This window comes from Luteibacter sp. 1214 (genome assembly GCF_031455395.1).
GTDB classification, from domain to species: domain Bacteria; phylum Pseudomonadota; class Gammaproteobacteria; order Xanthomonadales; family Rhodanobacteraceae; genus Luteibacter; species Luteibacter mycovicinus.
Genome location: NZ_JAVDSQ010000003.1, coordinates 57,672 through 168,072, shown reverse-complemented (window position 1 = coordinate 168,072; position 110,401 = coordinate 57,672). Strand labels below are relative to the sequence as shown.

General features: G+C 64.5%; 116 protein-coding genes and 5 tRNA genes (2 of these 121 only partly in view). 82 read left to right on the top strand and 39 right to left on the bottom strand.

The genetic code is table 11. The annotated features are described in order from the left end of the window. The 12 genes from ptsP to J2X57_RS09115 all read right to left on the bottom strand — a co-directional run. Positions 1–574: the beginning of a phosphoenolpyruvate--protein phosphotransferase gene (gene ptsP, locus J2X57_RS09170; RefSeq protein WP_036115666.1), read on the bottom strand. It extends 1,181 nt beyond the left edge of the window; the window shows 574 of its 1,755 coding nt (coding positions 1–574); its start codon is at positions 572–574; its stop codon lies off the left edge, out of view. Between the two features lie 32 nt (positions 575–606). After that, positions 607–876 (bottom strand): HPr family phosphocarrier protein, encoded by a 270-nt coding sequence (locus J2X57_RS09165; protein WP_036115664.1) that lies wholly within the window; start codon positions 874–876, stop codon positions 607–609. Further along, complete coding sequence (locus tag J2X57_RS09160; protein WP_043692529.1) at positions 869–1,261, bottom strand: PTS fructose IIA component family protein; 393 nt, start codon at positions 1,259–1,261, stop codon at positions 869–871. Before J2X57_RS09160 ends, J2X57_RS09165 begins: the two co-directional genes overlap by 8 nt. 38 nt (positions 1,262–1,299) lie before the next feature. After that, positions 1,300–2,196, bottom strand: a complete 897-nt coding sequence (rapZ, locus tag J2X57_RS09155) for an RNase adapter RapZ (protein WP_036118312.1) — start codon at positions 2,194–2,196, stop codon at positions 1,300–1,302. 5 nt (positions 2,197–2,201) lie between these two features. Continuing rightward, positions 2,202–3,152: an HPr(Ser) kinase/phosphatase gene (gene hprK / locus J2X57_RS09150; protein WP_036115660.1), complete on the bottom strand. Its 951-nt coding sequence runs from the start codon at positions 3,150–3,152 to the stop codon at positions 2,202–2,204. Positions 3,153–3,267: 115 nt separating this feature from the next. Then, the gene (gene raiA, locus J2X57_RS09145) at positions 3,268–3,621 is read right to left on the bottom strand and encodes a ribosome-associated translation inhibitor RaiA (protein WP_036115658.1); all 354 of its coding nucleotides are present in this window, start codon (positions 3,619–3,621) and stop codon (positions 3,268–3,270) included. A gap of 122 nt (positions 3,622–3,743) precedes the next feature. Further along, positions 3,744–5,231 carry an RNA polymerase factor sigma-54 gene (locus J2X57_RS09140; RefSeq protein ID WP_036118310.1) on the bottom strand — a complete coding sequence of 496 codons (1,488 nt, stop codon included), beginning with the start codon at positions 5,229–5,231 and terminating at the stop codon, positions 3,744–3,746. A 122-nt stretch (positions 5,232–5,353) separates the two neighbouring features. Beyond that, a complete protein-coding gene (gene lptB / locus J2X57_RS09135) occupies positions 5,354–6,073 on the bottom strand; it encodes an LPS export ABC transporter ATP-binding protein (RefSeq protein ID WP_036115655.1) in 720 nt (239 codons plus the stop codon). A gap of 4 nt (positions 6,074–6,077) precedes the next feature. Next, positions 6,078–6,677, bottom strand: a complete 600-nt coding sequence (gene lptA / locus J2X57_RS09130; protein WP_052191132.1) for a lipopolysaccharide transport periplasmic protein LptA — start codon at positions 6,675–6,677, stop codon at positions 6,078–6,080. Continuing rightward, positions 6,640–7,239, bottom strand: coding sequence for an LPS export ABC transporter periplasmic protein LptC (gene lptC, locus J2X57_RS09125; RefSeq protein WP_239708968.1), 600 nt, complete (start codon positions 7,237–7,239; stop codon positions 6,640–6,642). Before lptC ends, lptA begins: the two co-directional genes overlap by 38 nt. After that, positions 7,236–7,784 carry an HAD-IIIA family hydrolase gene (locus J2X57_RS09120; protein ID WP_036115653.1) on the bottom strand — a complete coding sequence of 183 codons (549 nt, stop codon included), beginning with the start codon at positions 7,782–7,784 and terminating at the stop codon, positions 7,236–7,238. The genes lptC and J2X57_RS09120 overlap by 4 nt, the downstream gene beginning before the upstream one ends. A gap of 55 nt (positions 7,785–7,839) precedes the next feature. Beyond that, complete coding sequence (locus J2X57_RS09115; RefSeq protein WP_309866091.1) at positions 7,840–8,853, bottom strand: KpsF/GutQ family sugar-phosphate isomerase; 1,014 nt, start codon at positions 8,851–8,853, stop codon at positions 7,840–7,842. A gap of 170 nt (positions 8,854–9,023) precedes the next feature. Between J2X57_RS09115 and J2X57_RS09110 the strand changes: the two genes are divergently transcribed. Continuing rightward, positions 9,024–9,263, top strand: a complete 240-nt coding sequence (locus J2X57_RS09110) for a BolA/IbaG family iron-sulfur metabolism protein (protein ID WP_036115647.1) — start codon at positions 9,024–9,026, stop codon at positions 9,261–9,263. A gap of 57 nt (positions 9,264–9,320) precedes the next feature. Next, complete coding sequence (murA, locus tag J2X57_RS09105; RefSeq protein ID WP_036115645.1) at positions 9,321–10,580, top strand: UDP-N-acetylglucosamine 1-carboxyvinyltransferase; 1,260 nt, start codon at positions 9,321–9,323, stop codon at positions 10,578–10,580. 113 nt (positions 10,581–10,693) lie between these two features. Here murA and J2X57_RS09100 read toward each other — a convergent pair whose 3' ends face one another. The 3 genes from J2X57_RS09100 to purM all read right to left on the bottom strand — a co-directional run bounded on the left by J2X57_RS09100 (position 10,694) and on the right by purM (position 13,170). Continuing rightward, entirely contained in the window at positions 10,694–11,392 is a 699-nt protein-coding gene (locus J2X57_RS09100) for a DUF3108 domain-containing protein (protein ID WP_309866084.1), read from the bottom strand. Positions 11,393–11,488: 96 nt separating this feature from the next. Next, positions 11,489–12,124: a phosphoribosylglycinamide formyltransferase gene (gene purN, locus J2X57_RS09095; RefSeq protein WP_309866082.1), complete on the bottom strand. Its 636-nt coding sequence runs from the start codon at positions 12,122–12,124 to the stop codon at positions 11,489–11,491. A gap of 8 nt (positions 12,125–12,132) precedes the next feature. Then, positions 12,133–13,170 carry a phosphoribosylformylglycinamidine cyclo-ligase gene (gene purM, locus J2X57_RS09090; RefSeq protein ID WP_309866079.1) on the bottom strand — a complete coding sequence of 346 codons (1,038 nt, stop codon included), beginning with the start codon at positions 13,168–13,170 and terminating at the stop codon, positions 12,133–12,135. A 136-nt stretch (positions 13,171–13,306) separates the two neighbouring features. Here purM and J2X57_RS09085 point away from each other — a divergent pair, with 136 nt between their 5' ends. From J2X57_RS09085 to hda, 3 genes are read left to right on the top strand one after another with little or no spacing between them, the layout of a single operon-like run. Then, the gene (locus J2X57_RS09085) at positions 13,307–14,293 is read left to right on the top strand and encodes a DUF2066 domain-containing protein (protein ID WP_036115635.1); all 987 of its coding nucleotides are present in this window, start codon (positions 13,307–13,309) and stop codon (positions 14,291–14,293) included. Positions 14,294–14,297: 4 nt separating this feature from the next. Further along, a complete protein-coding gene (locus J2X57_RS09080; RefSeq protein WP_309866074.1) occupies positions 14,298–15,464 on the top strand; it encodes an AI-2E family transporter in 1,167 nt (388 codons plus the stop codon). Next, positions 15,461–16,156 (top strand): DnaA regulatory inactivator Hda, encoded by a 696-nt coding sequence (hda, locus tag J2X57_RS09075; protein ID WP_043692538.1) that lies wholly within the window; start codon positions 15,461–15,463, stop codon positions 16,154–16,156. Before J2X57_RS09080 ends, hda begins: the two co-directional genes overlap by 4 nt. Here the strand turns inward: hda and J2X57_RS09070 are convergent. The 3 genes from J2X57_RS09070 to J2X57_RS09060 form a co-directional block, all read right to left on the bottom strand. Continuing rightward, a complete protein-coding gene (locus J2X57_RS09070; RefSeq protein WP_309866070.1) occupies positions 16,153–17,178 on the bottom strand; it encodes a metallophosphoesterase in 1,026 nt (341 codons plus the stop codon). The two genes, hda and J2X57_RS09070, sit on opposite strands and share 4 nt — an antisense overlap. Positions 17,179–17,202: 24 nt before the next feature. After that, positions 17,203–18,243 carry a metallophosphoesterase gene (locus tag J2X57_RS09065; protein ID WP_309866066.1) on the bottom strand — a complete coding sequence of 347 codons (1,041 nt, stop codon included), beginning with the start codon at positions 18,241–18,243 and terminating at the stop codon, positions 17,203–17,205. Positions 18,244–18,391: 148 nt separating this feature from the next. Beyond that, on the bottom strand, positions 18,392–19,195 hold the full coding sequence (locus J2X57_RS09060; RefSeq protein WP_043692544.1) for an inositol monophosphatase family protein: 804 nt from the start codon (positions 19,193–19,195) through the stop codon (positions 18,392–18,394). 135 nt (positions 19,196–19,330) lie between these two features. Between J2X57_RS09060 and J2X57_RS09055 the strand changes: the two genes are divergently transcribed. After that, positions 19,331–20,101, top strand: coding sequence for an RNA methyltransferase (locus J2X57_RS09055; protein WP_090354024.1), 771 nt, complete (start codon positions 19,331–19,333; stop codon positions 20,099–20,101). On the opposite strand, the gene J2X57_RS09050 is transcribed toward J2X57_RS09055, so the two are convergent. Together J2X57_RS09050 and J2X57_RS09045 are read right to left on the bottom strand one after the other, a co-directional pair. Continuing rightward, the gene (locus J2X57_RS09050) at positions 20,098–20,706 is read right to left on the bottom strand and encodes an exopolysaccharide biosynthesis protein (RefSeq protein ID WP_309866059.1); all 609 of its coding nucleotides are present in this window, start codon (positions 20,704–20,706) and stop codon (positions 20,098–20,100) included. The genes J2X57_RS09055 and J2X57_RS09050 overlap by 4 nt on opposite strands. Further along, the gene (locus tag J2X57_RS09045; protein ID WP_309866056.1) at positions 20,703–22,028 is read right to left on the bottom strand and encodes a hemolysin family protein; all 1,326 of its coding nucleotides are present in this window, start codon (positions 22,026–22,028) and stop codon (positions 20,703–20,705) included. Before J2X57_RS09045 ends, J2X57_RS09050 begins: the two co-directional genes overlap by 4 nt. Positions 22,029–22,166: 138 nt before the next feature. On the opposite strand from J2X57_RS09045, the gene J2X57_RS09040 reads away from it, so the two are divergent. Together J2X57_RS09040 and J2X57_RS09035 are read left to right on the top strand one after the other, a co-directional pair. Next, the gene (locus J2X57_RS09040; RefSeq protein ID WP_036115617.1) at positions 22,167–22,796 is read left to right on the top strand and encodes a hypothetical protein; all 630 of its coding nucleotides are present in this window, start codon (positions 22,167–22,169) and stop codon (positions 22,794–22,796) included. A gap of 13 nt (positions 22,797–22,809) precedes the next feature. Beyond that, on the top strand, positions 22,810–23,934 hold the full coding sequence (locus J2X57_RS09035) for an anion permease (protein WP_309866050.1): 1,125 nt from the start codon (positions 22,810–22,812) through the stop codon (positions 23,932–23,934). 36 nt (positions 23,935–23,970) lie between these two features. Here the strand turns inward: J2X57_RS09035 and J2X57_RS09030 are convergent, their stop codons facing one another. Next, entirely contained in the window at positions 23,971–24,375 is a 405-nt protein-coding gene (locus tag J2X57_RS09030; RefSeq protein WP_036118298.1) for a hypothetical protein, read from the bottom strand. A 74-nt stretch (positions 24,376–24,449) separates the two neighbouring features. Between J2X57_RS09030 and J2X57_RS09025 the strand changes: the two genes are divergently transcribed. Further along, a complete protein-coding gene (locus J2X57_RS09025) occupies positions 24,450–24,812 on the top strand; it encodes an MGMT family protein (RefSeq protein WP_156108794.1) in 363 nt (120 codons plus the stop codon). 6 nt (positions 24,813–24,818) lie between these two features. On the opposite strand, the gene J2X57_RS09020 is transcribed toward J2X57_RS09025, so the two are convergent. Beyond that, positions 24,819–25,109 (bottom strand): hypothetical protein, encoded by a 291-nt coding sequence (locus J2X57_RS09020; protein ID WP_309866044.1) that lies wholly within the window; start codon positions 25,107–25,109, stop codon positions 24,819–24,821. 148 nt (positions 25,110–25,257) lie between these two features. Between J2X57_RS09020 and recQ the strand changes: the two genes are divergently transcribed. The 4 genes from recQ (at position 25,258) to zwf (ending at position 32,736) form a co-directional block, all read left to right on the top strand. Beyond that, positions 25,258–27,072, top strand: coding sequence for a DNA helicase RecQ (recQ, locus tag J2X57_RS09015; RefSeq protein ID WP_036115609.1), 1,815 nt, complete (start codon positions 25,258–25,260; stop codon positions 27,070–27,072). Positions 27,073–27,324: 252 nt separating this feature from the next. Beyond that, positions 27,325–28,983, top strand: a complete 1,659-nt coding sequence (ybaL, locus tag J2X57_RS09010) for a YbaL family putative K(+) efflux transporter (RefSeq protein WP_309866041.1) — start codon at positions 27,325–27,327, stop codon at positions 28,981–28,983. 76 nt (positions 28,984–29,059) lie between these two features. Further along, positions 29,060–30,886 (top strand): glycoside hydrolase family 15 protein, encoded by a 1,827-nt coding sequence (locus J2X57_RS09005; RefSeq protein ID WP_309866038.1) that lies wholly within the window; start codon positions 29,060–29,062, stop codon positions 30,884–30,886. Next, positions 30,883–32,736 carry a glucose-6-phosphate dehydrogenase gene (zwf, locus tag J2X57_RS09000; RefSeq protein WP_309866035.1) on the top strand — a complete coding sequence of 618 codons (1,854 nt, stop codon included), beginning with the start codon at positions 30,883–30,885 and terminating at the stop codon, positions 32,734–32,736. The genes J2X57_RS09005 and zwf overlap by 4 nt, the downstream gene beginning before the upstream one ends. A 44-nt stretch (positions 32,737–32,780) precedes the next feature. Here zwf and J2X57_RS08995 read toward each other — a convergent pair whose 3' ends face one another. Next, entirely contained in the window at positions 32,781–34,436 is a 1,656-nt protein-coding gene (locus J2X57_RS08995) for a DUF3300 domain-containing protein (RefSeq protein WP_309866030.1), read from the bottom strand. A 723-nt stretch (positions 34,437–35,159) separates the two neighbouring features. On the opposite strand from J2X57_RS08995, the gene J2X57_RS08990 reads away from it, so the two are divergent. The 6 genes from J2X57_RS08990 (at position 35,160) to J2X57_RS08965 (ending at position 45,731) form a co-directional block, all read left to right on the top strand. Next, positions 35,160–37,778: a TonB-dependent receptor gene (locus tag J2X57_RS08990; RefSeq protein WP_308846112.1), complete on the top strand. Its 2,619-nt coding sequence runs from the start codon at positions 35,160–35,162 to the stop codon at positions 37,776–37,778. Then, a complete protein-coding gene (locus J2X57_RS08985; RefSeq protein ID WP_309866027.1) occupies positions 37,775–40,462 on the top strand; it encodes a glycoside hydrolase family 2 protein in 2,688 nt (895 codons plus the stop codon). The genes J2X57_RS08990 and J2X57_RS08985 overlap by 4 nt, the downstream gene beginning before the upstream one ends. A 53-nt stretch (positions 40,463–40,515) precedes the next feature. Next, positions 40,516–41,895, top strand: a complete 1,380-nt coding sequence (locus J2X57_RS08980) for a glycoside hydrolase family 125 protein (RefSeq protein WP_309866888.1) — start codon at positions 40,516–40,518, stop codon at positions 41,893–41,895. Positions 41,896–41,920: 25 nt separating this feature from the next. Further along, on the top strand, positions 41,921–44,356 hold the full coding sequence (locus tag J2X57_RS08975; protein ID WP_309866024.1) for a GH92 family glycosyl hydrolase: 2,436 nt from the start codon (positions 41,921–41,923) through the stop codon (positions 44,354–44,356). Between the two features lie 182 nt (positions 44,357–44,538). Beyond that, positions 44,539–45,219 (top strand): basic secretory protein-like protein, encoded by a 681-nt coding sequence (locus J2X57_RS08970; protein WP_036115599.1) that lies wholly within the window; start codon positions 44,539–44,541, stop codon positions 45,217–45,219. 77 nt (positions 45,220–45,296) lie between these two features. Further along, positions 45,297–45,731 carry a hypothetical protein gene (locus tag J2X57_RS08965; RefSeq protein WP_036115597.1) on the top strand — a complete coding sequence of 145 codons (435 nt, stop codon included), beginning with the start codon at positions 45,297–45,299 and terminating at the stop codon, positions 45,729–45,731. Here J2X57_RS08965 and J2X57_RS08960 read toward each other — a convergent pair. Continuing rightward, complete coding sequence (locus J2X57_RS08960) at positions 45,706–45,915, bottom strand: hypothetical protein (RefSeq protein WP_036115595.1); 210 nt, start codon at positions 45,913–45,915, stop codon at positions 45,706–45,708. The genes J2X57_RS08965 and J2X57_RS08960 overlap by 26 nt on opposite strands. Before the next feature lie 161 nt (positions 45,916–46,076). On the opposite strand from J2X57_RS08960, the gene J2X57_RS08955 reads away from it, so the two are divergent. Further along, entirely contained in the window at positions 46,077–46,358 is a 282-nt protein-coding gene (locus J2X57_RS08955; protein WP_197056550.1) for a hypothetical protein, read from the top strand. A 113-nt stretch (positions 46,359–46,471) separates the two neighbouring features. Then, on the top strand, positions 46,472–47,716 hold the full coding sequence (locus J2X57_RS08950) for a hypothetical protein (RefSeq protein ID WP_156108792.1): 1,245 nt from the start codon (positions 46,472–46,474) through the stop codon (positions 47,714–47,716). Here the strand turns inward: J2X57_RS08950 and J2X57_RS08945 are convergent. From J2X57_RS08945 to crcB, 3 genes are read right to left on the bottom strand one after another with little or no spacing between them, the layout of a single operon-like run. Next, a complete protein-coding gene (locus J2X57_RS08945; RefSeq protein ID WP_043692583.1) occupies positions 47,648–49,084 on the bottom strand; it encodes an MFS transporter in 1,437 nt (478 codons plus the stop codon). The two genes, J2X57_RS08950 and J2X57_RS08945, sit on opposite strands and share 69 nt — an antisense overlap. A gap of 35 nt (positions 49,085–49,119) precedes the next feature. Further along, positions 49,120–50,244: a cyclopropane fatty acyl phospholipid synthase gene (gene cfa / locus J2X57_RS08940; RefSeq protein ID WP_309866013.1), complete on the bottom strand. Its 1,125-nt coding sequence runs from the start codon at positions 50,242–50,244 to the stop codon at positions 49,120–49,122. A 24-nt stretch (positions 50,245–50,268) separates the two neighbouring features. Then, on the bottom strand, positions 50,269–50,658 hold the full coding sequence (gene crcB / locus J2X57_RS08935) for a fluoride efflux transporter CrcB (protein ID WP_079522472.1): 390 nt from the start codon (positions 50,656–50,658) through the stop codon (positions 50,269–50,271). A 114-nt stretch (positions 50,659–50,772) separates the two neighbouring features. Here crcB and J2X57_RS08930 point away from each other — a divergent pair, with 114 nt between their 5' ends. Continuing rightward, positions 50,773–52,041 carry a multidrug effflux MFS transporter gene (locus J2X57_RS08930; protein WP_309866009.1) on the top strand — a complete coding sequence of 423 codons (1,269 nt, stop codon included), beginning with the start codon at positions 50,773–50,775 and terminating at the stop codon, positions 52,039–52,041. 35 nt (positions 52,042–52,076) lie between these two features. Here J2X57_RS08930 and J2X57_RS08925 read toward each other — a convergent pair whose 3' ends face one another. From J2X57_RS08925 to J2X57_RS08900, 6 genes are all read right to left on the bottom strand, one after another. Next, positions 52,077–52,808, bottom strand: coding sequence for a hypothetical protein (locus J2X57_RS08925; protein ID WP_309866007.1), 732 nt, complete (start codon positions 52,806–52,808; stop codon positions 52,077–52,079). Positions 52,809–52,958: 150 nt separating this feature from the next. Next, positions 52,959–53,438, bottom strand: coding sequence for a hypothetical protein (locus tag J2X57_RS08920; protein ID WP_036115581.1), 480 nt, complete (start codon positions 53,436–53,438; stop codon positions 52,959–52,961). Then, entirely contained in the window at positions 53,435–53,698 is a 264-nt protein-coding gene (gene minE / locus J2X57_RS08915; protein ID WP_036115579.1) for a cell division topological specificity factor MinE, read from the bottom strand. The genes J2X57_RS08920 and minE overlap by 4 nt, the downstream gene beginning before the upstream one ends. A 2-nt stretch (positions 53,699–53,700) precedes the next feature. After that, the gene (minD, locus tag J2X57_RS08910; protein WP_036115578.1) at positions 53,701–54,513 is read right to left on the bottom strand and encodes a septum site-determining protein MinD; all 813 of its coding nucleotides are present in this window, start codon (positions 54,511–54,513) and stop codon (positions 53,701–53,703) included. Positions 54,514–54,547: 34 nt separating this feature from the next. Next, entirely contained in the window at positions 54,548–55,321 is a 774-nt protein-coding gene (minC, locus tag J2X57_RS08905; RefSeq protein WP_036115577.1) for a septum site-determining protein MinC, read from the bottom strand. Next, the gene (locus J2X57_RS08900) at positions 55,318–55,914 is read right to left on the bottom strand and encodes a GNAT family N-acetyltransferase (protein WP_308845988.1); all 597 of its coding nucleotides are present in this window, start codon (positions 55,912–55,914) and stop codon (positions 55,318–55,320) included. The genes minC and J2X57_RS08900 overlap by 4 nt, the downstream gene beginning before the upstream one ends. A 189-nt stretch (positions 55,915–56,103) precedes the next feature. On the opposite strand from J2X57_RS08900, the gene J2X57_RS08895 reads away from it, so the two are divergent. The 7 genes from J2X57_RS08895 (at position 56,104) to J2X57_RS08865 (ending at position 64,051) form a co-directional block, all read left to right on the top strand. Further along, positions 56,104–57,363, top strand: coding sequence for a sensor histidine kinase (locus J2X57_RS08895; protein WP_309865999.1), 1,260 nt, complete (start codon positions 56,104–56,106; stop codon positions 57,361–57,363). Further along, on the top strand, positions 57,360–58,001 hold the full coding sequence (locus tag J2X57_RS08890) for a response regulator transcription factor (RefSeq protein ID WP_036115573.1): 642 nt from the start codon (positions 57,360–57,362) through the stop codon (positions 57,999–58,001). The genes J2X57_RS08895 and J2X57_RS08890 overlap by 4 nt, the downstream gene beginning before the upstream one ends. A gap of 228 nt (positions 58,002–58,229) precedes the next feature. After that, positions 58,230–59,606 carry a polyketide cyclase gene (locus tag J2X57_RS08885; RefSeq protein WP_036115570.1) on the top strand — a complete coding sequence of 459 codons (1,377 nt, stop codon included), beginning with the start codon at positions 58,230–58,232 and terminating at the stop codon, positions 59,604–59,606. A gap of 69 nt (positions 59,607–59,675) precedes the next feature. Continuing rightward, positions 59,676–60,611: an ABC transporter ATP-binding protein gene (locus J2X57_RS08880; protein ID WP_309865994.1), complete on the top strand. Its 936-nt coding sequence runs from the start codon at positions 59,676–59,678 to the stop codon at positions 60,609–60,611. Next, a complete protein-coding gene (locus J2X57_RS08875; protein ID WP_036115567.1) occupies positions 60,608–61,342 on the top strand; it encodes an ABC transporter permease subunit in 735 nt (244 codons plus the stop codon). The genes J2X57_RS08880 and J2X57_RS08875 overlap by 4 nt, the downstream gene beginning before the upstream one ends. A gap of 1 nt (position 61,343) precedes the next feature. Continuing rightward, a complete protein-coding gene (locus tag J2X57_RS08870; protein WP_036115562.1) occupies positions 61,344–63,197 on the top strand; it encodes a Gldg family protein in 1,854 nt (617 codons plus the stop codon). A gap of 2 nt (positions 63,198–63,199) precedes the next feature. After that, entirely contained in the window at positions 63,200–64,051 is an 852-nt protein-coding gene (locus tag J2X57_RS08865) for a cytochrome c oxidase assembly protein (RefSeq protein WP_036115559.1), read from the top strand. Here the strand turns inward: J2X57_RS08865 and ppk2 are convergent. The 3 genes from ppk2 to hemA are packed head-to-tail and all read right to left on the bottom strand — an operon-like array spanning position 64,045 to position 67,251. Further along, positions 64,045–64,821: a polyphosphate kinase 2 gene (gene ppk2 / locus J2X57_RS08860; RefSeq protein ID WP_036115555.1), complete on the bottom strand. Its 777-nt coding sequence runs from the start codon at positions 64,819–64,821 to the stop codon at positions 64,045–64,047. The genes J2X57_RS08865 and ppk2 overlap by 7 nt on opposite strands. Positions 64,822–64,868: 47 nt before the next feature. Next, complete coding sequence (prfA, locus tag J2X57_RS08855; RefSeq protein ID WP_036115553.1) at positions 64,869–65,948, bottom strand: peptide chain release factor 1; 1,080 nt, start codon at positions 65,946–65,948, stop codon at positions 64,869–64,871. 31 nt (positions 65,949–65,979) lie between these two features. After that, complete coding sequence (hemA, locus tag J2X57_RS08850) at positions 65,980–67,251, bottom strand: glutamyl-tRNA reductase (protein ID WP_036115550.1); 1,272 nt, start codon at positions 67,249–67,251, stop codon at positions 65,980–65,982. Positions 67,252–67,388: 137 nt separating this feature from the next. Between hemA and J2X57_RS08845 the strand changes: the two genes are divergently transcribed. The 9 genes from J2X57_RS08845 (at position 67,389) to J2X57_RS08805 (ending at position 75,415) form a co-directional block, all read left to right on the top strand. After that, positions 67,389–69,095, top strand: a complete 1,707-nt coding sequence (locus tag J2X57_RS08845) for a tetratricopeptide repeat protein (RefSeq protein WP_309865984.1) — start codon at positions 67,389–67,391, stop codon at positions 69,093–69,095. A gap of 55 nt (positions 69,096–69,150) precedes the next feature. Further along, positions 69,151–69,768: a lipoprotein insertase outer membrane protein LolB gene (gene lolB / locus J2X57_RS08840; RefSeq protein WP_036115548.1), complete on the top strand. Its 618-nt coding sequence runs from the start codon at positions 69,151–69,153 to the stop codon at positions 69,766–69,768. Between the two features lie 43 nt (positions 69,769–69,811). Continuing rightward, positions 69,812–71,203, top strand: a complete 1,392-nt coding sequence (gene ispE / locus J2X57_RS08835; protein WP_043692600.1) for a 4-(cytidine 5'-diphospho)-2-C-methyl-D-erythritol kinase — start codon at positions 69,812–69,814, stop codon at positions 71,201–71,203. Positions 71,204–71,269: 66 nt separating this feature from the next. Then, positions 71,270–71,346, top strand: a tRNA-Gln gene (locus tag J2X57_RS08830). 71 nt (positions 71,347–71,417) lie between these two features. Then, the gene (locus J2X57_RS08825; RefSeq protein ID WP_036118253.1) at positions 71,418–72,356 is read left to right on the top strand and encodes a ribose-phosphate diphosphokinase; all 939 of its coding nucleotides are present in this window, start codon (positions 71,418–71,420) and stop codon (positions 72,354–72,356) included. 79 nt (positions 72,357–72,435) lie between these two features. After that, positions 72,436–73,077: a 50S ribosomal protein L25/general stress protein Ctc gene (locus J2X57_RS08820; RefSeq protein WP_036115544.1), complete on the top strand. Its 642-nt coding sequence runs from the start codon at positions 72,436–72,438 to the stop codon at positions 73,075–73,077. A 51-nt stretch (positions 73,078–73,128) separates the two neighbouring features. Beyond that, the gene (gene pth / locus J2X57_RS08815) at positions 73,129–73,707 is read left to right on the top strand and encodes an aminoacyl-tRNA hydrolase (RefSeq protein WP_036115540.1); all 579 of its coding nucleotides are present in this window, start codon (positions 73,129–73,131) and stop codon (positions 73,705–73,707) included. Positions 73,708–73,741: 34 nt separating this feature from the next. Then, positions 73,742–74,833, top strand: coding sequence for a redox-regulated ATPase YchF (ychF, locus tag J2X57_RS08810; RefSeq protein WP_036115538.1), 1,092 nt, complete (start codon positions 73,742–73,744; stop codon positions 74,831–74,833). Positions 74,834–74,944: 111 nt separating this feature from the next. Continuing rightward, positions 74,945–75,415, top strand: a complete 471-nt coding sequence (locus J2X57_RS08805; RefSeq protein WP_036115536.1) for a MarR family transcriptional regulator — start codon at positions 74,945–74,947, stop codon at positions 75,413–75,415. 6 nt (positions 75,416–75,421) lie between these two features. Here the strand turns inward: J2X57_RS08805 and J2X57_RS08800 are convergent, their stop codons facing one another. The 3 genes from J2X57_RS08800 to J2X57_RS08790 are packed head-to-tail and all read right to left on the bottom strand — an operon-like array spanning position 75,422 to position 78,115. Further along, positions 75,422–75,796 (bottom strand): STAS domain-containing protein, encoded by a 375-nt coding sequence (locus tag J2X57_RS08800; RefSeq protein ID WP_036115534.1) that lies wholly within the window; start codon positions 75,794–75,796, stop codon positions 75,422–75,424. Next, positions 75,793–76,218, bottom strand: coding sequence for an ATP-binding protein (locus J2X57_RS08795; RefSeq protein ID WP_052191137.1), 426 nt, complete (start codon positions 76,216–76,218; stop codon positions 75,793–75,795). Before J2X57_RS08795 ends, J2X57_RS08800 begins: the two co-directional genes overlap by 4 nt. Continuing rightward, on the bottom strand, positions 76,199–78,115 hold the full coding sequence (locus tag J2X57_RS08790; protein WP_309865974.1) for a SpoIIE family protein phosphatase: 1,917 nt from the start codon (positions 78,113–78,115) through the stop codon (positions 76,199–76,201). Before J2X57_RS08790 ends, J2X57_RS08795 begins: the two co-directional genes overlap by 20 nt. A 101-nt stretch (positions 78,116–78,216) precedes the next feature. Between J2X57_RS08790 and J2X57_RS08785 the strand changes: the two genes are divergently transcribed. From J2X57_RS08785 to rpoA, 44 genes are all read left to right on the top strand, one after another. Continuing rightward, a complete protein-coding gene (locus J2X57_RS08785; protein ID WP_036115531.1) occupies positions 78,217–78,702 on the top strand; it encodes an acyl-CoA thioesterase in 486 nt (161 codons plus the stop codon). A 169-nt stretch (positions 78,703–78,871) separates the two neighbouring features. Continuing rightward, positions 78,872–78,957: transfer RNA gene (locus J2X57_RS08780), tRNA-Tyr, on the top strand. A gap of 17 nt (positions 78,958–78,974) precedes the next feature. After that, a tRNA-Gly gene (locus J2X57_RS08775) sits at positions 78,975–79,048 on the top strand. 26 nt (positions 79,049–79,074) lie between these two features. After that, a tRNA-Thr gene (locus J2X57_RS08770) sits at positions 79,075–79,150 on the top strand. Positions 79,151–79,213: 63 nt separating this feature from the next. Next, positions 79,214–80,404 carry an elongation factor Tu gene (tuf, locus tag J2X57_RS08765; RefSeq protein ID WP_036115500.1) on the top strand — a complete coding sequence of 397 codons (1,191 nt, stop codon included), beginning with the start codon at positions 79,214–79,216 and terminating at the stop codon, positions 80,402–80,404. 92 nt (positions 80,405–80,496) lie between these two features. After that, positions 80,497–80,572, top strand: a tRNA-Trp gene (locus J2X57_RS08760). Between the two features lie 85 nt (positions 80,573–80,657). Beyond that, positions 80,658–81,053, top strand: coding sequence for a preprotein translocase subunit SecE (gene secE / locus J2X57_RS08755; protein WP_051943919.1), 396 nt, complete (start codon positions 80,658–80,660; stop codon positions 81,051–81,053). An 8-nt stretch (positions 81,054–81,061) separates the two neighbouring features. Further along, positions 81,062–81,622, top strand: a complete 561-nt coding sequence (nusG, locus tag J2X57_RS08750; protein ID WP_036115527.1) for a transcription termination/antitermination protein NusG — start codon at positions 81,062–81,064, stop codon at positions 81,620–81,622. Between the two features lie 202 nt (positions 81,623–81,824). After that, positions 81,825–82,253, top strand: a complete 429-nt coding sequence (gene rplK / locus J2X57_RS08745) for a 50S ribosomal protein L11 (protein WP_036115523.1) — start codon at positions 81,825–81,827, stop codon at positions 82,251–82,253. Between the two features lie 3 nt (positions 82,254–82,256). Further along, positions 82,257–82,964, top strand: coding sequence for a 50S ribosomal protein L1 (rplA, locus tag J2X57_RS08740; protein WP_036115519.1), 708 nt, complete (start codon positions 82,257–82,259; stop codon positions 82,962–82,964). A 341-nt stretch (positions 82,965–83,305) separates the two neighbouring features. Continuing rightward, on the top strand, positions 83,306–83,839 hold the full coding sequence (rplJ, locus tag J2X57_RS08735) for a 50S ribosomal protein L10 (protein WP_036115517.1): 534 nt from the start codon (positions 83,306–83,308) through the stop codon (positions 83,837–83,839). A 44-nt stretch (positions 83,840–83,883) separates the two neighbouring features. Beyond that, the gene (gene rplL, locus J2X57_RS08730) at positions 83,884–84,255 is read left to right on the top strand and encodes a 50S ribosomal protein L7/L12 (RefSeq protein ID WP_036115514.1); all 372 of its coding nucleotides are present in this window, start codon (positions 83,884–83,886) and stop codon (positions 84,253–84,255) included. Between the two features lie 242 nt (positions 84,256–84,497). Next, on the top strand, positions 84,498–88,667 hold the full coding sequence (rpoB, locus tag J2X57_RS08725; RefSeq protein WP_036115511.1) for a DNA-directed RNA polymerase subunit beta: 4,170 nt from the start codon (positions 84,498–84,500) through the stop codon (positions 88,665–88,667). A gap of 25 nt (positions 88,668–88,692) precedes the next feature. Continuing rightward, positions 88,693–92,907 (top strand): DNA-directed RNA polymerase subunit beta', encoded by a 4,215-nt coding sequence (gene rpoC / locus J2X57_RS08720; RefSeq protein WP_043692604.1) that lies wholly within the window; start codon positions 88,693–88,695, stop codon positions 92,905–92,907. Between the two features lie 174 nt (positions 92,908–93,081). Beyond that, entirely contained in the window at positions 93,082–93,456 is a 375-nt protein-coding gene (rpsL, locus tag J2X57_RS08715; RefSeq protein ID WP_036115505.1) for a 30S ribosomal protein S12, read from the top strand. Between the two features lie 16 nt (positions 93,457–93,472). Continuing rightward, a complete protein-coding gene (rpsG, locus tag J2X57_RS08710; RefSeq protein WP_036115503.1) occupies positions 93,473–93,940 on the top strand; it encodes a 30S ribosomal protein S7 in 468 nt (155 codons plus the stop codon). 26 nt (positions 93,941–93,966) lie between these two features. Next, a complete protein-coding gene (gene fusA, locus J2X57_RS08705; RefSeq protein WP_036115501.1) occupies positions 93,967–96,090 on the top strand; it encodes an elongation factor G in 2,124 nt (707 codons plus the stop codon). A 50-nt stretch (positions 96,091–96,140) separates the two neighbouring features. After that, positions 96,141–97,331, top strand: coding sequence for an elongation factor Tu (gene tuf, locus J2X57_RS08700; protein ID WP_036115500.1), 1,191 nt, complete (start codon positions 96,141–96,143; stop codon positions 97,329–97,331). Positions 97,332–97,791: 460 nt separating this feature from the next. After that, positions 97,792–98,103, top strand: a complete 312-nt coding sequence (rpsJ, locus tag J2X57_RS08695) for a 30S ribosomal protein S10 (protein ID WP_014402136.1) — start codon at positions 97,792–97,794, stop codon at positions 98,101–98,103. Between the two features lie 20 nt (positions 98,104–98,123). Further along, positions 98,124–98,765, top strand: a complete 642-nt coding sequence (rplC, locus tag J2X57_RS08690) for a 50S ribosomal protein L3 (RefSeq protein ID WP_036115493.1) — start codon at positions 98,124–98,126, stop codon at positions 98,763–98,765. A gap of 11 nt (positions 98,766–98,776) precedes the next feature. Then, positions 98,777–99,379, top strand: a complete 603-nt coding sequence (gene rplD, locus J2X57_RS08685; protein ID WP_036115490.1) for a 50S ribosomal protein L4 — start codon at positions 98,777–98,779, stop codon at positions 99,377–99,379. Then, a complete protein-coding gene (rplW, locus tag J2X57_RS08680) occupies positions 99,376–99,669 on the top strand; it encodes a 50S ribosomal protein L23 (protein ID WP_036115487.1) in 294 nt (97 codons plus the stop codon). The genes rplD and rplW overlap by 4 nt, the downstream gene beginning before the upstream one ends. Before the next feature lie 18 nt (positions 99,670–99,687). Next, entirely contained in the window at positions 99,688–100,509 is an 822-nt protein-coding gene (gene rplB, locus J2X57_RS08675) for a 50S ribosomal protein L2 (protein ID WP_036115484.1), read from the top strand. A 13-nt stretch (positions 100,510–100,522) separates the two neighbouring features. Continuing rightward, positions 100,523–100,795, top strand: coding sequence for a 30S ribosomal protein S19 (rpsS, locus tag J2X57_RS08670; RefSeq protein ID WP_029213892.1), 273 nt, complete (start codon positions 100,523–100,525; stop codon positions 100,793–100,795). Beyond that, a complete protein-coding gene (rplV, locus tag J2X57_RS08665; RefSeq protein ID WP_036115481.1) occupies positions 100,795–101,130 on the top strand; it encodes a 50S ribosomal protein L22 in 336 nt (111 codons plus the stop codon). The genes rpsS and rplV overlap by 1 nt, the downstream gene beginning before the upstream one ends. A gap of 15 nt (positions 101,131–101,145) precedes the next feature. Continuing rightward, on the top strand, positions 101,146–101,868 hold the full coding sequence (gene rpsC / locus J2X57_RS08660; protein WP_036115478.1) for a 30S ribosomal protein S3: 723 nt from the start codon (positions 101,146–101,148) through the stop codon (positions 101,866–101,868). A gap of 11 nt (positions 101,869–101,879) precedes the next feature. Further along, positions 101,880–102,293 carry a 50S ribosomal protein L16 gene (rplP, locus tag J2X57_RS08655; protein ID WP_036115475.1) on the top strand — a complete coding sequence of 138 codons (414 nt, stop codon included), beginning with the start codon at positions 101,880–101,882 and terminating at the stop codon, positions 102,291–102,293. After that, on the top strand, positions 102,293–102,478 hold the full coding sequence (rpmC, locus tag J2X57_RS08650) for a 50S ribosomal protein L29 (RefSeq protein WP_036115473.1): 186 nt from the start codon (positions 102,293–102,295) through the stop codon (positions 102,476–102,478). Before rplP ends, rpmC begins: the two co-directional genes overlap by 1 nt. Before the next feature lie 11 nt (positions 102,479–102,489). Continuing rightward, positions 102,490–102,750, top strand: coding sequence for a 30S ribosomal protein S17 (gene rpsQ / locus J2X57_RS08645; protein WP_036115469.1), 261 nt, complete (start codon positions 102,490–102,492; stop codon positions 102,748–102,750). A 14-nt stretch (positions 102,751–102,764) separates the two neighbouring features. Beyond that, a complete protein-coding gene (rplN, locus tag J2X57_RS08640; protein WP_036115467.1) occupies positions 102,765–103,133 on the top strand; it encodes a 50S ribosomal protein L14 in 369 nt (122 codons plus the stop codon). Positions 103,134–103,146: 13 nt separating this feature from the next. Then, complete coding sequence (rplX, locus tag J2X57_RS08635) at positions 103,147–103,458, top strand: 50S ribosomal protein L24 (protein ID WP_036115464.1); 312 nt, start codon at positions 103,147–103,149, stop codon at positions 103,456–103,458. A 12-nt stretch (positions 103,459–103,470) separates the two neighbouring features. Then, complete coding sequence (gene rplE / locus J2X57_RS08630) at positions 103,471–104,010, top strand: 50S ribosomal protein L5 (protein WP_036115460.1); 540 nt, start codon at positions 103,471–103,473, stop codon at positions 104,008–104,010. Between the two features lie 14 nt (positions 104,011–104,024). Beyond that, entirely contained in the window at positions 104,025–104,330 is a 306-nt protein-coding gene (gene rpsN, locus J2X57_RS08625; RefSeq protein ID WP_036115457.1) for a 30S ribosomal protein S14, read from the top strand. Positions 104,331–104,497: 167 nt separating this feature from the next. Continuing rightward, complete coding sequence (gene rpsH / locus J2X57_RS08620; protein WP_036115455.1) at positions 104,498–104,893, top strand: 30S ribosomal protein S8; 396 nt, start codon at positions 104,498–104,500, stop codon at positions 104,891–104,893. An 11-nt stretch (positions 104,894–104,904) separates the two neighbouring features. Then, complete coding sequence (gene rplF / locus J2X57_RS08615; RefSeq protein ID WP_036115453.1) at positions 104,905–105,432, top strand: 50S ribosomal protein L6; 528 nt, start codon at positions 104,905–104,907, stop codon at positions 105,430–105,432. Between the two features lie 30 nt (positions 105,433–105,462). Then, positions 105,463–105,813 (top strand): 50S ribosomal protein L18, encoded by a 351-nt coding sequence (gene rplR / locus J2X57_RS08610; RefSeq protein WP_036115451.1) that lies wholly within the window; start codon positions 105,463–105,465, stop codon positions 105,811–105,813. Positions 105,814–105,940: 127 nt separating this feature from the next. After that, positions 105,941–106,450: a 30S ribosomal protein S5 gene (rpsE, locus tag J2X57_RS08605; protein WP_029213879.1), complete on the top strand. Its 510-nt coding sequence runs from the start codon at positions 105,941–105,943 to the stop codon at positions 106,448–106,450. Next, on the top strand, positions 106,443–106,646 hold the full coding sequence (rpmD, locus tag J2X57_RS08600; RefSeq protein WP_036115449.1) for a 50S ribosomal protein L30: 204 nt from the start codon (positions 106,443–106,445) through the stop codon (positions 106,644–106,646). The genes rpsE and rpmD overlap by 8 nt, the downstream gene beginning before the upstream one ends. A gap of 3 nt (positions 106,647–106,649) precedes the next feature. Then, positions 106,650–107,081 (top strand): 50S ribosomal protein L15, encoded by a 432-nt coding sequence (rplO, locus tag J2X57_RS08595; RefSeq protein WP_309865914.1) that lies wholly within the window; start codon positions 106,650–106,652, stop codon positions 107,079–107,081. A 4-nt stretch (positions 107,082–107,085) separates the two neighbouring features. Beyond that, a complete protein-coding gene (gene secY / locus J2X57_RS08590) occupies positions 107,086–108,405 on the top strand; it encodes a preprotein translocase subunit SecY (protein ID WP_036115442.1) in 1,320 nt (439 codons plus the stop codon). Between the two features lie 126 nt (positions 108,406–108,531). Continuing rightward, the gene (gene rpsM / locus J2X57_RS08585; RefSeq protein WP_036115440.1) at positions 108,532–108,888 is read left to right on the top strand and encodes a 30S ribosomal protein S13; all 357 of its coding nucleotides are present in this window, start codon (positions 108,532–108,534) and stop codon (positions 108,886–108,888) included. 12 nt (positions 108,889–108,900) lie between these two features. Next, complete coding sequence (gene rpsK / locus J2X57_RS08580; protein ID WP_007513384.1) at positions 108,901–109,287, top strand: 30S ribosomal protein S11; 387 nt, start codon at positions 108,901–108,903, stop codon at positions 109,285–109,287. An 11-nt stretch (positions 109,288–109,298) separates the two neighbouring features. After that, on the top strand, positions 109,299–109,925 hold the full coding sequence (gene rpsD / locus J2X57_RS08575; protein WP_036115436.1) for a 30S ribosomal protein S4: 627 nt from the start codon (positions 109,299–109,301) through the stop codon (positions 109,923–109,925). An 18-nt stretch (positions 109,926–109,943) separates the two neighbouring features. Beyond that, on the top strand, positions 109,944–110,401 hold the 5' end (the start) of the coding sequence (rpoA, locus tag J2X57_RS08570) for a DNA-directed RNA polymerase subunit alpha (RefSeq protein ID WP_036115434.1). It continues 541 nt past the right edge of the window; the window shows 458 of its 999 coding nt (coding positions 1–458); it begins with the start codon at positions 109,944–109,946; its stop codon lies off the right edge, out of view.

Genomic DNA, 110,401 nt, shown 5'->3' with positions numbered 1-110,401 from the left:
AGATGCTGCCGGCGCTGGCAATGACGCCGAGCATGCCCTGTCCCGCCATGCTGGCCATGTCCGCTGGCGCGACGGTATCGCTGACGATGATCTCGCCCACGCGGGCGGCCAGCTTGCGTTCTTCACGGCTGGACTGCTGGAGCAGAGCGGACATCACCCGGCCGATGACCTGGTCGATGTCTTCGCCGCGGCTTTTCAGGTAGGGGTCGTTCATGGCGTCGAACACCGCCGCGAGACGATCGCGCTGCATCTTGAGCGCGGCACTCGCGGTGTAGTGGCCGACGGCGACGAGCTCGTCCAGACCGCGCAGTAGCTCCTCGTCATCGAGCAGCAGACTATGCGCATCGATGAAATCGCCGACTTCGCGGGCCAGCGCCCCGTGCAGCTTGCCGCGCAGCTCACGCAACTCCGTGCGGGCGGTATCGATCGCCTTGTGCAGGCGCTCGATCTCGGGAGCGATTTCGTTGTCCTCGAGCATCCGCGTGTCGACGGCGTAGATGCTCGGCTGGACCAGACGCGCGCGACCGAGGGCCATGCCCCGGGCGGCTTGCGTGCCGGTCAGCACGTATCTCATGGGGGGCTCGTCCTGTGCGGCGGCATCATGGGTCAGGCACCCTCGTCGAATTTGCGGTCGAACAGATCGACCACGGCGTTGAGCGCGGCTTCTTCGTCTTCACCCTCGGCGCGCACGACGAGCGAGGTGCCCATGCCAGCGGCCAGCATCATGACGCCCATGATGCTTTGCGCGTTGACTTCACGGCCCTTGCTGATCAGCCATACCGTCGACCTGAACCCCGCCACCAGCTGTACGAGCTTGGCCGAAGCGCGAGCGTGCAGGCCCAGCCGGTTGGATACCACGATGTCCCGTTCAAGCATGGTCGATGAAGATCCCTCCGCGACCGCCAGCGGCCGCGATGTCGGCCAGTTCGGTCAGCGATTTTTCCGAATAGTTGAGGACACGAAGCAGCATCGGCAGGTTGAGGCCGGATACGCACCGCAGGTGAACGCCGAGCTCGGCCAGCGAGAGGCCGATATTGCACGGGGTGGCGCCGTAAAGGTCGGCGAGCACCAGGACGCCGTCACCATGGTCGAGGTCGCGCGCATGCTTCGCGGTCAGCGTGCGCATGACGTCGGGATCCGAACTGGGTGGAACCTCGACGGCATCGACTTCGAGTGGCAGCTTGGGCATGACGTGGCGGGCCGCCGAAATCAGCGCCTTGCCGACGGCTTCGTGGGTCATGAGGAGGACGCCGACGCTCATCGCCCGGTTTCTCGCACTGGCATGGGCTGGGTCATGGCTCACTCTAGCTCGCGATGAAAGGTAAGTACGTTGCCGCGTTCCGAGCGGAAATGCTGGGCCAGCTTCTCGACCAGATAGACCGAGCGGTGACGCCCGCCCGTGCAGCCGATCGAGACGGTGACATAGCTACGATCCTCGCCCTCGAAGCGCGGCAACCAGGTATCGAGCCAGCGGGCGACGTCCGCATAGTACTCGCCCACGAGTGGATTCGCGTCGAGGAACTCGCGTACGGGGAGGTCGCGGCCCGAGAACGGGCGCAGCCGGGGGTCCCAGTGGGGGTTGGGCAGGCAGCGGGCGTCGAAGACGAAATCGGCGTCGGAGGGCAGGCCGCGGCGGTAGGCGAACGACTCGAAGAGCAGTGTCGTGCCATCCGAGGCGGCGGCGTACCCCGTGGCGAACAGCCGGCGCAGCTGATGGACGTTGAGGTCGCTGGAGTCGATGACCTTTTCCGCGATCGAGACTAGGGGCCGCAGCAGGCGACGTTCTTCGGCGATGGAATCGGCCAGCGACAGTTTTTCCGCCGCCAGCGGGTGACGGCGGCGGGTCTCGGAGTAGCGCTTGATCAGGACGTCGTCGCGACTGTCCAGGAAGATCAGATGGACGTGGACACCCGCTGTGGAAAGCTCGGACAACACGTGGGGCATGCGCGAGAGATCGATGCGCCGGTTGCGCACGTCGACGCCCACGGCGATGCGACGGCGCGGTCCATGCTCGCCCTGGCTGACGGCGGCGACGAGCTGGGGAATCAGCTCGGCGGGCATGTTGTCGACGCAGTAAAACTCGAGGTCTTCCAGCGCGCGCAGGGCGACCGTCTTGCCGCCGCCGGACATGCCGGTGAGGACGACCAGATGGATGGCGCCGGGTTCGACGATGGGGCTCATGGTTTCCTCGGTCACGTCGGTCACCATGGCGGCAGGCGACGCATCTGGTGCGCCTGACGGTCGATGAAGGTCTGTGCGGGATCGATGCCCTTGCTTTTGAGCACGTGATTGCGCACGGCCGCCTCGACCAGCACCGCGAGGTTGCGGCCGGGCGCGACGGGAATGGTGATCTTGGGGACGTCCACATCCAGCACGTTACGCCGGCTGACGTCGCCGGTAAGGCGGGTCATCGCGTCGATGTCTTCACCCGAGGTCAACGGCTTGAGGTGCACGACCAGACGCAGGTATTTCGATGGCTTGACCGCCGTGTGGCCGAACATCTCGCGGATGTTGAGCACGCCCAGGCCGCGCACCTCGAGGAGGTCCTGCAGCAGCTCGGGGCAGGCACCGTCGATGACGTCTGGCGCAATGAGGGTGAATTCGGTCGCGTCGTCGGCGACCAGGCGGTGGCCGCGACTGATGAGTTCCAGCGCCAGCTCGCTTTTGCCGGAGCCCGGGTCGCCGGTGATCAGCACGCCGATGGAGAACACCTCGAGGAATACGCCATGAAGCGTGACCCGGGGTGCGAGCGTGCGCGCCAGGTGGTACTGCAGATACGTGAGCAGCTCGTGCCCGCGCTTGGTGCTCTGCCACAACGGCGTGTCGGTTTCTTCCGCGACTTCGCGCAGATCGGACGGGATCGACTGGTCTTTCGTGACGATCAGCGCGGCCGGCTGGTAGGCGGCGATCTTGTGGATGACCTCCCAGCGCTGGCGCGATTCGAGGCCGTCGAGGTAGTTGAGCTCCTCCGTGCCGATGATCTGCACCTTGTTCGGGTAGATCACGTTGAGGTAGCCGACCAGCGAAGGACGGCGGCTCTGCTTGGCATTGGGCTCGAGCACGCGGGCCTCGCCGCGCATGCCGGCGGCCCAGCGAAGCGCCATACGTTCGTAGACGCCGTCGAAGAGTTGTCTGGCGGTGAGCCGATCCACGCGGGTGATCCCTTTAGATAGCGAAGCCGGCGCGAGGGCGCCGGCTGGGCTATTGTGCCATCAACACGCGGGAGGAGGCCCGGCGGCGCGCGCGAGCGGCCGCCGGGCGCTCTCGTCAGTCGGTGCTGGCGACGCGCGCGTCGCGGCCTTCAGCGTTGTGATGATCCTTGAGCTTCTCTTTGTGCTTGCGAAGCTGGTCGGCGAGTTTGCCGATCATGGCGTCGATGGCGGAATAAAGCGTGTCGCCCTTGTTGTCGTCTTCCAGGCGGGCCACGCCTTCGCCATGGAGCCGGGTGCCGGCACAGTGCAGGGTGCCTCCGGCCTTGTGCTCGTTCTTATCGACGGAAAGGACCACGTCGAGGGCTTTGATATTGTCGAAAAGGCGTTCGAAGCGGCCGATTTGCTGTTCCACGCGCTCGCGCAGAGCGGGGGTGATATGGACGTGCTGGCCGCTGATCTGGATTTGCATGACGCCTCCTTCTTGCTGAGGGTGTCGCCTTATGGCGACGAGATCGGAACGGCGGGGTTGCCGCTCCTCAAGCCTGAATTGATGAGACCGTGGACCTCCGCCGGGGTTCCCCCCGATGTTTCTCAACCTGCGCGAACGCGTTCGCTGGAGCTGGGAATTCGCATCGCTTCACGGTACTTGGCCACCGTACGGCGTGCGACCTGAATTCCGCGTCGATGGAGCTCCTCGGCAAGCGCCTGGTCGGACAAGGGGCGGCGTGCGTCCTCGCCCGTGATCAGCTTACGCAACATGGCCTGGATGGCGGTGGCGGATGCGCTGCCGCCGTCTTCGGTCGCCACGCCACTGGAAAAGAAATGCTTGAGTTCGAAGGTGCCGCGCGGCGTGTGCATGTATTTCCGGGTGGTGACCCGTGAAATCGTCGATTCGTGCATGCCGACTTCTTCGGCGACCTCACGCAACACCAGCGGATGCATGGCCTCGGGGCCGTAATCGAGGAAGGCGCTCTGGCGGCGGACAATGACTTCCGCGACCTTGGTCAGGGTTTCGGCGCGCGACTGCAGGCTTTTCAGCAACCAGCGGGCTTCCTGCAGCTGGCCTTTCATCCAGGTGGCGTCGTCGCCGCGTGCGCGGGCGATGAGGTTGCAGTAATGCTGGTTCAGGCCGAGCCGGGGCTGCGCGTCGGGGTTGAGGCTGACCGTCCAGCGCCCCGCTTCCCGCCGCGCGTACACGTCGGGCGCGACATATTCGACGGGCGTGGCATCCAGCGCGGCGCCCGGGCGCGGATCGAGGCTGCGGATCAGCGCCGCGGCGCTGGCCACCTCGTTCTCGGCGGCCTTGAGCCGACGGGCGATCTTGACGCTGTCGTTTCGCGCGAGGAGCTCCAGCTCTTCAAGGACGATACGGATCGCCAGGTCGCGGAACGGTGTTTCGGTCGAAAACTGCGAGAGCTGGCAGAGCAGACAGTCGCGCAGATCGAGGCTGGCGATGCCGGTGGGATCGAACCGCTGCACGCGCTGGCGTACCGCTTCGATCTCCTCGGCACTGGCCCGCAGTTCGGCGGGCAGCGCGACTTCCACCGCCTCGACTCCGTCGCGCAGGTAACCGTCCTCGTCCAGCGCGTGGATGATCGCGGTGGCGATCGCGTGGTCGCGTGGGGAGAACTGGGAAAGATTGAGCTGCCACTCCAGGTGCTGTTGGAGGCTTTCCGGCGCGGCGTTCTGCGGCTCGAAACCGTCTTCGTCACCACCGTTGGCACGCGATGGGGCGCCGGCGTAGTCACCCGCCTCGCCGTGGAAGCGATCGTCGTCCCACTCGGGGGCGAGTTCTTCGGACGGGGTGGCGGTGGACTCGTCCTCCTTCGAGGACTTGGCCGGGAGCTCCTGGCGGGAGGGGAACTCGGCGTCGAAACCGTTCTCGTCGGCGGCGTCGCCTTCGGCATCCGCGTCGGACTCCGCATCTTCGGCAAACTCAAGCAGCGGGTTGCTCTCCGCGATCTGGCGGAGTTCCGCTTCGAGCTCCAGCTGCGACAGCTGGAGCAGCCGAATGGCCTGCTGTAGCTGCGGCGTCAGCGTGAGCTGCTGATGCAGACGAAACTGAAGTCCGGGTTTCATGCCTTCGATGCGTGAGGTGTCGAATCCATCGTAACCCCTTGCGGCCTCCACAAACCAGCGGTCGGGTCGGCTGGCTCTTCCGGCCGGATTCGCGCGTCGGTCCGGACGGCCGGTGACGCGCTCTAAATGCGGAATTCACGACCCAGATACACCTCGCGCACCTTCTCATCGGCGAGGATGTGCTGAGGAGTGCCGCGAGAAAGCACTTCGCCGTCGTTGAGGATGTATGCGCGGTCGCAGATACCGAGCGTTTCCCGGACGTTGTGATCGGTGATCAGCACCCCGATGCCGCGTTCCTTGAGGTGTCGAACGATGCGCTGGATCTCGCCCACGGAGATGGGGTCGACGCCGGCGAACGGCTCATCGAGCAGCATGTAGCGCGGGCGTGCCGCCAGCGCCCGGGCGATCTCGACGCGGCGACGCTCGCCGCCGGACAGGCTGATGCCCTTCTGATCGGCGATGTGCGCGATCTTCAGTTCGTCGAGCAGGCTGTCGAGTTCGTCGTCGCGCTGCTTCTGCGTCATGCCGTCGCGCAGTTCGAGCACCGCCATGATGTTGTCCGACACGCTGAGGCGGCGGAAGACCGAGGCTTCCTGCGGCAGATATCCGATGCCGAGCTTGGCGCGCGCGTGCATGGGCAGGCCGGTGATGTCCTGCTGATCGAGCTTGATTACGCCCGCGTCGGCCTGGATCAGCCCGACCACCATGTAGAAGCAGGTCGTCTTGCCGGCGCCGTTGGGGCCGAGAAGGCCGACGACCTCACCTTCGCGAATGGAGAAGGCGAAGTCACGGACTACCTTGCGTGCGCGGAAGCGCTTCTGCAGGCCTTGGGCTGAAAGCATCGGGTCAGGGCTTCCTGGCAGGTGCGGCCGCAGCCGCCGGAGTGGGGCAGGCGCCGGCCGCCTTGGCGGGTGCGCCCGGCGTGGTGCTCTTCGGCTGGAAGGTCATGTGTACGGGTGCGGGACCGTTGCTTTCGCCCGTCATCGTGCTGTTCTGGGTGTTATAGGTGAGCTTGTCGCCATCGGCACTGCCCTTCGCCGGCTGGTTGACATGGGCACCGCCGGTCAGCACGGCAAAGTCCTTGTCGATCTTGTAGTCGATGTTGGAAGCCTTGCCGTCCATGGGCTGATCGCAGTCGTCCAGCTGATGGATGGTGGCGGGGCTGCCGTCGACGACCACCCGGTTGAGCTGGCTGTCGGCGTCGAAATAGCCCGTCGCCTTGCTGCCGGTGATCTTCAGGGTGCCCTGGGTCAGGACGACGCTTCCCGTCCAGATCACCTTGCCGTTGGGCTGCTGGGAGCCATCGAACGACTTGGAGACGACGTCGGCCGGCTGGTTGCGATCGGACTGCTTGGCGGCGGCCGGCAGGCTGGCCACGAGCGCCAGGCCAAGCAGCGCAAGCAGCGCGTTAGCGCTTGGGCGGCAGATACGTGGTGTGGACTGCATCGAGAAGCTCCAGGTGCTTGGTATCGAGATTGGCGCGCATGCCAACGCCGTTCATTGTAGAGGTTCCCTGGACGATACGGGCCGCTTCGGCGGTCTCCAGGTAGTTCCGCTTGGGCCACGCGGTGACCTCGGAGGTGTCGATGCTGGCCGGCGGCGTCTGCGCGAAGGCAACGCGGTCCATATGCACCTTGCCCTGCAGCTTCAGCATGCTGCCGTCCTTGTTGACCCACCCGTACTGCGAATGCCCCTTCCACGGCGGCACATCGACTTCCTTGGTCGATGGCAGCACGAAATCGGGCGCATTGATGTACAGCGAATCGTCACCTTCGCGGCGCTCCAGATGTGGCGCGATGAGCGTGAAGGCCAGCTTGCCCTGTTCGTTGTAGGAGTCGAGGTCGAAGTTGGTCAGAACGTAGCCCGAGCGCGGCGGACCGACGAAGTCCTGCAGCTTCTTCTCCGGGGCGACCCAGTAGTAGAGCAGTACGCTGGCGCCCAGCGCGACCAGGAGCATGCCGGCGATACCGCCGGTACTGCGGTCCTTGAGCAGATTGAAGGCGCTCACAGCCAGCGGTCCCGTTCGGCTTCGGCCTTGCCCTGGGCGGCGAGAATCATGTCGGCGACCTCGCGGGCGGCGCCGTAGCCGCCGGACAGCCGGGTGCGCCAATGGGCGCGCTCGGCCACCCAGGGGTGGGCATTGGCCACGGCGACGGCCAGACCGGCGATACCCATGGCCGGCAGGTCCGGCAGATCGTCGCCGACAAAAGCGGCCTGGTCCGGCGTAAGGCGGAGGGCGTCGAGCAGGGCGGTCAGGCAGGCCCGTTTGTCCTTCTGGCCCTGATAGACGTGAGGAATACCCAGTTCTTCGGCGCGCAGCGACACCGGATGACTGATCCGCGCCGTGATGATCGCGACCTTGATGCCGTTTTCCTGAAGGCGTTTCAGGCCCAGACCGTCATGCACATGGAACACCTTGGTCTCGCGGCCGTCCTCGGCGTACCAGAGGCGGCCGTCCGTCAGGGTGCCATCCACGTCGAAGACGACGACGCGCACGCGGGCGGCGCGTTCGGCGATATCGGCGGGGATGTCGGTGTAGTGGGTGTAGGCCATGGGCTTCGATATGGGGACGAAAAGGACGCGCTCGAGGCGCGCCGGGACCGGGTCGTCAGACGACGCGGGCGCGGAGCAGGTCGTGGATGTTGAGCGCGCCGACCACCTGGCCGGAGGGGTCGGTGACCAGCAGCGCGTTGATCTGGTGTTTTTCCATCAGCTGGGCGGCTTCGACGGCCAGCTTGTCCGAGCCGATGGTCTTGGGGCCGCGGGTCATCAGCTGGCCGACGGTGGCGTTGCGCAGATCGACATCGTCGTCGTCGAGGGCGCGACGAAGATCGCCGTCGGTGAAGACACCCAGCAGACGTCCTTCGCCGTCCACCACGGCGGTCATGCCCAGGTGCTTGCGGGTCATCTCGACGAGGGCTTCGCTGACGGACGCTTCCAGCCCGATGCGCGGCACGTCGTCACCCGTGTGCATGACATCGGCGATATGCAGCAGCAGGCGGCGCCCGAGGCTGCCGGCCGGATGCGAGCGGGCGAAGTCGTCCGAGGTGAAACCACGGGCCTCGAGGAGGGCGACGGCGAGCGCGTCCCCCATGACCAGCGCCGCGGTCGTGCTGGAGGTCGGCGCCAGTCCGTGCGGACAGGCCTCCGACGGCACGTTGGCGTCGATGTTGACCTCCGCCTGACGTGCCAGCGAGGACTTCGGGTTGCCGGTGATCGCGATCAGCGGGATGCCCTGGCGTTTCACCGCCGGCAGAATGAAGAGGAGTTCGTCCGTCTCGCCGGAGTAGGAGATGCCCAGCAGGATGTCGTCCGGCTGGATCATGCCGAGGTCGCCGTGGCTGGCCTCGCCCGGATGCACGAAGAAGGACGGCGTACCCGTGGAGGCCAGTGTCGCGGCGATCTTGCGGGCGACATGGCCCGACTTGCCCATGCCGGAGACGACCACGCGCCCCTTGCAGGTCAGAATCATCTGACAGGCCCGGACGAAGGTGGCGTCGATCTTCGACTCCAGGGCACGGATAGCCGCGGCCTCGGTGACGATCACGGTGCGCGCGCTACGGACGATGGTATCGGCATTCACGACGGGATGATCGGCAGGCGGGGCGGTGCGGGCGTTCATGCGGCCTCGGAGGTCCGGGTGGTGGCTTCTGACCCGGGATGTCCATTTCTGCGACACCGGATTTCCATTACCATTACATATTCTCATTTTATCGTCGCTGCCATCGACCGGTGGTTCAGGGTCCGTTTCGGAACCCTCACGGCCGCGGCGACCCCCTCATCGGAGACTCCATGGACGCTGCGCGCATCCAGGCATTGATCGAAGCCGGCCTGCCCGGCGCCCTGGTGGACGTTCGCGGCGACGACGGCGTTCATTTCGAAGCCGACGTCATCTCGGAACAGTTCGCCGGCAAGTTGCCGCTCGCCCGTCATCGTCTCGTCTACGCGACGCTGGGCGACCTCATGGGCGGTGCGATTCACGCTCTGGGCCTCAAGACCCTTACCCCCGAAGAAGCCGCCGGCCGCCGCTGATCCAGCGCGCCGCCCGGCATTCCCGGTTCGTTCCCTTTCTCAAGGCACTCCCTTTCCATGGCCAAGATCCTGATCAGCGGCGGCCAGCCGCTCAACGGTGAGGTGAGCATCTCCGGCGCGAAAAACGCCGTGCTCCCCATCCTCGCCTCCTGCCTGCTTGCCGACGAACCGGTCAGCATCGGCAATGTGCCGCACCTGCATGACGTCACCACGTTCATCGAATTGCTCGGCCGCATGGGCGTGCGCGTCGTCCTCGACGACCGCATGAAGATGCACATCGACCCGCGTCCCGAAAATTCCTGCGTGGCCCCGTACGATCTGGTCCGCACCATGCGTGCGTCGATCCTCGTGCTCGGTCCGCTGGTGGCGCGCCATGGCAAGGCCGAGGTTTCGCTGCCCGGCGGCTGCGCCATCGGTTCGCGTCCGGTCGACCAGCACATCCGTGGCCTGCAGGCGCTGGGCGCCGAGATCACGGTCGAAAACGGCTTCATCAAGGCAAAGGCCGGTCGCCTCAAGGGCGCGCGCATCGTCATGGATATGGTCACCGTCACCGGTACCGAGAACATCCTGATGGCCGCCACCCTGGCGTCGGGCACGACGGTCATCGAGAACGCCGCGCAGGAGCCCGAAGTGGTCGACCTGGCCCACTGCCTGATGGCGATGGGCGCGAAGATCGACGGCGTCGGTACATCGACGCTGATCGTCGAAGGCGTCGAGCGCCTGCACGGCGCGCACTACGAAGTTCTGCCCGACCGTATCGAGACCGGCACCTTCCTGGTCGGCGCGGCGATGACGGGTGGCAAGGTCCGCGCCCGTGGCGCGCGCGCCGACACCATGGATGCCGTGCTGCAGAAGCTCGAGGAATCCGGCGCGCACATCAGCACCGGTCCGGACTGGATCGAGCTGGACATGCAGGGACGTCGTCCGAAGGCCGTCAATCTGGTGACCGCGCCGTATCCGGCGTTCCCGACCGACATGCAGGCGCAGTTCACCGCCCTCAACTGCGTCGCCGAGGGCGTAGGTGTCATCACCGAAACGGTTTTCGAAAACCGCTTCATGCATGCGCTGGAACTGCAGCGTCTGGGTGCCGACATCCGTCTCGAAGGCAACACGGCGATCATCACCGGCGTGCCGAAGATGACCGGCGCACCGATCATGGCCACCGACCTGCGTGCCTCGGCGTGCCTGGTGCTGGCCGGCCTGGTCGCCGAAGGCGATACGACGGTCGACCGCGTGTACCACATCGATCGTGGTTACGAGAATATCGAAGAGAAGCTCGGCGTCCTCGGCGCGCACATCCGCCGTCTGCCAGGCTGATCCACCTGTCCTACGCCTGCCAGGCTGGTACACCTGGTTGTAGGAGCGCGCCCTGCGCGCGACACGTTCTCGCGAAGAGCGTCGCGCGCCGGGCGCGCTCCTACAGTTGAGGTTTATTTACCCTCGAACTTCACCAGCTCGAGGGTCAGATCCCCGCCATCTTTCTGCGCCAGCTTTACCGGCACCGGATACTTCGCCGGCGCGTACCACGCGTTGAAGCCGCGGTCCGTATCGGTGCGATCCACCCGCACGGTATCGAACGAGCCGGCCGGGACCGTGATTTTTTCTTTGCCCGACACCTTGAACTGCTGGTTCTCGACGGCCTGCTTCACCGCCACGGGAAAGGCCGCTTCCTGCTTGCCGTCGCGCAGCGCGACGCCGAGCGCGAGAGGCAGGGTGTTGCGGTCGATCATGCCCGGCACGGCGGCGTAGCTGAAGCTCTTGCTGTTGTCCTGGACCTGCACGGTCGCTCCCTGAACCTTGATGTCGCGCGTCTTCTGCTTGAACGACGCGTCCATCTGGTAGTGGTAGCTGACCGCCTGCGGCACTTGGCCCGCCCAGGCAAAGCGCGAGGTCTCGGTGGCGTTGGCGCCGAGTGCCGCGGCGAGGCCGGCGGTGCCCTTGCTGGCGTTGGTGTACTCGAACTGGCCGTTGCCGGCCGACTTCAGCACGATGGTGGCTTCACCCAGCGGGCTGCCGCCCTGAAGGACATTGTAGGTAGCCGTGAACGACTGCGGCACGGCCGCGGCGAACGCGGCGGCGGGCAGGGCGAGGGCCAGCGCGAAGCCGGCGCGGAGGATTGAGGTCTTCATGACACCCGATTCTAGCCGCGGTGGCTGAATGCGGGGCGACGGGGTGGCGAGCCGGGGATAGCCCGCGTGTCTGGAGAGCTCGCGCGGGGCGCGCTTCTATAGGTCGGTGAGGCGTAGGGGGCTCGTGAGCGGCAGACCATCGAAAATCGCGCCGCCCTCCCAGCGCAGTCGCCCGGACGCGATCGCCGCGACCACGGCCGGCAGCAGCTTGTGTTCTTCGACGAGCAGGCGCTCCGCCAGCGATATCTCCGTATCGCCCGGCAACACAGGGATGCGCGCCTGCGCCACGACGGGTCCGCCATCCAGCTCCGCGGTGACGAAATGCACGCTTGCCCCATGCTCCGCGTCGCCCGCCTCGAGGCACTGCCGGTGCGTATGCAGTCCACGGTATTTCGGGAGCAGGGAAGGGTGGACGTTGATCGCCCGACCTTCCCAGGCGGCGACCACGTCGGCGTCGACGATGCGCATATAGCCGGCCAGCACCAGCAGATCGGCGCCGCTGGCGGCGACATGGCCGAACAGTGCGCGGTCGAAGTCGGCACGCGTCGCGAAATCGCGGGGACGAAGCGAGACGGTGGGAATGCCCGCCTGGGCGGCGACAGTGAGCGCTCCGGCCCTGGCCTTGTCGCTGCCGACCAGCACGAATTCGACAGGCAACCGCGCCGCGATCAGCGCGGCGAGATTACTGCCGCGCCCGGAGGCGAGCGCGGCGACGCGCAGGGGCCGATCCACGAATGATCTCAGGCGATGTGAACGCGCTCGTCGCCGCTGGCGGCGACGACCGAGCCGATGGTCCACGTGTCCAGGCCGTGGCCGGCCAGCACGGCTTTCGCCGCGTCGACCTGATCCTGAGCCAGCAGCACCGTGAAGCCGATGCCGCAGTTGAACGTGCGCCACATTTCGTCGCGGGTGACATTGCCCTCGCGCTGCAGCCACTGGAACACGGGCGGCATTTCCCACGACGAAGCGTCGATCGACAAGCCGAGGCCGTCGGGTACGACGCGGATGATGTTTTCCTTCAGGCCGCCACCGGTGATGTGTGCCATGCCATGCACGGCCACCTTGGCGATCAGCTCGAGGATCGGCTTGACGTAGATGGTGGTGGGCGCCATCAGCGCGTCGACCAGTCTGACGCCACCGATGTCGCTGTCCAGCGGCGAACCGGCGCGCTCGAGGATGCGGCGGATCAGCGAGTAACCATTGGAATGCGGGCCGGACGAGGCGACACCGAGAATGACGTCGCCGGCGACGATGGACGAGCCGTCGTTCATCGCGGCCTTTTCGACCGCGCCGACCGTGAAGCCGGCCAGGTCGTACTCGCCCGGCGGGTACATGTCCGGCATTTCGGCGGTTTCACCGCCGATCAGCGCGCAGCCGGCGAGTTCGCAGCCGCGGGCGATGCCGCCGACGACGGACGCCGCGGTGTCGACGTCGAGCTTGCCGGTGGCGAAATAATCCAGAAAGAACAACGGTTCCGCGCCCTGCACCAGCACGTCGTTGACGCACATGCCGACCAGATCGATGCCAATCGTATCGTGGCGATCCAGCTGGTGAGCGAGCTTGAGCTTGGTGCCCACGCCATCGGTACCCGAGACCAGGACCGGCTCCTTGTAACGCCCGGAAAGGTCGAACAGGCCGCCGAAGCCGCCCAGTCCGCCCATGACTTCGGGGCGGAAAGTCCGCTTGACCATCGGCTTGATGCGCTCGACGAGCGCGTTGCCGGCATCGATGTCGACGCCTGCGTCGCGGTAGGTGAGGGAGCCCTGGTCGGAGGACATAAGCGGTTCCGGCGCGAATTGGAAACCCGGAATGATAGCAGCAAGCGGGCACCCGGCCTTGCCCTGCACGCGCTTTGGATGGACGGCATGCCAAGGTTTGGGCAGACTTCCCGTCTTCACAAAGCGACGCCATACCATGCGCCCAGCCCGTCTCATCGTCTTCCTGACGCTCCTCGTGGCGACCTGCCTCGGCTCCGCCGTGGCGCAGACCTCCATTTATACGGTCACCGTACCGGTCGCCGACACCAGTGCCGCCGTGCGCGATCAGGCCTTCGCCAACGGCCTGACCCAGGTGCTGTCGCGGGCTTCCAACGGAGCGGACCCCCGGGGCAAGCCTGGCTACGCGGACGCGATGAAGCAGCCGGGCGGCATGGTTCAGCAGTACAAGTACGCTCGCACCGGCGGCGCCAATGGTGCGCCGCTGAGTCTGGACATCGTCTTCGACCCGGGCGCCATCCGCCGCATCCTCGCGGTCGGCGACTCGGCGGTGGCGGCGCCCAAGGCGCCGGTCCTGGTCGTTGCCCGCGACGCCAGCGGCAAGCTGCTCGGTCAGCAGGACCTGGTCCCGCTGGCGCAGATGGCCGACACGCGTGGCTATCAGATCGTTGTCCCCCGCGCCGACGCCATGCCCGACGCCAAGGCGCTGGCCAGTGGCGACCCCGCCGCGGTCGCGACGACGGCGCGCCAGTACAACACCGGCGTCGTGCTCGTCGGCAGCATCGGCGACGACCAGACCGACTGGACCTTGGTCTCGGCCGGCAAGACGACCAGCTGGAAGGACAGCGGTGAGGCACGCGCCGCACTGTTGAGCAACGGCGCCAACGCGATGGCCGACAAGCTGGACCGCCAGTTCGCATCGACGCAGGGCGGCAGCTCGTCCGGCAAGGTCTGGGTATCGGGTCTGCATTCGGCTTCCGATTACGCGGGCCTGTTGGCGACCTTCCAGAACGATCCGTCGATCAAGAGCGTGGCGCCGATTTCCGCGACGGCCGACGGCGTGCTGTTCAACATCAGCGCCGGTGCGCCACTGGCCCGCCTCGTCGCGGGCTACGCGTCCGCCGGCCATGTGCTGGTCGCCGACGCACACGCCGGTGCCGACCTCGCCGTGCGCTGGGTCCCCTGACCCGATGACCCACGACACTTCCCGCCGCTGGCAGATGCTGGCGATCTCGGCGGTCATCATCTTCGTGATCTGGCTGCTGGCGCCGGTGCTCATGCCGTTCGCCATCGCCGCGATGCTGGCTTATCTGGGCGATCCGCTCGCCGATCGCCTCCAGCGCCTCGGCATGGGGCGTTCGTGGGCGGTCAGCATCGTCTTCACCGTCATCTCGCTGGTGTTCGTCGGCGTCCTGCTCCTGCTGGTGCCGCTGATCGAGCACCAGTTCGAGAATCTGTCCGAGAACCTGCCGCGCTACGTGGACTGGGTGCGCACCACCGCGCTGCCGTGGATCCAGGTGCGCCTGCACCTGGACGCCAACGTCTTCGACACCGATCGCCTCCTGGCGACGGTACGCGAGCACATCGGGTCGGTCGGCAGCATCGCCGCCAAGGCGATGACCAAGATCACGCAGTCGGGCATGGGCATCGTCACCTGGCTGACCAATGTCGTGCTGATTCCGGTCGTGGCGTTCTACCTGCTGCGCGACTGGGACACGATGATCGCGCACATTCAGCGCCTGCTGCCGCGCTCCATCGAGCCGACGGTCGTTCGCCTGGCGCGCGAGTCGGATCAGGTGCTCGGCGCGTTCGTCCGCGGCCAGTTGCTGGTCATGCTGGCGCTTGGCGTTTTCTACGGCCTGGGCCTGACCGTGGTCGGCATCTCGATCGGTCCCCTGATCGGCATGGTCGCCGGCCTGCTCAGCTTCGTGCCGTACCTGGGTTTCATGATCGGTTTCGTCGCGGCCCTGATCGCGGCTCTGGTCCAGTACGGGGACTGGACGCACGTGATCCTGGTCGGCGTCGTCTTCACCATCGGACAGTTGCTCGAGGGCTACGTCCTGGTGCCGCGTCTGGTCGGTGGCAAGATCGGCCTGCATCCGGTCGCGGTGATCTTCGCCGTGCTGGCGGGCGGTCACCTGTTCGGCTTCCTCGGTGTGCTGCTCGCGCTGCCGGCCGCGTCCGTCGTCGTCGTGTTGCTCCGCTATGTCTTCGCCCGTTACCGCGAGAGCGACCTCTACAAGGAGCCGGCCGCGCAGACCCCGATGGCACAGAAGCTCGATGTCGATGTGGCGGTCGACGTGAAGGTCAAGCCGCGCCCGGATAACCCGATTCTGCCTCGCGATCCCGGTCCATGAGTACTCAGCTTCCCCTCGCGCTGCGCTGGCCCAGGCGCCAGCGTTTCGAGCACTTCCATGCCGGCGAGAACGCCGCGGCGGTCGACGCCGTGCGCGCCGCGGCCGTGGATGCGGCGGCGCCGTGGGTGTTCATGGCCGGTCCGCTGGGCAGTGGCCGCACGCATCTGCTGATCGCCGCCTGTCAGGCGGCGATCGATGTCGGGCGTACGGCGCAGTACCTGCCGCTGGCGGGCCTGCGCGGATCGCGTGCGGATGCCATTCGCGGCATGGCCGGCAGCGACGTGCTGGCCATCGACGACATCGATTCGGTCGCTGGCGAGGCGGACGCGGAGCACGCGCTGTTCGATACGTTCAACCGTTACCGCGCGGAGGGCGCGACGCTGTTGTTTTCGGCATCGGGTGCGCCCGTGTCGCTCGACATCGCGCTGCCGGATCTTCGTTCGCGACTGGGCTCGCTGACCCAGGCTCTGCTGAAGCCACTGGGCGACATGGAGCGCCGGGTTGTGCTGCGCGAGCAGGCGGGGGCTCGCGGCATCGAGCTGGACGACGTCGTCCTGGACTGGTTGTTCGCGCATCACGCGCGCGACCTGGGTACCTTGCTCGATCTGCTCGATACCCTGGATCGCGCGTCACTCGCCGCACAGCGACGCGTGACCGTGCCGTTCCTGCGTAACCTGCTGAAGAACGACTAGACGTCGATCTCGCGGATCAACTCGCGTCTCGCCGGATCGTTTTCGCGAACGCCGTACACCTTCAGCTTCTTCGACTCCGGCCAGTGCTCTACGATGAGATAGGTACGCTGCGATGCCGATCCGCTGAGAAACACGGGCGGCGCGCCAAAGCCACCGCTGTAATAGCCCATGCGCCCGTGGTAATGGCCCGCAAACACCGCTGCGACACGATGGGTCGCCAGCATCGCCTGTAAGGGCGTGGGCGCGCGAAACCCGGTCGAGAACTCGTCGGGCTTGTGCACGTGCACCAGCAGAAAGTCGTAAGCACCCGGCGTGCTCCATCTGGGGAGGTGTCGAGTAAGCCATGGCGTGCTCGGTGTCACCTCGTAGCGATAGCCTGCCGGGCCAGCACCCCAGTTGATCGTTGCGGCATAGCCCGGCGAATTGTTGAGTTGCAGGTTGAGCACCTGCTCCCAGCCGTCCGGCGTGAACGCGTACGACCAGCTCCCTTCCTTGCGTAGGCCAGTGAACAGGCCGCCCGCGAACGCCGCGTGATCGAAGTCGGTCACGCGTCCGTTCTGCCGGTGGCGACGAACGTGCTGCGCGAGATTGTCGAGGGCGTCGATCGCACAGTGTGTCAGGGCCGAGCACACGAAGTTGGTGAGGTTGTTCTGGTAATCGTGGTTGCCGAGCCCATAGTAGACTTCGTCGCCCAGCAGACCGAGCAGGTCATGGATCTTCTCCTGCTCACTTGGGGCGGCCTGGGACGTCAGGTCACCGTTGACGATCACCGGAATGTGCTGCCCTGGATAGTTGCGCCGGAAAGCCGCGATGCTTTCGTACTGTTCGCGTATGAGCGCCTCGGCGAGTGTCTTGTCGGCGAGGTCGGAGTGTTCGCCGTCATCGGTGGCCGGTGTCCAGGGGTACTGTGGATCCGAGGTGATCACCATGATCCGTGGTGTTTCCGCGTAAGCGCCACTGCTGGCGAAGGCCAGGCATAGCGCGGCTGCCTGTAATGGCACACGCGTGAGAAGGTTGCGCATGAGTGTTTCTTCCTTAAAGTGAGGTCAGCGACCGGCGGTACCGGCCGGTACGGTGTCGACAAGTGTTTTCCGTGAGGGGTCGTTGTCTCGTACGGCGTAGACGCGCAGATGCCGCGACTCGGTGTCGTGCTCCACGATCAGATAGCTTCGCTGGCTGGCTGAGCCGCTCAGGAATACCGGTACACCGGCCATCGTCCTGAAGCGTCCCAGCGTGCCGTGGTAATGGCCGGCGAACACGGCGGCAACATGCCCCGAGGCGATCGTCTGCTCGAACTCGTCGTCGTAGTCGCTGGCATCGTGCATATGCACCAGAGCGAAATCGTAGGCACGGTCGGCAGGTGTGCCGTAGGTGGGGATGGCTAGATGGCGGTCGAGCAAGGTGCGCAACCACGGCACGGACGGATCGATGTCGAAGCGGGCGGGCAGGATGCCCTCGGTCGTGTCGAATGACACCGCATAGCGAGGGTAATTATTGAGCTGGACCTGCAGTACGCGGTCCATGCCTGGCGTTTGTGCGGCGTAGGCGAGGCTGCCCTTGTAGCGGTTACCAAGGCCTCTGGCGTCGATCGAAAAGTCGAACGAGACTTTGCCGGGCTTCGCGGCCACATGGCTGACCAGTCCCCAGATGCTGTCACGCGCGCAGCCGTTGTTGGCGCAGCCGCTGCCGTTCGGCTGGCGGATGTTGTTCTGGTAATCGTGGTTGCCCAGGCCGAGATGAACGTTGTCGCCGAGGATGCGGTAGAGCTCCTCCATGACGTCGCGCTGCCAGCCATGCCCGTAGGCGGTGAGATCGCCATTGATGAAGACGGGGATGTCCTCCCCCGGACGAGCGGCGCGATAAGCGGCGATGCTGCGGTATTGCTCTTCGATCAATGCGCGGGATCGTGCATTGCGCACATCGTCGGGCTGGGGTCTGCCGGCGTCGGTCGCGTCCGTCCAGGGATACTGCGGGTCGGAAGTGACGATCATCGTATGTACGGCGGCGGTCGCGCTGGAGGCGAAAATCGCCGAGACCGTGGCTATGGCGAGCGCAGCCGCGATGCGGCCAGGGAGTATGGTTTGCACGGTACGTTTCCTTGTGCGTCGTGGGCGGCTGCGAACGTCCCGTTCGCGACGACAAGGTAAGACGGTGGAGCCTGAGCGTCTGTCAGGCTTGGTGAAGCAGCGGCGAGGGAAAGGCCTCGCCGCTTGTAGGATTCCGCTGCGCGGGGCTTTAAACCCCGAGCAGGCGCGCCGTGGCGTTGGCCTTAATTACGTCGGTCATGGCGGCAGCCACCTTGTGGTTGCCAGCGATGATGTTGCCGCTCTCCGGCAGGCCTTCCTTGCCGCCGAAGTCGCCATAGACGCCACCGGCCTCGCGCACCAGCAGAGCACCCGCGGCGATGTCCCACACGTTGAGCGACGGCTCGAAGAAACCGTCCAGGCGGCCCGCGGCGACGTAGGCCAGATCCAGTGCGGCCGAACCCATCCGGCGGATGTCTTCGGCTTCCTTGAGGAGCTCGCCGGTCATGGCCAGCTGGGCGTCGAGGTGGTTGCGCGCGCGGTAGGGATAACCCGTGGCGAGCAGCGAGCCGGCGAGGCCTTCACGCTTGCCGACGCGGATGCGGCGGTCGTTGAGGTAGGCGCCGTCGCCCTTGCTCGCGGTGAACAGCTCGTCGCGCAGCGGATCGAAGACCACGCCATAGACCGGCTCGCCCTTTTCCACCAGCGCGATGGACACGCAGAAGTGGGGGATGCCACGCAGGTAATTGTGGGTGCCGTCGAGCGGATCGATGACCCAGACAAGCGGTCCCTTGCCGATCTGCCCCGACTCCTCGCCGAGAATGGCGTGGGTGGGGTAGGCGCGGCGAAGTTCCTTCACGATCTCGGCTTCGGCGAGGCGGTCGACCTCGGACGCGAAGTCCATCCGTTGCTTTTCGACGACCGCGAGGCCCTCGATGCGATTCATGTAGCGCAGGATGATGTTTCCTGCGGAGCGCGCGGCGCGCGCCGCGACGTTGACGGCGGGTCTTGGCATGGGGATCGACTTGTCAAAAGAACGGGAGATCGCGGTCGGGCCGCGTCGGTCGGTGAGTTTAACACCGGCTCGCCCTATGCCCAAGTCGTTGCCGTTGTAGACTTTCCGGTCCTCCATCCAGCACGCCCGTCGCCCATGGCCCTCTCCGAGCTCCACGACCGCCTCCGTTTCGTCCTTGTCCGCACCTCGCACTCGGGCAATATCGGCTCGGCCGCGCGCGCCATGCGCACCATGGGTTTCGACCGCCTGACCCTGGTCGCCCCCCACCGGTTCCCCGATCCGGAAGCCACGGCCCTGGCCGCGGGTGCCGACGACGTGCTCGGCCAGGCCGCGATCCATGACGATCTGGTGGCCGGCCTGGCCGGCGCCACCTTTTCGCTGGGCCTGTCGGCTCGGCGCCGCGGGGTCAATCTTCCGGAACTGGATCCTCGCGAAGGCGCCGCCCAGGCGATCGCCGCCGCCCGCCGCGGCGAGCAGGTGGCCCTGGTTTTCGGCAACGAGCGCACGGGACTGGAGAATGACGAGCTCGCCCGCTGCCACGCGATGGTCCGCATTCCCAGTGTCGACGACTTCAGTTCGCTGAATCTGTCGCAGGCGGTGCAGGTGGTCGCTTATGAACTGCGTACGGCCCTGCTGGCCGACGAACAGCCGGTCGTGGCGCAGGCCGAACCTGATCCGGACGAGATCCCCGCCGACGCCGAGCAGCTCGAGCGGTTCTTCACGCACCTGGGCGAGATGCTCGACGATATCGAGTTCCACAAGGGGCGTTCCCCGACCACGATCATGCTGAAACTGCGCAAGCTGTTCCTGCGCGCCCGTCCTGAATTGCGGGAACTGCGCATTCTTCACGGGATTCTGGCCGATGCGCAGCGCATGGCCGGTATCGCGCACAAGCGCGACGGCTAAAACAGGTCGCGGAAGAAACCGAGCAGCGCCCGGCTGAACGTGGCCGAAGCGATGACGATGATCGCTGTGGTTGCCCAGACGGCGACCAGCAGGACGCCGTCCCTTTCGACAAGCGCGAACGCGAAGGCGATCAGCATGGCGCCGAACACGTAGTTGGTGAACGGGATCGGCAGCGCGAGCAACAGGCCGATCAGCAGCATGATCGCGCCCGAGACGAACGTGAAGGGGCGTCGTGTGAGGCGCTGCGCCCGTGGCTTGCAGAGCTTTTCCAGGCGGCGTGTCACCGGCTCGATACGGTCGAGGAACCGGAGGAGTCCATCCCGTGACATTGTCCGGCGACGCAGAAAACCCGGGACCCACGGCTGCTCCAGGCCGATGAGCATTTCCAGGCCGAGCGCCAGCACCAGTACGCCCATCACACCCCCGATCCCCAGCGGTACCGGGATGAAGTTGGGAATGGCGAGCAACAGGAGCAGAAAACCGAACGCGCGCCGTTTCAGTGGCTCCAGCACCTGGTCTACCGTGACCCGTTCCCCCGGCGTCGACAGCAGCGCCGTGCGAAGCAGGGCGGCGGTCTTTTCCTCGCGGGGCTCGTCAGCGGTCATGGCGCGTCGACGACGGACTCTTCGCTGCTTGCCGTGCTGACCAGCACCTTGTCGATCCTCGCCCCGTCCATGTCGACGACTTCGAAGCGGTTGCCCTGCCAGGTGAATGACTCGCCGGCGTGCGGGATGCGCCCGAACTGGGTGGTGATCATGCCCGCCACGGTGCGGAAATCGTGCTCTTCCTCGTTGGGCAGCCGGTCGATCTGCAGCAGGTCGCGCAGGTCGTCGGCGGGCAGACCGCCGTCGATCAGCCAGCTGCCGTCGTCACGGCGAACGATCGGGCCCTCGTGCTCGGTGTCGTCCGCGGCGGGCGCGGTGGCACCAACCACGGCCGTCAGCAGATCGTTGAGGGTCACCATGCCTTCGATGTCGCCGTACTCGTCCACGGCCAGCGCCAGCTCCGTGTCCGCATCGCGGAAGGCTTCGAGCAGGTCCAGTGCGCGGGCGGTGCCCGGGACGAAGAGCGGCCGGGCGATATGGGCGAACAGGTCGAAGTCGCCGCGCTCGAACGAGCCGATCAGCGTCTTCACTTCGACCGTGCCGACGACTTCGGTTTCGTCGTTCCGGTAGACCGGGTAGCGCGAGAACTGCGACTCGCGCAGGACCTCGAGGTTCTCCTCCCGGGGCGCCGCGATGTCGAGCCAGGCGATCTTCATGCGCGGGGTCATGACCGAGCCCACCGTGCGGTCGCCCAGGCGCAGAACGCGGTTGACCATGTTGCGTTCGTCGCTGTCGAGGATCCCTTGCTCGGCGCTTTCGGCGACCAGCAGGCGGATTTCCTCTTCTGTCGCCGCCGAATGGCCGCCGGCCCGGTTCAGTCGCAGCACGTGCAGGATGCCGCTCGACAGGTGGTTGAGCAGCCAGACCATCGGCAATGTGATCCGCGAGATCACCAGCATGGGGACCGCGATCTGGCAGGCAATGCGCTCGGGGGCTGTCAGCGCCGCGCGCTTGGGCACCAGTTCGCCGATGACGATCTGGACCAGCGACATATAGATGAAGCCGAGCAGCCAGCCGGCCGCGCGAGCGTAAGGCTCCAGCCAGCCCGGGCCACCGCCGTGCAGGAGGGCGGTGAAGTGCTCGCCCAGCTGATCGCCCGCGATCGCGCCTGTGACGAGGATGATCAGGGTCATGCCGACCTGCACCGTCGACAGGAAGCGCTCCGGCGATTCAGCCAGTTGCAGCGCCACCCGGGCGCGGCGGCTTTCCCGGGCCATGGCCTTGAGCCGGCTTTTACGCGAAGCGACAACCGACATCTCCGACAAGGCGAAGAACGCATTGGCCAGGGAGAGGACGAGGACGAGCAGAAGTTCGGTGGGCATCGAGGCTTATATAGCAGACCAGCCTGTGCAGGGCACCGGTAGAAGCCATCTGAGCGGTGTAGCCGGGGAGGAGGAGCACACGATCCCGCCCTCCGGTAACATTAGCGTCACAAACCCCCAGTTCCCCCAGGCGACGCCATGTTTTCTCTCCAGACGATCTTCGGTAAGGGCGACAAGTTCTACGGTCTGCTCGAAGCCAGTGCAGAGGCGGCGCGCGAAAGCGCCCGCGCCATGCACGAACTGGTCACCAAGACCGACCGCACGCCGGTCATGGCCGCTTTCAGCACTGCGCGCGCCCGCGAGAAGGCCCTCCACGGGCAGATCGGCGAGGAACTGGTCAACACCTTCGTCACCGCGCTGGACCGGGAAGACATCGAGGCGCTCAATTCAGCGCTGTACAAGATTCCCAAGACCATCGAGAAGTTCGCCGAACGCTATGTCATCGTCGCCGAACGCCTTCATGGCATCGACTTCGCTCAGCGCGCCGCCCTGCTCGAGCGCTCGGCCGAGGTGGTCGTCCAGATGATCGGACAACTGCGTCATGGCCTGAAGATCGACCCGGTGAAGAAGCTTCGCGACCAGCTCCAGGCGCTGGAATCCGAGGCCGACCGCCTGCTGCTGGATCCCTACCGCACGCTGTACGCCGAAGGCTCTGATCCGCTCAAGGCGATTCTCGCCAAGGACCTGTTCGAGCTGGTGGAGAAAGCGGTGGACAAGTGCCGCGACGTCGGCAACGTCGTCTACTCCATCGTGCTCAAGAACTCCTGACGGCGGCCGCCCCATGAGCATGGTTATCGCGGTCGTCCTGATCGCCCTCGCGTTCACCTATATCAACGGCTTCCACGACACGGCGAACTCCATCGCCACCGTGGTGGCGACCAAGGTGCTGACGCCCGGCCAGGCCGTGCTGCTGGCGGCCGTCACCAACCTCGCAGGCGCCCTGTGGGGCACCGCCGTGGCGGCGACGATCGCCTCGGGCCTGGTGGACACCGGCGTGGTCGACGTCGGTTCGCACCTGCTGATCAGCGCGCTGCTCGGAGCGACCATCTGGAACCTCATCACCTGGTGGCTCGGCCTGCCGTCCAGTTCGAGTCACGCGCTGGTCGGCGGACTGTGCGGCGCCGCGCTGGCCGCGTCCGACGGCAACCTTCATTCGATCATCTGGTGGCAGGGTGGCGAGCACTGGTGGCTGGGCAAGGGCGTGGTGCCGAAGGTCATCGTGCCGATGATCGTGTCGCCTTTCCTGGGCTTCATCATTGGTTTCCTGCTGATGGGCGCCCTCTACGCGTTGCTAGGATTCTTTTCACGACAGAAGGGACCGCTGCATCGTTTTGGTCGCACCCCGTTCGTGAACAGCTTCTTCGGTAAGGCGCAGATTCTCTCGGCCAGCGCCATGGGTCTGTCTCATGGCATGAACGACGCCCAGAAGAGCATGGGCATCATTGCCCTGGCCCTGGCCGGTGCCACGGCGGCGGGGCAGTTCGATCATCTGCCGGCGCTGTTGCACTTCCTGCGTATTCCGCACGATCCGGCGGCGCCCGGCGGCTTTCCGATCCCGGTCTGGGTGAAGGTGGTCTGCGCGCTGACGATGGCCGGCGGCACCGCCGGCGGTGGCTGGCGCATCATCAAGACGCTGGGCCACAAGATGGTCAAGCTGCACCCGATCAATGGTTTCGCCGCCGAAGGCAGTTCGGCGGCGGTCATTCTCACGGCGTCGATGCTGGGCGTGCCGGTCTCCACGACGCACAACGTGTCCGCCTCGATCATGGGCGTGGGCGCGGCCAAGCGGTTCAATGCGATCCGCTGGTCGGTGGTCGAGCGGATGGTATGGGCCTGGATCCTGACGTTGCCGATCACGGCGGCGCTGGGGTACGCCCTGGTGAAGCTCGGCCGCTTGTTTTTCTGATGCGCGTGCCGGACTGATCGCCCGCAGGGCGCCCTCTTACAGGGCGTCCGCCTCGCCGTTCACCACCTGCTCGAGCTGGTCGCCGGTGGCGCCCAGTTCCTCGACGATCCGTGCCAGCTCGCGCTCGTCCAGGTAGTCGTAGGGACGGTTCTCGCAGAGATGCAGGTAGGGCGATCCGTCGAGATCCGCCTCCGCCAGGTAGCCCGTGCGCTGCTCCCAGTTGAAGCGAAGGCAGCGTCGCGCATCGACGCCCGAGAGCGGTCCGATCGGCGTGGAAAGCCGCAGAAAGCGCTGGCCCTCGGCGTCTTCCAGTTCGGCCAGATAGATGCCCTGATGCCTGCCATCGGGCAGCTCCAGGTCGAAGCTGATCAGGTATGGCTCATTGTGGCGGAGCTTGTGGATGCCGCCGACATGGGAGCGAATCGCTTCGAAGTGCCGCATGGTCGCCTTGTGAATCTGTCCGGGGACCACCGATGGTACGCTCAACGCCTCTTCCGAACATGCACGAAACGACCATGGCCGATGAACTCGACGACGACGAGGCCCGCGCCCTCCGGGCGACGCGGATCATCGAAACGGTCGCCGCCATTCCGCGTGGGAGGGTCGCCAGTTATGGCGCGATCGCGGCTCGCGCCGGGTATCCCGGACGCGCCAGACTGATCGGCCGGGTGCTCGGCGATGCGCCCGACCGGATGAAGCTACCCTGGCACCGCGTGCTTCGCGCGGACGGCCGCATCGGGATACCCGTGGGAACGCGGGGTTATCGCGAGCAGTGTCGGCTGCTCAAGGCCGAGGGCGTCACCGTGAAGGACGGCCGCGTCCCCATGAGCGCGTTCGGTCTGGACCACGACCTCGACCGTGCGATCTGGGGCGGCTGAGCGCGATCAGCGGTAGCTGACCTCGACCAGTTCCCAGGTTTCCCCGGGTCGGCGTTGCATCGCGTAGTCCAGAAGGTCGGCGTGCACGGACGTCAGTGCGGACATCTCACGCAAAACACGGACGGTTGCGGTGGCGGCGCGGTCCGGTGGACAGTCGGGGCGTTCCGCGCGCATCCCGCATGTCCGTTCGACAACGCGGCCTTCGAAGCGGATACCGCCTTGCTGCGCCCAGGCCGGGAGGGCGCTGGCGAACAGGCTGACCGCGACGGCGGCGGAAAGGGCTATGGCAGTGTTCATGTGGTGCTCCCCCTCAGGCGATGTGGCTTCATTAGGTGCCCGTCCGCTACCCGGGGACATCACCTTCTTCCTTTAACGGCGTGGGCCTACCGAGGCTTGAGGCGCAGGTAAAGGCCGATCCGGCACGTCCGTTTGTTAGCATGTGCGGATGCAGTCCCAGGCCTTAGATCTCCTTCACTCCGTTTTCGGTTACCCCGAGTTCCGCGGCCAGCAGCAGGCCATCGTCGAGGAGGTCGCCGGCGGCGCCGACGCCCTCGTCCTGATGCCCACCGGCGGCGGCAAGTCGCTGTGCTTCCAGATTCCGGCGCTGATGCGGTATGGCACAGGCATCGTGGTTTCACCACTGATCGCGCTGATGCAGGACCAGGTCGATGCGCTGACCGAAGCCGGCGTCAAGGCGCGCTACCTGAATTCCAGTCTCGACGCCGCCACTCAGCGCGAGATCGAGGAGCTCCTGCTCGCCGGCGAACTCGACATGCTGTACGTCGCGCCCGAGCGGCTGCTCACGGGCCGCTTCCTCGGCCTGCTGGATCGCATTCCCATTGCCTTGTTCGCTATCGACGAGGCCCATTGCGTCTCGCAGTGGGGACACGATTTTCGTCCCGAATACCGCGAACTCGCGATCCTGCACGAGCGCTTTCCGGAAGTACCGCGCATCGCGCTCACCGCGACGGCCGACGAGCGCACCCGCGAAGAAATCGTCGAGCGCCTCGGCCTGCACCAGGCGCGCCGTTTCGTTTCCAGTTTCGACCGGCCGAACATCCGCTATCGCGTGGCACCACGGCAGAACGCACGGCGCCAGTTGCTCGATTTTCTCGACGCCCATCGGGGCGAAGCCGGTGTCATCTATTGCCTCAGCCGCCGCAAGGTCGATGAGACCGCCGCCTGGCTGGCCGAAGCGGGCGTGGACGCGCTTCCGTATCACGCCGGTCTGGATGGCGAAGTACGCCAGCGCCACCAGCAGCGCTTCCTGCGCGAAGACGGCATCGTCATGGTCGCCACCGTCGCGTTCGGCATGGGCATCGACAAGCCGGACGTCCGCTTCGTCGCCCACCTCGATCTGCCGCGCAGCATGGAAGGCTACTACCAGGAGACCGGCCGTGCCGGTCGTGACGGCCTGCCGGCGGAAGCCTGGATGATTTACGGCCTGGGCGATGTCGTGACCATGAGTCAGATGATTTCCCAGTCGGACTCGGGCGACGACCGCAAGCGTGTGGAGCGCCTCAAGCTCGACTCGCTGCTCGGTTATGCCGAGGCCACACGCTGCCGTCGCCAGCTTCTGCTGGAGGCGTTCGCCGAGGTGTATCCCGAGCCCTGTGGCAACTGCGACAACTGCCTGGTGCCGCCCAGGACCTGGGATGCCACGACCGCGGCGCAGAAGGCGATGTCATGCATCTATCGCAGCGGTCAGCGTTATGGCGCCGGCCATCTGATCGAGATCCTGCGCGGCGAGGCGGGTGAGCGGGTACGCGATCTCGGTCACGACAAGCTGAGCGTGTTCGGTATCGGCGCGGACATGGATGCAACGCAGTGGCGCTCGGTGTTCCGCCAGCTGCTGGCTGCGGGCCTGGTCGAAGCGGATCCCGAAGGCTTCGGTACGCTGCGTTTGTCGAAGGAAAGCGGACCGGTCCTGAAAAGCGAGCGCAAGGTGTGGCTGCGCGAGGACGCGCGGCCGTCGAAAGGCAAGCGCAACTCGCGTCCGTCGCCTGCCGTCGCCGGCGGCTCCCTGGGCATCGAAGAGATCGAGATGCCGTTGTGGAACGAACTGCGTCGCGTCCGCGCGGAACTGGCAAAGGCGCATGGGGTGCCGGCATACGTCATTTTCCATGATGCGACTTTGCTGGCGATGTTGCGGGCGCTGCCGGAGAACGAGGACGAACTGGGGTCGATCAGTGGTGTCGGCGAGAACAAGCTGAAGCGTTACGGGAAGGATTTTCTGGCGGTGTTGAATGGCCCCGGCTGACCCGTAGGAGCGTGCCCCGCGCGCGAAAAGCCAACAACGCGATGACGCGGCACCACCCATCGCGCGCAAGGCGCGCTCCTACCTGCGCGGGTGCGATTGAGATTATCCTCAAGTCCTCGCCGCGATTGAAAAAAATGGCTGGAAACGCTTGCGTGCACGCCGCGCGATCCCCAACTCTATGCGGATTGCCCGACATCGATACGTTCGTCTGATCGACGTGACGAGACGAGGGTGCATGCCCAGGAGATGCCCATGCACGACGCCACGCCACTCATCGCCACCATCGTCGGTGGTCTCGTACTCGCCTTTATCTTTGGCGCCATCGCTCACCGATTGCGACTTCCGGTGCTGGCCGGTTACCTCGTCGCCGGTGTGGTCGCCGGACCGTTCACCCCGGGCTATGTAGCCGACGCGGGCATCGCTCAGGAGCTCGCCGACCTCGGCGTGATCCTGCTGATGTTCGGCGTGGGTCTGCACTTCTCGCTCAAGGACCTGCTCGCGGTGAAGGCGATTTCCATCCCCGGCGCCGCGGTGCAGATGGGCGTGGCGACCGGCCTTGGCATGCTGCTTGGCTGGGGTCTTGGCTGGCCGGTGGCGCAGGGCTTCGTCTTCGGTCTCGCGCTTTCCGTCGCCAGTACGGTGGTGCTGCTCCGTGCGATGGAAGAACGTCGCCTGCTCGACAGCGACCGCGGACGTATCGCCGTCGGCTGGCTGATCGTCGAAGACCTGGCCATGGTGCTGGCGCTGGTCCTGCTGCCCGCCATCGGCGGCTTTCTCGGGGCGGAGCAGGGCGATCACCCGCCGAGCATGATGGCGCTGGCCGAGACCGTGGCCTGGACCATCGGCAAGGTCATCGTTTTCGTGGCGCTGATGCTGATCGTCGGTAAACGCGTGATCCCATGGACGTTGCAGGCGGTCTCCGGCACCGGCTCGCGTGAACTCTTCCGTCTGGCCGTTCTCGCCATCGCCCTCGGTATCGCCTTCGGCGCGGCGCACCTGTTCGACGTCTCCTTCGAACTCGGCGCGTTCTTCGCCGGCATGATGATGGGCGAGTCCAAGCTCTCGCAGCAGGCCGCGGAAGAAACACTGCCGCTGCGCGACGCTTTCGCGGTGCTGTTCTTCGTTTCCATCGGCATGCTGTTCAACCCGCATATCCTCGTCGAGCAGCCGTGGATCGTCCTCGCCGCCTGCCTGATCATCATCATCGGCAAGTCGGTCGCCGCGTTCGCCATCGTTCGTGCATTCGGTCGCCCGAAGAAGACCGCGCTGACCATCGCGACCAGTCTCGCCCAGATCGGCGAGTTCTCTTTCATCCTGGCGGGGCTGGGCGTATCCCTGCATCTGCTCAGCGAGGAGGCGCGAGACATTCTGCTCGCCGCGGCCATCGTCTCGATCCTGGTCAATCCGCTGCTGTTCGGTGCGCTCGACAGGTGGATCGCGCGGCATGACCGCGATGCGCCGGACGAGCACACCGATCCATCGCTGGCGGGTCACACCGTGCTGGTCGGGTTCGGCCGGGTAGGTCGCCGCGTGTTCGCCGAGTTGCAGGCCACGGGTACGCGTACGCTCGTGATCGAGACCGACGAAGACGCCGTGCGCGAACTGCGCGAGCAGCACGGTGCCGAGATCGTCATCGGCAATGCGGCCGCCGCGCTCGTGCTGGCCGAGGCCAACCTTGCCGGCGCGCGATCCCTGATCGTGGCGGTATCGGATCCCTTCGAAGGGGGGCAGGTGGTACGTGCGGCGCGTGCGTTGCGCCCCGACCTGCCGATCGTCGCGCGTGCCCATTCGCAAGAATGTGTGGCTCACATGGATGGCATGGGTGCCACGCAGGTCATCTACGGCGAGCAGGAAGTGGCCCACAGCATGTTCAACGCGTCGCTCCCGCAGCGGGCGGCATCGGGGCACTGAAGCCGGCCTCGGATACGTCGTTCTAACGCGTCGCTGGCTACCGTAAAAGGGACTACCGGCTGGCGACGAGGACACGATGGCATCCCGGATCGAAGACTACGCGATGCTCGGCAACTGCCGCAGCGCGGCGCTGGTGGCGAAGGACGGATCGATCGACTGGCTGTGTTTGCCACGTTTCGACTCCGCCGCCTGCTTCGCCGCCTTGCTGGGTAACGAGAACAACGGGCGCTGGCGCATCGCCCCCGCCGACCCGGATGCCACGGTCCGGCGCGGCTACGTCGACGGCTCCCTGATCCTCGAAACGGAATGGCGCACGGCCACCGGTGTCGCCCGCGTGATCGACTTCATGCCGTTCGCCGGTGACCAGGTCGGGGTGACACGCATCGTCGAGGGCGTCGAAGGCCGGGTCGATTTCGAGGCCGTGCTGACCATCCGCTTCGACTACGGCAACGCCATGCCCTGGGTGACGCGGGTCGACGAGCGGACGGTGACGGCGGTCGCCGGGCCGGACATGCTGGTCGTCCGCAGTCCCGTCTCGGTCGAAGGGGAAGGGATGCACAGCGTGGCCCGCTTCGCCGTGTCCAGGGGTGATTCCATTCCCTTCGTGATGGCCTGGGGCCCGTCGCATCTGTCCCCTCCCGAAGCAATCGATCCTTACGACGCGCTGGAGAAGTCGCTGGCCTTCTGGGAAGACTGGTCGGGGCGCTGCAATGGCGCCGGCGAGTGGAGTGAGATCGTCCGCCGCTCGCTGGTCGTCCTCAAAGGCCTCAGCTATCTCCCCACGGGCGGCATCGTGGCCGCGCCCACGACATCGCTGCCGGAACAATTCGGCGGCGAGCGTAACTGGGATTACCGGTTCTGCTGGGCCCGCGACGCCACCTTCGTTCTCTCCGCGCTGGTGAACGCGGGCTACCACGAGGAAGCCAGTGCCTGGCGCGACTGGGTGCGACGCGCGGTGGCCGGGTCGCCGGACCAGCTCCAGGTGCTCTACGGGATCGCCGGTGAGCGCCGCCTCGAGGAATACGAACTCGACTGGCTGGACGGTTACGAGAGCGCAAAGCCGGTACGCGTGGGCAACGCGGCTTCGAACCAGTTTCAGCTCGATATCTTCGGTGAGCTGGTGGGTGCGTTCTCCCACGCGGTGAAGCACGGTGTCGCGATGCAGCCCGAGGCCGACGAGGTGCAGAACGTCTTCCTCGAGCATCTCGCCAGCATCTGGCGCCATCCCGACGAAGGCATCTGGGAAATCCGCGGCGAGCCGCACCACTTCGTCCATTCGAAGGTCATGGCGTGGCTGGCCTTCCAGCGGGCTTCCGAACAAAACCGCGAAGGCCGTGACCCGGCATTTTCGCAGCGATGGCGCACCATCGCCGATGAGGTCAAGGCCGACATCCTCGCCAAAGGCGTGGATCCCGAGCGCGGTTGCTTCGTGCAGTCGTATGGCTCCAGAGAACTCGATGCCAGCCTGCTGATCGTCACCCTCACCGATTTCCTGCCGCGTGACGATCCCCGGATCGTCGCGACGGTGCGGGCCATCGAAGAGGATCTGCTGGTCGATGGGTTCGTACGCCGCTACGACACACGCAGCGGCGTCGACGGGCTGCCGCCGGGCGAGGGCGAGTTCCTGCCGTGCAGTTTCTGGCTGGTGGAAAACTATGTCCTGCTGGGGCGCCTGGACGAGGCGCGCGAGCTTTTCGTGCGTCTGATCGGCCTCACGAACGACCTCGGACTGCTCGCGGAGGAGTACGATCCACGGTCGAAACGGCTGTTGGGCAATTTCCCACAAGCCTTTTCGCACGTCGCGTTGATTAATGCCGCCTTTAGCCTGGCGCATGGTTACAGCGCGACCGCCGACATCCACGCCACCCCCGAAGCCCAACATCCCCAAGGAGTCCGTGCATGAGCCCCGCCCCCACGAAGCGCGTTACCTCGCGCGCTCACCCGGCCGACCCGTGTACCGTCGTGATTTTCGGCGCCGCCGGTGATCTCACCAGCCGCCTCGTCGTTCCCGCGCTCTACAACATGCGCCGCACCGGACTGCTGTCCGATAACTTCTCGATCATCGGCTTCAACCACGGCAAGATGACCGACAACGCCTGGCGCAAGAGCCTGCACACGTCGCTCGAGAAGTACGTCAGCAATGGCGGCGGCAAGCTCGACGAAGACGCCTGGGGCTGGCTGAGCTCTCAGATGACCTACCACGCGGGCGACTTCGACGATCTGTCGGCGTTCCAGAGCCTGGCGGTCAAGCTGCGCGATGCCGAGAAGCGTCGCGGCACCCGGGGCAACGTGCTGTTCTACCTCGCCACGCCCGAGCGCTTCTTCGGCGACGTGATCGAACAGCTGCGAAACGCCGGCCTCGTGGACGACGGCGGTGCCGACGGCGAGTTCTGGCGCCGCGTCATCATCGAAAAGCCATTCGGCCACGATCTCGCCTCGGCGCACGCGCTGAACGAGCGCATCCTCAAGGTGCTGCGCGAAGACCAGATCTATCGCATCGACCACTTCCTCGGCAAGGAGACGGTGCAGAACATCATGGCGTTCCGTTTCGCCAACGGCCTGTTCGAGCCGATCTGGAACCGCGACCGCATCGACCACGTGCAGATCACCGTGGCCGAGACCGTCGGTGTCGAGCGTCGTGGCTCGTTCTACGAGCAGACCGGCGCGCTGCGCGACATGGTGCCCAATCATCTGTTCCAGCTGCTGGCGATGGTCGCGATGGAGCCGCCGACCTCCTTTGACGCGGAAGCCGTACGTACGCGCAAGGCGGAAACCATCGAAGCCATCCGTCCGATCCAGCCGGAAGACGCCGTCCGCGGCCAGTACGGTCCGGGCGCGGTGAACAACGAACTGGCCACGTCGTACCGCGACGAGCCCAACGTCGCGCCGGACTCGGTCACCGAGACCTTCGTCGCCATGAAGCTGTCGATCGACACCTGGCGCTGGTCGGGCGTGCCGTTCTATCTGCGCACCGGCAAGCACATGGGTCGTCGCACGACGGAAATCGCCATCCGCTTCAAGTCCGCGCCCTTCGCCCCGTTCCGTGGCACGGGCATGGATGCGTTCGGTCCCGACTGGCTCGTACTGCAGATCCAGCCGGATGAAGGCATCTCGCTGCAGTTCGACGTCAAGCGTCCCGGCCCGCGCGTGGAACTCGCGCCGGTGCGGATGGACTTCAAGTACGCGGACTGGTTCCGCGCCGAGCCGAACGTGGGCTACGAAACGCTGCTGTATGACTGCATGACCGGTGACGCCACGCTGTTCCAGCGCGCCGACATGGTCGAAGCCTGCTGGCGCGCGGTGCAGCCGATTCTCGACGACTGGGCGCAGCGCACGCCGGCGGACTTCCCGAACTATGCGTCGGGCAGCGCGGGTCCGGCCTCGTCGGACACGCTCCTGGCCATGGGCGGTCGCTCGTGGCGTCCGCTGAACTCGGCGGCTGAGCTCAACGCGCGTCGTACGGCCAAGCCGAAATCGGACGTGTTGCCTTCGTCGACGAAGTCGGCGGAAGGTCGCGCCACGAAGAAGCGCGCGGCGGCGAAGAAGTCGTTGCGTGCGACGTCGGTGAAGAAGACGGCGCCTGCGCGCAAGTCGGCGGCGGTGGCAAAGGCGCCGGCGAAGAAGACCGTCTCCGCGCGGAAGGTCGCGGTCAAAAAGGCGACGGCGAAAAAAGCGCCCGCAAAGCGGGCGGTCGCCGCGCGTAAGGCGTCGCCCACCAGGGCGGCGGCTGCGAAGCGACCACGTAAGCAGTAAACCGACGTCATCACGAGCCCCGGTCAATCCGGGGCTTTTTTTGCTCAGTCGTGTTTGTCGTGATCGTGGTGCGCAGGCGGCGCGTGATCTTCGTGCCGGGGTTGCGGATGCTGCGCGGCTTGCTGCTGGTGCTGCTGAGGCGCGGGACGCTCACGTGGTGGTTCGCTGCGTTGCTGCGGCAGAGGCTCACGCTGCGGCTGCGCCTCACGCGGCGGCTGCGCCTCCCGCTGCGGCCGCGGCTCCCGCTCCACCTGCGGTTCCCGCTGAGCCTGCGGGCGGGCTTCCTGCTGGAACGCCGGTTCCGGACGCCTCGGCTGCTCGACGCGAGGTGTCGGGGCCGGTCGCGACGCTTCCGCGGAGTGTTGGAACGCAGCGGGTCGTGGCGCTTCGGCGGCTTGCGCATGACGGTCGTCGAAGGGTTGCGGACGGGCGCCGACGGCATGCACGTTGGCGACGCGCGGGTCTTCGTGCTGCATGGCGTGAATGGGCGGCTGTTGCTCAGGCCGGGCGAAAGCCTGCGGCGCTGACGGGCCCGGCCGCGCCTGAGGCGGAAGCGCCGGTCGTTCGTTCGCTGCGGTCGGATGCGCCATGGCGGCCGTGAAGTTCGGGCGCTGCATGTGGTCGAAGTCGGGACGCTGCGGCGCTCGCTGCTGAGCCTGGGGTGGCGCGTTGTGAATCGCGACGTTGTCGTTGTCGTGGCGGTTGTCGATGTTCACCGGACGATTGACGTAGGTGTTGTTGACGGTGCGGTTGATCGTGGTGCGATTCACGACATAGGGGTGGTTGTCGTAGACCACGGCGGGACGACCGCGATAGTCGCCCCGCGGCCCACGTCCCCACGCGGTGTTCCACTCGTTCCAGCCGCCGTGCGGACGGTCGTAATGATCGTGCGAGGCGAACAGCTGTCCCACCAGGATGCCCGCGCCGAAGGACACCAGTCCGGCGGTGACGACGTCGCCACGCGTGGCGGGCGCTTCGTACCAGTGCGTGCGGTACACGCGGGAGTACACCGGTTCGCCGTAAACCACGTCGGGGTCGTACTGCGGCACGTAGACCACATCGGATTGCGCCTGCTCGATGACGATCGTGCGGGCGGGCGCGGGAACGATCGAGGCCACGCTCGCAGCTTCGTCCACGGGTGGCGCCTCGTCGACCTGGACAATCTGCTGCGACGAACTCTTCAGAGAACCATGCGACTGTGCGCGGTCGCGCATCACCTGGATCGCATTCAGTACGTCGGTCGGCTCGTTGGCGTAAGCGTCGCCGAGCGCGGCGGTCCAGTCGCGGTTGTTCGCCAGTTGATCGAGCACGGCGGGGAAGGCCACGAGGGACTTCACGCTTGGATCCCACGGTTGAGCGTCGGCGGCGTCGATGAGCGCTCCGCCGTTGAGGTTGCGATTGCTGTCCAGGAAACCGCGTGCGGCATCGACCTGATCGGGATGCGTCGAGCCGGCGAGTGTGAGTGCGACCAACTTGTCAGGGAACAGGGCGATGGGCGACACCAGCGCGTAAAGCTGGTCGGCCGTAGGACGCGCATAGCCGGGATCGGCCGTAGCCTGTGCGGCGCTGGCTGGCGCTGCCGGCGCGCTGGCAGCGGCGGGCGCCTCGTCGGGCGGCGTGCGGTTGCAGGCGCCGAGCGCGGCGACCAGCGAGGCGGAAAGCAGGGTGGTGCGGACGAGGTGCAGACTCACGCGCTTCATGGGAGGTCCTTGCAGAAAATCGGGGGGCCGACGTGTCGCCAGCAGATTCGTTCCGGAAGGGTGACTGGTCGCTGTCTGTCGCCGGTTCGATGCGCGGTTGCGAGGAACCCGTTCATGCGCCCGTCGGTCTTCGCGAGAAACTGCGGGTTTAACCGGTGTTTTCCGCAAAGTCGCGCGCTTGAATCGTCCAAATTCGCGGTCCAGCGATCCTGCCGACGTGTGGAATCCGTCGCATTTCTGGTTGCAGTGCAGCAAAGCGACGCCATCGCGTCGACCGCGCGCGGCGCCGAACGTTCCGTTCGATAAAAACCGCGTCACAGCGCCGTTTCTCGTGAGCGCGACCCGGGCTGAAAAGTGCATGGATCGATCCAAATGACTCTTGAGATATACCGCAGTGCAGTATTTTCGTCATTCGGTTAAATGCTTTCAAGACAACGACTTGTGCTGATTTGTATGACTTTAGATCGAGTTAAAAAAGCGGTTGACAACGTTGTCAGCGGCCCCTAAAAATCCGTTCGGTAATACCGTTGCAATCGCGATATGAGCGCGATCAGCGCAGGGCCGGAAGGCGGCGCATCGGCGACAGGGCGCAGGGCAGAAAGAAATCCGGCGATACGCATGACGATCAACGCGGGCAATAGCCCGCGCGGTGTCGTGCGTCTCGCGAAAACACCAGGCATTCCTCAGGAGAACGATGTGAACCCCCGCATCAGCGTACTTTCCATGGCTATCCTCGCCGGCCTCTTGGCCACCGGCAACGCGATCGCACAGGACGCGGCTTCCCCCGCCCCGGCCGCCAGCACGACGAAGAAGACCGATGCCGCCAAGCCGGCTGACCCGAACGCCAACCCGCAGGACGCCGCCAACCTGGGCGCCGTGACGGTCACTGGCATTCGCGCCAGCCTGCAGAAGTCGCTCGACCTGAAACGCAACGCCGACTCCATCGTCGACGCCATCTCGGCCGAAGACGTGGGCAAGTTCCCGGACACCAACGTGGCCGAATCGCTCTCGCATCTGCCCGGTATCAGCGTCGACCGCAACTTCGGCGAAGGCGACAAGGTCAGCATCCTGGGTACCGATCCGGCGCTCAACCGCCTGCTGCTCAACGGCCAGACCGTCGCCTCGACCAACTGGACGTCCGATCCGAACAATCCCGACAGCCGCTCGTTCAACTACAGCCTGCTGACCTCGGAAATCATCGGTAATGCGCAGGTCTACAAGACGCCGCAGGCGAACATCGACGAGGGCTCGATTGGCGGTACCGTCATCGTCAACACGCGTCGTCCGCTGGATCTCAAGGCCAACACGCTGACCGGTACCGTGAGCTACGGTTACAACGATCGCGCGGACAAGGGCAAGCCGAACGCGTCGGTGCTTTACAGCTGGAAGAACCAGGACAACACCTTCGGCGTGCTTGGCTCCATCATGCACTCCGACAAGATCATCGACCGCCAGGGCACCGAAGTCTTCGGCTACCAGCGCGTCAACGATCCGACCGATACCAACCCGGACCACCAGTTCAATCCGGCCGTGGTGTCGCCGAACCAGCAGGGCGTCTACCCGACCGCCGTCAATACCGCGTGGTTCCAGCAGCGCCGCAAGCGCGACGGCGTGTCGACCGGTCTGCAGTGGAAGCCGAACGATGCATTCGAGCTGAACTTCACCGGCCTCTACGTCACCGAGAAGTTCAACAACTTCAACCAGAGCCATTACGGCGAATGGTCCGGTTCGGCGGCTAATGCGACGGCACTCGGTTTCCAGAACGGTGTCGCGACCACGGGTAGCTACGACGCGAACACGTCGACCTATCTGGACGGTTACGAGCGCGATTCGACGGTGAACACCGGTGTGGCCAACCTTCGCGCCGACTGGTTCGGTGACGGCTGGACGGCGTCGAGCCAGGTCGGTTACACCGGCTCCACCGGCGGTTCGGATGGCATCTGGAACATGCAGTTCCAGAACTTCGGCGGCTTCAATTACGCGCTCGACGGCGAGCATCCGCAGATCAACTACAACAGCCCGGACAACCCGTCCGCCGCGCTCGCTCACGGTGCCGGTTACAGCTACGCACCGAGCTACGACCGCGAACGTTACTTCCAGTTCGACTTCTCGCACGACGTCGCCTGGGGTCCGCTGAACCAGATCTCGGTCGGCATCAAGGCGACCAATCATCTGGATGGTCAGGACGCATACACGGCCAACATTCCGGCCACGGCTTACGCAGGCACCAGCCTCGCCGACCTTGCCAACGGCGGCACGCCGGGCGGCTACCTCGACGGGCTGGACTCGGCCGGCAACATGGGCAACTGGACCACGATCGATCCGGGCCTGATGAAGGCCTATGTGTCGAGTCTGGTCACGAACACGTCGCTCGACCCGAAAGCCACGTACAGCATCGCCGAGCAGAACCGCGCGTTCTACGTGCAGGGCGACTTCGCTGGCGACGGTTATCGCGGCAACATCGGTGCGCGCTACTTCCGCACGCGTGACACGGTGGACGGTTACAACAGCATCGGCAACGGCAATTACGCCGCGGTGAACAAGCGCAGCGCGTATCACGACTGGCTGCCGTCGTTCAACATCGCGTTCGACGCCGCCGAAGACGTGACGCTGCGTTTCGCCGCGGCCAAGGCCATCGCGCGTCCGCGTTATCAGCAAATGACCCCGTACGTGGCACTGGACGACCGTACCCTGACCGGCTCCGCGGGCAACATCGACCTCAAGCCGTACAAGTCGACCAACTACGACGCTTCGGCCGAGTGGTACTTCTCGGAAAACAGCGTGCTGTCCGCTGAGCTGTTCTACCGTCGCATCTCGGGCTACATCCTCAATACCAACGTCGCCCAGACGCAGTACAACCTGACCGAGCAGCACGACGACGTGTACCAGATGCAGGTGCCGACTAACGCCGGCGTGGCCAAGGTCAAGGGTGCCTCGCTGACCTACCAGCAGAACTTCGCGTATGGCTTCGGCATGCTGGCGAACTACACCTACTCCGACGCGGACACCAGCAACGATTTCCCGCTGCCGTACAACTCGAAGAACTCGTTCAACCTGTCGCCGTTCTTCGAGCAGGGTCCGTGGAGCGCGCGCCTGACCTATAGCTGGCGTTCGTCGTACTTCACGTCGATCGCCCAGCTCCAGTCGCAGCAGATCACGGGCATCTTCCGTGAACTGGACGCGACGGTGGGTTATCAGCTAAATGACCATATCCGCCTTTCGCTCGACGCCACCAACCTGCTGGACGAGACGTATATGGTCTACAACAACACGCCGGCCCAGCCGCTCAACGCATACAAGAACGGCCGCACCTACATGGTGACGATGGGCTTCAAGCTGTGACGCCCCGCGCGTCGCTGGCACTGGCGGCCTGGCTAGTCGTCGGCGCCGCCGGCGCGGCCACGCCGACGGAGAGAGACCTCTCCGTCGGCTGGCAATTCCGTCTGTCCCATACCGCCACGCCGGCGGGAGCCAACCCTGCTGGCGAACCCTCAGCCCAGCTGAAACGACTTAGGCAATGCACGTCATCGTGCGAGCGGCTGGATGAGTGGCAACCCGCCACCGTCCCCGGCGCGATCCAGACCGACCTGCTCGCCCGGAAGAACATCCCCGACCCGTTCTGGCGCGACAACGAGGCCAGCCTCCAATGGATCGGCCTCTCCGACTGGGACTACCAGCTCAGCTTCGACGTCGACGCGGCCACGCTCAGGCGCGGTCACGTCGACCTCGTTTCCGACGGCCTCGACACCTTCGCCGAGGTCAGCCTCAACGGTAAGAAGCTGCTCTCGGCGGACAACATGTTCCGCCGCTGGCGCCTGCCGGTAAAGAACACCCTGCACGCGGGAAGCAATACGCTCACCGTGCACCTGCAGTCCCCCATCGCACGCGTGCAGCCGTGGCTGCTGAAGCAGCCGTATGCGTTGCCGGGCGAATTCGATTCGTCCTTCGGCGATGAGCCGAAGGGTAAGCAGACCTCCAACTACGTCCGCAAAGCTAACTACCAGTACGGCTGGGACTGGGGTCCGCGTTACGTCACGCTCGGTATCTGGCGCCCCGTGCGCCTGGAAAGCTGGGATGACCTCCGCGTCGCCGACTTCCATATCGCTCAGACCGAGGTCGAAGCGGACGTGGCCAGGTTGGACGCGCAACTCGACGTGCGTGCCGACAAGGCGGGCGCGGTCACCCTCAAGGTCGAGTGGACCGGGCCGGACGGCAAGACCGGTAGCGAACAGCGTGAGGTCGCCCTGAAGGCCGGCGAGAACCACGTCGGGGTGCCGCTGAGCATCGACCATCCGCAACGCTGGTGGCCGGTCGGCTACGGCGAACCGAATCTCTACCGGTTCCACGCCAGCGTCGACTCCGGCGGATCGACGGTTGCCGGGGCCGATCGCGAAACCGGCCTGCGCAAGGTCGAGCTGCGTCGCGACAAGGACCAGTGGGGCAGGGGCTTCGCCTTTGTCGTCAACGGCGTGCCGGTCTTCGCCAAGGGCGCCAACCTGATTCCATACGATGCGTTCCCTTCGCGCGTCTCCAGCGAGCGGCTGGAAGCCATCCTTCGATCCGCGAAGGACGCCAACATGAACATGTTGCGCATGTGGGGCGGCGGCACCTACCAGGACGACGCGTTCTACGCGGCGGCTGACCGTCTGGGTGTGATGATCTGGCAGGACTTCATGTTCGGCGGCGCGGTGACGCCGTACGACGATGCGTTCCGCGAGAGCACCCGCATCGAAGCCGAGGAGCAGGTCACGCGCCTGCGCGATCACCCCTCGATCGTACTCTGGGCCGGTAACAACGAAGTGCAGACGGGCTGGGAGGAATGGCCCGATCGCATCGACTTCCAGAAATTCGTCAACGCCGATGAAGTGAAGAAGGTCGAAGACGGCATGCGTACGATCTTCGACAAGACGCTGCGCAAGGTCGTGTCGGATCTGTCGCCGCAGGTGCCGTACTGGGCCAGCTCGCCGAGCACGGACTTCGACGGTCCGGCCAATGTCGAGACCGACGGCGACGTGCATTACTGGAAAGTGTGGTCGGGTTCTGAGCCTATCTCGCACTACCTCGACATCACGCCGCGCTTCCAGTCCGAATATGGTCTGCAGTCCTTCCCGGTGATGGCCACGATCAAGGCCTTCGCCCAGCCGGAGGACATGCAGCCGGAGTCGAAGGTGATGCGCGCGCACCAGAAGTTCGCCAACGGCGACGGCAACCAGCGTCTGTTGCTGTACATCCGCCAGGAGTACGGCGAACCGAAGGATTTCCCGTCGTTCGTCTACCTCAGTCAGGTCATGCAGGCCGAAGGGATCGAACTGGCCGCCGAGCACCTGCGCAGCGCCCGCCCGCGCAACATGGGTACGTTGTACTGGCAGTTGAACGATGTGTGGCCGGGCGCGTCCTGGGCCAGCGTCGACTACTTCAACCGCTGGAAGGCGCTGCAGTTCCACGCGAAGCGTTTCTATGCGCCGGTGGATGTCGTGCCGCTGCGTCGTGATGGTAAGACGGATGTCTTCGCCGTGTCCGACCGCGCGAGCGACTTCGACGCCGTCCTGCGCACTCGTGTCTACGACATGGGCGGCAAGCTGCTGCGGGAGACCCGTATTCCTGTGCACGCGACGGCGCTGTCCAGCACCCGGGCGGCGACCGTGGACGATGCGACGCTGCTCAAGGGCGCCGATCCGCGCAAGACGGTCGCCGCCTTCGATCTGCTGGAGGATGGCAAGCCCGCGGCGCATCACCTCCTGTATTTCGGCGCCGCCCGGACGCTGGCATTGCCCACGCCGGAGCTGACCACGTCACTGCATGATGGCGCACACGGCCTGGTGCTGACGGTGAGCGCGAAACGTCTTGCCCGCGCGGTCTGGGTCGATACGGGCGATATCGACGTCCGTCTTTCGCAGAACGCGTTCGACCTGTTGCCCGGTGAAAGCATCGACATCGAGGTCGATGGCAGCACCGATACCGAAGCCCTTCGCCGGGCGATTACCGTTCGCTCGCTCGTCGATGCCCTGAAGGAGACCACGCCGTGAATCCCTCCCGTCGCAATGTGATGAAATGGCTTTCGCTCGCACCGGGCGTCGCGATGATGGGGGGCATGAGCATGGGCGCCGCCGCTGCGTCGCGCTTCACCAGTCAGCGTCCACCGGTGGGCAAGCGCAAGTTCACCAGTGATGCGGTGGAACACCTCATCGCCGCGACGAAGAAGAAAATCGCCGATCCCGAGCTCGCCTGGATCTTCGAGAACTGCTTCCCGAACACGCTGGACACCACGGTCGAGCTCGGCCGCCTGGACGGCTACGAAGATACCTTCGTGGTGACCGGCGATATCGACGCCATGTGGCTGCGTGACTCGTCCGCGCAGGTCTGGCCTTATCTTCCGCTGACCCCGAAAGACGAGGGGCTGCGCAAGCTGTTTCGTGGCCTGATCCGCCGCCAGGCACGCTGCATACTCATCGACCCCTATGCCAACGCGTTCCTGCCCGATACCAAGGGCAAGAGCAAGATGGACTGGGCGCAGGCCGACATCACCGACATGCGTCCCGGCGTGGCCGAGCGCAAATGGGAGATCGATTCGCTCTGCTACCCCGTACGCCTCGCACATGGCTACTGGCAGACCACGGGCGACCGCGAGCCGTTCGACGAATCGTGGCGCGCCGCCACACGCAGTATCGTGACGACCTTCCGCGAACAGCAGCGCAAGGACGGTCACGGCCAGTACCAGTTTCAGCGCCCGTCGCCGAAGCCGACCGAGAGCCAGTTCCTCGATGGCTACGGTCAGCCGACGCGTCCGGTCGGCATGATCCACGCCATGTTCCGCCCTTCGGACGATGCGACGGTCTATCCGTTCAATATCCCCGGCAACCTGTTCGCGGTGGTGACGCTGCGTCGCCTTGCACAGATGCACGGCACGTTGTTCGGTGACCAGGCGTTCGCCAGCGAGGCCAATGCGCTGGCCGACGAGGTCGAGGAGGCAGTCGAAAAGTACGGCGTGATGCACGACGGCCAGGACGATTTCTGGGCCTACGAAGTCGACGGCTATGGCAACCAGTTGTTCATGGACGACGCCAACGTGCCCAGCCTGCTCGCGCTGCCGTACCTGGAGAGCGCGAAGCATGATGCTCGCTATGCACGCACGCGTCAGCGCGTCTGGAGCACGGCCAATCCGTATTTCTTCAAGGGCACGGCCGGTGAAGGCATCGGCGGTCCGCATGAAGGTCTGCGTATGATCTGGCCGATGTCGATCATGATGAAGGCTTTCACGACGGATGACGCGGCTGAAATCCGGCAGTGCCTGCACTGGCTCAAGACCACGCACAACGGTAGTGGCTTCATGCACGAAGCCTTCGATCAGGATGATCCGAAGAAGTTCACGCGAGCCTGGTTCGCGTGGGCCAACACCCTTTTCGGTGAGCTGATCGTTCATCTCGCCGACAAGCACCCCGACACCCTGCGTCGCGTCTGACGCGACATCCGAGCTGGAGCGATTCATGGTCAACCGTCGACGTTTTCTGCAAGGGATGGCTGCCTTCACCGCCATCGGTCAGCTAGGCTCCCTCACCGCGCTGGCCGGTGGCGTACAAGAAAGCCTGAAAACGCCACCATCCGGCGGCGGCACCGTCGGTGACAGCGTCTTGCGTTACGTCGACGTCTTCGTCGGCACGGGCGGTCACGGTCACACCTATCCCGGTGCCACCCGACCGTTCGGCATGGTCCAGCTGAGCCCGGACACGTACAACGCGCAGTGGGATGGTTCGTCCGGTTACCACCAGGGCGACGGCTCGATCATGGGCTTCTCGCACACCCACCTGAGCGGTACCGGTGCGGCCGACATGCTCGATTTCCTGGTCATGCCCTCGATGGGCCCCGTGCTGCTGCAGCCTGGCGACCGCGATTTCGACGGCGTCAATTACGTATCGCGCTTCGATGCGAAGAAGCAGGGCGACGGTAAGCCCGAGAAGGGCTATCGCAGTGGCGTAAAGGGTTACCGCTCGCACTACACCGGCGAGCAGGCCCACCCGGGTTACTACCGCGCCAAGCTCACCCGCTTCGACATCCTCGCCGAACTGACCGCGACGCTGCGCGCCGGCATCCATCGTTATACGTTCGGCAAGGAAGGCGACGCGCACATTCTGTTCGATCTGGCGCATGGCTACGGCGATGCGATGGACAAGCCCGCCAACGTGACCGATGCCGAGCTGACCCTGGTCGGTAACGACACGCTGGTCGGCGGTCGTCGCGTATGGCAATGGGCCTCCGGCCGGGTGATCTACTTCGCGATGAAGCTGTCGCGTCCCGCCGCCAGCGTCACGTTGTACGACGAGGACAAGGCGCTGCCCAAGGGGTCGACGACGGCGAAGGGCAATCACCTCAAGGCCGCGTTGCACTTCGACAAGGCCTCATCCGAGCCCCTGCTGGTCAAGGTCGGTATCTCCGGCGTGGACATCGACGGCGCGATGCGCAACCTGGACAACGAGATTCCCGGCTGGGACTTCGACGGTGTTCGCGCGTCGGCCGAGGCCGAGTGGATCCAGGAACTGTCGAAGATCCGCATCGAATCGTCGTCGGACAAGATCAAGCGGACGTTCTACAGCTCGCTGTATCACACGATGCTGGCGCCCACGGTTTTCAGCGACTTCGACGGGCGCTATCGTGGCATGGACAAGGCCGTGCACACGTTGCCTGAGGGGCGGCACAACTACAGCACGTACTCACTGTGGGATACCTATCGGGCCGAGCACCCGTTGTTCACGCTCTACCAGTCCGATCGCGTACCCGACCTGGTCGACGGTCTGGTCCGTCTCGCGGTGGAAAGCCCCAGTGGCGCACCGGTCTGGCCGCTGCAGGGGATCGAGACGGTCTGCATGATCGGTTATCACTCCGCCGTGGTCGTAGCGGAGGCGCAGGCCAAGGGCTTCAAGGGTATCGATTACGCCAAGGCCTGGCCGGTGTTCCAGCGTCGTGCCATGCAGGACGATTACTTCGGCCTGACGTACTACCGCAAGCTCGGCTTCATTCCCAGCGACAAGGAAGGCGAGGCCGCCAGCAAGACGCTCGAGTACGCGTACGACGACTGGGCGGTAGCGCACATGGCCGACGCTCTGGGTCACGCCGACGAGGCGAAGCTGCTGCGCAAGCGCTCGCAGAATTACGTCAACGTGTTCGACAAGGACATGCAGTTCGTTCGTCCGCGTGCGGAAGACGGCTCATGGCTGCAGCCGTTCGATCCCATCGCCATCGGGCATTCGAAGCGCTGGCGCGATTTCACCGAGTCCAATGCCTGGCAGGCTACGTTCCTCAATCAGCACGATCTGTACAACTACATGCGGCTGTTCGGTGGTGAGCAGGCGTTCGAGGCCAAGCTCGACGGTTTGTTCAATGCCGATCCCACGCTGCCGGAAAACGCGCCGCCGGATATCGCCGGCATGGTGGGCCAGTACGCCTTTGGCAACGAACCGGGGCACCACATGCCCTACCTGTACGCTTACACCGGTGCGCACCACAAGACCCAGGCGCGCGTGCGCATGCTGCTCGAGACCATGTACCTGCCGGAGCCCGATGGCCTTCCGGGCAACGAAGACTGTGGCCAGATGAGCGCGTGGTACATCATGAGCTCGATGGGTCTGTATGCCGTGGATCCCGTCAGCACCCACTACGTTTTCGGCAGCCCGCTGCTCGATCGTGCGGAAGTGCAGGTGGGTGCGGGCCGCACGCTGGTGATCGAGGCGAAAGACAACGGACCCGGGCGCCCGTATATCCAGTCGGTGTCGTGGAACGGCAAGCCGTGGACGAAGAGCTGGATCGCCCACAAGGACCTCGAGGCGGGCGGCACGCTGAGCTTCGCGATGGGGGATAAGCCCAACGTCGAATTCGGCAAGGCGCTTGCGGACCGCCCACCATCCTTTGGTAGCGCCCCCAGCGCGTAAGGCTTTGCCGCTAACGGCGGGAGCGACCGTGATGGCGATGGGGTGCTTGTGGAAGCGCCCCATGTCATTCGTAATCTTCACGTATGTATAGACGTCCAAACCGCAAAGTGTGACACCTGCACCGAAACATCCCGCGCCATGGGTCCACCATCGAACGACCCTACAACGCAGGAGTCACGCTCATGCAGCCATCGAAGCGCTTCGGCGCTCGCGCGCTCATCATCGCCTCGCTCGTCGCCGCGGGGCCCACATTTGCCGACACGGTGAACTCGTATCAGCAGAACGGTTACACGCTTACCGTGACCGACAAGAATTCGGGCATCGCGCAGTCCACCGTCGATACCATGATAAGCACCTTCTTCACGATCTATCCCAAAGAAGCGGCCGACTTCAATCCGAATACGTCGAAGACGGTGAACATCGTCCTCGATCCGTCCTACGACGGCGTGGCCGCGACGGCTAATGCGACCGAGACGTACGGCGCGGCGTACATGATCGCGAATCCGAACGACACCGATACGGTCACACATGAGTCGATGCATATCGTGCAGGACTATGGGCAGCAGAATATTCCCGGATGGCTGGTCGAGGGTATCGCGGATTACGCGCGTAACCGCTATGGGGTGAACAACGCGGCCGCGGGCTGGTCGCTACCCGATTACGCCCCCGGGCAGAACTACACCGACAGCTACCGCATCACCGCCCGGTTCCTCGTGTGGGTCGAGGAGCATCACGCGGGAACCGTGCAGGGTCTTGACGCGGCGTTGCGCGGGCGGTCGTACACCGACCAGACCTGGGCACAGCTGACGGGCGCGGATGTCGATACGTTATGGGCGCAGTACACCGCGTCGCCTGGCATCTGACCCCATTCACGGCGGCTAGACCCCCGTAACGACACTCTCCTCGCGCCGGAAGGGCCGGCGGGGGAGGGTTTTCAGACATGTCTTACGCCGGGCGTATGTATCTTCGACTGTTCATGCCGAGCCTTCTCGCCTTCGGTACGGGATCGTTGGCCGCTGGCGTGACCCGGGCCGCCCAGCAGACGCCGGGCGATTTTGGACTGGTGTCTCTTTATTCCAATCTGCCCGCCTGGCTCTTCGCCGGCGGTCTTTTCGTGGCCGTCGGCTCGGCTGCCATCCAGTTGCTGAGGCTGCGCCTCTGGGACCGCGGCGTCATCGCGGGTTGCTACGTCTGCGGCTGCCTGCTGGCGTCTCCGCGGGCGGCACGCCGCGGGCTTGGGACGACGCGCGAATGCATGGGTTGCGGCAAGGTGCATGGCACCAACCACCGGCTGCTGCCGACCGTGGTGCCGCTGGCGGTGGCCGTTAAGGACGGTGCCAGCGCGCCGGTCAGGAGCGTACGTTCGTTACCGTGATGCGGTGACCCACCCGCTCCAGCAGCGCGCGAAGCGCTTCGGCGTCCTCCACACGGGTGTCATCCTCCAGGGACAGCCATAGCGTGTCGCCGGAAAGGCCATGCACTTTCTCATTGAATTCGACCTCGATGGCGAGCTTGCCACCGGGCTGGACGACCGATACCCGGAAATTACGTGACTGCACGCGCTGGTTACCCCTGGTGAACTGGCTGTCTGTGTGTCCGGTGCATTTTAGCGGGCCCGGCGAGGAAAATGCTGTTCGCGTACGGTGACGCGTGACCCACGACACGTTCACCCGCCCACGACGGCGCCTCCTTGTAAATCCATGGCACGAGGAGAAGCCCTATGCTGCAACTGAATCCGCCGCTGCCCATGAATACGCCGAAAGGCGAGGGATTTGCCCATTTCCTGCTCGACTATGGCCCGGAGTCCGATCTGTACTGGACGGTGTTCATCACGGCCACGGGTGAGATCTGGACATTCGCCAATCGCGAAGTCCGCGCTTCCAAGAACATCACACTGGGGCGCACCTCGCCATCCGTACCGCGTCAGGCCCCGCCGCGTCGCCAGGCGGAAGGCCGGGAACCGGGCGTGCTCCCCTTCGCCGTGGCTGACGCTCCGGTCTGACGCCCTCGTCCGCACGGCATAGATCGTGTGGCGATCTGTGCCCCGGTCGATACCGATGTCACATTGGACCTGCAGGGTGCGCCACTCCGGCGCGGTGCCCGACAGGGGGCGTGATGCAAACGGATCAACGGTTGCCTGCCATCGTGATGGGGCGTGGCCCCACCGCACTGGGCATTCTGCGCAGCCTTCATCTGGCCGGCATCCCTGCCTATGTCGCGTGTCCGCCGGACGACATCGTCACGCGATCGCGCTATTTCAGGGCGTTACCCGGCTGTCGGGGCTGGGACGGTAGTCCGGGGCCGCAAGCCATCGAGGCACTGGCGGCACTGCCGCTGGCCCGGGCCGTGATCATCCCGGGTGCCGACGATGCCGCGCTGTGGCTCGCCGATCTTCCGCACAGCGTGCTCGGCTGGCGTTTCCTTGCAAGCACCGCGCGACGTGATGCGCAGGCCCTGCTTCAGGACAAGTCACTGTTTGCCGGCTATCTGGCGGCGATCCATGTGCCACATCCGCGCACCTTCCGTCTGGCCGACGCAGCGGACGTGGAGGCGATTCCGTTCGAAACCCTGGACAGGGTCTTCCTCAAGCCGGTCAATTCGCAGAAATTCAGTGATGTCACGGGCGTCAAAGGCGTCTGGGTGCAAGGACGGAGCGCATTGCGTGATGCCTGGGCCCGGTTCCACGCGCAGGGGTTTCGCGTCATGGCGCAGGAGTACGTTCCCGGCCCACCCAGCGAACATTTCTTCATCGACGGGTTTCGTGACGGGCAGGGCGCGTATACCGGGCTCTTCGCCCGTCGTCGCCGCCGGATGTCGCCTCCGGACTTCGGCAACAGTTCGTGCTCTCAGGCCGTGCCGCTCGCGATCGTGCCGGACGCGGTGCGCAGCACCTGTCGCGTCCTCGATGGACTGGACTACCGGGGCATCTTCAGCGCGGAGTTCAAGCGCGATGCGCGCGACGGCGCGTTCCGCCTGATCGAGGTGAATACGCGCGCCTGGACCTATGTGGAGTTTGCGGCGCGCAGCGGCGTCAACGTCTGCGAAATGGCCTGGCAAGACGCGCAGGGCCTGCCGGTCAAACGCGCGACGCGTGCCTATCGCGACGGCGTCGCCTGCGTGGACCTGTATCACGATATCGCCAGCATTCGTTCTACCCCGGCGGCCAGGCATCCGGGCTGGATCCGCCTGCTGATGGAGTGGGTCGGTGCTGATCTGCACGTGTTCCGCCGCGACGATCCATGGCCTGCATGGCATTTCATCCGCGGCCTGCTGCGTAAACGTTTCGGTTTGTCAGTCGGCCCTGCCGAGCGGGGCGGCGACATCTTCGAGGGACCGTCGCTCGGCGGCGATGCCAAGTAACCACGCGGCTGCGGCCCCGATCAGCATCAGCGAAGCACCCAGCGCGTAGCCCCAGCCGATGGACATGCGCTCGCCACTGCCGATGAGGCGGCCGAACAGCCACGGGCCGGCGACGCCGCCGAGTGCCGTGCCGAAGGCGTAGAACAGGGCGATGGCCAGGGCGCGCAACTCCAGTGGGAAGCTCTCGCTGACGGTGAGGTAGGCCGAGCTGGCGGCCGCGGAGGCGAAGAAAAACACGATGCTCCAGGCGATCGTCTGCGTTCGCGCGTCGAGGTGGCCGTGGACGAAGAGCCAGGCGGTGACGAACAGCAGCAGTCCGGACAGTGCATAGGTCGCCACGATCATCGTCCGCCGGCCCAGCGTGTCGAACAGCCGTCCGAGCAGGAGCGGGCCGAGGAAATTACCGGCGGCGAATGGCAGCAGATAGAGACCGACATCCGCATCGGCCACGCCGTAAAAGCGGCCGAGCACCAGCGCATAGGTGAAGAAGATCGCGTTGTAGAAGAACGCCTGCGTGGCCATCAGTACCAGGCCCAGCACGGTCCGCTTCGGATAGACACGGAACAATGTACGGGCAACGTCCGCAAGGGTCAGTCCGCGCGGACGCAGACGCAACCGTGGCAGCGGTTCGGAAGGGGGAGCGACGTCGAGGCGTTTCTCGATGTCGGCGACCACGGCCTCGGCCTCCTCGATGCGACCATGAAGCATCAGCCAGCGCGGGCTCTCCGGAATCCAGTGCCGCAGGAAAAGAATGCCCAGGCCCAGCACGGCACCCAACCCGAAGGTCAGTCGCCAGCCGATCTCGGCCGATACCCAGCCCATGTCGAGCAGGCCTACGGCGGCGAGCGCGCCCAGTGCGGCGCCGATCCAGAAACTGCCATTGATGACCAGATCCGTGTGGCCACGATAGCGTGCCGGAATCAGTTCCTGGATCGCCGAGTTGATGGCGGCGTACTCGCCGCCGATGCCCGCGCCGGTCAGCGCGCGGAAGATCACGAAGGTGAGGAAGTCCGGTGAGAAGGCCGTAGCGGCCGTGGCCGTCAGATACAGGCCCAGCGTTACCGTGAACAGCTTCTTCCGCCCGAGTCGGTCGGTAAGCCACCCGAAGAAAAGCGCGCCCAGCACGGCACCGACGAGATAAAGGCTGCCCGCCAGTCCCACCTGACCGTCGGTGAGGTGGAGGACCGGGCTGGATTTGAGCGCGCCGGCGATCGAGCCGGTAATGGTCACCTCGAGCCCGTCGAGCACCCAGGTGATCCCGAGGCCAACGGCCACCAGGGTATGAAAGCGCCCCCAGCGCAGCCGGTCGAGCCGCGCGGGAACATCGGTCTCGACGATACCATCGGGGAGCGTGGCCTTGGGATCCATGCTCCGACCGTACGAGGCAGGAAGTGGTCATTCCGTCAGCGCGGCACGCGGTACCCGCCCGGCCTGCCGTGCGGCGACAGGGTCAGCTGCCACAACTGGTCGCGGCGGCTGCGGAAGACACCGGCGGAGCAGCCCAGGTAGAAATTCCACATCCGGCGGAATCGCTCGTCGTAACGTGAGGCCAGTTTTGGCCAGGCCGCCTCCACGTTGGCACGCCATGCCATCAGCGTGCGGTCATAGTCCGCGCCGAAATTGTGCCAGTCCTCCACGATGAAAAGCCCCTCGAGCGCGCCAGCCACCTGGCTCATCGAGGGAATCACCGAATTGGGAAAGATGTACTTGTCGATCCATGGGTCCGGCCGTCCCGGTGCGCCGTTGCTGCCGATGGTGTGCAGCAGAACGAGGCCATCCTTGCGCAGGCAGCGTCGGGCCACTTCGAACCACGTGCGGTAGTTCTTGCCGCCGACGTGCTCGAACATGCCGACCGAAAGGATCGCGTCGAAAGGCTCGTCGAGGTCGCGGTAGTCCTGCAGGCGGATCTCGACCGGCAGGCCGTGGCATAGCTCACGGGCGTAGGCGGCCTGCTCCTTCGAAACGGTCACGCCCACCCCGCTGACGCCGTAGCGCTCGGCGGCGAACTTCAGTGCCTCGCCCCAGCCGCAGCCGATGTCGAGGATGCGCTGGCCGGGCCGCAGGGCCAGCTTTCGGCAGATCAGGTCGAGCTTCGCTTCCTGCGCGTCATCCAGATTGTCGGCGTGCGCCCAATAGGCACAGGAATACACCATGCGTTTGCCAAGCATCGCCTCGAAGAGATCGTTGCCCAGGTCGTAATGACGTCGTCCGACGTCCCAGGCGTGCGCGCCCCGCTGGCGGTTGATCAGCCGCGCCCTGAGATGCGTCATCAGGGTGTCCAGCGTGAGCACCGACTCGTCGAGGTGCGACGACAGCACGCGAGCGAAAAAAGCGGGCAGGTCGCCGACATCCCACCAGCCATCCATATAGGCCTCGCCAAAACCGAGCGTACCGTGGGCGAAGACACGCGCGTAGGTGCGCTCGTCGTGGACCACCAGGTCGGTCGGGCGTTGTCCGCCGAGCGTGATGCCGGCTTTTTGCAGGAGGATCTGTGCACGTGCCTTGAGGGAAGAAACATCGTGAGCCATCGATGGAACTCCTTTGGATCCTCGTCAAACGTGGCGAAGCACTCCGCGGGCAATCGTCAGCCCGGCAACCGTCATTCCGATCGAACCTATCAGGTGCAGTGCGACATGCGCGGCGAACCAGGCGTATTGCTGCCGCAGCAGCAACCCGGTGGATTCCGCCGAGAACGTCGAGAACGTGGTGAGCCCGCCGAGAAAGCCGGTGGCGATGAGCAGACGCAGTTCAACCGGCAACGTCTGGAAGTGGTCGAACACGCCGAGCGTGACGCCCATCAGCAGGCCGCCGGCCAGATTGGCGCAAAGCGTCCCGAGCGGGATGTTGGGAACGAGGGCATTGAGCGCCACGGCCAGCCACCAGCGCAGCAGGCTGCCCACGGCGCCGCCGATCCCCACAGCAAGAAATCCGCTATAGCCCATGTGACCCTCGATGCGATGTGGCGGTTCGATTATGGGGCTTTGCGGTGAGCCGGGCGAGGGGATCGAAGGCTTGCCGCTATACTGATCGTTCCCCTGAACGCCATGGCCGCTCCCATGACCTCCGCGACGCGCGACCCGAGGCGCTACCTGCCGTTTCTGCTGGCCGCTCTGTCGATGATCGGGCCGTTCTCGATCGATGCGATCTTTCCGGGCTTCCCGGACATCGGCCGCGACTTCGGGGTGGGCGCCGTCGCTCTCCAGCAGTTGCTGAGCGTCTACCTGCTGGCATATGCGGTCATGAGTCTGTTCCACGGCGCGTTGTCCGACGCCTATGGCCGTAAGCCCGTGATCGTCATCGCGATGGCTGTCTACACCGTGGCGTCCGTCGGTGCGGCCCTGGCGCCGAGCTTCAGCTTCCTGCTGGGTTGCCGCATCCTGCAGGGTCTTTGCGGCGGCGCCGGCATCGTCGTGGGTCGGGCCGTCGTGCGTGACACCATGCACGGCGAAGAAGCCCAGCGCATGATGTCCAAGGTGATGATGATCTTCGGCGTGGCGCCGGCCATCGCGCCTATCGTCGGCGCGTGGCTGCTGGGCATCGATGGCTGGCGCGGCATCTTCTGGGCGCTGACCGGCTTCACGACGTTGCTGACCCTGGGCGTCTCGTATTTCCTGGTCGAGTCGCATCCGCCTGCGCATCGCACGGTATTTCGTCCGCGACCGCTGTTGCGCGGCTATAGGGCGATCCTCAGCGACCTGCCGTTCTGGCCACTGGCGATCGCGGCGTCGGTCAATTTCTCCGGTTTGTTTCTCTATATCGCGTCGGCGCCGCATCTGATTCGCGACCTGCTGGGTCTGGGCGCGAGCGGGTTTCCGTGGCTGTTCGTGCCGGTGGTCAGCGGTATGGTTGCCGGTGCCTTCATTTCAGGGCGCGTCGCGGGAAGGGCCAGCGCGGCCCGCACCGTGTCATGGGGCTATGCGTCGATGCTGTCGTCGTGCGCGTTGAACCTGATCCTGGCGGTGACGCTGGATCACCCACGGGTGCCGTGGTCGACGCTGCCGCTGGCTCTGTATGGGTGCGGGGTGCAGTTGGCCTTCCCGACGCTGACGTTGTTGTTGCTGGACCGTTTTCCTGAGCAGCGCGGCGGCGTGTCATCGGTCCAGGCGTTCGGAAGTCTGATCCTCACGGCTCTCGTGGCCGGCGTGCTTTCGCCGGCGCTGTCCGACAACATGCTGACTCTTGCCATCGGCGCCACAACGATCTGCCTGATCGGTCTCGCGGCATGGATGTGGTACGTCTCGCTGGAGCGCCGCCGCCTGGCGCGTGCGAAGGCCGGGGCGGCGTCGAGCGTGGTTTCGCAGATCGAGCGCAACGAACCGGGCTGAGTATCGGCCCGGCGGCAGAATGGGGGGGAGCACGTTCAGCCTCGTGCCGCGTCCAGTACATTCGCCACTTCCGCATGGCCTGTGGACCTCAACAATACGGCGACGACGGCGAAAGCCGAGCCCAGGATCATCGCGAGGCCGGCGAGAGCCATCAGCGCCAGCTGAAGCTTTGTCGGGACCGTTGACAGTTTCTGGTGGATAGATGAAAAGTTGGCATCCATTTTCTGGTAGACAGCAGCGAAGCCCGCATCCATTTTCTGGTAGACGGCAGCGAACTGCTGATCGACAGCAGCGAAGCCCGCATCCATTTTCTGGTAGACGGCAGCGAATTGCTGATCGACAGCAGCGAAGCCCGCATCCATTTTCTGGTAGACGGCAACGAACTGCTGATCGACAGCAGCGAACCCCGCATCCATTTTCTCGTAGACAGCAACGAATTTCTGGTCGACGGCAGCAAATCCAGCGTCCATTCTCTGTTGGGTGGAAGCGAATTCCGCGTCCATTTTCTGGCCGATGGATCCGAATCCCGCGTCGCTCGATTGTTCTATGACGGTGAGTCTCTTATCTATCGAATGGAGCTGGTCCTTGATGGCGCGCGTGTCGCCCCGCATCTCATCCAGGTCGCGGCGAATGAACTGGCTGTCGGTTTCCAGGCGGTCGATTCTTTTTCCGATATCGCCACCGTGAGACGACGTAGCAGCTGCGACGCCGCCCGTGTTGCCGCGAGCGGGGGGAGTCTCCCGTGGACCGGGGATGACGTACTTCATCGTTGTTTCTCCATTGCCGACAGGCTCACGCACCTCGAAACCCCGCGGATGTCTCCGCGGTAACGTCGGGCGATGCCTGATCCAAGGCTAAGGGAGCCGATCCGCCTTTAGAATCGGATAAATCTGAAAAAAGCGCCTGGTTTGTGCCAGTTAGTCGACAGGCAGTCCGCGGTCACGGAGAAACGCGCGCGCTTCAGGCGCGTCCTGCTCGAACCATGCGAGCGTGGAGCCCAGACGATAGGTGTAACCCCAGCGATCCATGTCTTCCATGATGCGTGCACTGCCTACCGAGGGAAGGTGTCCGCCGAGCACGATCTGCAGGTAGCAGGTGGCGTCCTCTTCCTCGATGGAATCCGTCGCATCGGTGTGGACGAGCGCACGCTTGTCCTCCGGCAGCACGATGAGGTGGCAGGCTTCGTGGAGGAGGGAGTGGACAGGGGTGTCGGTGCGCGCGTAGACCGTCGTGCCGATGATGCCAGCTTCGGTGTCGCCCCAGTAACTGCCCGGTATGGCTTCGCCGAGGGAGACCTCGACGAGGCTGAGGCCGAACCCTTTCAGCAGCTGGCGCGGTTCGTCGAAACCGATGTCGCCGACGCGGAGGACCGCGTCGGCGGGATCGGCCGGACTCATATCGCGGACTTGCCGTCCGGCAAGGCGACGGAGAGTTCGAGTACTTCGTGGCCGCTGTCACGTTCGAGCGTCACGTTGACTGCCTCGACGTCGACGTTGACGTACTTGCGGATCACTTCGAGCAGCTCGTTGCGCAGCAGCGGCAGGTAGTCGGGACCGCCGCGCGTCGAGCGCTCCTGGGCGACGATGATGCGCAGACGCTCTTTGGCGACGCCGGCGCTCGGTTCGGGTTTACGCTTCAGGAAATCGAGGATACCCATGCTCAGCCTCCGAATACGCGCTTGAGGAAGCCCTTCTTGACCGGCTCGAGGAAGCGAAGCGGACGCTCTTCGCCCAGAATGCGCGCGACGGTGTCCTTATAGGCCGCACCCGCGTTCGAGTTGTCATCCAGGATGACCGGCACGCCCGCGTTGGACGCGGCGAGCACGTTCTCCGATTCCGGGATGACGCCGACGACGTTGATACCGAGGATTTCCTCGACGTCCTTCACGCTGAGCATCTCACCGGCTTCGACCCGGTTCGGGTTGTAGCGCGTGAGCAGGAGGTGCTGTTTGATCGGTGCCTCGCCCTTTTCCGCACGACGGGTCTTGCTCGAAAGCAGGCCGAGGATGCGGTCGGAGTCTCGGACCGAGGAGACTTCCGGATTGACGACCACGACGGCATGGTCGGCGAAGTACATCGCCAGGTGCGCGCCCTTTTCGATGCCGGCGGGGGAGTCGCAGACGACGAAGTCGAAGTTTTCCTTCGTGAGTTCGTCGAGGACCTTTTCCACGCCTTCCTGAGTCAGGGCGTCCTTGTCGCGCGTCTGCGAGGCGGCGAGCACGAAGAGGTTTTCGTGGCGCTTGTCCTTGATCAGCGACTGCTTGAGAGTGGCTTCGCCGTGAACGACATTGACGAAGTCGTAAACCACGCGCCGCTCGCAGCCCATGATCAGGTCGAGATTGCGCAGGCCGACGTCGAAGTCGATGACGGCGACTTTCTTGCCCTGCATGGCGAGGCCGGTGGCGAGGGAGGCGCTGGTGGTGGTCTTGCCGACTCCGCCCTTGCCGGAGGTGACGACGATAATTTCTGTCAAGAGATGTCTCCGAGTGTTGCTGCGACGGACGGCATCAGAGCCGTGCGACCATGAGTTTTCCACTGTCGAGCCAGCACTGGACGGCCTGGCCCTCGAATTCTTTGGGCATGTCTTCAAACACGCGATAGTGACCGGCGATAGCCACCAGCTCGGCACGGAAATCCGAGCAGAAGATGCGCGCCGACTCGTCGCCCTGTGCCCCGGCCATGGCACGGCCGCGCAGGCTGCCGTAGACATGGATGGAGCCATCGGCGATGACTTCCGCGCCATTGGCGACGGCAGCCATGACCACGAGATCGCGGTCGCGGGCGTATATCTGCTGGCCGGAGCGCACGGCGCTGCCGATGTGGTGCTGGGCTGTCGTGGCGCCGCCGGTGTCTTCGTCGTTATCCAGCGGAGCGCGGGCCGGTTCGGCGCGGCCCGGTGCGGGCGGCGCGACCTGCACGGCGGCATCGCCCGACGCGGGTTCGTACTGGGCACGGAACTTGGCGATAAGCGGGAGATTCATGCGCTCGGCGAGCGCTTCGGTCTCCGCGGTTCCGTAAGCAATGCCGACGGGCAGCATGCCCGCGCTGCGGATGGCTTCGAGCAGCGCGTCGACCATGCCGTCGTCCGGCAGCTTCGGCAGGTGTGAGAGGTCGAGGACCACCGCGGCGCGGTTGAACATCTGCGGCGCGGAGCGCACGCGGCGTTCGAGTTCTTCGACCAGCGCGGCGGCATCGACCCGGCGCAGGCGCACGCAGGCGATACCGACCTGGCCGAAGCGGAGGTCGCAGGCGGCTTCGAGGGATTCGGCGCGGGCGTTCATGCGCGTACTCCTGCGGCATCCGCCGGGCGTTGCCGCTCACCCAGCCATGCGACGGCGGGCAGGCCGTCCTGCTCGAGGTAACGCTCGCGCACGAACGGGAAACTGGGCAGTTCACGGGCGAGCAGACTCACCTTCGGGCCGGTCTCCCCCATTTTCTGCTGACCGACTTCCTGGAAGCCCATGGTGCCGTGGAACAGCACGGTCTGGTCGTCGCGGGGTTCAAGGAAGACTTCGCAGGTCAAAAGCGGCACACGTACCTCGGCATAACTTTGTACATCGCAGTAGAAAATGCGGCCCAGACCATGCCCGCGCGATTCGGATGCGATCACGATGCGATCGATATACACGAAGCTTTCGTAATGGGCCTGGAACCAGCGGAAATTTGGGCTGGTGTAGTCGGCGTCCTGGCGCATGGCGATCAGGAAGCCGAGGATGCGACCGTCCTGTTCGGCCACGCGGAAGTAATGCGCGATGTCGTACAGGTAGCGCAGGCGGGACATGTCCGTGGCGAGAATGCCGGTGCCTGCCTCGTTATTGAGTGCGAGCACGGCATCCAGGTCGTGCTCGCGCACGTCGCGGATGGCAAGGGCCATTCGTTGCTCCGCTTGAGTGTTCTTGGAAAGCGACCCCCAGGCCGCCGAATGCGCGGCATTATGGCATGCCCGCGACTCGCCGGGGAGCGCGACGCGGATGTAAAACCGTTGTAAAGCCAACGCTTGCCGCCTGCCGGAGCGTGACTTCTATCAGGTGGTGGGCGGCGCGCGAGGCCCTATGATGAGGCCATGTCCAAGCTTCAGTTCAATCACGTCCGGCTGCTGCGGTACGCCACCTATCTGGCCTACCTCTGCGCGGGCCTGCCGTTGTCGATCCAGCGCGCCGGTAACCAGCCGGGCCAGATCGGCGACATGGCCTTGCTGGCCTGGATCGCGTGCTACCTCGTCTTTGGCGTCGTCTACTGGCTCCTGACCCGCCAGCTGGGTTCGCGCGTGGACGGTTTCACGCGCGTCGCCGTCCTGCTGATCCTGACCGGCACCGCGCTCGCCGTGGGCGGGCTGAGCAAGAGCGGCGTCAGTGCGCTCCTGCTGGTGATCGTCGCCGCCGTGGTTCCCTGGATCATCAGCCTGCCCCTGGCGATGGCCTGGATGGTGCTGGCGCACGTCGCCCTGATACCCCTGTTCTATGCCGCGGTCGGCTGGTCGCTGGTCGCCTCGGTCATGCAGGCGGTCCTCTATTTCGGGTTCTCGGCCCTGATGTTCATCGCCTCGCTGATCGCCAGCCAGCAGGCGGACGAGCGCGAGGAATTGCGCCATCTGAACGCGGAGCTACGCGCGACCCGCGCGCTCCTGGCCGAGTCGACCCGCATCGCGGAGCGCATGCGCATCGCGCGCGACCTGCACGATCTGGTCGGTCACCACCTCACGGCGCTCAGCCTCAACCTCGAGGTCGCGAGCCACCTGACCAACGACACGGCCCGCGAGCATGTGCTGAAGGCGCAGAAAACCGCCAAGCAGCTGTTGGCGGACGTGCGGGAGGTGGTCAGCGAGTTGCGTCAGGACGACGCCATCGACCTCACCCAGGCCCTGCGCAGTCTCACGGAAGGCGTGCCGGGGCTGGCCGTACACCTGAGCGTCCCGCCGCGTTTCGGCGTGGAGGATCCGCGTCGGGCGCAGATGCTGTTGCGTTGCGCCCAGGAGATCCTCACCAATACGGTCCGTCACGCCAACGCTCGCAATCTCTGGCTGACCTTCCGTCACACCGGACCGGACGAACTCTGTCTGGACGCGCGCGACGATGGTCGCGGCAGTACCCAGTTCCAGCCGGGCAACGGCCTTAACGGCATGCGCGAACGTCTCGCCGAATTCGGCGGGACGGTCACCTTCGGGGGTGAGACGCAGGGCGGATTCGCCCTGACCGCCCGCCTGCCGCTGGGTGAGGAGCCCACGCTGGCCCACGCCCCGGCTCGTCACACGCTGGAGGTCACGGATGACGCCGAGGCCCTCCCGCGTGCCACACTTTCCGTTCCTTCCGAGGACCACCCATGATTTCCGTCTGCCTCGTTGACGATCAGAACCTGGTGCGCCAGGGCATCCGCTCCTTGCTGGACCTCGCCGGCGATATCCGCGTCGTGGCGGAATGCGCCGACGGCGCCCAGGCGGTGCAGACGATCCCCCAGGTACGGCCGGACGTGGTCCTGCTCGATCTGCGCATGCCCAACATGAGCGGCCTGGAGGTCCTGCAGACCCTGGGTGGCCGCAATGAGCTCCCGCCGACGATCATCCTGACCACCTTCGACGACGACCAGCTGGTGTTGTCCGGCCTGAAGGCCGGCGCCCGTGGCTATCTGTTGAAAGACGTGTCGCTCGATCAGCTCGTCGAGGCCGTGCGCACCGTCTCCGCCGGCGGTTCGCTGGTGGCGCCCATGGTTACCCAGCGCCTGCTGGCCGGCGTGGGTCGCATCCAGAACCAGTTTTCCAGCCTCGAGCAGCCGGATCCGCTGACCGAACGCGAGACCGAGATCCTGCGGCTGCTGTCGGGCGGCTACAGCAACAAGGAAATCGCCAATTCCCTGCGGGTCGCCGAGGGGACGGTGAAAAACCATGTGTCCAACATCCTTTCCAAACTGGGCGTCCGGGACCGCACGCGCGCCGTATTGAAGGCGCTGGAGCTCGGGATCGTCTGAGCCCGACTCGACCGGGCGGCATCGTCCGGGAGCTTCCGGCCGAAAATCCGCTTGTGCAGGCTTGCGAAAAAGGGCAGGGGACCCAATGGCGTTCCCTGTCGTGAGCAGCTACCATCGGCTCTTTCGGCGCTGGCGAACCCCAAGCCACGGCCGATTCTTCAGGGGTGACCATGCGGCGTCCATGGCCGTGTGCGGAGCCTGTTCGTAAGACGTTCGGAGAACCGTGGAATGACGCGTCTGTTAGAATTTATCGTTGCCCTCGTCATCGTCGCCGTATTGGGCGTCGTTGTCGGGCTGGCTATGCCCTCGGCCGGACACGTCGAGCGCGAAATGCTGATCAGCAAGGACTTGCGCCAGGTTTACGACGTTTTCAGCAACTTCCGTCGTTTCCCTGACTACACCGTCCTTCGCTCCTTCGATCCCAAGGTCCAGTTCGAGCTTTCGGGCAAGGCTTACGGTCCGGGTGCCAAGATCGCCTGGAAGGCCGACGACAAGAAGGTCGGTGACGGCTCGCTCGAGATCGCCTCGATCGATCCGGATTTCTCCAAGGTGTCCGATGCCGGCAAGGGCACCATCGTCTGGAACGTCGACAACGCCTGGCGCGGTAACGACAAGAAGTTCACCATCAACCTCGAGCGCACTGGCCGCAGCCAGAAGCTCGTCAAGGTCAAGTGGGCTTACGACGTCGACTACGGCTTCAACCTGGTCAACCGCTTCTCCAACCTCTATATCCACGGCGATCCGGACGCGCTGATTCAGTTCAGCCTGTCCAACCTTCAGAACCTGATGGCTGCGATCCCGAACATCGACTACAGCAAGATGGTTCCGGCCATCGCCGACCAGCCGGCCAAGCCGATCCTCTTCGTGTCGACCACGGCCCCGCGCACCCTCGACGACGTCGACACCGCGTCGGACAAGGCCTGGGGCGAACTGCAGGCCGCGGCGAAGAAGCTGGGCGTGAACATCGTCAGCCCGCGCATCACCTTCACCACGAACTGGGGCGACCAGAACTATACGTTCGACGTCGCCGCCGAGATCGACGCCACCACGCTGAAGATCAACGGTCAGGACGTCGAACTGACGGCCGCCCAGCGTCCTTCGCTCGACGCCGCCGCTCCGGCTGCCGCCTCGACGGCCGCCGCTCCGGCCGCTGCCGATTCGGCCGCGCCGGGTAGCAAGGACAAGCTCGGCCGCGTCATCGTCGACGGCAACGTCAAGGCTGTTCTCGCCTTCGGTGGCAAGGCGCTCAAGGCGGAGTGGAACGGCACCGGTGCCGGCCTGCCGCAGACGCGTCAGATGCTCGAAGCCTACTCGCAGACCCATGGTTACAAGTTCGACGACGTCACCTTCCGTCCCTACGACATCCAGGTGAAGGCGCCGACCAACAACCACGGTACGATCGAGGGTTACGACGAGCAGAAGTTCGAGATCTACCTGCCGCTGCAGGGCGACAACATTCCGGAGCAGACTCCGGAACAGGAAGCCGGCCTGAAGCAGCCGGGCCTGGAAGAATCGGCTCCGGCCGGCTCGTCCTCCGCCCCCGCTCCGGCGGGTACCGCTGCGGCTCCGGCCGAAGCGGGCACCGCGCCGACGATGGCCCAGTAAGCCTCGTAAGCCATGCGACACGAAGAGCCCCGGTAACCCCGGGGCTTTTTTATGCGTTAATTGTCGTCAATGATCGAGACCGACCGACTGACCCGTTGCTATGGCCCGCTGATCGCGGTGGATGCCCTTTCCCTGCGTGCCGAACCGGGCCAGGTGCTGGGGCTGCTCGGCCCCAATGGCGCCGGGAAGTCCACGGCCATGCGCATGATCGCGGGGTTCCTCACTCCGACGTCCGGCACCGCCCGCGTCTGTGGCCACGACGTCCGCAAGGAGCCCCTGTCGGCCAAGCGCGCCCTGGGCTACCTGCCGGAGGGTGCGCCCAGCTATGGCGAAATGACGGTCCGTGAGTTCCTTACGTTCATCGTCAGGGTTCGTGGCCTGGACCGCGACATCGCGTATCGGCGCTTCGATGAGGTCGTCGCCCGTCTCGAACTGGAAGACGTGCTGGAGCAGACCATCGGTACCCTGTCCAAGGGCCTGCGTCGCCGGGTCGGCCTCGCGCAGGCGATCCTGCACGATCCTCCGGTACTGATGCTTGACGAACCGACGGACGGCCTGGATCCCAACCAGAAGCATTCCGTGCGCATGCTCATCGATGCCATGGCGCGGGAGCGCACCATCCTGATTTCCACGCATCTGCTCGAAGAGGTGCACGCTTTGTGCAATCGCGTCGCGATCATCGCCAACGGCAAGCTCCTCGCCGACGCGACACCGGCCGAGCTGGAGGCGCGCTCGCGGTATCACGGTGCCGTTTCCTTCAGCGCGCAGGGCAGTGCGGTGTCCCGCGAGATGCTTGCGCGCATTTCGGGCGTGTCGATGGTGGAAGTGGATCCGCTGGATGGGCGGGTCACCGTGTTCCCGAAACCGGGGCAGCCGATCCTCGACGAGGTGCAGGCGCTTCTTCGCACGCAGAACCTGCGGGTTTCAGAGATTCAGCTGGAGCAGGGCAGGCTGGACGAAGTCTTCCGGCAGATCACGACGCAGCCGCGCGGAGGCCACGCATGAGCGCCGTCACCGCCATCGCGCGCCGCGAGTTGTGGGGCTACTTCGTGACGCCTGTGGCCTACGTCTTCATGGTCATCTTCCTGGTGCTGGCCGGAACGCTGACGTTTTACAGCGGCGATTTCTACGATCGCGGCCTGGCCGACCTGCAGCCTTTCTTCGACATGCATCCCTGGCTGTACCTCGTGCTGGTGCCCGCCGTGACCATGTCGATGTGGGCCGAGGAGCGGGCGTCCGGCACGCTCGAACTGCTGTTCTCGCTGCCGGTGTCGATTTCGCAGGCCGTGCTGGGCAAGTTCCTGGCCGCCTGGGCCTTCATCGGTGTTTGTCTGGTCCTGACCTTTCCGATCTGGATCACGGTGAATTACCTCGGGGATCCCGACAACGGGGTGATCCTCGCCGGCTACGTCGGTAGCTGGCTGATGGCCGGTGCGTTCATCGCCATCGGGGCGTGCATGTCCACCGCTACCCGGAGCCAGATCGTCGCGTTCATTTTGACCGCATCGGTGTGCTTCCTCCTGCTCCTGGTCGGACAGCCCCAGGTGCTCGATTTTTTCCAGGACTCGGTGCCGCCGAAGCTGATCGGCGCCATGGGGCAGCTGAGCATGGCGCGACACGCCAACGCTATCGCCCGCGGGGTACTCGATCTGCGCGACCTGGTGTACTTCTTCGCCACCATCGTCGCCTGGCTCGGCGCGAGTGTCGTGGTACTCGACCTGAAGAGGACGCGCTGAGATGGCCCGTCGCTTCAGGATCACCCGTTCGTTGCGCCTGCGCGCGGCACTGGTGGCGATCGCCGTGCTTTTCCTTGCGGCGGTGGCGATCAGTTCGATGTCGTTGCGCACGGCACGCGTCGACCTCACGGCCGACCGTATCTACACCCTGACGCCGGGCACGCTGCAGATCGTCGACGCCCTGCGCAAGCCGCTGACTGTCACGCTGTATTTCTCCGACCACGCCACGCGCGACCTTCCGCAGTTGCGCAGCTACGAGCAGCGTGTGCAGGAGATGCTGCGAGAGATCGCGGTTCGCGCCCACGGCCGGGTACGGTTCCGCGTCATCGACCCGGTGCCTTATTCCGACGATGAAGACGCTGCCGAAGGCTACGGGCTGACGCCTGCCACCGGTGGCAGCAATGGCGAGCGCGTGTTCTTCGGTCTCGTCGGCATGGACGGGACCGGTGAAGTGCCGCCCCAGGCGATCCCGTTCTTCGACCCCGCGCGCGAGTCGTTTGTCGAATACGACATCGCCAAACTGCTCTATGAGCTTGGCATGCCGCAGAAGCCGAAACTCGGGGTGGTGAGCTCGCTGCCGGTGGAAGGCAATCCGGTGATCGGAGAAGCGCCGTGGACACTGTTCCATCAGCTGGACCAGATCGCGGATGTCACGACGATCGATCCCGAGGGACTCACCCACATCGATCCGTCGATCAAGGTGTTGCTGCTGGTCCATCCCAAGCGTCTGTCGGACGACGCGCAGTATGCGATCGACCAGTACGTGCTGCGCGGCGGACACCTTGTCGTCTTCGTCGATCCCGACTCGGAAATGGATAGCGCGCCGCTGATCGATCCGCGGGGGACGGTGGACGATCACGATTCCGATCTGCATCGTCTGTTCGAGGCCTGGGGCGTGGTCTTCGACCCGACTCAGGTCGTGCTGGACCGTTCGCATGCGCTGACGATCGACCTCAACGGCAACAATATCGGCCATCCGGCGATGCTCGGGCTGGGGACGCAGGACCTCAATCACGACGATGTGGTGACGGCGAGCCTGCAGCGCGTGAATTTCTCGACAGCGGGCCACTTCGAGCTTGCGCAGGACACGAAGGCGCGATTGGTACCTCTGGTGCAGACGTCCGACGAGGCGGCTGTTGTCGCCGCGCAGCGCGTGCGCGATGCCGCGAACGATCCGACCACCCTCATGGAGAACTACGAGCCCAGTCACGAGCGCTACGTCCTGGCTGCGCGGCTGCGCGACACCTTCCACACGGCGTTCCCCGAACGTGCGGGAAAGGGGCATCTCGACCAGGCGGCCGGCCCCGGCGAGATCGTGCTCGTCGCCGACACCGACCTGCTTTCGGATCGCTTGTGGATCGACGTGCAGCCGTTGCTTGGGCAGCAGCAGCTGACGCCGTTTGCCAATAACGGCGACTTCGTCTCGAACATCGTCGACAACCTTGGCGGGTCCACCGCCTTGCTGTCCATTCGTGGACGGGTCAACGCGCAGCGGCCGTTCACCCGGGTGCGCGCGCTGCAGGCCGCGGCGGACCGCAAGTTCCTGACGAAGAAACGCGAGCTGGAGAACGAGCTCTACGATACCCAGCGGCGTCTGGCCGAACTGCAGCCCAGCAAGGGTGGGAGTGGCGGTACGGCCACCGCGGAGCAGCGGCGCGAGGTCGAGCAGTATCTTCAGCGCAAACTCGCGATCGGTAAGGAGCTGCGCGACGTGCAGCACCAGCTCAACGCCGAGATCGACGCGCTGGGCCTGCGCCTGAAGTTCATCAACATCGTGCTCGTCCCGGGGCTGGTTGCGCTCATCGGCCTGATCTACGGCTGGCGACGCACCCGTCGCGGTCGCCGCGCGGCCTGACGGTGGCCGCCGGCGCGCTGAAGTGGATCGTGCCCTGGGAGTTCTCCTGGGTCTTCGTGATCGTGTTCGTCGCGACGGCGCTGCTGTATGCGGCGGGGTGCCGGCGACTGCGGGTGTCGATGGCGCGCAAGGCGGCGTTCTGGGTCGGTATGGCGATGATCTACGTCGCGCTGCATACCTACTTCGACTACTTCGCGGAGCACGAGTTTTTCATGCACCGCATCCAGCAAGTGCTTCTCCATCATCTGGCGCCCTTGCTGATCATCGCCTCCTATCCGGGAACGGTGCTGCGGGCCGGCCTTCCGCCGACGTGGCGCGTCCGGCTGCGTCGCGCCGGGCGTTCGCCGGTATCGCGCGCACTGTCGGCGATACTGCTACACCCGGCCGTCGTCACGCTCCTTTTTGTCGCGCTGATCGTCGTCTGGCTGATTCCCGACATGCAGACGCTCGCCATGCTGGACTGGCGCATCTACCGCGCGATGAACTGGTCGATGGTGCTGTCCGGCCTGGCCTACTGGTGGCTGGTGCTCGACCACCGGCCGAAGCCACCCGGTCGCATGTCGCCCGGATGGCGCGTGTTGTCACCCGGAATCACGATGACGCCGCAGATCGTCGCCGGCGCCATCGTCACCTTCTCGAAGACCGATCTCTACCCGATCTTCGAGATCTGCGGTCGCGCGTTCACGCTCAACGTGCTGACGGGTCAGCTGATCGGAGGAGTGATCATGTGGGTGCCCGCGGCGATGATCGAATCCGCGGGCGGCCTGCTCGCGATGCGCCAGTGGCTGCGCCTCTCGCGCGCCGGGCGCCTGCCACGACGGGCGCCCGTGCGTCGCGTGGCGGCGCGTCAGTAGACCTTCGCCACCTTGTCCGCCTTGGCGGTGACCTTGTCCTTCTTCGGCTTGCCCTTCAGCGGCGGCAACTCGATTTCCTCATTGGGCACGAGCTGATCGGGGATCTGGTCGAGCAGATGGCGGATCAGATTGAGCCGCCCGGTTTTCTGATCGTTGAAGTCGGCCACGAACCACGGCGCGTCGGCCGTGTGCGTGCGCTGGATCATCGCGTCACGCAGGTCGCCCGTCTCGGCGTATTTCTCCCGTCCCTTGAGGTCGACGGGTGACAGCTTCCAGCGTTTCAACGGATCTTCCGCGCGCTCGGCGAAGCGCTCCTCCTGCTCCTGCTGATCCACGGAAAGCCAGTACTTGAGCAGGATGATGCCGTCGTCGGTCAGCAGTTTCTCGAAGGCCGGGCAGGCTTTCATGAAAGCGTCGTACTGCTCGTCGGTGCAGAAGCCCATCACCGGCTCGACGACGGCGCGGTTGTACCAGCTGCGGTCGAACAGGACCAGCTCGCCCGCCGATGGCAGGTGTGCCACGTAGCGCTGGAAGTACCACTGGGTCTGTTCGTCCTGCGACGGCTTGCCCAGGGCGACGACGCGCGCGGCGCGGGTGTCGAGCTTGTCGGTGATGGCCTTGATGGTGCCGCCCTTGCCGGCGGCATCGCGGCCTTCGAAGAGGACGACCATGCGTTTGCCGGTGCGGCGCAGCCATCGGGTCAGGCCGATCAGTTCGATCTGCAGGGCTTCGAGGTCGTGTTCGTAGGCTTTCTTCTTTTTCTTGCCCATCGGTTCGTTCCACGCGGGGAGGGTGACCGATTGTGGGGCAGAAAATGTCATCCCGCCGTCAGACTTTGTAACTCGTCGGCCTGCGCCTCGCGGGTCAGCGTATCGATCAGCTCGTCCATATCGCCCTGCAGTACCTCGGTGAGCCGGTACAGCGTGAGGTTGACGCGGTGATCGGTGATCCGCCCCTGCGGAAAGTTGTAGGTGCGGATGCGCTGGCTGCGATCGCCCGAGCCGACCTGCAGGCGGCGGGATTCGGCCTGCGCGGCACTCTGCTTGCTCCGCTCCGCGTCCAGAAGGCGGGCCTTGAGCAGGCTCATCGCCCGGGCGCGGTTCTTGTGCTGGCTGCGCTCGTCCTGGCATTCGACCACCGTCCCCGTCGGCAGATGGGTGATGCGGATGGCCGAGTCCGTCTTGTTCACATGCTGGCCACCGGCACCGGAGGCCCGGAAGGTGTCGACCTTGAGGTCGCCGTCGCGGATTTCGATCTCGTCGATATCGTCCTGCTCGGGCAGGATCGCCACGGTCGCCGCCGAGGTGTGGATACGGCCCTGCGACTCGGTTTCGGGCACACGCTGCACGCGGTGAGTACCCGATTCGAACTTCAGCTTCGAGTAGGCGCCGCGGCCCTCGATGCGGGCGACGATTTCCTTGTACCCGCCATGCTCCCCGTCGTTCGCGCTGAGGATCTCGACGTGCCAGCGCTGTCGCTCCGCATAGCGGGCGTACATGCGGAAAAGGTCACCGGCGAAGATCGCCGCCTCGTCGCCACCGGTGCCGGCGCGTACTTCGAGAAAGAGATTGCCCTCGTCACGCGGGTCCTTCGGCAGCAGGAGGATCTGCAGCTCGCCATCCAGCTCGGTCAGGCGGCCCTCGATCCGCTCGATATCGTCCGCGGCCATGTCGCGCATCTCGGGATCGTCGAGCATGGCTCGGGTCTCGGCCAGCTCGCGCTGGGCCTCGTCGTGCTCCCGCAGCGACAGGGCGACAGGCTCGAGCTGGGCATACTCCCTCGAAAGATCGCGAAAGCGCTGGTTGTCGGCGAGGGCGTCCGGCTGCGCGAGCAGGCGGCCGACTTCCTCGTGACGTTCGGCGAGGGCTTCGAGTTTGCGGCGGATCGAGGGAGTCATCAAAGGCACGACAGAGGGCTATAGCCCGACATCATGCGGAAACGTCGTCGTCCGGGTCCAGTCCATACAGCCGGCCGGCGGCGTGAAGCAGGTCCAGATCGCCTGATAGGGCGGCATCGCGCAGGCGTGCGCTGGGTGCGTGCAGCAGCTTGTTGGTCAGGGTATTGGCCAGGAACGCGAGGGCTTCTTCCGCGGGACGTCCTCTGGCCAGCATGGCCTGCGCCTTGGCCAGCACTTCGTCGCGCTGCGTCTCGGCCGCGAGGCGCATGTCCACGGCAGGGTTACGCAGGGTGAGTGCGCGGCGCCAGGACATGTAGCGTTCGACCTGGAGGTCGATGATGGCGTCGGCTTCGCGGGCCGCCATTTCGCGGGACCGGCGGTTCTCGTCGATGACCTGTTTCAGGTCGTCGATGCCGTAGAGGTACACGTCGTCGAGCTGCGCCACCTCCGCCTCGATATCGCGTGGCACGGCGATATCGACCATGAACATCGGACGGCGGCGGCGGGCGGCGATGGCATCGGTAACCATCGCCTTCGTCACCACCGGCAGCCGCGAGGCCGTCGAGGTGATCACGATGTCGGCCTCGGCCAGGTGGCGGGGCAGGTCGGCCAGTGAGATGGCATAGCCGCTGTAGCGGCTGGCGAGTTCCTGGGCGTTCTCGAGGGTGCGGTTGGCCACGATCAGCCGGCGCACCTTCTTGTCGGTCAGGTGGCGCGCCGCCAGTTCGATCGTCTCGCCCGCACCGATCAGCAGGACGCAGGCCTGACGCAGATCCGTGAAGACCTGTTCGGCCAGGCGCACCGCCGTGTAGGCGACGGAGACCGTGTGTGCACCGATACGGGTGTCCGTCCGGACCCGCTTGGCCACCGCGAAGGTGTGCTGGAGCAGGCGTTCCATCGGGGCGCGTAGCGACTGGGCCGTGCGCGCATGCTGGTAGGCGTCCTTGACCTGGCCGAGGATCTGCGGCTCGCCCAGCACCATGGAGTCGAGTCCGGTCGCCACCCGGAACATGTGGCGCACCGCGTCGTGTTCGTCATGGCGGTAGAGGAACTCGTCCAGCCGTTGCGGGGTCAGACGATGCTGTCGGGACAGCCACTGGCCGGGTACCCCCTCGAAACCCTCGGTCACACTGCAGTACAGCTCGGTACGGTTGCAGGTGGAGAGGATCATCGCCTCTTCGACACCGGGTTGCCGGACAAGCTCATCGAGCGCCTCCGGCGTTGCCGTGGCGTCGAATGCCACCTGCTCACGCAGGCTGACCGGCGCGGTGAGGTGATTGAGCCCGAGGGCGATGAGTGGCATGACGGGCTGGAGTCGGCTTCGGTGGCGTCGGCTAAGCTAAGGGCGCATTGTGCGCTCACAAGGGCCGGGCTTATTGCATCGGCTATCGGACGAAATCGGAGAGTAGTGTGCTGAGCGGTCGGTCCAAGTTCAAGCGAGTGCGTCAATATGTGGTCGTCGGTGCCCTCGCGGCCCTGTCCGGTTGCGCCACGGCGCCGCGGACCGCGCCCCAGGCCGTACGCACGGGCGTTCAACCCCTCGACCGGCTTCAGGTGGCGATTCTGCCCCCCGAACGCGACCTTCAGGCACAACTGATGGCGGGCGATTTCGCCCTTGCCGCGAACGATCTCAAGGCGGCGTCGGACGCTTACGGTCGCGCGGCCCAGCTGGGCGACGACCCCCGTGTGGCCGCCCGGGCGACCGAACTGGCCCTGGCCGTGCATGACCAGGACGCCGCCGCGAAAGCGCTGGATCGCTGGGCCAGGCTCGGCGCGAAGCCGCTCGAGCTTGCCGAATCCCGCGCGCGGATGGCTCTGGATCGCGGCGATACCGCCGAGGCGCAGCGTCAGATGGAGATCATGGTCGGCACCGGCGACCCCGATGCCTGGCGTGAATTCGGCCGCACACTGGTCACCGCCCGGGATGCCGCCCAGGCCGGGCAGCTGCTCGAGCGCATCGCCACGCCGCAGCGGCTTCCCAACGACTCCGCCGCCTGGCTGGCCATGGCCGAGCTGGGCGAAAACCTGGGTCGGCATGACTACGCGAAAACGATCGGGGAGGGCGCGCAGGCCCGTTTCCACGACGCCACCACCTACGGCTGGGCGGCGCAGCAGAAATTCCGCGCGGGCGACAAGGAAGGCGCGAAGCGGCTGTTCGCCAAGGCGGTCGCCAGGGACCCGAAAAACACGCACCTCCGCCTGGCCTACGCCACGTTGCTGGCGCAGGGCAATGACGAGAAGTCCGCCGCCCGCGTGCTCGCCGGGGGAACCCAGGACGTCGACACCTACCTGATGCGGATGACGCTCGCCGCGCGTGCCAGCGACAAGGCGGCCGAGGGCAAGCTCTATGACGAGATCCGCCGGCAACCGGATGACGTACAGGCCGATAACGCCTTCACCCTCGGACAGCTGGCCGAACTGCTGGGCAAGCAGGAAGACGCCCTGGACTGGTATGCCGCGGTCGGCGACGACGATCCGCGCATCTTCGATGCGTCCGTCCGCAGCGCCGTCATCCTGCATTTGCAGGGCAAGGACGACGACGCGCACGAGATCGTGGCTGAGCTGCAGACCCAGTACGCCGATCGCCCCGATCAGCTGCGCAAGGCGTTAGCCCTCGACGGCGAGCTCTACATGGATGCGCGTCGGTTCGACGCGGCGGTCAACGCCTATGACAAGGCCTTGCAGGTCAAGGCCGATGACACCGACATGCTGTATTCGCGCGGGCTCGCCAACGCCGAGGCCGGCAAGGTCGATCAGGCCGTGGCCGACTTTCGCAAGGTCCTCGAGCTGAAGCCCGGCGACATCGAGGCGAGCAATGCGCTGGGTTACACCCTCGCCGACAACGACCGCGATCTGCCGGAAGCCCAGAATCTGATCCAGGCCGCCCGTGCCGCGCGACCCGACGATCCGTCCGTAGCCGACTCGTGGGGCTGGCTGAAATACCGGCAAGGGCAGCTGGACCAGGCCGAGACCACCCTGCGTGGCGCCTGGACACAGCACAAGGACGGCGACATCGGCGTGCACCTCGCCGAAGTCCTGTGGACACGGGGCGAGCACGATGAGGCACGTAAGGTGCTCAACGAAGTGCGCCGCCTCGACCCGAAAAACGCGGCGCTGCGGAAGACCGAACAGAAGCTGCGTCCGTAGGCCGCGTCCGCCCCGATCGCGCGCATGGCGCGCTCCTGCAGAAGATCCCGTATTCATGCGCCAGACCGCCAGAACGCTCCTTGCCGCACTGCCCCTTTTGCTCCTTACCGCCTGCGCGACCACTCGCGCTCCCGTGCGCAACGTGGGTGACGCCGCCACGCTGGGCATGCAGGAGCAGCGCGAACGCAGTCTCGCCGATACCGACCACTGGACCCTGCAGGGCAAGTTGTCGGTTTCCGACGGCAAGGACAGCAACTCCGGCAGCCTCACATGGCGTCAGGACGGTGAGCGCTACGAGTTCACGGTGCGTGGGCCGATCACCGGCCGCACGTTCCGCCTGACCGGTGGCCCCGATGGTGCCGATCTCGAAGGCCTCGACGGCGGTACCCGTCATGGCGCCGACGCCGAGTCGCTCATGGCGAGCACGGTAGGCTGGCAGATCCCTCTGGGCGAACTGAAGCGCTGGGCCCTGGGGCTGCGCGCCGATACGGGGCCAGCCGAGATGACGTTTGGCGCCGACCGCTTGCCGTCACGTCTCATCCAGGACGGGTGGACCGTCGACTACAAGACATGGGACGCCACGCGTCAGCCGGCCATGCCCGCCCGCGTCTTCGCCGAGAAGGCGCCGTACAAGGTGCGCCTGGCGATCGAAGACTGGTCCTTCGCGAAATAGGTGGCCGCTATACTCGGCGCCCCGTGCACATCCGGCTCCCGCGATGAACTTTGAGATCACCCGCGCCGTCGCGGATCACGCCGAGCGGCTGTGCGACATCGAGCGTGCCGCCGTGGCGTTGTTCCGTGGACATCCGGCGTGGCCGTCGTATTCGTCCATGGCCTTGCCGCGCGAGATCGTCCACGAACTGATCTCCCGGGGGCGTGTCTGGGTCGCCACGGTGGATGACGAGGTCGTCGGTTTCGTCTGCCTCGAGACCGATGGGCGCCCGGACGCGATCGGCATCGCTGAAATCGACGTGCTTCCCGCTTTCGGTGGCCAGGGCATCGGTGCGGCGCTGCTGGAGCATGCCTGTCGGTGGGCGCGCGAGGCCGGCTTCCGTCGCGTCGATCTGGGCACGCTGGCCGACGTGCCGTGGAATGCGCCTTTCTACGCGAAGCATGGCTTCGTGGTGGTCGACAAGCACGCGCCCGGCTTCGCCCGGGCACTCGAACGCGATCGCGAGAACGGTTTCCCCGATCACCTGCGCGTGTTCATGAGTCGCGACCTGGCCCCGCTGGCGCCGGGCGACTGGACGGTCTGGCCGGCCCCGGCCAAGCTCAATCTTTTTCTGCGGATCGTCGGCCGTCTCGACAACGGTTACCACGCCTTGCAGACGGTGTTCCGCCTGCTGGACTGGGGCGACGAGGTTCGCCTGCGCGTGCGCCACGATGGAAGGATCGCGCGTCCGACCCCGGTGGCGGGTGTCCCCGAGGACGCCGATCTGACGGTTCGCGCGGCGCGCCTCCTGGCCGCCGAGACCGGCACCGTCCTGGGCGCCGACATCGAGGTGTTCAAGCGGATACCCATGGGCGGCGGTCTCGGCGGGGGCAGTTCCGATGCCGCGACCGTCCTGGTGGGCCTGAACGCCTTGTGGAAAACGGGCCTGGATGAAGACGCCCTGGCGGCCCTGGCGGTCCGCCTCGGTGCCGACGTGCCGGTCTTCGTCAGGGGCCGTTCCGCCTGGGCCGAGGGCGTGGGCGAGCAGCTGACGCCTATCCGTCTGCCCCGCCGCTGGTACGTCGTCGTCGATCCCCGCGAGCATGTGCCCACCGCGGCACTTTTTGCCGCGCCCGAATTGACACGTCATGCCCCTCAGGCGACAATTTCGGCCTTTGTTTCCGGGGATTCCGCGGAGAACGCCTTCGAGCCTGTGGTTCGCGCGCGTCACCCGCGGGTGGCGGCGGCACTGGACTGGCTGGGCGGCTTCGGTCGCGCGCGGCTTTCCGGCAGCGGCGGTTGCATTTTTCTCGAAACAAGAACCCACGAGGCGGCGCTCGGCATCGCCTCACGCTGTCCCGCGGGCTTCGTCGCCCACGTGGCGGTGGGCGTCGATCCTTCCCCGCTGCTGGTGACGCGGGACCGGATCGACGCTGCTCAAGGACACATGTCGTAAGGACGGGAAGGGCCGCGGGCTGCGGCAAAGCCAAGGTGGGCCGGATGGCTCGCCGGAACGAATTGTTGGGGCGTCGCCAAGCTGGTTAAGGCACGGGATTTTGATTCCCGCATGCGCAGGTTCGAATCCTGCCGCCCCAGCCACCTCGCGGTGGCACATAGCCGATACCCACCCATCTCACGCCAGGAGTTCCTCCGTGGACACGTCCACCCCGATGTTGTTTACCGGCAATGCGCACCGTGCGCTCGCCGACGATGTCGCCGCGCGGCTCGGCATCCCGCTCGGCAAGGCCCTCATCGGCCGGTTCAGCGATGGCGAGGCGCAGATCGAGATCGAAGAAAACGTCCGTAAGCAGGAGGTCTTCGTCATTCAGCCGACGGGTGCCCCCAGCGCGGAGAATCTGTTCGACCTGCTGGTCATGATCGACGCGCTCAAGCGCGCATCGGCCGGCAGCGTCACCGCGGTCATGCCGTATTTCGGCTATGCCCGCCAGGATCGTCGCCCGCGCTCGTCGCGCGTGCCGATCACGGCCAAGCTGGCCGCCAAGATGATCGCGACCGCCGGCGCCGACCGCGTGCTGACGATCGACCTCCATGCCGACCAGATCCAGGGCTTCTTCGATATTCCGGTCGACAACGTGTACGCCTCGCCGGTACTGCTGGCGGACATCTGGCGCCATCACAGCATGGACGACCTGATCGTGGTCAGCCCCGACGTCGGTGGCGTGGTGCGCGCGCGTGCGCTCGCCAAGCGCCTGGACGACGCCGATCTCGCGATCATCGACAAGCGCCGGCCCAAGGCGAACGTGGCCACGGTCATGAACATCATCGGCGACGTCGAAGGCAAGACCTGCATTCTGGTCGACGACATCGTCGATACCGCCGGCACCCTGTGCGCCGCCGCGGCCGCGCTGAAGGAAAAGGGCGCCCGCAAGGTCGTCGCCTACTGCGTCCATCCGGTGCTGTCCGGCGCCGCGATCACCAACATCGAAGGCTCCTCGCTCGACCAGCTGGTGGTCACCAATACGCTGCCGTTGCGCGACAACGCCCGTAACTGTGCGAAAATCCGTCAGTTGTCGGTCGCGGAACTGCTTGCGGAGACCATCCGCCGGATCGCCTTCGGTGAATCGGTCAGTTCGCTCTATATCGACTAAGTATCTGATTTTTCGGGCTTCCCTGGTCGCGGGGAAGCCCTTTACCACCGCCGTGAGGCGGTTTACTTGAGGCAACACCATGGCTACCAATCATCAGCTCACCGCCACGAGCCGCAAGATCGAAGGGAAGGGTGCGAGCCGCCGCCTTCGTACCGCGGGTTACGTGCCGGCTATCGTCTACGGCGCCAACGAGGCTCCGCAGGCTATCCAGGTTCTCCACAACGACGTGCTGCTCGGCTCGCGCTTCGAGTCGTTTTACTCCTCGGTCATCGACCTCACGGTCGACGGCAAGAAGCAGAAGGTCCTGATCAAGGACTGGCAGAAGCACCCGTTCCGTCAGCTCATGCTGCACATGGACTTCCTGCGCGTTAACGAGAACGAGGCCGTCAAGGTCGCCGTGCCCATCCACTTCCTCAACCAGGAAAAGTCGCCGGCTGGCAAGACCTCGGGTCTGGTCATCTCGCACAACCTGACGGAAGTCGTGGTTTCGTGCCTGCCGAAGCACCTGCCGGAGTTCATCGAACTCGACCTGGCCACGCTCGACGCCGGCTCGATCATCCATCTGTCCGACCTCAAGCTGCCGGCCAACGTGGAAATCCCGGAACTGGCCCTGGGCAAGGAACACGACGTCGCCGTCGTGACCGTCGCCTCGATCCAGGAAGAGGTCGATCCGGAAGCGCCGGCCGCTGAAGGCGACGCTTCGACCGAAGACAAGAAGTAATCGGCGGCGGTCCGCGCGCTCCGGCGCCGCGGGCCGCACCCGCTTCGGTCTATGGCGACACTTCGTCTTATCGTCGGCCTCGGTAACCCCGGGGCCGAATACGTCAGGACCCGGCACAATGCCGGGTTCTGGTGTGTCGACGCCCTGGCCATGGACCAGGGGGAGCGTTGGACCTTCGACGGCAAGCTGCATGGCGAGACCTGCAAGCTGCGTATCGGTGGCGAGACCGTCTGGCTGCTCAAGCCCGCGACATTCATGAACAAGAGTGGCATCGCCGTCGCGTCGGCGCTGCGCTACTACAAGATCGCGCCGGAAGAGTGCCTCGTCGCCCACGACGAACTGGACCTCCCGCCTGGCACCGTCCGCATGAAGTTCGATGGTGGCCACGGCGGCCAGAACGGCTTGCGTGACATCGTGGCCCACCTCGGGCACGGCAAGTTTCACCGCCTGCGGGTCGGCATCGGCCACCCGGGGCACAAGGACAAGGTCACCCCGTGGGTGCTCGGTCGTCCCAACGCGGCCGACGAGGACGCCATCATGCACGGCATCGGGCGCGCGTTCGACGTGCTGCCGCTGGCGCTGGATGGCAAGTTCGAAGAGGCGATGAAGCGCCTGCACACGGTCGCCTGACCGCACCAATCACCTTTACCGGACCAAGATCGCCATGGGCATCAAATGCGGCATCGTCGGCCTGCCTAACGTCGGCAAGTCCACCCTTTTCAATGCGCTGACCAAGGCGGGCATCGCCGCCGCCAACTTCCCGTTCTGCACGATCGAGCCGAACACCGGCATCGTCCCCGTGCCCGACCTGCGCCTGACCGCGCTGGCCGGCATCGTGAAGCCGCAGCGCGTCATTCCCACCACCATGGAATTCGTCGACATCGCCGGTCTCGTGGCGGGCGCGTCGAAGGGCGAGGGTCTGGGCAACAAGTTCCTCGCGCACATCCGCGAGACCGACGCCATCGCGCACGTCGTACGCTGCTTTGAAGACGGCAACGTCATTCATGTGGCGAACAAGGTGGACCCGATCGCCGATATCGAGACCATCGATACCGAGCTGGCGCTGGCCGATCTCGAGGCCGTGCTGAAGGCGCTCGACCGCGCCACCCGTTCGGCCAAGGCCAACGACAAGGACGCGATCGCGAAGAAACCGGTGCTGGAGAAGCTCCGCGTCGCGCTCGATCAGGGCAAGTCGGCCCGTGCGGCTGGTCTCGATGCCGAGGAAAAAGCCCTCGTCCGCGACATGTTCCTGATCACGATGAAGCCGCTGATGTACATCGCCAACGTGGCGGAAGACGGCTTCGAGAACAATCCGCACCTCGACGCCGTGCGTGCGCGTGCCGTGGAAGAGGGTGCCGAGGTCGTGCCCATCTGCGCCGCCATCGAAGAAGAGCTCTCTCAGCTCGAAGACGCCGATCGCGACGAGTTCCTTAAGGATCTCGGCCTCGAAGAGCCGGGCCTCAACCGCGTCATCCGCGCAGGCTACACGCTGCTCGGCCTGCAGACGTATTTCACCGCCGGCGAAAAGGAAGTCCGTGCCTGGCAGGTCCGCGCCGGTTCCACCGCGCCGCAGGCGGCCGGCGTCATCCATACTGATTTCGAGCGTGGTTTCATTCGCGCCGAAACGGTGGGCTACGACGACTTCATCAAGTTCAACGGCGAGCAGGGTGCGAAGGAAGCCGGGCGTCTTCGTCTCGAGGGTAAGGAATACCTGGTGAAGGAAGGCGACATTCTGCACTTCCGCTTCAACGTCTGATTCCGGCTGTTCATCGGTGATAACGAGAGGCCTCGCTCACGCGAGGCCTTTTTTTCGCGCCGCGCAATTCAATCGCTTGCAATTCAATATCCACAACCCTACATTCAGGGCATGAGCAGGAAATCCCTTCCGGAAGGCGTCGAAGCCCCGCGTACCCTCGACGGGCAGCTGTGCTTTTCGCTGTATTCCGCGAACCTTGCGATGGGGAAGCTCTACCGCCAGCTACTGGCAAAGCTGGACCTTACCTACCCGCAATACCTCGTCATGCTCGTGCTGTGGGAGCGCGACGGCATCACCGTGTCGGAACTGGGCGACCGGCTGTTTCTCGACTCGGCCACGCTCACCCCGCTGCTGAAGCGCTTGCAGGCAGCGGGCCACGTGGTACGCACGCGCGGTACGCGCGATGAGCGGCAGGTCCTCGTCACGCTCACCGACGAAGGCAGGGCGTTGCGCGAGAAAACCGGGCATGTTCCCGTCGACGTGTTCTGCGCGACCGGTTGCGAGATCGATGAGCTCGTCGGTCTGAAGGCGCAGCTGGAAACGCTGCGCGCGAGCCTGATCGATACCGCGAAGAGCGGCTAACGGACCTCAGCCGGTGATCTGCCGCTGCATGTGATCCAGGTACTGATCCAGCTCGGCCACGCTGGCGAATACTTCCGCCACCGGCACCGCTTTCACGATCTCGAAAACCTTCTTCACCTGCGGCTGCGGGTTCAGCAGCAACGTGCGGCCGGCCCGATCCTGCATCTGTTTGCGTAGCTGCGCGAGGCTGCGCAGGCCGGCGCTGCTGATGTAATCGAGCGCGGACAGATCGATGATCAGCGTGCCCCCGTTGTCCACGAGCGGGGTGATATCGCGCAGTGCGTCGTCGAATTCGCCGAAGGTCGCCGCATCGAGGCGGCCTTCCAGCCACACGGTGCTGCGGTCGGTGGTCGGGGATTCACTGCGAACGATCAGGGTCATGGGGCAGGCTCGTCGGACAGGGATGGATCGAAGCGGATGACGACACGGTTGCCGTGTTCGTCGCGTGCATAGTGGAAATCGCTGGCGATGCTGCGTGCAAGATGCAAGCCGAGTCCGCCGATGTCGCGCAGGGCGATATCGCCAGGGAGTTCCGGCGGTTCCGGTTCCAGCGGATCGAAGGGCATGGCATCGTCGCGCAGCTCGAGTCGGACCATGTCGTTGCCGATGTCCAGCTGAATCTCGATGCTGCCGTCGCGCCCGTCGGGATAGCCATGACGGACCGTATTCACCAGCAGCTCTTCGAGCACGAGGCGGACGTCCGTGCGACAGGCGGGATCGACGTCGCCGCGTTCGAGCGCGCTCCCGGCGCGGTCGAGGGCGAGAAACACGTCCTCGAGACGATTAGGAATGCGCAACCGCATCGAGGCGGACTCCTTTCACCCCGGCGTCGTGCCAGGTCAGCGCGAGCAGTGCGATGTCGTCGTAAGCGGGGTCGCCCTCGACATAAGCGTCGACGTCGTTCAGAACGCCGGTGACGAGCGCCTCCGGTGTCGCGCCTTCGCCGATGCGCGAGACGCTGTCGAGCAAGGCATCCGCGCCATAAAGGCGCTGATTGCCTGCGTGCGCTTCGCTGACGCCATCGGTGTACATGATTACGGTGTCGCCCCCCAGCAGTGTCATCACCCGCACAGGGTAGCGCGCTTCGCGATCGAGGCCGAGGGCGGGGCCGGTTTCGACGTCGACGAGGATGGCGCTTCCGCCGGCGTGCAGTACGGGCTGTTCGTGCCCGGCGCTGGCCATGCTGAGCATCCCGGTTTCGGTCTCCACGACACCGCATAGCAGGGTGACGAACATGCAGGTGTCGTTGCCCTTGCACAGCTCACGGTTGAGCGCGGCGAGGATGTCGCTCGGCGACCGTGCGTGCGTGGCGATGGTGCGCGCGAGAGTGATCGTCCGCGCCATGAACAGGGCGGCCGGCACGCCCTTGTCGGAGACGTCGCCGACCATGACGCAGACGTGCTTCGCGCCGAGCGCGAAATACGTGTACAGATCGCCGCCCACCGCACTGGCCGGGCGCAGCGCGGCAAACAGCTCGATACGACCGTCCGCGGCGAGCCAGCGCGGTTCCGGGATGAGGGCAAGCTGGATCTGGCGGGCGATCTCCAGCTCGCTGGCGATACGCTCCTGCTCACGGGCGGTGCGCTTCGCGGTATCGATATGGCCCGCGAGCTGGTGCCGCATATGGTCGAAGGCCCGGGTGAGGCGACCTACCTCGTCGTTCCGCCGGACGTCGGGCAGGGCGAAATCCAGGTCGCCTCGCGCCACGTTTTCCGCGCGCTCGGCCAGGACGCCCAGCGGGGCCATGAGGCGGCGTGTCACGATCAGTGCGATGAGCGACACCCCGGCGAGCGCCAGCAATCCCAGCAGTATGTCCACCATGTAGGTGCGCCGGAGGTCGGCCAGCACGGCGCGCTCAGGCATGCTCAGTCCGAAGATCCAGCCGGTCCCACGAATCGGTACGTAGTAGACCCAGACGGGCTCGCTCACGCGCGCGCCCATCTCGGGCGTCAGGCGTACCGGGTTCTTTCCCGTCGCCATGGCCTCCCTCAGAGGGCGGCTGGCCCGGCTGCCGATGTACGACGTCCAGTCGTGCGCGAGGAAGATGCCGTCGCTGTCGGCCACGAACGCGGAAGCGTGTTCAGGCTTGCCAAGCTGGCTGAGGAGTCGCTGGAGCCAGTCGAGGCTGATGGTCGCGTCGGCCACGCCGATGACCGGGATGCGGCTCGTGCCCGGTATCGCGACCGAATAGCCCACCAGGGTCTCGGGACGACCGGCCATCCGGAATGGCGCTTGCCAACAGCCGCTGTCGCAGTTCAGGCCTTGCACGAACCAGTCGGAACTCCAGTACGGCTCCGGATCCGTTCTACGGCTGCTGGCGATGAGCGAGCCACCGGGACCGCGACGTACTACCGGGGCGTCCTGATCGCGTACCGCCGAGCTGTCCCGCGGTACGAAGGCGGCGCTGATGTCGACGATCTCCGGGTTCGCGGCGAGCGTGTCGCGAATGAGGGCGGGGGCCTGGTCCCGACGGTCGTGAAGGAGGGCGGCGAGGGTGCGTCCGATGGTGGCGACCCCGTCGATGCGTCCCTGGATGCGGACGGCGGCGGACTGGACGACGGCGGCCGCTTCGCGCTGGGTCTGGGCCAGCGTCTGCTCACGGGTGTGGGATAGCAGCAGTCCGCCGGTCACGATCATGATGATCGCCGACCCCAAAAGCATTGCCAGGGCGAGTCGCGAGGCGACGCTGCGAAGGACCATGGGGCGCTCCCGGGGACGATGGCTTCGAATCTATGCCGCACGGGGCGGTCCGACAAGCCGCCCAGCAGCCATAATGTGACTTTCCCCAGCAAGGTAGCGGCATGTCCGGCACCCAGCGAGAAGTCGAATTCCGTTTCCTCGCCCAACCGACCGATGTGAACTTCGGCGGCAAGGTCCACGGCGGCATGGTCATGAAGTGGCTCGATCAGGCAGGGTACGCCTGTGCGGTGGGCTGGAGTGGCGCCTATTGCGTGACCGTTTCGGTCAGTGGCATCCAGTTCCTTGCACCGATTCTCATCGGCGACCTCGTGACCGTCCGTGCCCGTCTGATCCATACCGGCACATCGAGCATGCACCTCGCGGTGGACGTTCTCGCACGGGACCTCCGTAGCGGCGAACAGCGTCTGGCCACCAGTTGCGTGATGGTCTTCGTGGCCATGGACAAGGCGGACGGCGGTAAGCCGACCCCGGTTCCGCCCTGGAAGCCGGTGGAAGAGAGGGATCTGCGCCTGCAGGAGTACGCCCTCAAGCTGATGGAAATGTCGCGTGCGATGGAGCCACTGGTGCTCGCCACGCGGGAGGCCTGACAAAACGCTTCCCAAGGGCGACCCGCCTCGTTACACTGCGCGGCTCGCTCACCGACAACCCGTATCGGTGGGCTGTCCGGGCGTCGGTAAACGGTCAAGGCATGTGTATTTTACGTGCGGAAGTTATTGACAGTTTCCGGGGCGCTCGCGACAATAGGCGTTCTATGTTGGAGGAATACCCAAGCGGCCAACGGGGGCAGACTGTAAATCTGCTGGCTTACGCCTTCGGTGGTTCGAATCCACCTTCCTCCACCAAACGAGTTCCGCGCAGTGCGGGAGTAGTTCAATGGTAGAACTTCAGCCTTCCAAGCTGATTGTGCGGGTTCGATTCCCGTCTCCCGCTCCATTGATCTTACGCGCGCTGCGTTTCGTGCTCATGTAGCTCAGTCGGTAGAGCACTTCCTTGGTAAGGAAGAGGTCGCTGGTTCGATTCCAGTCATGAGCACCATCTTCGTCGCCCGCGGCGGTTCCTTTTTTACTATCTCATTGGCTCCAGCGGAGTTTAGCGCTCATGGCAAAGGGTAAGTTCGAACGTAAGAAGCCGCACGTCAACGTCGGCACCATCGGTCACGTCGATCACGGCAAGACCACGCTCACGGCTGCCCTGACCAAGATCGGCGCCGAGCGTTTCGGTGGCGAGTTCAAGGACTACGGTTCGATCGATGCGGCGCCGGAAGAGAAGGCACGCGGCATCACGATCTCGACCGCGCACGTGGAATACGAGTCGCCGAACCGTCACTACGGTCACGTCGACTGCCCGGGCCACGCTGACTATGTGAAGAACATGATCACGGGTGCGGCGCAGATGGACGGCGCGATCCTGGTGTGCTCGGCCGCTGACGGTCCGATGCCGCAGACCCGCGAGCACATCCTGCTCTCGCGTCAGGTCGGCGTGCCGTACATCGTCGTGTTCCTGAACAAGGCCGACATGGTCGACGACGCCGAGCTGCTCGAGCTGGTCGAGATGGAAGTCCGCGAGCTGCTGTCGAAGTACGAGTTCCCGGGCGACGACACCCCGATCGTTCACGGTTCGGCCCGCCTCGCGCTGGACGGCGACCAGTCGGAAATCGGCGTGCCGTCGATCATCAAGCTGGTCGATGCGCTGGACAGCTGGATTCCGGAGCCGGAGCGCGTGATCGACAAGCCGTTCCTGCTGCCGGTCGAAGACGTGTTCTCGATCTCGGGTCGCGGCACGGTGCTGACCGGTCGCGTCGAGCGCGGCATCGTGAAGGTGGGTGACCCGGCCGAAGTGGTCGGTCTGAAGGACACCCAGCAGACGACGGTCACGGGCGTGGAAATGTTCCGCAAGCTGCTGGACCAGGGTCAGGCCGGTGACAACGTCGGCGTGCTGGTTCGCGGCCTGAAGCGTGAAGACGTCGAGCGCGGCCAGGTGCTGGCTGCTCCGAAGTCGGTCACGCCGCACACCGAGTTCGAGGGTGAGGTGTACATCCTGTCGAAGGACGAGGGTGGCCGTCACACGCCTTTCTTCAGCAACTATCGTCCGCAGTTCTACTTCCGTACCACGGACGTGACCGGTTCGATCAAGCTGCCGGAAGGTGTCGAGATGGTGATGCCGGGCGACAACGTGAAGATCTCGGTGACCCTGGGCTTCCCGATCGCCATGGACGAAGGTCTGCGCTTCGCGATCCGCGAAGGCGGTCGTACCGTCGGCGCCGGCGTCGTCGCCAAGATCAACAAGTAAGATAAGTGATGCCGGCCCCTCGGGGTCGGCACCCGGTCGCGGGGCGGGTCGGTCTTTGACTGCCCGCCCCGCGGTTCAACGGTTTCATTTGTACGCCAGTAGCTCAATTGGCAGAGCAGCGGTCTCCAAAACCGCAGGTTGGGGGTTCGAGTCCCTCCTGGCGTGCCACTTTTCGAGGAACGACGGCGGTTGACGCCGGGCGCAAGCAGGCGGTTTCGCTCGCTACGTCCGTCAGGCACCAGGCCAAGCGCGCATGAACACCAAGGCAGAACAAGCCAAGAGTATGGGCCCGGCCGATTTCGGCAAGCTGGCGCTCGCGCTGGTGGTGCTCGTCGCCGGCATCGTCGGTTTCTACTATTTCAGCGATAACCCGAGCGTGCCGTCCTTCGCGCGCGTCGTCGGCGTTATCGCCGCGGTCGTCGCCGCCATGGCGATTGGTGCCTTTACGGTGCCCGGCCGCAAGCTGCGTGGTTTCATCTCCGAATCGCAGTTCGAGTTGCGCAAGGTCGTCTGGCCGTCGCGTGACGAAACGTTGAAGACCACCGGCATCATCATCGTGGTCGTCATCATTCTCTCGCTGCTGATGGGGCTGATCGACTGGTTGCTTAAAACCATCGTGCTCGATTGGCTGCTTAAGCTCGGACATTGAGGTAAGGCATGAGCAAGCGCTGGTACGTGGTTCACGCCTATTCGGGTTTCGAACAGCAGGTTCGCAAGGCCCTGACCGAGCGCGTCGTGCGCGAAGGTATGGAAGAGAAGTTCGGTGAGATCCTGGTCCCGACCGAGGAAGTCATCGAGATGCGCGGCGGCCAGAAGCGTCGCAGCGAGCGCAAGTTCTTCCCGGGTTATGTTCTGGTCCAGATCGAAACCGATACGAGCGGCAAGGTGCCGCGCATCGACGACGAATGCTGGCATCTGGTCAAGGAAACCCCGAAGGTCATGGGTTTCATCGGCGGCACCGCCGATCGTCCGCACCCGATCCGCGATACCGAGGCTGACGCTATCCTCAGCCGCGTGCGCGAGGGTGTCGAAAAGCCCCGTCCGAAGGTTCTCTTCGAGCCGGGCGAGATGGTTCGCGTCACGGAAGGTCCGTTCAACGACTTCAATGGCGTCGTCGAAGAAGTCAACTATGAAAAGAGCCGCCTGCGCGTCGCGGTGCTCATTTTCGGTCGTTCTACCCCGGTCGAGCTCGAGTTCGGCCAGGTGGAGAAGGCCTAAGGGCCTCCTGGCGGGATCGCTCCCGCCCATTCGGCATCGGGTTGCTTAGCCCGGGTCGGACGCCTATAATGCCCGGTCCACGCTGGAGCCTTGCGCTTCGGCGTGTCCGCGTTTCAGGGGTTCGCAGGTGCGGATCCCCTCACCACCACGGAAGGTCAACAGCGAGGAGCCGCAAGGCGTCAGCACTCGCGAGGAAAGTTAAATGGCAAAGAAAGTCATTGGTTACATCAAGTTGCAGGTCAAGGCCGGTCAGGCTAACCCGTCGCCGCCGGTCGGCCCGGCCCTCGGTCAGCGCGGCCTGAACATCATGGAGTTCTGCAAGGCGTTCAATGCCGCCACGCAGAAGCTCGAGCCGGGTCTCCCGATCCCGGTCGTGATCACGGCCTACTCGGACCGTACCTTCACCTTCATCACGAAGACCCCGCCGGCCTCGATCCTTCTCAAGAAGATCACGGGCGTGGCCAAGGGCTCGCAGAAGCCGAACACCGACAAGGTCGGTAAGGTCACCCGCGCCCAGCTCGAGGAAATCGCGAAGCAGAAGGAGCCGGATCTCACGGCTGCTGATCTCGAAGCCGCCGTGCGTACGATCGCCGGCAGCGCGCGTTCCATGGGTCTGGTGGTGGAGGGTTAAGTCATGGCAAAGCTCACTAAGCGTATGAAGGCCGCATCGGCCGCTGTCCAGCCCGGCAAGACCTATGGTCTCGACGAAGCGCTGAAGATCGTCAAGGACAACGCCAAGGCCAAGTTCGGCGAGTCGGTCGACGTCTCGGTCCGTCTCGGCATCGACGCGAAGAAGTCCGACCAGGGCGTTCGCGGTTCCTCGCTGCTGCCGCACGGCACCGGCAAGACCGTTCGCGTGGCCGTGTTCGTGCCGCCGGGTGAGAAGGCTGACGCCGCTCTCGCCGCCGGCGCCGACGCTGTCGGTATGGACGACCTCGCCGAGAAGATGGCCGCTGGCGATCTGAACTACGGCCGCGTCATTGCTACGCCGGACGCGATGCGCGTTGTCGGTAAGCTCGGTCAGGTCCTCGGTCCCCGTGGCCTGATGCCGAACCCGAAGGACGGCTCGGTCACCGCCGACGTCGCCACGGCCGTCAAGAACGCCAAGGCCGGCCAGGTCAAGTTCCGTAACGACAAGGGTGGCATCATCCACGCCACCATCGGCAAGGCGAGCTTCGAAGCCGCCCAGCTGGCCGACAACCTGAATGCCCTGATCGCCGACCTGCTGAAGGCCAAGCCTTCCGCAGCCAAGGGTCAGTACATCCAGAAGGTCGCTCTGTCGAGCACCATGGGCGTGGGCGTGCCGGTCGATACCTCGACCGTGAACACCTCGGCCAAGTAATCCGTTTTACGGCCCCCGCCGGTTCGCCGGCGGGGGAACGTTTTTGAGGGCGCCGGGGACGCAAGTCCACGGTAGCCGTCAAAGACCGTAGGCGCGTTCAGCGCGCGACGGCGACGAGCAGGGAGCTCGTGTTGGCATGGAAACGCCGTCGTCGTTAGCGGGTTCGCTTAATCGGATACCTCGCGGTGTCCGGCCTGCGTAGATGGTGTAGCCCCTTCCGTATTCGTTTCGAATGGGGAAAGGCCACCACCCGGGACACGCCGTGTCCCCGACGTCAGGACGATGTCGCCCAGGACCGCAAACGGCAGGAGTCGTGAGCGGAGTTCAATTGGAGGAGTGCAATGGCTCTCAATCTGTCCCAGAAGCAAGAAGTAGTCGCAGAGCTGGCAGAAATCGCCGCTAAGGCTCACTCCTTGGTCGCTGTCGAGTACGCAGGCACCACGGTCTCTCAGATGACCGCGATGCGTAAGAAGGCACGCGAGTCGGGCGTTTTCTTGAAAGTTGTCAAGAACACGCTTGCCGCCCGCGCTGTCGCGGGAACCGAGTTCGAGGTCGTCCAGGACGCTCTCGTCGGTCCGCTGCTTTATGCGTTCTCGCTCGAAGAACCCGGCGCTGCCGGGCGCGTGATCAAGGAATTCGCAAAGTCTAACGACAAGCTCATCCCGAAGGTCGTTTCGGTGGAAGGCAAGCTGCTTCCCCCGGCGCACGTCGACGTTCTCGCGTCGCTGCCGACCCGCCAGGAAGCGCTTGCCATGCTGGCCCGCGTCCTGTCCGAACCGGCTGCGATGTTCGCACGCGCCGTCAAGGCAGTGGCCGATCAGCAGGGTGGTGGCGAAGTCGCCGCCGACGCCCCGACCGAAGCCGAACCCGCCTAAGTTCGCCGACTTTTCTCATCGAAACCATTTAAAGGTAAGAAACAATGTCCACCCTGACCACCGAACAGATCGTCGAAGCCATCAAGGCCAAGTCCCTGATGGAAATCATGGAACTGGTTAAGTCGATCGAAGACACCTTTGGCGTCTCGGCTGCCGCTCCGGTTGCCGCCGCTGGCCCGGCCGCTGCCGGCCCGGCCGCTGAAGAGCAGACCGAATTCGACGTGATCCTCAAGTCCGCCGGCGACAAGAAGGTCGACGTCATCAAGGCTGTCCGCGCCATCACCGGCCTCGGCCTGAAGGAAGCGAAGGACCTGACCGAAGCCGGTGGCGTCGTGAAGGAAGCCGCTTCGAAGGACGACGCTGCCAAGTTCAAGAAGGATCTGGAAGCTGCCGGCGCCACGGTCGAACTCAAGTAATCGGCGCCTTGCGCGCCAGTAGTTCGACATAGCGTCAAGTGAGCCTGGGGGCGTAAGCCCCCGGGCTTTGGCCGTTCAGCGGCCTGTTCGAAGCGTCACGCGTCATGTTCCACGCTGTCCCTGTCGGAAATGGGACATCGGGAGTCGAGGGCAGCGATGCCCTGCGGTACGAATCTCGATCTCCGATTTTCGATCCATCCGATTTTTGATTGACCCATTACTGAGTCGAGGCGGTACCTACCATGACCTACTCGTTTACCGAGAAGAAGCGCATCCGTAAGGACTTCGGCAAGCGCCCGCCCGTGCTGGGCGTGCCCAACCTGCTGACCATCCAGACTGACTCGTACAAGGAATTCCTGCAGGAGCAGCTGAGCTCCAAGCAGCGCGAAGAGAAGGGCCTCCACGCCGCCCTGAAGTCGGTGTTCCCGATTTCCAGCTATTCCGGCAATGCCGCGCTCGAGTACGTCGACTACAGGCTCGGCGAACCCGCGTTTGATGAACGTGAATGCCGCAACCGTGGCATGACGTTCGGTGCGCCGCTGCGCACGACGGTCCGCCTGGTGATCTACGACAAGGACAGCCCGGCTTCCAAGAAAGCCGTGAAGTACGTCAAGGAGCAGGAGGTCTACATGGGCGAGATCCCGCTCATGACCGACACCGGCACCTTCATCATCAACGGTACCGAGCGCGTCATCGTCTCGCAGCTGCATCGTTCGCCGGGCGTGTTCTTCGATCACGACCGCGGCAAGACGCACAGCTCGGGCAAGCTGCTGTTCTCGGCTCGCGTCATTCCTTACCGTGGCTCGTGGCTCGACTTCGAGTTCGACCCGAAGGACGCGCTGTTCACCCGTATCGATCGTCGCCGCAAGCTGCCGGTGACGGTGCTCCTGCGCGCGCTCGGTTACGGCAACGAAGAGATGCTCGACATCTTCTTCGAGCACAACGTGTTCCACCTGGGCAAGAAGGGCGGCGTCACGCTCGATCTCGTCGCCGAGCGCCTGCGCGGTGAGACCCTCTCGTTCGACCTGCTGGTCGACGGTAAGGTGCTGGTCGAGGCCGGCAAGCGCATCACCGCGCGCCACGTCCGTCAGTTGGCCAGCGAGAAGATCACCACGCTCGAAGTGCCGGACGACTATCCGGTCGGCCGTATCGTCGCGATCGACATGATCGACAAGGACACCGGCGAGATCATCGCCGCGGCCAACGACGAACTCACCCTCGAGCACCTCGAGAAGTTCCGCAAGGGCGGTATCGAAACCGTGCCGACGCTGTACGTCAACGATCTCGATCGTGGTGCGTACATCTCGAACACGCTGCGCATCGACAACACGCGCACGCAGCTCGAGGCCCTGGTCGAAATCTACCGGATGATGCGTCCGGGCGAGCCGCCGACCAAGGATGCCGCGCAGAACCTGTTCTTCAATCTGTTCTTCACCTTCGACCGTTACGACCTTTCGGGCGTCGGCCGCATGAAGTTCAATCGCCGTGTCGGCCGCAAGGACGTCATCGGTCCGGGCGTGCTCTACGATCACAAGTACTTCTCCGAGCGCAAGGAAGAAGAGTCGCAGCGTCTGGTCGCCGAGCAGGGCGAGACCTCCGACATCCTCGACGTCCTGCGCGTCCTGATCGACATTCGCAACGGCACCGGCACGGTCGACGATATCGACCATCTCGGTAACCGTCGCGTGCGTTCGGTCGGCGAAATGGCGGAAAACACCTTCCGCATCGGTCTCGTCCGTGTCGAGCGCGCGGTTCGCGAGCGTCTGTCGCTGGCTGAATCCGAAGGCCTGACCCCGCAGGAACTGATCAACGCCAAGCCGGTCGCGGCGGCGGTGAAGGAGTTCTTCGGTTCGTCGCAGCTGTCGCAGTTCATGGATCAGAACAACCCGCTGTCCGAAGTGACCCACAAGCGCCGCGTGTCGGCGCTCGGACCAGGCGGCCTGACCCGTGAGCGCGCCGGCTTCGAAGTCCGCGACGTTCACCCGACCCATTACGGCCGTGTCTGCACCATCGAAACGCCGGAAGGTCCGAACATCGGCCTGATCAACTCGCTGGCCGTGTATGCCCGCACCAACGCTTACGGCTTCCTCGAGACGCCGTACCGCAAGGTCGAGAACGGCAAGGTCACCGACAAGGTCGATTACCTCTCCGCGATCGAAGAGGGCGACCACGTTATCGCGCAGGCGAACTCGCCGCTGTCGAAGGAAGGCAAGTTCCTCGAAGACTTCGTCTCCTGCCGCTTCCGCGGTGAGTCGGAGCTGCGTCCGTCGGCCGAGATCAACTACATGGACGTTTCGCCCATGCAGACGGTGTCGGTCGCGGCGGCACTCGTGCCGTTCCTCGAGCACGATGACGCGAACCGCGCTCTGATGGGCGCGAACATGCAGCGCCAGGCCGTTCCGACCCTGCGCAGCCAGAAGCCGCTCGTCGGCACGGGTATCGAGCGCGCCGTGGCGCGTGACTCGGGCGTTACCGTGTCCGCCAAGCGCGGCGGTGTCATCGACCAGGTCGATGCCGCCCGTATCGTCGTGCGCGTCAACGAAGCGGAAGTGGACGAGAACGACGCCGGCGTCGATATCTATACGCTGACCAAGTACACCCGCTCCAACCAGAACACCAACCTCAATCAGCGTCCGCTGGTGAACGTCGGTGACATCGTGGCGGTGGGCGACACCCTGGCGGACGGTTCCTCGACCGACCTCGGTGAGCTCGCGCTCGGCCAGAACATGCTCGTCGCGTTCATGCCGTGGAACGGCTACAACTTCGAAGACTCGATCCTCATCTCCGAGCGCGTGGTCCAGGAAGATCGTTACACCTCGATCCACATCGAGGAAATGACCTGCATCGCCCGTGACACCAAGCTGGGTGCCGAGGAAATCACCGCCGACATCCCGAACGTGGGTGAGCAGGCGCTGGCTCGTCTGGACGAATCCGGCATCGTGTACATCGGTGCGGAAGTGAAGGCGGGCGACATCCTCGTCGGCAAGGTCACGCCCAAGGGCGAGAGCCAGCTGACGCCGGAAGAGAAGCTCCTCCGCGCCATCTTCGGCGAGAAGGCGTCGGACGTTAAGGACAGCTCGCTGCGCGTGCCCCCGGGCATGGACGGCAATGTCATCGACGTGCAGGTCTTCACCCGCGACGGTATCGAGAAGGACAAGCGCGCCAAGCAGATCGAAGAGACCGAACTGAAGCGAATCCGCAAGGATCTGGACGATCAGTTCCGCATCCTCGAAGGCGCCATCTACGCACGTATGCGTGCGCAGCTCGTCGGCAAGTCCGCGATGAGCGGTCCGGGCGGTCTCAAGCGCGGCACCGTCATCGACGACGCCTACCTCGATACGCTGAAGAAAGACGACTGGTTCAAGATCAACGTCAAGGAAGAGGAAGTCTCGGAGTTCCTCGAGCGCGCGGCCGACCAGGTCAAGCGTCACCGCGAGGCCTTCGACAAGCGCTTCAAGGAGAAGCAGGGCAAGATCACCCAGGGCGACGACCTCGCTCCGGGCGTGCTCAAGATGGTCAAGGTGTACCTCGCCGTTAAGCGCCGCATCCAGCCGGGCGACAAGATGGCAGGCCGCCACGGCAACAAGGGTGTCGTGTCGATGATCGTTCCGGTCGAAGACATGCCGTTCTCCGCCGACGGCCGTCCGGTCGACATCTGCCTGAACCCGCTGGGCGTGCCTTCGCGTATGAACATCGGTCAGATTCTCGAGGTCCATCTGGGCTGGGCCGCCAAGGGCCTGGGCCACAAGATCTCGGCCATGATCGAAGCCAACGAGAAGCCGGCGAAGCTGCGCGAGTTCCTCGACGAGGTCTACAACCACGGCAATGCCGGTGCGGAAGGTGCGGTGCGCCACGTCGACCTCAAGTCGATGACGGACGCCGAGATCATCCAGCTCGCCGACAACCTGCGCGACGGCGTCCCGATGGCCACCCCGGTCTTCGACGGCGCGGAAGAAACCGAGATCAAGCACATGCTGAAGCTCGCCGGCCTGCCGGAATCCGGTCAGACGGTGCTCTTCGACGGTCGTACCGGCGAGGCATTCGATCGCCCGGTCACCGTGGGCTATATGCACATGCTGAAGCTGAACCACCTCGTCGACGACAAGATGCACGCGCGTTCGACGGGCCCGTACTCGCTCGTTACCCAGCAGCCGCTGGGCGGCAAGGCGCAGTTCGGTGGCCAGCGCTTCGGCGAAATGGAAGTCTGGGCGCTCGAGGCCTACGGCGCCGCGTACACCCTGCAGGAAATGCTGACCGTGAAGTCGGATGACGTGCAGGGCCGCAACCAGATGTACAAGAACATTGTCGACGGCAACCACGAGATGTCCGCGGGTATGCCGGAATCCTTCAACGTGCTCGTGAAGGAAATCCGTTCGCTCGCTATCGATATCGAGCTGGAAGAGATCAAGTGATCGTCGCGGCTACCGGAGATTACGCATGAAAGACCTGCTCAATCTGTTCAACCAGCAGCGACAGACGCTGGACTTCGACGCGATCAAGATCGCTCTGGCTTCGCCGGAGCTGATCCGTTCGTGGTCGTACGGCGAAGTGAAGAAGCCGGAAACCATCAACTACCGCACGTTCAAGCCTGAGCGTGACGGTCTGTTCTGCGCCGCCATCTTCGGTCCGATCAAGGACTACGAGTGCCTGTGCGGCAAGTACAAGCGCATGAAGCACCGCGGCGTGGTCTGCGAAAAGTGCGGTACCGAGGTCACCCTGGCCAAGGTCCGTCGCGAGCGCATGGGCCACATCGAGCTGGCCAGCCCGACCGCGCACATCTGGTTCCTGAAGTCGCTGCCGTCGCGCATCGGCCTCATGCTGGACATGACGCTGCGTGACATCGAGCGCATCCTGTACTTCGAAGCCTTCGTGGTTATCGATCCAGGCCTGACCGCGCTCGAGCGCGGCCAGCTGCTCAGCGAAGACCAGTACCTGGAAGCGACCGAAGAGCACGGCGACGAGTTCGATGCCCGCATGGGTGCCGAGGCCGTCTACGAGCTGCTCAAGAGCCTCGACCTGCCGGGCGAAGTCATTCGCCTCAAGGAAGAGATCTCTTCGACCAATTCCGAGACCAAGCTCAAGCGCCTCACCAAGCGCGTGAAGCTGATCGAGGCGTTCCTCGAGTCGGGCAACAAGCCGGAATGGATGGTCATGACCGTCCTGCCGGTGCTGCCGCCCGATCTGCGTCCGCTCGTCCCGCTGGACGGCGGTCGTTTCGCCACCTCCGATCTGAACGACCTCTACCGTCGTGTGATCAACCGCAACAACCGCCTCAAGCGTCTGCTCGAACTCGCCGCGCCGGACATCATCGTCCGCAACGAGAAGCGCATGCTGCAGGAGTCGGTCGATGCGCTGCTCGATAACGGCCGTCGCGGTCGTGCCATTACCGGCACGAACAAGCGCGCGCTGAAGTCGCTCGCCGACATGATCAAGGGCAAGCAGGGTCGCTTCCGTCAGAACCTGCTCGGCAAGCGCGTCGACTACTCGGGCCGTTCGGTCATCGTGGTCGGCCCGACGCTGCGTCTGCATCAGTGCGGTCTGCCGAAGAAGATGGCGCTCGAGCTGTTCAAGCCCTTCATCTTCGCCAAGCTGCAGGCTCGTGGCGAAGCCACGACGATCAAGGCCGCGAAGAAGCTCGTCGAGCGCGAAGAGGCACAGGTCTGGGACATCCTGGAAGACGTGATCCGCGAACATCCGGTCATGCTCAACCGCGCCCCGACCCTGCATCGTCTGGGCATCCAGGCGTTCGAGCCGGTCCTCATCGAAGGCAAGGCGATCCAGCTGCATCCGCTCGTCTGCACGGCGTTCAACGCCGACTTCGACGGTGACCAGATGGCCGTCCACGTGCCGCTGTCGATCGAGGCACAGCTCGAAGCGCGCGCCCTGATGATGTCGTCGAACAACATCCTGTCGCCCGCCAACGGCGAGCCGATCATCGTGCCGTCGCAGGACGTCGTGCTCGGTCTGTACTACATGACGCGCGAGCTGATCAACGCGAAGGGCGCCGGCATGGTGTTCGCGAACGTCGGCGAAGTGCGTCGTGCGTACGACAACCGCGCCGTCGAGCTGCACGCCAAGGTCAAGGTCCGCGTTCACATCACCGAGCAGGACTCGGAGGGTGCGACGTCGTCGCGTACCGCCATCGTCGACACGACGGTGGGCCGTGCGCTGCTCATGGAGATCATCCCGGACGGCCTCCCGTTCGCGCTGGTCAACACCGAGCTGACCAAGAAGAACATCTCGCGCCTGATCAACCAGAGCTACCGTCTGCTCGGTCTGAAGGAATCGGTCGTGTTCGCCGACAAGCTGATGTACACCGGCTTCCGTTTCGCGACGCGTGCCGGTATCTCCATCGGTATCGACGACATGAAGATCCCGGCTGAGAAGAAGGGCATCCTCGAGGAAGCCGAGAAGGAAGTCGTCGAGATCCAGGAGCAGTACCAGTCGGGTCTCGTGACCGCCGGCGAGCGTTACAACAAGGTCGTCGACATCTGGTCCCGCACCAACGAACTCGTCGCCAAGGCGATGATCGACGGTATCGGTACCGAGAAGGTCCAGGACCCGGAAGGCAAGACGGTCAACCAGAAGTCGATGAACTCGCTGTACATCATGGCGGACTCCGGTGCGCGTGGTAGTGCGGCGCAGATTCGTCAGCTGGCGGGTATGCGTGGCCTGATGGCCCGTCCGGATGGCTCGATCATCGAGACGCCCATCAAGGCGAACTTCCGCGAAGGCCTGAACGTCCTGCAGTACTTCAACTCGACCCACGGTGCTCGTAAGGGCCTCGCGGATACCGCGCTGAAGACCGCCAACTCCGGTTACCTGACCCGTCGTCTCGTCGACGTGGCGCAGGACGTCGTCATCACCGAGCACGATTGCGGCACGGAAGACGGCGTCATGATGTCCCCGATCGTCGAAGGCGGTGACGTGGTCGAGCCGTTGCGCGAGCGCGTGCTGGGTCGCGTGGTGGTCGAGGACGTCTACGCCCCCGGCGACGACGACCAGGCCATCGTGACCCGCGACACGCTGCTCGACGAGTACCTGGTCGACAAGCTCGACAAGGCCTCGGTGCAGCTGATCAAGGTCCGTTCGCCGATCACCTGCCGTGCGAGCCACGGTGTCTGCGCACTCTGCTACGGCCGCGATCTGGCCCGTGGTCACCTGGTCAACATGGGTGAGGCCGTGGGTGTTGTCGCCGCTCAGTCGATCGGTGAACCGGGTACCCAGCTGACGATGCGTACGTTCCACATCGGTGGTGCGGCGTCTCGTGCGGCAGCGGTCGATAACGTCACGGTTCGTACCACCGGCGCGCTGAAGTTCAACAACCTGAAGTCGGTCGAGCACAATCAGGGTCACCTGGTCGCCGTCTCGCGTTCGGGCGAAGTGAGCGTCATCGATGCCAACGGCCGCGAGCGTGAGCGCTACAAGGTGCCTTACGGTGCGACGATTTCGGTGAAGGACGGCGACCCGGTCAAGTCCGGTCAGACCGTCGCCAACTGGGATCCGCACACCCACCCGATCGTTACGGAAGTGGCGGGCGTGGTGCGCTTCATCGACTTCATCGACGGCATCACCGTGCAGTCGCAGACCGATGAACTCACCGGCCTCGAGTCGGCGGTGGTCACCGATCCGAAGCGTCGCGGTACGCAGGCCAAGGATCTGCGCCCGATCGTTCGCCTGGAAGACAGCAAGGGCCGCGAGCTCAAGCTGCCGGGTACGGACATCGCGGCTCAGTACTTCCTGCCGGCCGGCGCGATCGTGTCGATCCAGAACGGTACCGAAGTGGGCGTGGGCGACGTTGTCGCTCGTATCCCGCAGGAGACCTCGAAGACCCGCGACATCACCGGTGGTCTGCCGCGCGTCGCCGATCTGTTCGAAGCCCGTAAGCCGAAGGAACCGGCGATCCTCGCGGAGCGCTCGGGTATCGTCAGCTTCGGCAAGGACACCAAGGGCAAGCAGCGCCTGATCATCAAGGACGTGGACGGCAACGAGCACGAAGAGCTGATTCCGAAGTGGCGTCAGGTCATCGTCTTCGAAGGCGAGCATGTGGAGAAGGGCGAAACCGTCGTCGACGGCGAGCCGAATCCGCACGACATCCTGCGCCTGCTGGGTGTGGAGCCGCTGGCTTCGTACCTGGTCAAGGAAATTCAGGACGTCTATCGCCTGCAGGGCGTGAAAATCAACGACAAGCACATCGAAGCGATCATTCGCCAGATGCTGCGTAAGGTCGAGATCACCGAGGCGGGTGACAGCACCTACCTGCGCGGTGAGCAGGTGGAGCGCGTCCGGATCAATGAAGAGAATGACCGCGCGGAGGCTCGTGGTGAGCGTCGCGCCGGCTTCGAATCGGTCCTGCTGGGCATCACCAAGGCATCGCTGGCCACCGAGTCGTTCATCTCGGCGGCATCGTTCCAGGAGACCACCCGCGTCCTCACCGAGGCAGCGGTTCGCGGTACCCGGGATACGTTGCGGGGCCTGAAGGAAAATGTTATTGTTGGGCGGCTAATCCCTGCAGGTACGGGTCTGGCATACCACGCTTCGCGTCGTAGCCAGGGCGGTCTGACGGCTTCGGAGCTCGAAACCCTCTCGGGTTCGGCATCGACCGTCACGTTCGCTGAATCCGCTGCCGGGTCCAACGATAGCGCTGAGTAAGGCCCGTATCGCGGGTTTTGCTTGTACATACGAAATGAGGCGCAGGGACGCGCCTCGTGTTCGGATTCAAGGACGATGGGCGCCAGTTCGCTTCGCGGGCGGCGCACGTCAACAACGTTCTTATGGCGGGCCGATCTTTCGGTCTGCCTTTATGTTTCTCAGGAATAGCTTCGCATGACGACAGTCAACCAGTTGGTGCGCAAATCCCGCAGCCCGAAGGCGTACAAGAGCGCCTCGCCGGCCCTGCAGAGCAGCCCGCAGCGCCGCGGCGTCTGCACGCGCGTGTATACGACCACCCCGAAGAAGCCGAACTCGGCGCTGCGTAAGGTTGCCAAGGTGCGCCTGACCAACGGTTTCGAAGTCATCAGCTACATCGGTGGCGAAGGTCACAACCTCCAGGAGCACTCGGTGGTCCTGATCCGTGGCGGTCGCGTCAAGGATCTCCCCGGTGTGCGTTATCACACGGTTCGCGGCAGTCTCGACTGCGCCGGCGTGACCAAGCGTCGCAAGTCGCGCTCGAAGTACGGCGCCAAGCGCCCGAAGAGCTGAGTAAAGGACAAGAATTATGTCGCGTAAAGGTTCCCATCCCGCCCGTGTGGTCCTCCCGGACCCGAAGCACGGAAGCCAGCTGATCGCCCGCTTCATCAATATGGTGATGAAGTCCGGCAAGAAGTCCGTCGCCGAATCCATCGTGTACGGCGCCCTGCAGCACATCGGTGAAAAGCACGCCGAGCCGGTGCAGCTTGTCGAGAAGGCCCTGGGCAACATCGCCCCGGCCGTCGAAGTCAAGTCGCGTCGTGTCGGTGGTGCTACGTACCAGGTGCCGGTCGAAGTCCGTCCGGGCCGTCGTATGGCGCTTGCCATGCGCTGGGTGATCGACGCGGCGCGCAAGCGCGGCGAGACGTCCATGCCGCGCAAGCTGGCCGCTGAACTGCTCGAAGCCTCGGAATCCCGTGGCGGCGCCGTCAAAAAGCGCGAAGAAACGCACCGCATGGCGGAGGCCAACAAGGCCTTCTCGCATTACCGCTGGTAATTACAGCTCCAGATTGAGGAAAGACCGTGGCACGCACTACGCCCATCGAGCGCTACCGCAACTTCGGCATCATGGCTCACATCGACGCCGGCAAGACCACGACCACGGAGCGCATCCTGTTCTACACCGGTGTCAGTCATAAGATTGGCGAGGTGCACGACGGTGCCGCTACGATGGACTGGATGGAGCAGGAGCAGGAGCGCGGCATCACCATCACTTCCGCTGCCACCACGGCATTCTGGAAGGGCATGGATCGTTCGCTGCCCGAGCACCGCTTCAACATCATCGACACCCCGGGACACGTCGACTTCACCATCGAAGTGGAGCGCTCGCTCCGCGTCCTCGACGGTGCGGTGTTCGTGCTCTGCGCCGTGGGTGGCGTGCAGCCGCAGTCCGAAACCGTCTGGCGTCAGGCCAACCGGTACAAGGTGCCGCGCCTTGCGTTCGTCAACAAGATGGACCGCACCGGCGCGAACTTCTACAAGGTCGTCGATCAGCTGAAGGCTCGTCTCGGCGCCAACCCGGTCGAGATGCAGGTCCCGATCGGTGCCGAAGATGGCTTTGAGGGCGTCGTCGACCTCCTCAAGATGAAGTCGATCATCTGGGACATGGAGTCCCAGGGCATGAAGTTCGAGTACCAGGACATCCCGGCGAACCTCCAGGAAAAGGCCGAGTCGGCCCGTACCGCCATGATCGAAGCCGCGGCCGAGGCCACGGAAGAGATGATGGACAAGTACCTGGGCGGCGAAGAGCTGACCGAGGAAGAGATCATCGAGGGCCTGCGCCTGCGCACGCTCAAGAGCGAGATCATCCCGGTGTTCTGCGGCACGGCGTTCAAGAACAAGGGCGTCCAGGCGATGCTCGACGCGGTCGTCAATCTGCTCCCGTCGCCGCTCGACCGTCCGCCGGTCGAAGGCATCGACGAGGACGAAAAGCCGGATACCCGTCCGGCCAAGGACGACGCTCCGTTCTCGGCGCTCGCGTTCAAGATCATGACCGACCCGTTCGTCGGCGCGCTGACGTTCTTCCGTGTCTACTCGGGCACGCTGAATGCCGGTGACCAGGTGTACAACCCGGTCAAGTCGAAGAAGGAGCGCATCGGCCGCATCCTGCAGATGCACGCCAACGAGCGTCACGAACTGAAGGAAGTCCGCGCGGGCGACATCGCCGCCGCGGTCGGCCTGAAGGACGTCACGACCGGTGACACGCTGTGCGCGCAGGATCACATCATCACTCTGGAGCGCATGACGTTCCCGGAGCCGGTGATCTCGATGGCGGTCGAGCCGAAGACCAAGTCGGACCAGGAAAAGATGGGTATCGCTCTCGGCCGTCTGGCCGCGGAAGATCCGTCCTTCCGCGTCAAGACGGATGAAGAGTCGGGCCAGACGATCATCTCGGGCATGGGCGAGCTTCACCTGGACATCCTGGTGGACCGCATGCGTCGCGAGTTCAACGTCGAAGCCAACGTCGGCAAGCCGCAGGTCGCTTACCGCGAGACGATTCAGGATTCGGACGTCAAGTCGGATTACAAGCACGCCAAGCAGTCCGGTGGTAAGGGTCAGTACGGTCACGTCGTGATCGAGCTGTCGCCGATCACCGATGCTGATCGCGCCGATCCGAAGCTGGTCATCAAGGACGACTTCCTGTTCATCAACGACATCACCGGCGGCGTTATCCCGAAGGAATTCATTCCCTCGGTCGAGAAGGGCCTCCGTGAGACGATCACCAGCGGTCCGCTCGCGGGCTTCCCGGTCGTCAACGTCAAGGTGAAGCTGGTCTTCGGTTCGTACCATGACGTCGACTCGTCGGAAATGGCGTTCAAACTCGCCGCATCGATGGCGTTCAAGCAGGGCTTTGCCAAGGCGAAGCCGGTTCTGCTCGAGCCGATCATGAAGGTCGAGGTCGTGACGCCGGAAGACTATGTCGGTGACGTCATGGGCGACATCAGCCGCCGTCGTGGCATGCTGACCGGTCAGGAAGAGACGCCGTCGGGTAAGACCGTCAACGCGATGATTCCGCTCGGCGAAATGTTCGGCTACGCGACCTCGCTGCGTTCGCAGACCCAGGGTCGTGCGACGTTCACGATGGAATTCGATCATTACGAGCCGGCGCCGAAGAATGTCGCCGACGAGGTCATGAAGAAGTCCTGATCGGGCTTCTTCATAAAAACTTTTAACGATTTTTCAGAGGTTTCAGAGTCATGGCAAAGGGTAAGTTCGAGCGTAAGAAGCCGCACGTCAACGTCGGCACCATCGGTCACGTCGACCACGGCAAGACCACGCTGACCGCCGCGCTGACCAAGATCGGCGCCGAGCGTTTCGGTGGCGAGTTCAAGGACTACGGTTCGATCGATGCGGCGCCGGAAGAGAAGGCACGCGGCATCACGATCTCGACCGCGCACGTGGAATACGAGTCGCCGAACCGTCACTACGGTCACGTCGACTGCCCGGGCCACGCTGACTATGTGAAGAACATGATCACGGGTGCGGCGCAGATGGACGGCGCGATCCTGGTGTGCTCGGCCGCTGACGGCCCGATGCCGCAGACCCGCGAGCACATCCTGCTCTCGCGTCAGGTCGGCGTGCCGTACATCGTCGTGTTCCTGAACAAGGCCGACATGGTCGACGACGCCGAGCTGCTCGAGCTGGTCGAGATGGAAGTTCGCGAACTGCTGTCGAAGTACGAGTTCCCGGGCGACGACACCCCGATCGTTCACGGTTCGGCCCGCCTTGCGCTGGACGGCGACCAGTCGGAAATCGGCGTGCCGTCGATCATCAAGCTGGTCGATGCGCTGGACAGCTGGATTCCGGAGCCGGAGCGCGTGATCGACAAGCCGTTCCTGCTGCCGGTCGAAGACGTATTCTCGATCTCGGGTCGCGGCACGGTGCTGACCGGTCGCGTCGAGCGCGGCATCGTCAAGGTGGGTGACCCGGCCGAAGTGGTCGGTCTGAAGGACACCCAGCAGACGACGGTCACGGGCGTGGAAATGTTCCGCAAGCTGCTGGACCAGGGTCAGGCCGGTGACAACGTCGGCGTGCTGGTTCGCGGCCTGAAGCGTGAAGACGTCGAGCGCGGCCAGGTGCTGGCTGCTCCGAAGTCGGTCACGCCGCACACCGAGTTCGAGGGTGAGGTGTACATCCTTTCGAAGGACGAGGGTGGCCGTCACACGCCGTTCTTCAGCAACTATCGTCCGCAGTTCTACTTCCGTACCACGGACGTGACCGGTTCGATCAAGCTGCCGGAAGGTGTCGAGATGGTGATGCCGGGCGACAACGTGAAGATCTCGGTGACCCTGGGCTTCCCGATCGCCATGGACGAAGGTCTGCGCTTCGCGATCCGCGAAGGCGGTCGTACCGTCGGCGCCGGCGTCGTCGCCAAGATCAACAAGTAAGAAATCGCCGGGGCAGGGTGACCTGTCCGGCTGTTCAAGAGGCGGGAGCGAAAGCTCCCGCTTTTTTTTGGTTATTTTTTGAGCAGGGGCTTCCTTTTCTCCGGCAGACCGGCTATATTCGCCGAGTTATATCAGCCCTAAGTCCTTCGGGACGGGCTCACCGCGAAATGAGGCGCACGGAATGTGCTTCGAGTTCGCAGGCATGGATGCCGCATAGAGTGCCAGCCAGGCCAACGGGCGCGAGCTCTGTTGACCGATGTCGTTGTGTATTCTATACTTTTCTGTCTAGGCAGGCCGTTTATACGGCCTGCCTGACTTTTTCGGGTCGTCCCGGGCGGTGCCACACCGTTCCAGTTCGGCCCGTTGCGACACCCGTAAGTCAGTAACAAGGGTTGTGCGGGGTGGCGAGAAGCCATTCCGAATCACAAGAACGTTCTTTCGATAACAGGACACGGTTTTTATGGCGAACCAAAAGATTCGCATCCGGCTCAAGGCGTTCGATCATCGTCTGATCGATCGTTCGGCCAGCGAAATCGTCGAGACGGCCAAGCGCACCGGCGCTACGGTCCTCGGCCCGATCCCGCTGCCGACCAAGATTGAGCGCTACACCATTCTGGTGTCGCCGCACGTCGACAAAGATGCCCGCGACCAGTACGAGACCCGTACGCACAAGCGCGTTCTGGACATCGTCGACCCCAACGACAAGACCGTGGACGCGCTCATGAAGCTCGATCTCGCGGCTGGCGTTGACGTGCAGATCAAGCTCGGCTGAGCGGATAAAAGGATACGAAGATGAGTATCGGACTGGTTGGCCGCAAGTGCGGCATGAGCCGGCTCTTCACCGAAGACGGCCGCTCGATTCCGGTGACGCTGATTGAAGCGACCCCGAATCGTGTGACGCAGGTGAAGACCGAAGAAAACGACGGCTACAGCGCCGTGCAGGTGACGACGGGTGCCAAGCGCGCCTCGCTCCTCACCTCGCCGCTGAAGGGTCACTACGCTAACGCCAAGGTCGAGCCCGGCCGCGGTCTGTGGGAGTTCCGCGTTTCCGCGGAAGACGCAGGCAAGTACGCGATCGGCACCGAGATCAAGGCTGACGACGTGTTCACTGTCGGTCAGACGGTCGACGTCGCCGGCGTGTCGAAGGGTAAGGGTTTCCAGGGCACCATCAAGCGTCACCACTTCAAGATGGGCGACGCCACGCACGGTAACTCGCTGTCGCATCGCGCCCCTGGCTCGATCGGTCAGCGTCAGACACCGGGCCGCGTGTTCCCTGGTAAGAAGATGTCGGGCCACATGGGCGCGGTCAACCGCACCCAGCAGGGCCTCGAAGTGGTCAAGGTCGATTCCGAGCGTCACCTCATCGCAGTCAAGGGCGCAGTCCCGGGCGCGCCGGGTGGTGATGTCGTGATCCGCCCGACGACCAAGGGCTGAGGAGAGACGCCATGGAACTCAACGTTATTGGCGCCAAGGCGCTCACCGTGTCGGACGACGTGTTCGGCGGCGAGTACAAGAAGGCCCTCGTGCATCAGGTCGTCACCGCCTATCAGGCGGCTGGCCGTGCCGGCACGAAGGCTCAGCTGTCTCGCGGTCAGATGTCCGGTACGACCAAGAAGTTCAAGAAGCAGAAGGGTGGCGGCGCACGCCACGGCGATTACCGCGCCCCGATCTTTGTCGGCGGTGGTGTGACGTTCGCGGCCAAGCCGCGCAGCTTCGAGCAGAAGGTCAACCGCAAGGCTTACCGCGTCGCGATCCGTTCGATCGTCGCCGAACTCAACCGTCAGGATCGCCTGAAGGTCGTGTCCGAGCTGTCGATGGAAGCCCCGAGCACCAAGGGCATGATCGCCAAGCTGGCCGAGCTCGAAGTCAAGGGTCGCGTGCTGCTGGTGTCGGAAGACGCCACTGAAGCGCTGTACCTGTCCGCTCGCAACATTCCGTACATCCACGTCGTCGACGTGCTGGCCCTGAATCCGGTCAGCCTGGTCGGTAGCGACTACGTCGTCATGACGGTGGACGCGGTCAAGAAGGTCGAGGAGTGGCTCGCATGAGCACCGAACGCACGCTTAATACGCTTCGCGCGCCGCACATCTCCGAGAAGTCGGCTCGCCTTGCTGAGAATAACCAGTACGTTTTCGTCGTGGCGCCTGAGGCGACCAAGGCCGATGTCCGTGCAGCGGTGGAACATCTCTTCGACGTCAAAGTCCTGGATGTGAACCTCGTTAACACGAAGGGCAAGGTCAAGTCGTTCCGCTTCCGCACTGGCAACCGCCAGGGCAAGCGTAAGGCCTACGTGCGCCTCGCCGACGGTCATACGATCGACGTGTCGGCCAAGGCCTGAGCCAGGAGTTGAATTGAGATGGCACTGATCACTCACAAGCCGACCTCCCCGGGCCGCCGCGACGCTGTCAGCGTGCGGACCGAAGGTCTGTACAAGGGCGCTCCTTACGCGCCCCTGACCGAATCGCAGTCGAAGACCGGCGGTCGCAACCATTACGGTCGCATCACCACCCGTCATCGCGGCGGCGGTCACAAGCAGGCGTACCGCATCATCGACTTCAAGCGCGACAAGGAAGGCATTGCCGCCGTTGTCGAGCGTCTTGAATACGATCCGAACCGCACCGCGCACATCGCGCTGCTGTGCTACGCCGACGGCGAGCGCCGCTACATCATCGCGCCGAAGGGCGTGGCGGTTGGCGATCGTCTCGTGTCGGGTTCCGACTCCCCAATCAAGCCGGGCAACTGCCTGCCGCTTCGTTCGATCCCGGTCGGTTCCACGATCCACTGCATCGAGATGAAGCCGGGCAAGGGTGCGCAGATCGCACGCTCCGCCGGCGCTTCGGTCCAGCTGGTCGCTCGCGAGCAGGGCTATGCCACGCTGCGTCTTCGCTCCGGCGAAATGCGTCGCGTCCCGGTTGAATGCCGCGCCACCATCGGTGAAGTCGGCAACTCCGAACACAGCCTGCGCAAGCTCGGCAAGGCCGGTAAGAAGCGTTGGGCAGGTATTCGTCCGACCGTCCGCGGCGTCGTCATGAACCCGGTCGACCATCCGCATGGCGGTGGTGAAGGCAAGACCTCCGGTGGCCGTCATCCGGTCTCGCCGTGGGGCACGCCGACCAAGGGCTACAAGACGCGCAACAACAAGCGCACCGAACAGTTCATCGTGCGTCGTCGCAAGTAATTAGGAAACGATCATGCCGCGCTCTCTAAAAAAAGGTCCGTTCGTCGACCTGCACCTCGTGAAAAAGGTGGAAGCCGCCGTTTCCGCCAATAACAAGCGTCCGATCAAGACCTGGTCGCGTCGTTCGATGATCCTGCCGGAGATGGTCGGTCTGACCATCGCCATCCACAACGGCCGCCAGCATGTGCCTGTGTTGATCAACGAGAACATGGTCGGGCACAAGCTCGGCGAGTTCGCGGTGACCCGCACGTACAAGGGCCACGCCGGCGACAAGAAGGGCAAGTGATGAGCACCGAAGCCAAAGCGATCCTGCGCAGCGCCCGCATCTCGGCGCAGAAGGCACGCCTGGTGGCTGACCTGGTCCGCGGTTTGCCCGTGGGCCGAGCCAGCGACGTGCTCGCCTTTACCAACAAGAAGGCCGCTCACCTTGTTCGCAAGGTGCTGCTCTCCGCCGTCGCCAACGCCGAGAACAATCTCGGTGCCGACGTCGACGAGCTGAAGGTCGCACGCATCTTCGTCGACGAAGGTCCGGCGATGAAGCGTATGTACGCCCGCGCCAAAGGCCGCGGTTCGCGCATCCTGAAGCGCACCAGCCACATCACTGTGGTTGTTGGCAACTGACTGGGGTAAGAGACGATGGGTCATAAAGTTCATCCCACCGGTATCCGCCTCGGCATTGCCAAGGACTGGAACTCGAAGTGGTACGCAAACAAGGGTGAGTATGCTGTGTATCTCGCAGCGGACCTGAAGGTCCGTGAGATGCTCCGCAAGAAGCTCGCCGCCGCGGGTATCTCGAAGATCCAGATCGAGCGCCCGGCCAAGACCGCCCGCGTGACGATCCACACCGCCCGTCCGGGCGTGGTGATCGGCAAGAAGGGTGAGGACATCGAGAAGCTGCGTAAGGAAGTCACCGACATGATGGGCGTCCCGACGCACATCAACGTCAGCGAAGTCCGTAAGCCGGAGCTCGATGCCCAGCTCGTCGCTGAATCGATCGCTCAGCAGCTCGAGCGTCGCATCATGTTCCGCCGCGCCATGAAGCGCTCGGTTGGTAACGCGATGCGCCTCGGTGCCCTGGGCATCAAGATCAACGTCTCCGGCCGTCTGAATGGCGCCGAGATCGCTCGCTCCGAGTGGGCCCGTGAAGGTCGCGTTCCGCTGCACACGCTGCGTGCGGACATCGACTACGGCACCGCCGAAGCCAAGACCCAGTACGGCATCATCGGTGTCAAGGTATGGGTCTATAAGGGCGAGATCTTCGATCTGGCGGCAGCTACGGCCGAGTCGAAGGAAGAACAGCAGCCTCAGCAGTCGCGCCGCGACGGTGGTGAAAACCGCCGCGAGCGGACGGCCAAGTAAGGAGCGTTGCCATGTTGCAACCTAAGCGCACTAAGTTCCGCAAGCAGTTCAAGGGCCGCAATGACGGCCTGGCGTTCAACTCCAATCTCGTGAGCTTCGGCGAGTACGGCCTCAAGGCGACGACGCACGGTCAGCTGACCGCACGTCAGATCGAAGCGGCCCGTCGTTGCATCACGCGTTTCGTCAAGCGTGGCGGCAAGCTTTGGATCCGGGTCTTCCCGGACAAGCCGATCACCCGCAAGCCGATCGAAGTTCGAATGGGCGCCGGTAAGGGTAGCGTCGAGTTCTGGGTCGCTCCGATCCAGCCCGGTCGCATGCTTTATGAAATCGAAGGTGTCGACGAGACGACGGCACGCGAAGCGTTCCGTCTGGCCGCAGCAAAGCTGTCCGTCCAGACCCAGTTCGTCTCCAGGGCGGTGATGTAATGGCCAGCAAAGATATCAATCAGAAGTCGGCGGAAGAGCTTAAGCAGGATCTGCTGGACCTTCGCAAGGAGCAGTTCAATCTGCGCATGCAGAAGGGCTCCGGTCAGCTCACTCAGCCGCACCAGCTGCGCCGCGTTCGGCGTGACATCGCCCGCACGAAGTTCGTGCTCGGCGCTAAGAAGTAAGGACGGCGGACATGAGTGATAACACGAAGACGGCGCGCACCCTCACGGGTCGTGTCATCAGCAACAAGATGGACCATACCGTAACGGTTCTGATCGAGCGTCAGGTGCAGCATCCGCTGCTCGGCAAGATCATCCGCCGCTCCACGAAGCTCCACGCACATGACGAGACCGGTGCGAACGAGGGCGACCTGGTGCGGATCGCGGAATGCCGTCCGCTGTCGAAGACCAAACATCACCGCGTGGTCGAAATCGTCACGCGCGCTGAAGTCTAAGGAGAAGAGCAGCCATGATTCAGGTGCAAAGCTCGCTTTCCGCAGCGGACAACAGCGGTGCGAAGGAAATGATGTGCATCAAGGTGCTGGGCGGCTCGAAGCGCCGTTACGCCAGCGTCGGTGATGTGATCAAGGTGACCATCAAGGACGCCATTCCTCGCGGTAAGGTCAAGAAGGGTGAGGTGTACAACGCCGTGGTGGTTCGTACCGCCAAGGGTGTGCGCCGCGCTGACGGTTCCGTTATCCGTTTCGACGGTAACGCGGCCGTCCTCCTCAACAATAAGCTCGAGCCGATCGGCACCCGTATTTTCGGGCCGGTTACCCGCGAGCTGCGCAACGAGAAGTTCATGAAGATCGTCTCGCTCGCGCCCGAAGTGCTCTGAGCGGAGGCCAGACATGAACCGTATCCGCAAGGGTGACAACGTCGTCGTCATCACCGGCAAGAACAAGGGGCAGCGCGGCGACGTGCTGCGCGTCGATGGCGACCGCGTTGTCGTCTCGAACGTCAACCTGGTCAAGCGCCACACCAAGCCGAACCCCCAGGCCAACCAGCCGGGTGGGATCGTCGAGCGTGAGGCCTCGATCCATATCTCCAATGTACAGCTCTTCAACTCCGCCACGAACAAGGGCGAGCGCGCTGGCACCAAGACGCTCGAGGACGGGCGCAAGGTGCGCGTGTTCCGCTCCGGCGAAGTAGTCGACGCGTAAGGAACCGAAGTCATGACCCGTCTTGAAACGTTTTACAAAGAGTCGGTAATGCAGAAGCTCACTGAGCGCTTCGGTTACCAGAATGTGATGCAGGTTCCGCGCATTACGAAGATCACGCTCAACATGGGCGTCGGCGAAGCTGCCGGTAACAAGAAGATCCTCGATAACGCCGTTGCCGACATGACGAAGATCGCCGGTCAGAAGCCGATCACGACGAAGGCCCGCGTGTCGGTCGCTTCGTTCAAGATCCGCGATGGCTGGCCGATCGGTTGCAAGGTCACGCTGCGTCGTGCCCAGATGTGGGAATTCCTGGACCGCCTGATCAACATCTCGCTGCCGCGTACGCGCGACTTCCGTGGTGTCTCGGGCCGTGCCTTCGATGGCCGTGGTAACTACAACTTCGGCGTCAAGGAACAGATCATTTTCCCGGAAATCGACTTCGATCAGGTTGACGCGCTGCGCGGTATGGATATCTCCATCACCACGACCGCGAAGACCGACGAAGAAGCCAAGGCGCTGCTGGAAGCTTTCAGCTTCCCGTTCCGCAACTGATCAACAGGTAGAACATGGCCAAGACCTCGATGGTCGAGCGCGACCTCAAGCGCACCAAGCTCGTCAAGAAGTACGCTGCCAAGCGTGCGGAATACAAGGCGATCGTTCTGAGCGCGACCGCTTCGTACGACGAGAAGATGGAAGCCCAGACGAAGCTGCAGAAGCTTCCCCGTGATGCGAGCCCGTCGCGCCAGCGTAACCGCTGCGCACTGACTGGCCGCCCGCGTGGCGTTTACAGCAAGTTCGGCCTCGGCCGCAACAAGCTCCGCGAAGCCACCATGCGTGGTGACGTCCCGGGTCTGCGCAAGGCTAGCTGGTAAAAAACAGCCTCCGCTCCGGCGGGGGAGGGTGGTCCTGGACAAAACTTGTCCAGGCCGCCTCATGCTGCTATAGTCGTCGGTCTGCGCAATGCAGACCGACGATTTGTCGGCACTACAATTTAAGATTTCCGGTCATACGGATATCGGTACTCTCAAGGGTTTTTCTTATGAGCATGACTGATCCCATCGCCGATCTGTTTACGCGCATCCGCAACGGCCAGGCGTCTGGCAAAGCGGTTGTACGTATGCCGTCGTCGAAAGTGAAGCTGGCCCTGGCCAAGCTTCTTCAGAACGAAGGCTACATCCTCGACGCCCGTACCGCTGACGAAGCGGGCAAGCCGGTCCTCGAGATCAAGCTCAAGTATTTCGAAGGCCGTCCGGCCATTGAAACCATTTCCCGTGTCAGCCGTTCCGGTCTCCGCGTCTACCGCGGCAAGGACGAGCTGCCGAAGGTCCTCGGTGGCCTGGGTATCTCGATCATCTCGACTTCCGCCGGTCTCCTGACCGACGCGCAGGCCCGTTCGAAGGGTCTGGGCGGCGAAGTCATCGGCCAGGTGGCGTAAGGAGTCCCGATATGTCACGCGTAGCCAAGCTCCCCATCACCCTCCCGAAGGGCGTTGAAGTCTCCGTCGCCAATGGCACGGTCTCGGTCAAGGGCCCGAAGGGCACCCTGACGACCCACGAGCTGCCGGGCGTCTCGCTCTCGCAGGACAATGGCGTCCTTACGATCGTTCTGGCCGACGGTGCAGACGACAAGTTCGGCGGCACCGCCCGCGCGATCATCGCCAACATGGTGACCGGCGTGGCCAGCGGCTTCGAGAAGAAGCTCGAGCTCGTCGGCGTCGGTTACCGCGCGCAGCTGGCAGGCAAGGCCGTAAACCTTTCCCTCGGCTTCTCGCACCCGGTCGTGTTCGATGCGCCGGAAGGCATCACCATCGAAGTCCCGACGCAGACGGAAATCCTTATCAAGGGTGCCGACAAGCAGCTCGTGGGCCAGACGGCCGCCAAGATCCGTGCTTTCCGTTCGCCGGAGCCCTACAAGGGCAAGGGCGTTCGCTACGCCGGCGAGAAGATCATCCTGAAGGAAGCCAAGAAGGCCTAATCGGCCTATCCGCTTTCTGGAGACCAGACGATGAACAAGAATACATCCCGCCTGCGCCGCGCCAAGTCGACCCGTGCCCACATCCGTGAGCTCGCCGTCGCCCGCCTGAGCGTGCACCGCACCGGTCAGCACATCTACGCCCAGGTCTTCGCGCCGAACGGCACCGTCGTGGCAGCCGCCTCGACCGTGCAGAGCTCGGTTGCCGAAGGTCTCAAGAGCAAGAAGAACATTGAAGCCGCCACCACGGTGGGTCGCATCGTTGCCGAGCGCGCCCAGGCCGCCGGTATCGAAGCTGTCGCGTTCGACCGCTCGGGTTTCCGCTATCACGGTCGCATCAAGGCTCTGGCCGATGCGGCTCGTGAGGCCGGCCTCAAGTTCTAAGAGGCGTCAGGCCACGGTATCGGTCCTCAGGGACCGGTGCCGCCCGCTGTAACTACAACTCCAAGCGGCGACCGAGCCGTAAACAGAAGTCCCGGCTAACTACCATGCCGGGCTATCAGGAAAAGAGATGTCCTCGACAGATCGCGAAAATTCGGACGGCATGCTTGAAAAGCTTATCGCCGTCAACCGCGTGGCCAAGACCGTCAAGGGTGGCCGCCAGATGAGCTTCACCGCGCTGACGGTTGTCGGCGATGGCGAAGGCCGCGTCGGTTTTGGTTATGGCAAGGCGCGTGAAGTGCCGGTTGCCATCTCCAAGGCCATGGAGCGCGCCCGCCGCAACATGGTGTCCATCGAACTCAACAACGGCACGCTGTGGTACGCCATCAAGGCCAACCACGGTGCGGCTCGCGTCTACATGCAGCCTGCTTCGCAGGGTACCGGCGTCATCGCCGGCGGCGCCATGCGCGCTGTCCTCGAAGTGGTTGGCGTGAAGGACGTGCTCGCCAAGGCTGTCGGCTCGCGCAACCCGATCAACCTCGTCCGCGCGACGATCAAGGGTCTGCAGGCCGTTGCTTCGCCGAAGCGCATCGCCGCCAAGCGTGGCAAGACGATCGAAGAGGTTCTCGGCAATGGCTAAGAAGAATGAAACCGCCGCTGGCGGTACCGTCCGCGTGCGCCTGGTCAAGGGTCTGCGCGGCGTGCAGGGTCGTCATCGTCTGAGCGTCAAGGCCCTCGGTCTCGGCAAGCTCAATGACGTCCGCGAACTGAAGGATAGCCCGCAGGTCCGTGGCCTTATCAACAAGGTCTACTACCTGGTTCGGGTCGAGGAGTAAGTCATGCGTCTTAACGATCTCAGGCCCGGTAAGGGCGCTCGCAAGACCCGTACCCGCGTCGCTCGCGGTATCGGCTCCGGCCTCGGCAAGACGGCCGGCCGTGGTCACAAGGGTCAGCACGCCCGTGCGGGTAACACGCACCGCGTGGGTTTCGAAGGCGGCCAGATGCCGCTGCAGCGTCGTCTTCCGAAGGTGGGCTTCCGCTCGCTGAAGAAGGCCGACACGCAGCAGGTCATGCTGTACCAGCTCGCCGTCATCGAAGCCGACACGATCGATCTGATCGCTCTCCACGCCGCCGGTCTCGTGTCCAGCCGCGCGAAGAAGGTCAAGATTGTCCTGAAGGGTGAAATCAATCGCGCGATCAAGCTCTCGGGCGTGCTTGCGACAGCCGGCGCCAAGGCGGCTATCGAAGCCGCCGGCGGCAGCGTGGAGTAATCAGGTGGCTGCAGCGCAGGGCACAACGCTCGGCTCGCTGGGCAAACTGACGGAACTGCGTCAGCGCATCTTCTTCCTGATCGGTGCGCTGATCGTCTTCCGCCTCGGTTCGTTCATCCCGGTTCCGGGCGTGAATCCTGAGGCGATGACGAGCCTGGTGGAAGGCGGCGGCGGCCTGTTGAACATGGTCAACATGTTCTCCGGTGGTTCGCTGTCGCGTTTCTCGGTGTTCGCGCTCGGTGTGGTGCCGTATATCTCGGCATCGATCGTGGTGCAGATGATGGGCTCGGTCATTCCGTCGCTCATGGCTCTGCGTAAGGAAGGCGAGTCGGGTCGTCGCAAGATGACCATGTACACGCGTTTCGGCACGGTCGGTCTGGCGGCATTTCAGGCTTTCGGTATCGCGGTCGCCCTGCAGAAGCAGGTCGGCGCCAGCGGTCCGGTCGTCTACATGCCGGGTGCCGGCTTCGTCATGGCATCGGTCGTCGGCCTCACCGCCGGCACGATGTTCCTGATGTGGCTGGGTGAGCAGATCACGGAACGCGGTATCGGCAACGGTATCTCGATGCTGATCTTCGCCGGTATCGTCGCAGGTCTGCCGGGTGCCATCGCGCACACGCTGACCATGGCGAACAACGGTGAGCTGTCGGTACTGAAGTTGCTCATGGTGACGGCACTGATCCTGGCGGTGACTGCGTTCGTGGTGTTCATGGAGCGCGCCCAGCGGCGCATCACCGTGAATTACGCGAAGCAGGGCAGCCAGCGCCAGTTCCAGCGCCAGACCTCGCACCTGCCGCTGAAGATCAACATGGCGGGCGTCATTCCGCCGATCTTCGCGACGAGCCTTCTGCTTTTTCCGGCAACCGCCGCGACCTGGTTTGGCTCCGCCAATCAGTCGCGCTGGTTGCAGTGGCTGACCACGGCGCTGAGCCCGGGTGAGCCGGTCCACGACATCGTGTTCGCGGTGCTGGTGATCGGATTCGCCTTCTTCTATACGGCGATCGTGTTCAACTCGCAGGAAACGGCGGATAACCTCAAGCGTTCGGGCGCGTTGATTCCGGGTATTCGTCCGGGTCGCGCGACGGCTGACTACATCGATGGCGTCATGACCCGGCTTACCGGTGTTGGCGCGATTTACATCGTGCTGGTCTGCCTGGTGCCCACGTTCATGCAGAACGCCTGGCACGTACCGTTCTATTTCGGCGGCACTTCGCTGCTGATCGTGGTGGTGGTGGTGATGGACTTCACGGCTCAGGTCCAGGCCCATCTCGTCAGCCACCAGTACGAGAGTCTGCTCAAGAAGTCCAATCTCCGCCGTGGCTGAGATTGGACGATAAGCCCCCAAGTAGGGGAGGCCTTGGCGCCCAGCGCCGCAGGACTTCCCGTTTAGGTTAATTCAGGTTAAAATTGCGCGTTTACCGCGCACGAAACGCATCGGAGACAGTACATCATGGCGCGCATCGCGGGTGTCAATTTGCCAGTCCAGAAGCATGTCTGGGTCGGCCTGCAGAGCATTTTCGGAATCGGCCGTTCGCGGGCGAAGCAGGTTTGTGTGGATGCAGGCGTGGTTCCGACCACGCCCATCAAGTCGCTTAGCGAAGGCGAGGTCGAAAAGATCCGAGCTGAAATCGCTAAGTACACGGTCGAAGGTGACCTCCGCCGCGAAGTCGGCATGGCGGTCAAGCGCCTGATGGACCTGGGTTGCTACCGTGGCCTGCGCCACCGTCGTGGCCTGCCGGTGCGCGGCCAGCGCACGCGTACCAACGCCCGTACCCGTAAGGGTCCGCGTCGTCCGATCAAGAAGTAACGGATACCGATTATGGCTAAGCCGGTTAAAACCAAGAAGAAGATCAAGCGCGTCGTCACGGATGCCGTGGCACACGTGCAGGCTTCTTTCAACAACACCATCGTCACGATCACCGATCGTCAGGGCAACGCCCTGTCGTGGGCGACTGCAGGCGGCGCGGGTTTCCGCGGCTCCCGTAAGTCGACCCCGTTCGCTGCCCAGGTTGCCGCCGAAAAGGCTGGCCGCGCTGCAGGCGACTACGGTGTGAAGACTGTGGAAGTTCGCATCAAGGGCCCCGGCCCGGGCCGTGAGTCGGCCGTGCGTTCACTGAATGCGTTGGGCTACAAAGTGCTCAACATTATCGATGTCACGCCGATTCCGCATAACGGCTGCCGTCCCCCCAAGAAGCGTCGCGTCTAAGGAGCATACCCATGGCCCGTTATCGTGGAGCTACCTGCAAACTTGCGCGTCGTGAAGGTGCCGACCTCGGTCTTAAGAGCCCGGCCCGCGCGCTTGATTCCAAGTGCAAGCTCGAAAACAAACCCGGTCAGCATGGCGCCAACAAGCGCGCCCGTCTTTCCGATTACGCAGTGCAGCTGCGTGAGAAGCAGAAGGTCAAGCGCATCTATGGTGTGCTTGAGCGTCAGTTCAGCAACTACTACACCAAGGCTTCGACCCAGAAGGGCAATACGGGTGAAAACCTGCTGCGCCTCCTGGAAAGCCGTCTCGACAACGTCGTGTTCCGTATGGGTTTCGCGGTCACCCGCGCCCAGGCTCGTCAGCTCGTGGCCCACAAGGCCGTGACGGTCAATGGTAAGAAGGTCAACGTGCCTTCCTTCCACGTCCGTCCGGGCGACGAAGTCTCGCTGACCGAAAAGGCTCGCACTCAGCTGCGAGTCCAGGAAGCAGCGACGGTTTTCGACACGATGGACCTTCGTCCGTCCTGGGTCGAGGTCGACAGCAAGAAGTTCGCAGGCACGTTCAAGGCTGTGCCGGATCGCGGTGATCTGCCGGCCGACATCAACGAAGCCCTGATCGTCGAGCTTTACTCGAAGTAATCTTCACCGGAGCCTTGCATGGCAGTTTCGTCAACTAGTGTGCTGCGGCCTCGTGGCCTCAGCGTCGAGCAGCTTGGAGCGAACCGCGCTAAGGTGGTGGTCGAGCCGCTCGAGCGTGGCTTTGGTCACACCCTGGGCAACGCGCTGCGTCGCGTGCTGCTCTCTTCGATTCCGGGCAGCGCGATCGTCGAGGTCGAAATCGACGGCGTACTGCACGAGTACACCACTCTGGAAGGCCTGCAGGAGGACGTGATCGAAGTCCTGCTGAACCTCAAGGATGTCGCCATCCGTCAGCACAGCGGTGACGAAGTCACCCTGACGCTGTCGAAGAAGGGCAAGGGCGTGGTCACGGCAGGCGATATCGCCGTCGACCACTCCGTTGAAATCGTCAATCCGGATCACGTGATCTGCCACCTCACCAAGGATGTGGCACTGAACATGCGTCTGAAGGTGCGTCGCGGTGTCGGCTACCAGCC

Excerpts from the sequence above, each read along its gene's own strand:
- crcB (WP_079522472.1), bottom strand. The coding sequence starts at position 50,658 with ATGGGCTATAGCGGATTTCTTGCTGTGGGGATCGGCGGCGCCGTGGGC.
- J2X57_RS09005 (WP_309866038.1), top strand. The coding sequence starts at position 29,060 with ATGGCATCCCGGATCGAAGACTACGCGATGCTCGGCAACTGCCGCAGC.
- J2X57_RS09025 (WP_156108794.1), top strand. The coding sequence starts at position 24,450 with ATGGCCGATGAACTCGACGACGACGAGGCCCGCGCCCTCCGGGCGACG.
- J2X57_RS09085 (WP_036115635.1), top strand. The coding sequence starts at position 13,307 with ATGCGCCCAGCCCGTCTCATCGTCTTCCTGACGCTCCTCGTGGCGACC.
- J2X57_RS08950 (WP_156108792.1), top strand. The coding sequence starts at position 46,472 with ATGCAAACGGATCAACGGTTGCCTGCCATCGTGATGGGGCGTGGCCCC.
- secE (WP_051943919.1), top strand. The coding sequence starts at position 80,658 with ATGAACACCAAGGCAGAACAAGCCAAGAGTATGGGCCCGGCCGATTTC.
- rpoB (WP_036115511.1), top strand. The coding sequence starts at position 84,498 with ATGACCTACTCGTTTACCGAGAAGAAGCGCATCCGTAAGGACTTCGGC.
- rpmC (WP_036115473.1), top strand. The coding sequence starts at position 102,293 with ATGGCCAGCAAAGATATCAATCAGAAGTCGGCGGAAGAGCTTAAGCAG.
- rplF (WP_036115453.1), top strand. The coding sequence starts at position 104,905 with ATGTCACGCGTAGCCAAGCTCCCCATCACCCTCCCGAAGGGCGTTGAA.
- rpsG (WP_036115503.1), top strand. The coding sequence starts at position 93,473 with ATGTCGCGTAAAGGTTCCCATCCCGCCCGTGTGGTCCTCCCGGACCCG.
- J2X57_RS09030 (WP_036118298.1), bottom strand. The coding sequence starts at position 24,375 with ATGCGGCACTTCGAAGCGATTCGCTCCCATGTCGGCGGCATCCACAAG.
- J2X57_RS09100 (WP_309866084.1), bottom strand. The coding sequence starts at position 11,392 with ATGAAGACCTCAATCCTCCGCGCCGGCTTCGCGCTGGCCCTCGCCCTG.
- J2X57_RS08925 (WP_309866007.1), bottom strand. The coding sequence starts at position 52,808 with ATGAAGTACGTCATCCCCGGTCCACGGGAGACTCCCCCCGCTCGCGGC.
- J2X57_RS09110 (WP_036115647.1), top strand. The coding sequence starts at position 9,024 with ATGGACGCTGCGCGCATCCAGGCATTGATCGAAGCCGGCCTGCCCGGC.
- J2X57_RS08795 (WP_052191137.1), bottom strand. The coding sequence starts at position 76,218 with ATGCGGTTGCGCATTCCTAATCGTCTCGAGGACGTGTTTCTCGCCCTC.
- hemA (WP_036115550.1), bottom strand. The coding sequence starts at position 67,251 with ATGCCACTCATCGCCCTCGGGCTCAATCACCTCACCGCGCCGGTCAGC.
- rpsE (WP_029213879.1), top strand. The coding sequence starts at position 105,941 with ATGTCCTCGACAGATCGCGAAAATTCGGACGGCATGCTTGAAAAGCTT.
- ybaL (WP_309866041.1), top strand. The coding sequence starts at position 27,325 with ATGCACGACGCCACGCCACTCATCGCCACCATCGTCGGTGGTCTCGTA.
- rplB (WP_036115484.1), top strand. The coding sequence starts at position 99,688 with ATGGCACTGATCACTCACAAGCCGACCTCCCCGGGCCGCCGCGACGCT.
- rpsJ (WP_014402136.1), top strand. The coding sequence starts at position 97,792 with ATGGCGAACCAAAAGATTCGCATCCGGCTCAAGGCGTTCGATCATCGT.
- rpsN (WP_036115457.1), top strand. The coding sequence starts at position 104,025 with ATGGCCAAGACCTCGATGGTCGAGCGCGACCTCAAGCGCACCAAGCTC.
- cfa (WP_309866013.1), bottom strand. The coding sequence starts at position 50,244 with ATGGCTCACGATGTTTCTTCCCTCAAGGCACGTGCACAGATCCTCCTG.
- J2X57_RS09050 (WP_309866059.1), bottom strand. The coding sequence starts at position 20,706 with ATGACCGCTGACGAGCCCCGCGAGGAAAAGACCGCCGCCCTGCTTCGC.
- J2X57_RS09040 (WP_036115617.1), top strand. The coding sequence starts at position 22,167 with ATGTTTTCTCTCCAGACGATCTTCGGTAAGGGCGACAAGTTCTACGGT.
- J2X57_RS08790 (WP_309865974.1), bottom strand. The coding sequence starts at position 78,115 with ATGGTCCTTCGCAGCGTCGCCTCGCGACTCGCCCTGGCAATGCTTTTG.
- J2X57_RS08920 (WP_036115581.1), bottom strand. The coding sequence starts at position 53,438 with ATGAGTCCGGCCGATCCCGCCGACGCGGTCCTCCGCGTCGGCGACATC.
- rplC (WP_036115493.1), top strand. The coding sequence starts at position 98,124 with ATGAGTATCGGACTGGTTGGCCGCAAGTGCGGCATGAGCCGGCTCTTC.
- J2X57_RS08785 (WP_036115531.1), top strand. The coding sequence starts at position 78,217 with ATGTCCGGCACCCAGCGAGAAGTCGAATTCCGTTTCCTCGCCCAACCG.
- J2X57_RS09115 (WP_309866091.1), bottom strand. The coding sequence starts at position 8,853 with ATGAACGCCCGCACCGCCCCGCCTGCCGATCATCCCGTCGTGAATGCC.
- rpsK (WP_007513384.1), top strand. The coding sequence starts at position 108,901 with ATGGCTAAGCCGGTTAAAACCAAGAAGAAGATCAAGCGCGTCGTCACG.
- rplO (WP_309865914.1), top strand. The coding sequence starts at position 106,650 with ATGCGTCTTAACGATCTCAGGCCCGGTAAGGGCGCTCGCAAGACCCGT.
- J2X57_RS09165 (WP_036115664.1), bottom strand. The coding sequence starts at position 876 with ATGCTTGAACGGGACATCGTGGTATCCAACCGGCTGGGCCTGCACGCT.
- rpsL (WP_036115505.1), top strand. The coding sequence starts at position 93,082 with ATGACGACAGTCAACCAGTTGGTGCGCAAATCCCGCAGCCCGAAGGCG.
- J2X57_RS09045 (WP_309866056.1), bottom strand. The coding sequence starts at position 22,028 with ATGCCCACCGAACTTCTGCTCGTCCTCGTCCTCTCCCTGGCCAATGCG.
- J2X57_RS08825 (WP_036118253.1), top strand. The coding sequence starts at position 71,418 with ATGTTGTTTACCGGCAATGCGCACCGTGCGCTCGCCGACGATGTCGCC.
- J2X57_RS08895 (WP_309865999.1), top strand. The coding sequence starts at position 56,104 with ATGTCCAAGCTTCAGTTCAATCACGTCCGGCTGCTGCGGTACGCCACC.
- ychF (WP_036115538.1), top strand. The coding sequence starts at position 73,742 with ATGGGCATCAAATGCGGCATCGTCGGCCTGCCTAACGTCGGCAAGTCC.
- prfA (WP_036115553.1), bottom strand. The coding sequence starts at position 65,948 with ATGACTCCCTCGATCCGCCGCAAACTCGAAGCCCTCGCCGAACGTCAC.
- minC (WP_036115577.1), bottom strand. The coding sequence starts at position 55,321 with ATGAACGCCCGCGCCGAATCCCTCGAAGCCGCCTGCGACCTCCGCTTC.
- J2X57_RS08990 (WP_308846112.1), top strand. The coding sequence starts at position 35,160 with ATGGCTATCCTCGCCGGCCTCTTGGCCACCGGCAACGCGATCGCACAG.
- murA (WP_036115645.1), top strand. The coding sequence starts at position 9,321 with ATGGCCAAGATCCTGATCAGCGGCGGCCAGCCGCTCAACGGTGAGGTG.
- J2X57_RS08930 (WP_309866009.1), top strand. The coding sequence starts at position 50,773 with ATGACCTCCGCGACGCGCGACCCGAGGCGCTACCTGCCGTTTCTGCTG.
- rpsS (WP_029213892.1), top strand. The coding sequence starts at position 100,523 with ATGCCGCGCTCTCTAAAAAAAGGTCCGTTCGTCGACCTGCACCTCGTG.
- lptB (WP_036115655.1), bottom strand. The coding sequence starts at position 6,073 with ATGCTTTCAGCCCAAGGCCTGCAGAAGCGCTTCCGCGCACGCAAGGTA.
- rpsC (WP_036115478.1), top strand. The coding sequence starts at position 101,146 with ATGGGTCATAAAGTTCATCCCACCGGTATCCGCCTCGGCATTGCCAAG.
- J2X57_RS08975 (WP_309866024.1), top strand. The coding sequence starts at position 41,921 with ATGGTCAACCGTCGACGTTTTCTGCAAGGGATGGCTGCCTTCACCGCC.
- J2X57_RS09160 (WP_043692529.1), bottom strand. The coding sequence starts at position 1,261 with ATGAGCGTCGGCGTCCTCCTCATGACCCACGAAGCCGTCGGCAAGGCG.
- hda (WP_043692538.1), top strand. The coding sequence starts at position 15,461 with ATGAGTACTCAGCTTCCCCTCGCGCTGCGCTGGCCCAGGCGCCAGCGT.
- purM (WP_309866079.1), bottom strand. The coding sequence starts at position 13,170 with ATGTCCTCCGACCAGGGCTCCCTCACCTACCGCGACGCAGGCGTCGAC.
- rplJ (WP_036115517.1), top strand. The coding sequence starts at position 83,306 with ATGGCTCTCAATCTGTCCCAGAAGCAAGAAGTAGTCGCAGAGCTGGCA.
- J2X57_RS09070 (WP_309866070.1), bottom strand. The coding sequence starts at position 17,178 with ATGCGCAACCTTCTCACGCGTGTGCCATTACAGGCAGCCGCGCTATGC.
- raiA (WP_036115658.1), bottom strand. The coding sequence starts at position 3,621 with ATGCAAATCCAGATCAGCGGCCAGCACGTCCATATCACCCCCGCTCTG.
- rplL (WP_036115514.1), top strand. The coding sequence starts at position 83,884 with ATGTCCACCCTGACCACCGAACAGATCGTCGAAGCCATCAAGGCCAAG.
- ispE (WP_043692600.1), top strand. The coding sequence starts at position 69,812 with ATGAACTTTGAGATCACCCGCGCCGTCGCGGATCACGCCGAGCGGCTG.
- rplV (WP_036115481.1), top strand. The coding sequence starts at position 100,795 with ATGAGCACCGAAGCCAAAGCGATCCTGCGCAGCGCCCGCATCTCGGCG.
- J2X57_RS08900 (WP_308845988.1), bottom strand. The coding sequence starts at position 55,914 with ATGGCCCTTGCCATCCGCGACGTGCGCGAGCACGACCTGGATGCCGTG.
- J2X57_RS09060 (WP_043692544.1), bottom strand. The coding sequence starts at position 19,195 with ATGCCAAGACCCGCCGTCAACGTCGCGGCGCGCGCCGCGCGCTCCGCA.
- J2X57_RS09120 (WP_036115653.1), bottom strand. The coding sequence starts at position 7,784 with ATGGCCTACACCCACTACACCGACATCCCCGCCGATATCGCCGAACGC.
- rpsH (WP_036115455.1), top strand. The coding sequence starts at position 104,498 with ATGAGCATGACTGATCCCATCGCCGATCTGTTTACGCGCATCCGCAAC.
- rplW (WP_036115487.1), top strand. The coding sequence starts at position 99,376 with ATGAGCACCGAACGCACGCTTAATACGCTTCGCGCGCCGCACATCTCC.
- J2X57_RS09035 (WP_309866050.1), top strand. The coding sequence starts at position 22,810 with ATGAGCATGGTTATCGCGGTCGTCCTGATCGCCCTCGCGTTCACCTAT.
- J2X57_RS09055 (WP_090354024.1), top strand. The coding sequence starts at position 19,331 with ATGGCCCTCTCCGAGCTCCACGACCGCCTCCGTTTCGTCCTTGTCCGC.
- J2X57_RS08965 (WP_036115597.1), top strand. The coding sequence starts at position 45,297 with ATGTCTTACGCCGGGCGTATGTATCTTCGACTGTTCATGCCGAGCCTT.
- rpsM (WP_036115440.1), top strand. The coding sequence starts at position 108,532 with ATGGCGCGCATCGCGGGTGTCAATTTGCCAGTCCAGAAGCATGTCTGG.
- tuf (WP_036115500.1), top strand. The coding sequence starts at position 79,214 with ATGGCAAAGGGTAAGTTCGAACGTAAGAAGCCGCACGTCAACGTCGGC.
- rplK (WP_036115523.1), top strand. The coding sequence starts at position 81,825 with ATGGCAAAGAAAGTCATTGGTTACATCAAGTTGCAGGTCAAGGCCGGT.
- rplX (WP_036115464.1), top strand. The coding sequence starts at position 103,147 with ATGAACCGTATCCGCAAGGGTGACAACGTCGTCGTCATCACCGGCAAG.
- J2X57_RS08885 (WP_036115570.1), top strand. The coding sequence starts at position 58,230 with ATGACGCGTCTGTTAGAATTTATCGTTGCCCTCGTCATCGTCGCCGTA.
- J2X57_RS08805 (WP_036115536.1), top strand. The coding sequence starts at position 74,945 with ATGAGCAGGAAATCCCTTCCGGAAGGCGTCGAAGCCCCGCGTACCCTC.
- ppk2 (WP_036115555.1), bottom strand. The coding sequence starts at position 64,821 with ATGGGCAAGAAAAAGAAGAAAGCCTACGAACACGACCTCGAAGCCCTG.
- J2X57_RS08880 (WP_309865994.1), top strand. The coding sequence starts at position 59,676 with ATGATCGAGACCGACCGACTGACCCGTTGCTATGGCCCGCTGATCGCG.
- J2X57_RS09140 (WP_036118310.1), bottom strand. The coding sequence starts at position 5,231 with ATGAAACCCGGACTTCAGTTTCGTCTGCATCAGCAGCTCACGCTGACG.
- rpmD (WP_036115449.1), top strand. The coding sequence starts at position 106,443 with ATGGCTAAGAAGAATGAAACCGCCGCTGGCGGTACCGTCCGCGTGCGC.
- rpoC (WP_043692604.1), top strand. The coding sequence starts at position 88,693 with ATGAAAGACCTGCTCAATCTGTTCAACCAGCAGCGACAGACGCTGGAC.
- J2X57_RS08875 (WP_036115567.1), top strand. The coding sequence starts at position 60,608 with ATGAGCGCCGTCACCGCCATCGCGCGCCGCGAGTTGTGGGGCTACTTC.
- rpsD (WP_036115436.1), top strand. The coding sequence starts at position 109,299 with ATGGCCCGTTATCGTGGAGCTACCTGCAAACTTGCGCGTCGTGAAGGT.
- J2X57_RS08995 (WP_309866030.1), bottom strand. The coding sequence starts at position 34,436 with ATGAAGCGCGTGAGTCTGCACCTCGTCCGCACCACCCTGCTTTCCGCC.
- nusG (WP_036115527.1), top strand. The coding sequence starts at position 81,062 with ATGAGCAAGCGCTGGTACGTGGTTCACGCCTATTCGGGTTTCGAACAG.
- rplP (WP_036115475.1), top strand. The coding sequence starts at position 101,880 with ATGTTGCAACCTAAGCGCACTAAGTTCCGCAAGCAGTTCAAGGGCCGC.
- rplR (WP_036115451.1), top strand. The coding sequence starts at position 105,463 with ATGAACAAGAATACATCCCGCCTGCGCCGCGCCAAGTCGACCCGTGCC.
- zwf (WP_309866035.1), top strand. The coding sequence starts at position 30,883 with ATGAGCCCCGCCCCCACGAAGCGCGTTACCTCGCGCGCTCACCCGGCC.
- lptA (WP_052191132.1), bottom strand. The coding sequence starts at position 6,677 with ATGCAGTCCACACCACGTATCTGCCGCCCAAGCGCTAACGCGCTGCTT.
- rplN (WP_036115467.1), top strand. The coding sequence starts at position 102,765 with ATGATTCAGGTGCAAAGCTCGCTTTCCGCAGCGGACAACAGCGGTGCG.
- rplA (WP_036115519.1), top strand. The coding sequence starts at position 82,257 with ATGGCAAAGCTCACTAAGCGTATGAAGGCCGCATCGGCCGCTGTCCAG.
- tuf (WP_036115500.1), top strand. The coding sequence starts at position 96,141 with ATGGCAAAGGGTAAGTTCGAGCGTAAGAAGCCGCACGTCAACGTCGGC.
- J2X57_RS08945 (WP_043692583.1), bottom strand. The coding sequence starts at position 49,084 with ATGGATCCCAAGGCCACGCTCCCCGATGGTATCGTCGAGACCGATGTT.
- minE (WP_036115579.1), bottom strand. The coding sequence starts at position 53,698 with ATGGGTATCCTCGATTTCCTGAAGCGTAAACCCGAACCGAGCGCCGGC.
- pth (WP_036115540.1), top strand. The coding sequence starts at position 73,129 with ATGGCGACACTTCGTCTTATCGTCGGCCTCGGTAACCCCGGGGCCGAA.
- rpsQ (WP_036115469.1), top strand. The coding sequence starts at position 102,490 with ATGAGTGATAACACGAAGACGGCGCGCACCCTCACGGGTCGTGTCATC.
- J2X57_RS08890 (WP_036115573.1), top strand. The coding sequence starts at position 57,360 with ATGATTTCCGTCTGCCTCGTTGACGATCAGAACCTGGTGCGCCAGGGC.
- rplD (WP_036115490.1), top strand. The coding sequence starts at position 98,777 with ATGGAACTCAACGTTATTGGCGCCAAGGCGCTCACCGTGTCGGACGAC.
- J2X57_RS09080 (WP_309866074.1), top strand. The coding sequence starts at position 14,298 with ATGACCCACGACACTTCCCGCCGCTGGCAGATGCTGGCGATCTCGGCG.
- rplE (WP_036115460.1), top strand. The coding sequence starts at position 103,471 with ATGACCCGTCTTGAAACGTTTTACAAAGAGTCGGTAATGCAGAAGCTC.
- J2X57_RS09020 (WP_309866044.1), bottom strand. The coding sequence starts at position 25,109 with ATGAACACTGCCATAGCCCTTTCCGCCGCCGTCGCGGTCAGCCTGTTC.
- J2X57_RS08800 (WP_036115534.1), bottom strand. The coding sequence starts at position 75,796 with ATGACCCTGATCGTTCGCAGTGAATCCCCGACCACCGACCGCAGCACC.
- J2X57_RS08970 (WP_036115599.1), top strand. The coding sequence starts at position 44,539 with ATGCAGCCATCGAAGCGCTTCGGCGCTCGCGCGCTCATCATCGCCTCG.
- J2X57_RS08870 (WP_036115562.1), top strand. The coding sequence starts at position 61,344 with ATGGCCCGTCGCTTCAGGATCACCCGTTCGTTGCGCCTGCGCGCGGCA.
- J2X57_RS08820 (WP_036115544.1), top strand. The coding sequence starts at position 72,436 with ATGGCTACCAATCATCAGCTCACCGCCACGAGCCGCAAGATCGAAGGG.
- recQ (WP_036115609.1), top strand. The coding sequence starts at position 25,258 with ATGCAGTCCCAGGCCTTAGATCTCCTTCACTCCGTTTTCGGTTACCCC.
- lolB (WP_036115548.1), top strand. The coding sequence starts at position 69,151 with ATGCGCCAGACCGCCAGAACGCTCCTTGCCGCACTGCCCCTTTTGCTC.
- J2X57_RS08955 (WP_197056550.1), top strand. The coding sequence starts at position 46,077 with ATGCTGCAACTGAATCCGCCGCTGCCCATGAATACGCCGAAAGGCGAG.
- J2X57_RS08980 (WP_309866888.1), top strand. The coding sequence starts at position 40,516 with ATGATGGGGGGCATGAGCATGGGCGCCGCCGCTGCGTCGCGCTTCACC.